General features: G+C 59.0%; 110 protein-coding genes and 1 tRNA gene (2 of these 111 only partly in view). 58 read left to right on the top strand and 53 right to left on the bottom strand.

Annotated features, from left to right (window positions below):
- The 4 genes in view from ACR0FB_RS03095 to ACR0FB_RS03080 are tightly spaced (each overlapping or abutting the next) and all read left to right on the top strand, a layout consistent with a single transcriptional unit that may run on beyond the window.
- On the top strand, positions 1–706 hold the 3' portion of the coding sequence (locus ACR0FB_RS03095) for a DUF2163 domain-containing protein (protein WP_480619662.1). The gene continues 182 nt to the left of window position 1, outside the view; 706 of the gene's 888 nt are visible here — the last part of the coding sequence; its start codon lies beyond the left edge, outside the window; the stop codon is at positions 704–706.
- A complete protein-coding gene (locus ACR0FB_RS03090) occupies positions 703–1,149 on the top strand; it encodes an NlpC/P60 family protein (RefSeq protein ID WP_171631691.1) in 447 nt (148 codons plus the stop codon). Before ACR0FB_RS03095 ends, ACR0FB_RS03090 begins: the two co-directional genes overlap by 4 nt.
- Complete coding sequence (locus tag ACR0FB_RS03085; protein ID WP_480619660.1) at positions 1,149–5,264, top strand: baseplate multidomain protein megatron; 4,116 nt, start codon at positions 1,149–1,151, stop codon at positions 5,262–5,264. Before ACR0FB_RS03090 ends, ACR0FB_RS03085 begins: the two co-directional genes overlap by 1 nt.
- Entirely contained in the window at positions 5,264–5,560 is a 297-nt protein-coding gene (locus tag ACR0FB_RS03080) for a DUF7742 family protein (protein WP_152458306.1), read from the top strand. Before ACR0FB_RS03085 ends, ACR0FB_RS03080 begins: the two co-directional genes overlap by 1 nt.
- Here ACR0FB_RS03080 and ACR0FB_RS03075 read toward each other — a convergent pair.
- The gene (locus tag ACR0FB_RS03075) at positions 5,541–5,879 is read right to left on the bottom strand and encodes a TraR/DksA family transcriptional regulator (protein WP_480619658.1); all 339 of its coding nucleotides are present in this window, start codon (positions 5,877–5,879) and stop codon (positions 5,541–5,543) included. The genes ACR0FB_RS03080 and ACR0FB_RS03075 overlap by 20 nt on opposite strands.
- Positions 5,880–5,962: 83 nt before the next feature.
- Between ACR0FB_RS03075 and cysE the strand changes: the two genes are divergently transcribed.
- Entirely contained in the window at positions 5,963–6,772 is an 810-nt protein-coding gene (gene cysE, locus ACR0FB_RS03070) for a serine O-acetyltransferase (protein WP_152458304.1), read from the top strand.
- A 4-nt stretch (positions 6,773–6,776) separates the two neighbouring features.
- On the opposite strand, the gene ACR0FB_RS03065 is transcribed toward cysE, so the two are convergent.
- The 7 genes from ACR0FB_RS03065 to ACR0FB_RS03035 all read right to left on the bottom strand — a co-directional run bounded on the left by ACR0FB_RS03065 (position 6,777) and on the right by ACR0FB_RS03035 (position 13,091).
- Positions 6,777–7,019, bottom strand: a complete 243-nt coding sequence (locus ACR0FB_RS03065) for a hypothetical protein (protein WP_171723067.1) — start codon at positions 7,017–7,019, stop codon at positions 6,777–6,779.
- Between the two features lie 154 nt (positions 7,020–7,173).
- Positions 7,174–8,481 (bottom strand): pyruvate dehydrogenase complex dihydrolipoamide acetyltransferase, encoded by a 1,308-nt coding sequence (locus tag ACR0FB_RS03060; protein ID WP_480619656.1) that lies wholly within the window; start codon positions 8,479–8,481, stop codon positions 7,174–7,176.
- Positions 8,482–8,495: 14 nt separating this feature from the next.
- Complete coding sequence (locus ACR0FB_RS03055; protein ID WP_171631707.1) at positions 8,496–9,869, bottom strand: pyruvate dehydrogenase complex E1 component subunit beta; 1,374 nt, start codon at positions 9,867–9,869, stop codon at positions 8,496–8,498.
- A gap of 15 nt (positions 9,870–9,884) precedes the next feature.
- Positions 9,885–10,874 carry a pyruvate dehydrogenase (acetyl-transferring) E1 component subunit alpha gene (gene pdhA / locus ACR0FB_RS03050; RefSeq protein WP_171115415.1) on the bottom strand — a complete coding sequence of 330 codons (990 nt, stop codon included), beginning with the start codon at positions 10,872–10,874 and terminating at the stop codon, positions 9,885–9,887.
- Between the two features lie 170 nt (positions 10,875–11,044).
- A complete protein-coding gene (locus ACR0FB_RS03045; RefSeq protein ID WP_171115419.1) occupies positions 11,045–11,344 on the bottom strand; it encodes an FtsB family cell division protein in 300 nt (99 codons plus the stop codon).
- Positions 11,345–11,484: 140 nt separating this feature from the next.
- On the bottom strand, positions 11,485–11,829 hold the full coding sequence (locus ACR0FB_RS03040; RefSeq protein WP_171723069.1) for a lysozyme inhibitor LprI family protein: 345 nt from the start codon (positions 11,827–11,829) through the stop codon (positions 11,485–11,487).
- A 71-nt stretch (positions 11,830–11,900) separates the two neighbouring features.
- A complete protein-coding gene (locus ACR0FB_RS03035) occupies positions 11,901–13,091 on the bottom strand; it encodes a phosphoglycerate kinase (RefSeq protein ID WP_480619654.1) in 1,191 nt (396 codons plus the stop codon).
- Positions 13,092–13,224: 133 nt separating this feature from the next.
- On the opposite strand from ACR0FB_RS03035, the gene ACR0FB_RS03030 reads away from it, so the two are divergent.
- Both ACR0FB_RS03030 and ACR0FB_RS03025 read left to right on the top strand, forming a co-directional pair.
- On the top strand, positions 13,225–13,731 hold the full coding sequence (locus ACR0FB_RS03030; protein ID WP_152458298.1) for a peptidylprolyl isomerase: 507 nt from the start codon (positions 13,225–13,227) through the stop codon (positions 13,729–13,731).
- Entirely contained in the window at positions 13,724–14,281 is a 558-nt protein-coding gene (locus ACR0FB_RS03025) for a peptidylprolyl isomerase (RefSeq protein WP_171723071.1), read from the top strand. Before ACR0FB_RS03030 ends, ACR0FB_RS03025 begins: the two co-directional genes overlap by 8 nt.
- Before the next feature lie 62 nt (positions 14,282–14,343).
- On the opposite strand, the gene aqpZ is transcribed toward ACR0FB_RS03025, so the two are convergent.
- From aqpZ to ACR0FB_RS02995, 6 genes are all read right to left on the bottom strand, one after another.
- Complete coding sequence (gene aqpZ, locus ACR0FB_RS03020) at positions 14,344–15,033, bottom strand: aquaporin Z (protein WP_171167669.1); 690 nt, start codon at positions 15,031–15,033, stop codon at positions 14,344–14,346.
- A gap of 112 nt (positions 15,034–15,145) precedes the next feature.
- A complete protein-coding gene (locus ACR0FB_RS03015) occupies positions 15,146–15,955 on the bottom strand; it encodes a M90 family metallopeptidase (protein ID WP_480619652.1) in 810 nt (269 codons plus the stop codon).
- A 121-nt stretch (positions 15,956–16,076) separates the two neighbouring features.
- The gene (locus tag ACR0FB_RS03010) at positions 16,077–16,577 is read right to left on the bottom strand and encodes a bactofilin family protein (protein ID WP_117868644.1); all 501 of its coding nucleotides are present in this window, start codon (positions 16,575–16,577) and stop codon (positions 16,077–16,079) included.
- Positions 16,567–17,898, bottom strand: a complete 1,332-nt coding sequence (locus ACR0FB_RS03005; RefSeq protein WP_480619650.1) for a DUF5930 domain-containing protein — start codon at positions 17,896–17,898, stop codon at positions 16,567–16,569. The genes ACR0FB_RS03010 and ACR0FB_RS03005 overlap by 11 nt, the downstream gene beginning before the upstream one ends.
- A gap of 174 nt (positions 17,899–18,072) precedes the next feature.
- Positions 18,073–18,915, bottom strand: a complete 843-nt coding sequence (locus tag ACR0FB_RS03000; RefSeq protein WP_480619648.1) for a ferritin-like domain-containing protein — start codon at positions 18,913–18,915, stop codon at positions 18,073–18,075.
- A gap of 60 nt (positions 18,916–18,975) precedes the next feature.
- Positions 18,976–19,437 carry a peroxiredoxin gene (locus ACR0FB_RS02995; RefSeq protein ID WP_171723075.1) on the bottom strand — a complete coding sequence of 154 codons (462 nt, stop codon included), beginning with the start codon at positions 19,435–19,437 and terminating at the stop codon, positions 18,976–18,978.
- Between the two features lie 80 nt (positions 19,438–19,517).
- On the opposite strand from ACR0FB_RS02995, the gene ACR0FB_RS02990 reads away from it, so the two are divergent.
- The 4 genes from ACR0FB_RS02990 to ACR0FB_RS02975 all read left to right on the top strand — a co-directional run bounded on the left by ACR0FB_RS02990 (position 19,518) and on the right by ACR0FB_RS02975 (position 26,049).
- Positions 19,518–22,892, top strand: a complete 3,375-nt coding sequence (locus tag ACR0FB_RS02990; protein WP_480619646.1) for a YhdP family protein — start codon at positions 19,518–19,520, stop codon at positions 22,890–22,892.
- Between the two features lie 42 nt (positions 22,893–22,934).
- A complete protein-coding gene (gene queA / locus ACR0FB_RS02985; RefSeq protein ID WP_480619644.1) occupies positions 22,935–23,981 on the top strand; it encodes a tRNA preQ1(34) S-adenosylmethionine ribosyltransferase-isomerase QueA in 1,047 nt (348 codons plus the stop codon).
- 111 nt (positions 23,982–24,092) lie between these two features.
- Positions 24,093–25,364, top strand: coding sequence for an MFS transporter (locus ACR0FB_RS02980; protein WP_171631739.1), 1,272 nt, complete (start codon positions 24,093–24,095; stop codon positions 25,362–25,364).
- Positions 25,365–25,473: 109 nt separating this feature from the next.
- Positions 25,474–26,049: a DUF924 family protein gene (locus ACR0FB_RS02975; RefSeq protein WP_171631742.1), complete on the top strand. Its 576-nt coding sequence runs from the start codon at positions 25,474–25,476 to the stop codon at positions 26,047–26,049.
- 46 nt (positions 26,050–26,095) lie between these two features.
- Here the strand turns inward: ACR0FB_RS02975 and ACR0FB_RS02970 are convergent, their stop codons facing one another.
- Complete coding sequence (locus ACR0FB_RS02970) at positions 26,096–26,530, bottom strand: hypothetical protein (RefSeq protein WP_480619643.1); 435 nt, start codon at positions 26,528–26,530, stop codon at positions 26,096–26,098.
- A 213-nt stretch (positions 26,531–26,743) separates the two neighbouring features.
- On the opposite strand from ACR0FB_RS02970, the gene lpdA reads away from it, so the two are divergent.
- Entirely contained in the window at positions 26,744–28,138 is a 1,395-nt protein-coding gene (gene lpdA / locus ACR0FB_RS02965) for a dihydrolipoyl dehydrogenase (protein ID WP_171631749.1), read from the top strand.
- Between the two features lie 153 nt (positions 28,139–28,291).
- Here the strand turns inward: lpdA and ACR0FB_RS02960 are convergent, their stop codons facing one another.
- Complete coding sequence (locus ACR0FB_RS02960; protein WP_171723079.1) at positions 28,292–29,677, bottom strand: dipeptidase; 1,386 nt, start codon at positions 29,675–29,677, stop codon at positions 28,292–28,294.
- A gap of 325 nt (positions 29,678–30,002) precedes the next feature.
- Between ACR0FB_RS02960 and hemA the strand changes: the two genes are divergently transcribed.
- The 3 genes from hemA to ispG all read left to right on the top strand — a co-directional run bounded on the left by hemA (position 30,003) and on the right by ispG (position 33,754).
- Positions 30,003–31,226, top strand: a complete 1,224-nt coding sequence (hemA, locus tag ACR0FB_RS02955) for a 5-aminolevulinate synthase (RefSeq protein ID WP_480619641.1) — start codon at positions 30,003–30,005, stop codon at positions 31,224–31,226.
- Positions 31,227–31,355: 129 nt separating this feature from the next.
- A complete protein-coding gene (locus ACR0FB_RS02950) occupies positions 31,356–32,561 on the top strand; it encodes a helix-turn-helix domain-containing protein (protein WP_480490422.1) in 1,206 nt (401 codons plus the stop codon).
- A 71-nt stretch (positions 32,562–32,632) separates the two neighbouring features.
- Entirely contained in the window at positions 32,633–33,754 is a 1,122-nt protein-coding gene (gene ispG, locus ACR0FB_RS02945) for a flavodoxin-dependent (E)-4-hydroxy-3-methylbut-2-enyl-diphosphate synthase (protein WP_480619639.1), read from the top strand.
- An 18-nt stretch (positions 33,755–33,772) separates the two neighbouring features.
- Here the strand turns inward: ispG and ACR0FB_RS02940 are convergent, their stop codons facing one another.
- The 3 genes from ACR0FB_RS02940 to ACR0FB_RS02930 are packed head-to-tail and all read right to left on the bottom strand — an operon-like array spanning position 33,773 to position 37,005.
- Positions 33,773–34,843: an agmatine deiminase family protein gene (locus ACR0FB_RS02940; RefSeq protein WP_480619637.1), complete on the bottom strand. Its 1,071-nt coding sequence runs from the start codon at positions 34,841–34,843 to the stop codon at positions 33,773–33,775.
- Between the two features lie 24 nt (positions 34,844–34,867).
- Positions 34,868–35,626, bottom strand: a complete 759-nt coding sequence (locus tag ACR0FB_RS02935) for a DsbA family protein (RefSeq protein WP_480619635.1) — start codon at positions 35,624–35,626, stop codon at positions 34,868–34,870.
- On the bottom strand, positions 35,623–37,005 hold the full coding sequence (locus ACR0FB_RS02930; protein WP_480619633.1) for a M48 family metalloprotease: 1,383 nt from the start codon (positions 37,003–37,005) through the stop codon (positions 35,623–35,625). The genes ACR0FB_RS02935 and ACR0FB_RS02930 overlap by 4 nt, the downstream gene beginning before the upstream one ends.
- On the opposite strand from ACR0FB_RS02930, the gene ACR0FB_RS02925 reads away from it, so the two are divergent.
- From ACR0FB_RS02925 to ACR0FB_RS02915, 3 genes are all read left to right on the top strand, one after another.
- A complete protein-coding gene (locus ACR0FB_RS02925; RefSeq protein ID WP_224852903.1) occupies positions 37,004–38,167 on the top strand; it encodes a pyridoxal phosphate-dependent aminotransferase in 1,164 nt (387 codons plus the stop codon). The two genes, ACR0FB_RS02930 and ACR0FB_RS02925, sit on opposite strands and share 2 nt — an antisense overlap.
- Before the next feature lie 66 nt (positions 38,168–38,233).
- Complete coding sequence (locus tag ACR0FB_RS02920) at positions 38,234–39,454, top strand: N-acetylmuramoyl-L-alanine amidase (protein WP_480619631.1); 1,221 nt, start codon at positions 38,234–38,236, stop codon at positions 39,452–39,454.
- Positions 39,455–39,548: 94 nt separating this feature from the next.
- Positions 39,549–42,038 (top strand): penicillin-binding protein 1A, encoded by a 2,490-nt coding sequence (locus ACR0FB_RS02915; RefSeq protein ID WP_171631779.1) that lies wholly within the window; start codon positions 39,549–39,551, stop codon positions 42,036–42,038.
- On the opposite strand, the gene ACR0FB_RS02910 is transcribed toward ACR0FB_RS02915, so the two are convergent.
- Positions 42,032–42,478, bottom strand: coding sequence for an aminoglycoside phosphotransferase family protein (locus tag ACR0FB_RS02910; RefSeq protein ID WP_480619629.1), 447 nt, complete (start codon positions 42,476–42,478; stop codon positions 42,032–42,034). The two genes, ACR0FB_RS02915 and ACR0FB_RS02910, sit on opposite strands and share 7 nt — an antisense overlap.
- A 45-nt stretch (positions 42,479–42,523) precedes the next feature.
- On the opposite strand from ACR0FB_RS02910, the gene prfB reads away from it, so the two are divergent.
- From prfB to ACR0FB_RS02890, 4 genes are all read left to right on the top strand, one after another.
- A complete protein-coding gene (gene prfB / locus ACR0FB_RS02905; RefSeq protein ID WP_171631785.1) occupies positions 42,524–43,651 on the top strand; it encodes a peptide chain release factor 2 in 1,128 nt (375 codons plus the stop codon).
- Position 43,652: 1 nt separating this feature from the next.
- Complete coding sequence (locus ACR0FB_RS02900; RefSeq protein WP_480619627.1) at positions 43,653–44,357, top strand: M50 family metallopeptidase; 705 nt, start codon at positions 43,653–43,655, stop codon at positions 44,355–44,357.
- A 103-nt stretch (positions 44,358–44,460) separates the two neighbouring features.
- Positions 44,461–45,861: an amidase gene (locus tag ACR0FB_RS02895; RefSeq protein WP_480620006.1), complete on the top strand. Its 1,401-nt coding sequence runs from the start codon at positions 44,461–44,463 to the stop codon at positions 45,859–45,861.
- A 26-nt stretch (positions 45,862–45,887) separates the two neighbouring features.
- Positions 45,888–46,673: a DUF2189 domain-containing protein gene (locus tag ACR0FB_RS02890; RefSeq protein WP_171723087.1), complete on the top strand. Its 786-nt coding sequence runs from the start codon at positions 45,888–45,890 to the stop codon at positions 46,671–46,673.
- Positions 46,674–46,682: 9 nt separating this feature from the next.
- Here the strand turns inward: ACR0FB_RS02890 and ACR0FB_RS02885 are convergent, their stop codons facing one another.
- The 3 genes from ACR0FB_RS02885 to ACR0FB_RS02875 form a co-directional block, all read right to left on the bottom strand.
- Positions 46,683–47,402, bottom strand: a complete 720-nt coding sequence (locus tag ACR0FB_RS02885) for a helix-turn-helix domain-containing protein (RefSeq protein ID WP_171631791.1) — start codon at positions 47,400–47,402, stop codon at positions 46,683–46,685.
- Between the two features lie 314 nt (positions 47,403–47,716).
- Positions 47,717–48,277, bottom strand: coding sequence for an acetolactate synthase small subunit (ilvN, locus tag ACR0FB_RS02880; protein ID WP_171631799.1), 561 nt, complete (start codon positions 48,275–48,277; stop codon positions 47,717–47,719).
- 69 nt (positions 48,278–48,346) lie between these two features.
- Entirely contained in the window at positions 48,347–50,098 is a 1,752-nt protein-coding gene (locus ACR0FB_RS02875; RefSeq protein ID WP_480619625.1) for an acetolactate synthase 3 large subunit, read from the bottom strand.
- A gap of 422 nt (positions 50,099–50,520) precedes the next feature.
- Here ACR0FB_RS02875 and ACR0FB_RS02870 point away from each other — a divergent pair, with 422 nt between their 5' ends.
- Both ACR0FB_RS02870 and ACR0FB_RS02865 read left to right on the top strand, forming a co-directional pair.
- Positions 50,521–51,366, top strand: a complete 846-nt coding sequence (locus ACR0FB_RS02870; RefSeq protein WP_480619623.1) for a HalD/BesD family halogenase — start codon at positions 50,521–50,523, stop codon at positions 51,364–51,366.
- A gap of 47 nt (positions 51,367–51,413) precedes the next feature.
- On the top strand, positions 51,414–51,785 hold the full coding sequence (locus tag ACR0FB_RS02865; protein WP_480490411.1) for a bleomycin resistance protein: 372 nt from the start codon (positions 51,414–51,416) through the stop codon (positions 51,783–51,785).
- Between the two features lie 95 nt (positions 51,786–51,880).
- Here the strand turns inward: ACR0FB_RS02865 and ACR0FB_RS02860 are convergent, their stop codons facing one another.
- The gene (locus ACR0FB_RS02860) at positions 51,881–52,528 is read right to left on the bottom strand and encodes a response regulator transcription factor (protein WP_171631808.1); all 648 of its coding nucleotides are present in this window, start codon (positions 52,526–52,528) and stop codon (positions 51,881–51,883) included.
- Positions 52,525–53,958 carry a cache domain-containing protein gene (locus ACR0FB_RS02855; protein WP_152458267.1) on the bottom strand — a complete coding sequence of 478 codons (1,434 nt, stop codon included), beginning with the start codon at positions 53,956–53,958 and terminating at the stop codon, positions 52,525–52,527. The genes ACR0FB_RS02860 and ACR0FB_RS02855 overlap by 4 nt, the downstream gene beginning before the upstream one ends.
- A 245-nt stretch (positions 53,959–54,203) precedes the next feature.
- On the opposite strand from ACR0FB_RS02855, the gene ACR0FB_RS02850 reads away from it, so the two are divergent.
- From ACR0FB_RS02850 to ACR0FB_RS02825, 6 genes are all read left to right on the top strand, one after another.
- Positions 54,204–55,286: a TRAP transporter substrate-binding protein gene (locus ACR0FB_RS02850; protein WP_117868673.1), complete on the top strand. Its 1,083-nt coding sequence runs from the start codon at positions 54,204–54,206 to the stop codon at positions 55,284–55,286.
- Positions 55,287–55,406: 120 nt separating this feature from the next.
- Entirely contained in the window at positions 55,407–56,333 is a 927-nt protein-coding gene (locus ACR0FB_RS02845; protein WP_152458266.1) for a TRAP transporter small permease subunit, read from the top strand.
- Between the two features lie 17 nt (positions 56,334–56,350).
- Entirely contained in the window at positions 56,351–58,705 is a 2,355-nt protein-coding gene (locus ACR0FB_RS02840) for a TRAP transporter large permease (protein WP_171723090.1), read from the top strand.
- 295 nt (positions 58,706–59,000) lie between these two features.
- Positions 59,001–60,641 carry a transposase gene (locus ACR0FB_RS02835; protein WP_480619621.1) on the top strand — a complete coding sequence of 547 codons (1,641 nt, stop codon included), beginning with the start codon at positions 59,001–59,003 and terminating at the stop codon, positions 60,639–60,641.
- Between the two features lie 347 nt (positions 60,642–60,988).
- Positions 60,989–62,170: an adenylate/guanylate cyclase domain-containing protein gene (locus ACR0FB_RS02830; RefSeq protein ID WP_480619619.1), complete on the top strand. Its 1,182-nt coding sequence runs from the start codon at positions 60,989–60,991 to the stop codon at positions 62,168–62,170.
- A 118-nt stretch (positions 62,171–62,288) separates the two neighbouring features.
- Positions 62,289–63,374: a hypothetical protein gene (locus ACR0FB_RS02825; protein WP_480619617.1), complete on the top strand. Its 1,086-nt coding sequence runs from the start codon at positions 62,289–62,291 to the stop codon at positions 63,372–63,374.
- A gap of 483 nt (positions 63,375–63,857) precedes the next feature.
- Here the strand turns inward: ACR0FB_RS02825 and ACR0FB_RS02820 are convergent, their stop codons facing one another.
- From ACR0FB_RS02820 to ACR0FB_RS02805, 4 genes are all read right to left on the bottom strand, one after another.
- On the bottom strand, positions 63,858–64,247 hold the full coding sequence (locus ACR0FB_RS02820) for a VOC family protein (RefSeq protein WP_171723091.1): 390 nt from the start codon (positions 64,245–64,247) through the stop codon (positions 63,858–63,860).
- A 7-nt stretch (positions 64,248–64,254) separates the two neighbouring features.
- Entirely contained in the window at positions 64,255–65,079 is an 825-nt protein-coding gene (locus ACR0FB_RS02815) for an arginyltransferase (protein ID WP_480490408.1), read from the bottom strand.
- Between the two features lie 75 nt (positions 65,080–65,154).
- Positions 65,155–65,586 carry an RDD family protein gene (locus ACR0FB_RS02810; protein ID WP_171723093.1) on the bottom strand — a complete coding sequence of 144 codons (432 nt, stop codon included), beginning with the start codon at positions 65,584–65,586 and terminating at the stop codon, positions 65,155–65,157.
- Between the two features lie 65 nt (positions 65,587–65,651).
- On the bottom strand, positions 65,652–66,074 hold the full coding sequence (locus ACR0FB_RS02805) for a DUF2852 domain-containing protein (protein WP_171631824.1): 423 nt from the start codon (positions 66,072–66,074) through the stop codon (positions 65,652–65,654).
- Positions 66,075–66,216: 142 nt separating this feature from the next.
- Between ACR0FB_RS02805 and ACR0FB_RS02800 the strand changes: the two genes are divergently transcribed.
- The 5 genes from ACR0FB_RS02800 to ACR0FB_RS02780 are packed head-to-tail and all read left to right on the top strand — an operon-like array spanning position 66,217 to position 71,487.
- On the top strand, positions 66,217–66,606 hold the full coding sequence (locus ACR0FB_RS02800; RefSeq protein WP_480619615.1) for a DUF4440 domain-containing protein: 390 nt from the start codon (positions 66,217–66,219) through the stop codon (positions 66,604–66,606).
- Positions 66,607–66,655: 49 nt separating this feature from the next.
- Positions 66,656–69,451, top strand: a complete 2,796-nt coding sequence (locus tag ACR0FB_RS02795) for a [protein-PII] uridylyltransferase family protein (protein WP_480619613.1) — start codon at positions 66,656–66,658, stop codon at positions 69,449–69,451.
- Positions 69,435–69,707 (top strand): hypothetical protein, encoded by a 273-nt coding sequence (locus tag ACR0FB_RS02790; protein ID WP_171631831.1) that lies wholly within the window; start codon positions 69,435–69,437, stop codon positions 69,705–69,707. Before ACR0FB_RS02795 ends, ACR0FB_RS02790 begins: the two co-directional genes overlap by 17 nt.
- Positions 69,708–69,745: 38 nt before the next feature.
- On the top strand, positions 69,746–70,948 hold the full coding sequence (locus ACR0FB_RS02785; protein ID WP_480490404.1) for an RSP_2647 family RNA methyltransferase: 1,203 nt from the start codon (positions 69,746–69,748) through the stop codon (positions 70,946–70,948).
- Positions 70,945–71,487, top strand: coding sequence for an RSP_2648 family PIN domain-containing protein (locus ACR0FB_RS02780; RefSeq protein WP_171631838.1), 543 nt, complete (start codon positions 70,945–70,947; stop codon positions 71,485–71,487). The genes ACR0FB_RS02785 and ACR0FB_RS02780 overlap by 4 nt, the downstream gene beginning before the upstream one ends.
- Before the next feature lie 70 nt (positions 71,488–71,557).
- Here ACR0FB_RS02780 and ACR0FB_RS02775 read toward each other — a convergent pair whose 3' ends face one another.
- Positions 71,558–72,244, bottom strand: a complete 687-nt coding sequence (locus ACR0FB_RS02775; RefSeq protein WP_152458255.1) for a M48 family metallopeptidase — start codon at positions 72,242–72,244, stop codon at positions 71,558–71,560.
- 217 nt (positions 72,245–72,461) lie between these two features.
- Here ACR0FB_RS02775 and ACR0FB_RS02770 point away from each other — a divergent pair, with 217 nt between their 5' ends.
- Positions 72,462–73,946, top strand: a complete 1,485-nt coding sequence (locus tag ACR0FB_RS02770; protein WP_480619611.1) for an inorganic phosphate transporter — start codon at positions 72,462–72,464, stop codon at positions 73,944–73,946.
- 15 nt (positions 73,947–73,961) lie between these two features.
- Here the strand turns inward: ACR0FB_RS02770 and ACR0FB_RS02765 are convergent, their stop codons facing one another.
- From ACR0FB_RS02765 to ACR0FB_RS02745, 5 genes are all read right to left on the bottom strand, one after another.
- On the bottom strand, positions 73,962–75,146 hold the full coding sequence (locus tag ACR0FB_RS02765) for a vWA domain-containing protein (protein ID WP_171631843.1): 1,185 nt from the start codon (positions 75,144–75,146) through the stop codon (positions 73,962–73,964).
- Positions 75,147–75,150: 4 nt separating this feature from the next.
- Positions 75,151–75,348, bottom strand: a complete 198-nt coding sequence (locus ACR0FB_RS02760) for a hypothetical protein (RefSeq protein WP_171630689.1) — start codon at positions 75,346–75,348, stop codon at positions 75,151–75,153.
- Positions 75,329–76,696 (bottom strand): DUF2927 domain-containing protein, encoded by a 1,368-nt coding sequence (locus ACR0FB_RS02755; protein ID WP_480619609.1) that lies wholly within the window; start codon positions 76,694–76,696, stop codon positions 75,329–75,331. Before ACR0FB_RS02755 ends, ACR0FB_RS02760 begins: the two co-directional genes overlap by 20 nt.
- Positions 76,693–77,151 (bottom strand): GNAT family N-acetyltransferase, encoded by a 459-nt coding sequence (locus ACR0FB_RS02750; RefSeq protein WP_171631848.1) that lies wholly within the window; start codon positions 77,149–77,151, stop codon positions 76,693–76,695. The genes ACR0FB_RS02755 and ACR0FB_RS02750 overlap by 4 nt, the downstream gene beginning before the upstream one ends.
- A 101-nt stretch (positions 77,152–77,252) precedes the next feature.
- Positions 77,253–78,098, bottom strand: coding sequence for an AAA family ATPase (locus tag ACR0FB_RS02745; RefSeq protein WP_480619607.1), 846 nt, complete (start codon positions 78,096–78,098; stop codon positions 77,253–77,255).
- A 382-nt stretch (positions 78,099–78,480) separates the two neighbouring features.
- Between ACR0FB_RS02745 and dksA the strand changes: the two genes are divergently transcribed.
- Complete coding sequence (dksA, locus tag ACR0FB_RS02740; protein ID WP_171167736.1) at positions 78,481–78,903, top strand: RNA polymerase-binding protein DksA; 423 nt, start codon at positions 78,481–78,483, stop codon at positions 78,901–78,903.
- 72 nt (positions 78,904–78,975) lie between these two features.
- Positions 78,976–80,121: an FAD-dependent monooxygenase gene (locus tag ACR0FB_RS02735; protein WP_480619605.1), complete on the top strand. Its 1,146-nt coding sequence runs from the start codon at positions 78,976–78,978 to the stop codon at positions 80,119–80,121.
- A gap of 4 nt (positions 80,122–80,125) precedes the next feature.
- On the opposite strand, the gene xth is transcribed toward ACR0FB_RS02735, so the two are convergent.
- Together xth and ACR0FB_RS02725 are read right to left on the bottom strand one after the other, a co-directional pair.
- The gene (xth, locus tag ACR0FB_RS02730) at positions 80,126–80,905 is read right to left on the bottom strand and encodes an exodeoxyribonuclease III (RefSeq protein WP_171631859.1); all 780 of its coding nucleotides are present in this window, start codon (positions 80,903–80,905) and stop codon (positions 80,126–80,128) included.
- A 278-nt stretch (positions 80,906–81,183) separates the two neighbouring features.
- A complete protein-coding gene (locus ACR0FB_RS02725) occupies positions 81,184–81,507 on the bottom strand; it encodes a HesB/IscA family protein (protein WP_152458245.1) in 324 nt (107 codons plus the stop codon).
- Positions 81,508–81,583: 76 nt separating this feature from the next.
- Here ACR0FB_RS02725 and ACR0FB_RS02720 point away from each other — a divergent pair, with 76 nt between their 5' ends.
- Complete coding sequence (locus tag ACR0FB_RS02720; protein WP_171631863.1) at positions 81,584–82,723, top strand: deoxyguanosinetriphosphate triphosphohydrolase; 1,140 nt, start codon at positions 81,584–81,586, stop codon at positions 82,721–82,723.
- Here the strand turns inward: ACR0FB_RS02720 and ACR0FB_RS02715 are convergent, their stop codons facing one another.
- A complete protein-coding gene (locus ACR0FB_RS02715) occupies positions 82,724–83,275 on the bottom strand; it encodes a putative pterin-binding protein (protein ID WP_480619603.1) in 552 nt (183 codons plus the stop codon). It abuts the gene before it with no gap.
- A 133-nt stretch (positions 83,276–83,408) separates the two neighbouring features.
- Here ACR0FB_RS02715 and argS point away from each other — a divergent pair, with 133 nt between their 5' ends.
- The 6 genes from argS (at position 83,409) to ACR0FB_RS02685 (ending at position 89,019) form a co-directional block, all read left to right on the top strand.
- Positions 83,409–85,154 carry an arginine--tRNA ligase gene (gene argS / locus ACR0FB_RS02710; RefSeq protein WP_480619601.1) on the top strand — a complete coding sequence of 582 codons (1,746 nt, stop codon included), beginning with the start codon at positions 83,409–83,411 and terminating at the stop codon, positions 85,152–85,154.
- 88 nt (positions 85,155–85,242) lie between these two features.
- Positions 85,243–86,307 (top strand): SPOR domain-containing protein, encoded by a 1,065-nt coding sequence (locus ACR0FB_RS02705; RefSeq protein WP_210092471.1) that lies wholly within the window; start codon positions 85,243–85,245, stop codon positions 86,305–86,307.
- Positions 86,304–87,311, top strand: a complete 1,008-nt coding sequence (gene nagZ / locus ACR0FB_RS02700; RefSeq protein WP_480619599.1) for a beta-N-acetylhexosaminidase — start codon at positions 86,304–86,306, stop codon at positions 87,309–87,311. Before ACR0FB_RS02705 ends, nagZ begins: the two co-directional genes overlap by 4 nt.
- Positions 87,301–88,095 (top strand): segregation and condensation protein A, encoded by a 795-nt coding sequence (locus ACR0FB_RS02695; protein WP_171204907.1) that lies wholly within the window; start codon positions 87,301–87,303, stop codon positions 88,093–88,095. Before nagZ ends, ACR0FB_RS02695 begins: the two co-directional genes overlap by 11 nt.
- Positions 88,088–88,738 carry an SMC-Scp complex subunit ScpB gene (gene scpB, locus ACR0FB_RS02690; RefSeq protein ID WP_171631878.1) on the top strand — a complete coding sequence of 217 codons (651 nt, stop codon included), beginning with the start codon at positions 88,088–88,090 and terminating at the stop codon, positions 88,736–88,738. The genes ACR0FB_RS02695 and scpB overlap by 8 nt, the downstream gene beginning before the upstream one ends.
- Positions 88,739–88,803: 65 nt before the next feature.
- Positions 88,804–89,019, top strand: a complete 216-nt coding sequence (locus ACR0FB_RS02685) for a hypothetical protein (RefSeq protein WP_171723108.1) — start codon at positions 88,804–88,806, stop codon at positions 89,017–89,019.
- Positions 89,020–89,022: 3 nt separating this feature from the next.
- Here the strand turns inward: ACR0FB_RS02685 and ACR0FB_RS02680 are convergent, their stop codons facing one another.
- From ACR0FB_RS02680 to ACR0FB_RS02645, 8 genes are all read right to left on the bottom strand, one after another.
- Complete coding sequence (locus ACR0FB_RS02680) at positions 89,023–90,102, bottom strand: 2'-deoxycytidine 5'-triphosphate deaminase (protein WP_171723109.1); 1,080 nt, start codon at positions 90,100–90,102, stop codon at positions 89,023–89,025.
- Between the two features lie 61 nt (positions 90,103–90,163).
- Positions 90,164–90,240, bottom strand: a tRNA-Pro gene (locus ACR0FB_RS02675).
- 61 nt (positions 90,241–90,301) lie between these two features.
- Positions 90,302–90,907, bottom strand: a complete 606-nt coding sequence (locus ACR0FB_RS02670) for a MerR family transcriptional regulator (protein WP_480619597.1) — start codon at positions 90,905–90,907, stop codon at positions 90,302–90,304.
- 18 nt (positions 90,908–90,925) lie between these two features.
- A complete protein-coding gene (gene ihfA / locus ACR0FB_RS02665) occupies positions 90,926–91,228 on the bottom strand; it encodes an integration host factor subunit alpha (protein ID WP_152458234.1) in 303 nt (100 codons plus the stop codon).
- A 96-nt stretch (positions 91,229–91,324) separates the two neighbouring features.
- A complete protein-coding gene (locus ACR0FB_RS02660; protein ID WP_171723111.1) occupies positions 91,325–92,296 on the bottom strand; it encodes a beta-ketoacyl-ACP synthase III in 972 nt (323 codons plus the stop codon).
- A gap of 21 nt (positions 92,297–92,317) precedes the next feature.
- Positions 92,318–93,406: a phosphate acyltransferase PlsX gene (gene plsX, locus ACR0FB_RS02655; RefSeq protein ID WP_171631892.1), complete on the bottom strand. Its 1,089-nt coding sequence runs from the start codon at positions 93,404–93,406 to the stop codon at positions 92,318–92,320.
- Positions 93,407–93,430: 24 nt separating this feature from the next.
- Positions 93,431–93,637, bottom strand: a complete 207-nt coding sequence (gene rpmF, locus ACR0FB_RS02650; protein WP_008756996.1) for a 50S ribosomal protein L32 — start codon at positions 93,635–93,637, stop codon at positions 93,431–93,433.
- A gap of 205 nt (positions 93,638–93,842) precedes the next feature.
- Positions 93,843–94,379 (bottom strand): YceD family protein, encoded by a 537-nt coding sequence (locus ACR0FB_RS02645; protein WP_210092469.1) that lies wholly within the window; start codon positions 94,377–94,379, stop codon positions 93,843–93,845.
- Between the two features lie 85 nt (positions 94,380–94,464).
- Between ACR0FB_RS02645 and ACR0FB_RS02640 the strand changes: the two genes are divergently transcribed.
- The 3 genes from ACR0FB_RS02640 (at position 94,465) to ACR0FB_RS02630 (ending at position 97,655) form a co-directional block, all read left to right on the top strand.
- Positions 94,465–94,938: an outer membrane protein assembly factor BamE gene (locus tag ACR0FB_RS02640; protein WP_171631898.1), complete on the top strand. Its 474-nt coding sequence runs from the start codon at positions 94,465–94,467 to the stop codon at positions 94,936–94,938.
- 84 nt (positions 94,939–95,022) lie between these two features.
- Complete coding sequence (locus ACR0FB_RS02635) at positions 95,023–95,778, top strand: GNAT family N-acetyltransferase (RefSeq protein WP_480619595.1); 756 nt, start codon at positions 95,023–95,025, stop codon at positions 95,776–95,778.
- A 68-nt stretch (positions 95,779–95,846) separates the two neighbouring features.
- On the top strand, positions 95,847–97,655 hold the full coding sequence (locus ACR0FB_RS02630) for an ABC-F family ATP-binding cassette domain-containing protein (RefSeq protein ID WP_480619593.1): 1,809 nt from the start codon (positions 95,847–95,849) through the stop codon (positions 97,653–97,655).
- A gap of 121 nt (positions 97,656–97,776) precedes the next feature.
- Here the strand turns inward: ACR0FB_RS02630 and ACR0FB_RS02625 are convergent, their stop codons facing one another.
- From ACR0FB_RS02625 to ACR0FB_RS02615, 3 genes are all read right to left on the bottom strand, one after another.
- The gene (locus ACR0FB_RS02625; protein WP_480619591.1) at positions 97,777–97,980 is read right to left on the bottom strand and encodes a hypothetical protein; all 204 of its coding nucleotides are present in this window, start codon (positions 97,978–97,980) and stop codon (positions 97,777–97,779) included.
- Between the two features lie 110 nt (positions 97,981–98,090).
- A complete protein-coding gene (locus ACR0FB_RS02620) occupies positions 98,091–98,645 on the bottom strand; it encodes a sugar O-acetyltransferase (RefSeq protein ID WP_480619589.1) in 555 nt (184 codons plus the stop codon).
- A 10-nt stretch (positions 98,646–98,655) separates the two neighbouring features.
- The gene (locus ACR0FB_RS02615) at positions 98,656–99,411 is read right to left on the bottom strand and encodes a 3-hydroxyacyl-CoA dehydrogenase (protein ID WP_480619587.1); all 756 of its coding nucleotides are present in this window, start codon (positions 99,409–99,411) and stop codon (positions 98,656–98,658) included.
- Between the two features lie 222 nt (positions 99,412–99,633).
- Here ACR0FB_RS02615 and ACR0FB_RS02610 point away from each other — a divergent pair, with 222 nt between their 5' ends.
- Positions 99,634–100,425 (top strand): hypothetical protein, encoded by a 792-nt coding sequence (locus ACR0FB_RS02610; RefSeq protein WP_480619585.1) that lies wholly within the window; start codon positions 99,634–99,636, stop codon positions 100,423–100,425.
- A gap of 75 nt (positions 100,426–100,500) precedes the next feature.
- Here the strand turns inward: ACR0FB_RS02610 and tyrS are convergent, their stop codons facing one another.
- The gene (tyrS, locus tag ACR0FB_RS02605) at positions 100,501–101,790 is read right to left on the bottom strand and encodes a tyrosine--tRNA ligase (protein WP_480619583.1); all 1,290 of its coding nucleotides are present in this window, start codon (positions 101,788–101,790) and stop codon (positions 100,501–100,503) included.
- 230 nt (positions 101,791–102,020) lie between these two features.
- Between tyrS and ACR0FB_RS02600 the strand changes: the two genes are divergently transcribed.
- The 3 genes from ACR0FB_RS02600 to ACR0FB_RS02590 all read left to right on the top strand — a co-directional run bounded on the left by ACR0FB_RS02600 (position 102,021) and on the right by ACR0FB_RS02590 (position 104,010).
- Positions 102,021–103,169 carry an anhydro-N-acetylmuramic acid kinase gene (locus ACR0FB_RS02600; protein WP_209832863.1) on the top strand — a complete coding sequence of 383 codons (1,149 nt, stop codon included), beginning with the start codon at positions 102,021–102,023 and terminating at the stop codon, positions 103,167–103,169.
- A gap of 78 nt (positions 103,170–103,247) precedes the next feature.
- Positions 103,248–103,538: a hypothetical protein gene (locus ACR0FB_RS02595; RefSeq protein ID WP_171631916.1), complete on the top strand. Its 291-nt coding sequence runs from the start codon at positions 103,248–103,250 to the stop codon at positions 103,536–103,538.
- A gap of 10 nt (positions 103,539–103,548) precedes the next feature.
- Positions 103,549–104,010 carry a hypothetical protein gene (locus ACR0FB_RS02590; protein WP_171723120.1) on the top strand — a complete coding sequence of 154 codons (462 nt, stop codon included), beginning with the start codon at positions 103,549–103,551 and terminating at the stop codon, positions 104,008–104,010.
- A 17-nt stretch (positions 104,011–104,027) separates the two neighbouring features.
- On the opposite strand, the gene ACR0FB_RS02585 is transcribed toward ACR0FB_RS02590, so the two are convergent.
- Entirely contained in the window at positions 104,028–104,795 is a 768-nt protein-coding gene (locus ACR0FB_RS02585) for an extensin-like domain-containing protein (RefSeq protein WP_480620004.1), read from the bottom strand.
- Positions 104,796–104,817: 22 nt separating this feature from the next.
- On the bottom strand, positions 104,818–105,237 hold the full coding sequence (locus tag ACR0FB_RS02580; protein WP_171723122.1) for a cupin domain-containing protein: 420 nt from the start codon (positions 105,235–105,237) through the stop codon (positions 104,818–104,820).
- Positions 105,238–105,322: 85 nt separating this feature from the next.
- Here ACR0FB_RS02580 and ACR0FB_RS02575 point away from each other — a divergent pair, with 85 nt between their 5' ends.
- Positions 105,323–106,741, top strand: a complete 1,419-nt coding sequence (locus ACR0FB_RS02575) for a protein adenylyltransferase SelO (protein ID WP_210092801.1) — start codon at positions 105,323–105,325, stop codon at positions 106,739–106,741.
- A gap of 14 nt (positions 106,742–106,755) precedes the next feature.
- On the opposite strand, the gene ACR0FB_RS02570 is transcribed toward ACR0FB_RS02575, so the two are convergent.
- Complete coding sequence (locus tag ACR0FB_RS02570; protein ID WP_480619580.1) at positions 106,756–107,715, bottom strand: DMT family transporter; 960 nt, start codon at positions 107,713–107,715, stop codon at positions 106,756–106,758.
- Between the two features lie 165 nt (positions 107,716–107,880).
- Here ACR0FB_RS02570 and ACR0FB_RS02565 point away from each other — a divergent pair, with 165 nt between their 5' ends.
- From ACR0FB_RS02565 to ACR0FB_RS02545, 5 genes are all read left to right on the top strand, one after another.
- Positions 107,881–108,603 carry an endonuclease/exonuclease/phosphatase family protein gene (locus ACR0FB_RS02565; protein WP_152458217.1) on the top strand — a complete coding sequence of 241 codons (723 nt, stop codon included), beginning with the start codon at positions 107,881–107,883 and terminating at the stop codon, positions 108,601–108,603.
- A 65-nt stretch (positions 108,604–108,668) separates the two neighbouring features.
- The gene (locus ACR0FB_RS02560) at positions 108,669–109,082 is read left to right on the top strand and encodes a Fur family transcriptional regulator (protein ID WP_171631929.1); all 414 of its coding nucleotides are present in this window, start codon (positions 108,669–108,671) and stop codon (positions 109,080–109,082) included.
- A 133-nt stretch (positions 109,083–109,215) separates the two neighbouring features.
- The gene (locus tag ACR0FB_RS02555) at positions 109,216–110,094 is read left to right on the top strand and encodes a DMT family transporter (protein ID WP_171723124.1); all 879 of its coding nucleotides are present in this window, start codon (positions 109,216–109,218) and stop codon (positions 110,092–110,094) included.
- Positions 110,095–110,230: 136 nt separating this feature from the next.
- A complete protein-coding gene (gene eno, locus ACR0FB_RS02550; RefSeq protein WP_171723125.1) occupies positions 110,231–111,508 on the top strand; it encodes a phosphopyruvate hydratase in 1,278 nt (425 codons plus the stop codon).
- 48 nt (positions 111,509–111,556) lie between these two features.
- Positions 111,557–111,698 carry the beginning of a GNAT family N-acetyltransferase gene (locus tag ACR0FB_RS02545; RefSeq protein ID WP_171631937.1) on the top strand. Its footprint extends 398 nt past the window's final position, so 142 of the gene's 540 nt are visible here — the first part of the coding sequence; its start codon is at positions 111,557–111,559; the stop codon falls past the right edge of the window.

Genomic DNA, 111,698 nt, shown 5'->3' with positions numbered 1-111,698 from the left:
GCAGGCCACGGGCCTGTCCATCGACAACACAGAAGCGATGGGCGCACTGTCTGACGCGGCCATTCGCGACGAGGATATCGAAGCGGGGCGTTTTGACGGGGCCGAAGTGCGCGCCTGGCTGGTCAACTGGGCAGATCTGGATCAGCGCATCCTTCAGTTCCGTGGTTCAATCGGTGAGTTGCGCCGCTCTGGCGGCGCGTTCCATGCGGAATTGCGCGGCCTGACCGACTTGCTGAACCGCCCTTTGGGGCGTGTTTACCAAAAGCCGTGCACGGCTGTGTTGGGGGATCGGGCCTGCCGGTTCAACACCGACACGCCGGGGTATTGGTTCAACGGTGTGATCTCGGGTTTCGATGGCGGCACCCTTTTGCATGTTGCAGGAGGTCAGACCATTGAAGAAGGCTGGTTCGAACGGGGGCGCGTGGACGTTTTGTCCGGTTCTGCCAAGGGGTTGTGGTCTTCGATCAAGAACGACAGGCAGACGGCAACCGGGCGGGAAATCACGCTTTGGTCCGGTTTCGGGGCCAGCCTGGCGATCGGCGACAGCGTGAAACTGCGGGCAGGATGCGACAAGCGCATGGAAACCTGCCAGTTCAAGTTCAACAACTTTCTAAATTTTCAAGGGTTTCCAGATCTTCCAGGCGAAGACTGGGTCATGGCTGTTCCCAAGAAAAGCAAAACCAATAGCGGAGGCAGCTTACGGTGACGATACGTAGAGAGGTTATTGTGACAGAGGCGCGCAATTGGCTTGGAACGCCTTATGTGCATCAGGCCTCGGTCAAAGGTGCCGGTGCGGATTGTCTGGGCCTGTTGCGCGGCGTTTGGCGCGCCGTGATCGGGCGGGAACCTGAATCTGTTCCGGCCTACAGCATGGACTGGTCCGAACCGCAGGGCGAGGAACGGATGTGGGTGGCTGCCAGGCGGCATCTGGTCGAAAAACCAATAGGCAAGATGGCATCGGGGGATGTTCTGCTGTTTCGGATGCGCGACGCAAGCGTCGCCAAGCATCTGGGCATCGTCAGTACTACGCACCCCGAACCCCGCTTTATTCACGCGTATTCCGGCCACGGCGTGGTGGAAAACGCACTGAGCAGGCCTTGGTGCCGCCGTATCGTTTCCTGTTTCGAATTCCCGATGGAGATGCATTGATGGCCACTATTCTTCTTTCTGCAGCCGGGGCCGCGCTGGGCGGTTCGATCGGGGGCACGGTTGCGGGCCTTTCAACCGCAATTATCGGTCGGGCTGTTGGTGCGACGGTCGGGCGGATCCTTGATCAGAAGTTCTTTAACCAGTCCGTTATGGGCAGTGGCAGTGAAGTCGTCGAAACCGGTCGCATGGATCGGTTTCGGTTGACGGAAACCGGCGAAGGTGCGCCGGTGACCACCGTGTTTGGCCGTATGCGTGTGGGCGGTCAGGTCATTTGGGCTTCGGATTTTCTGGAGACCCAGACAACGACCACAGAGGGTGGCGGCGGCGGGGGCAAGGGGAAACCCAAGACCCCTGAGGTGACTACCGTCACGTACAGTTACTCGATTTCGCTGGCGATTGCGGTTGGCGCCGGTGAGATCGCCGATGTCGCGCGCATTTGGGCGGATGGAGAAGAACAAGATCGATCCGGCTTCAATATGCGGGTTTACCATGGCACGTGGGACCAGTTGCCGGACCCGCTGATCGAGGCGATTGAAGGCGCCGGAACGGTTCCGGCTTATCGCGGAACCGCCTATGTCGTGATCGAGGACTTCCCGCTCGGCGCTTTTGGCAATCGGGTGCCGCAGTTTTCATTTGAAGTTGTGCGCCCCACGCAGCGGGACATGCCCGATCACGACAGTGCATTGCCTCAGATCGTGCGCGGGGTTGCCATGATACCGGGGACCGGGGAATACGCTCTGGCCAGCTCTCAGGTGAATTATTCACAATCTGGCAAGAGCTGGCCTGCCAACGCACATTCCGCGTCCGGCACCTCGGATCTTGTCTCCTCGACCCGAGCGCTGGAAAGCGAGTTGCCCAATTGTGATGCCGCATCTTTGGTGGTGTCGTGGTTCGGCGATGACCTGAGATGCGGACACTGCAAGATCCGGCCAAAGATCGAACAGCGTGAGATCGACAGCAGCGACATGCCCTGGATCGTATCCGATCAGGCCCGAAGCGACGCCGGGCTTGTGGTGCGACAAAACGGCCGCCCGGTCTATGGGGGGACACCGGCCGATGTGGCCGTGGTCGAGGCGATCCGCCATCTGAACCAATCCGGCAAGCGGGTAATGTTTTACCCCTTTATCCTGATGGAGCAATTGACGGGGAACGGGCTGCCTGATCCCTGGTCGGATGCGTCAAGTCAGCCTCACCTGCCATGGCGTGGGCGGATCACCTTGGATGTGGCGCCGGGGCGTCCCGGTTCCGCGGACCAGACGGCATCGGCCGATGCACAGGTCGCCGCGTTCTTCGGAACAGCACGTGCGCAGGATTTTGCGATCAACCAGGATACGAACGGATCGGGCGGCACCGACGATGGCTCGGGTGGTCTGGTCAGGCCCAGACCGGGTGGTCGGCCTGACGACAGAGGGGATACCGGTTTAACTTGGGTCTCCGGGGGCGGTACCTTTGGCGGGCTGCTGGGGGACAGCGGCGTCACGGCCAAAGAAATCATCCAATATTCCGGCCCTCAGGAATGGAGCCTGCGGCGTTTCATTCTGCACTATGCCATGCTGTGCAAGGCTGCCGGCGGCGTTTCGTCATTCTGCATCTCGTCGGAGATGCGTGGCCTGACCCAGATCAGGGGGGCTTCGGGCTTTCCGGCCGTTGCGCAGCTTCGCGCCTTGGCGACCGAGGTGCGTCAGATTCTGGGGCCGGACACAAAAATCGGCTATGCAGCGGATTGGAGCGAGTATTTCGGATACCAGCCAAAAGGCACCAGCGACAGGTATTTTCACCTCGACCCTCTTTGGGCGGACGACAACATCGATTTCATCGGCATCGACAACTACATGCCGTTGTCCGATTGGCGTGACGGTGAACACCATCTGGACGCCGAGGCCGGCGCGCCTTCGATTTACGACCTGGGGTACCTTCGCAGCAATATCGAAGGCGGTGAAGGGTATGACTGGTACTACGCCTCTCCGGAAGAGGCGGAAGCGCAGATCAGGACTCCGATCGAAGATCAGGGGCATGACGAGCCGTGGATCTGGAGATACAAGGACCTGCGCAACTGGTGGTCGAATCCGCATCACGAACGGATCGGAGGTGTGCGTCAATCCAATCCGACCGATTGGGTGCCCGCATCGAAACCGATCTGGTTCACCGAGTTGGGGTGTGCGGCAATCGACAAGGGCACGAACCAGCCGAACAAATTCCTGGACCCGAAGTCATCGGAATCGCTGTTGCCCGCGTATTCAAACGGGCTGCGCGACGACTTCATTCAGGTTCAGTATCTGACGGCGATGCTTGGCTATTGGAGCGATCCGAAGGTCAATCCGATCTCGGACATCTACGGCGCGCCGATGCTGGACATGGCAAACGTGTATGTCTGGGCATGGGATACCCGTCCGTTTCCGACCTTTCCGAACCTGAAAAGCCAGTGGGACGATGGCGAGAACTATCCCAGAGGGCACTGGCTGAACGGTCGGTCCGGGTCTCGTACGTTGGCCTCCGTGGTGACCGAAATCTGCCACGGTGCAGGTGTCACGGATATAGACGTCTCTGGTCTGTACGGTGTGGTTCGCGGGTATGTCATCGAAGACGTGACGAACGCCCGTTCCGCCTTGCAGCCGCTGATGCTGCGCTATGGGTTTGATGCGATCGAAAGGGATGGAGTGTTGAAGTTCCAGATGCGCGACGGGTACGGCGCAGTTGCCTTGAACCCCGACCATCTGGCGATCAGCAGCGATCTTGAGGGCACGGTCGAACACCGGCGCGAGGCCGAGGCCGAAATGACCGGGCGCGTTCGTCTGCGCTTTGTTCAGTCGGACGCGGATCATGACGTCGTCGCGGAGGAGGCGGTTTTGCCCGATGATCGCACCCATTCCGTATCGGTGAATGAGATGCCTCTGTCCATGACCCGCACCGAAGGGCGGCAAACGGCCGAACGCTGGTTGAGCGAAGCCAGAGTTTCCCGCGATACGGTTCGGTTTGCGCTTCCGCCGTCTCAAATGCACCTGGGGGCAGGGGATCTGGTTCGTTTGACAGACGCTGAAACCGGGCCGGTGTACCGGATCGACCGGTTGGAATCCGCCGACCTGCAACTGGTTGAAGCGGTCCGGATCGAACAGGGCGTGTACAAGGCGTCCGAATTGAATGATGACCCGGCAACGGTCAAACCATATGCGGCGCCGGTCCCCGTGCTGCCGGTTTTTCTGGATCTGCCCTTGATCACGGGCGCCGAGGCCCCTCATGCGCCCTATCTGGCCGTTACCGGGGATCCATGGCCCGGGGCGGCAACGGTCTATTCCTCGTCCAGTGACTATGGCTATCGCCTGAGCGATGTCATTGCCCAGCGGGCAGTGGTCGGCGTGACCGAAACACCGCTGAGGCGCGCCAGTGTCGGTGTCTGGGATGAGGGCCCTGCCTTGAAGGTCAAACTGCTTACGGGTCAGTTGGAATCCCGTCCGCGCAGCTCGGTGATGAATGGCGTCAATCTGGCTGCAATCGGTGACGGAACACCCGGTAACTGGGAGGTTTTTCAGTTCGCTGACGCGGCGCTCGAGGCCCCGGATGTATACGCGTTGTCCGGGCGGCTCAGGGGTCAACTGGGAACAGACGCTTTGATGCCTGATGTCTGGCCGGATGGATCAGTATTCGTGCTGCTGAATGACAGGGTGCAACAGATCAGCCTGCTGCGAAACGAAAGGCGTCTTGCCAAACATTATCGCATTGGGCCTGCGACCCGCGGCTATGATGATCCGTCCTATCAACACCTGATTGCCTCGTTTGCAGGCAACGGATTGCGCCCCTATGCGCCTGTGCACATGCGGGTTCGGTCTGGTACCGCCGGGGATGAGCTTACGTGGATCCGACGTGCCCGAACGGATGCGGATGACTGGTCGGGGCTGGAGATTCCCTTGGGCGAAGAAAGCGAATCCTACCTGGTCCGTGTCATTGCGAGTGGAACCGTTCTGCGCGAAGAACTGACATCCGAACCAAGGTGGACCTATTCGACGGCCATGAAAGCGGCGGATGGTCTGTCCGGGGGCTATGAGGTCGAAGTGGCCCAGGTATCTGCTGTATTCGGACCGGGTGCCTGGTCGCGTCTTGCGGTTGGGCACGCTGCCTAATGCGGCCGGTTCTGCATGGGGATGTCAGTGCTGCGGCGCGCGCCTTGCTGGCCGTGCCGCAGCCGGACAGGGGGGCTTTGTGTGTGCGGATGATCCACGAGGCGGAATTGGCCGACAGGCATTTGGAGCGCACGGGCAAGCTCCACCCGGTTTACGGCAATGGTTCTCTCATGGCCGTTGCACGAAACAGGGCCCTGGCCGATGAACCCGGGTTTGACGATCTGCAATATTGCCAGTGTTTTGAGATGGTTCTGCACCAGCTTGCCAGATTTCAGGCTAGCCGGACGCGCAGCTGACGCATTTGCTGGCGGCCAGATCCAGATTCAGACGCCCATCCGGAATGCGCTCGCCGCAGTCTTCGCAATATCCGAACTCGCCGTCGTCAAGCCGGTCCAACGCTGCCAGAAGCCGGCGTGTTTTCACATCGCGATTGGCCTGCTGTGCCTTGGCCATGGCCTGATTTTGCAGCGCATCCATGCGGCTCAGCCGTCCAACGGCCTGTTGATCCAGTTCGACAACGGCCTGAGCCTGCTGCCCCGACGCTGACATCTGCTGCAATTCCACCAATCGCACGCGAATTCGTGTTTCGAAATGGGTGCGCTCTGACTCATTCATTTTCGTTACATGACCGATCATGGGTTTGCGTTTGGTCTTTTTGCCACTAAATGGCATTCTAGGCGCAGCAAAGGATCAAAGCCATGTTCGAAAAGCGCAGCCATGTGACACCGGTTGATCCGGTCTGGACCCGTATCACATCCGAAGCCCATGCGGCCGTCGAGAAAGAGCCCCTCATGGGGGGGCTTGTGCACGCCTGTATCCTGCATCACCGCAGCCTTGAACGCGCGCTTTCATATCGGGTGGCGGCCAAGCTGTGTTCGAACGAAATGTCGATGATGGTTCTGCGTGAAATCGTGGATGAGGCATATGCCGACGATCCGGGTTTGCTCGAAGCTGCTCGGGCGGACCTTATGGCCGTTTACGAACGTGACCCGGCCTGCCATCGGCTGTTGCAGCCGATCCTGTATTTCAAAGGGTATCAGGCCATGCAGGCATATCGCGTGGCCCATTGGTTGTGGCGCAAGGGGCGCTATGATCTGGCCTATTTCTTCCAGATGCGTTCGTCCGAGATTTTCGGGATCGACATTCACCCGGCAGCCAAAATCGGAAAGGGCATCATGATCGACCATGCCCATTCCATCGTGATTGGCGAGACGGCAGTGGTGGGCGACAACGTATCGATGCTGCACTCGGTGACACTGGGCGGAACGGGCAAGGAAGAAGAAGACCGTCATCCAAAAATCGGAGACGGTGTTCTGATCGGGGCCGGGGCCAAGGTGCTGGGCAACATCACCATTGGGCATTGCAGCCGCATCGCTGCCGGTTCGGTGGTGTTGCAAGAGGTGCCGCCCTGCAAGACCGTCGCCGGTATCCCCGCCAAGATCGTGGGGGAAGCCGGGTGCGACCAGCCTTCGATCTCGATGGATCATATGCTGGGCAAGGATCAGTAGCAGCTCAGCGAGAGCGGTTGGCGCGTTTGTCCAACCGCTTGCGCCGCCGTTCTTCCCGTTTTTGTTTGCGAAGCTCTTGCCGTGTGTCCTGTGCGGCTTTCTGCCGGGCAATCGCGGCCGGATCGTTTGGCTTGAACTTTGAATGCTCACCCGGATAGCCGTTGGGCTTTGCCAAGGCAAAGTCAGGTGACATGGCTGCCGGAAACGCCGAAACAGTCAGGCTGAGAATGAGATTTTTTGAGAGCATCGCGCACCTGCCTTCCGTCTGCTTCCAATGGAAGGAAGTGGGGCGTCTTGATGCATCGGGCAATCGATGCCCCGATCACGCAAGTTCAACTCAGTGAAAACACTTGAGGCTGCCCGCGCTCCGGCTGTCCGGGGCACGGGCATTATTCGGGTCGTCAAGCCAGCATGACCATCGGGTTTTCCAGGTTGTCGACAATAGCCTTGAGCAGTTCTGCCCCCAGCGCGCCGTCGATGACGCGGTGATCGACGGACATGGTAACGGACATTACGGTCGCCACCGTCAGTTCTCCATCATCCCCGACAACGGGCTTTTTCACGCCGGTACCCACCGCCAGAATGCCGGCATGAGGCGGGTTCACGATGGCGTCGAAATTGTCGACGCCGAACATGCCGAGGTTCGAGATGGCGAACGTGCCACCCTGATACTCGTGCGGTGCCAGCTTGCGCTCGCGGGCACGGGCGGCGAGATCCTTCATCTCGGTCGAAAGCGCCGACAGAGATTTCATGTCGGCGTCCTGAAGAACCGGGGTGAACAACCCGCCCTCGATCGCGACCGCTACGGCCACGTCCGACGGCTTGAGTTGCAACACGCGGTCGCCCGCCCAGACGGCGTTGCAGGCTGGAACCTGCTGAAGCGCGTTGGCGACGGCCTTGATGATGAAGTCGTTGACGCTCAGCTTCACGCCACGGCCTTCCAACTGCTTGTTCAACTGGCTACGGAACTTCAGCAGCGCATCCAGCTTGATGTCGCGGCGCAGGTAGAAATGCGGGATGGTCTGTTTGGCCTCGCCTAGGCGTGCGGCAATGGTTTTGCGCATACCGTCGAGCTTGATTTCCTCGTACGGGCGGCCTTCGTACATCCGCGCGACCATATCCGCCGATGGACCAGACGGAGCTGCAGGGGCAGCTGCGGGCGCGGCGGCGGGAGCTGTGGCAGGAGCCGCTGCCGGAGCGGTGGCAGTTGCGCCCTCGACATCGACCTTGACGATGCGACCGTGCGGGCCGGAACCGGCAATCTGCGTCAGGTCGAGACCTTTTTGTGCAGCAATCCGGCGAGCCAGAGGCGAGGCAAAAATCCGACCACCATCCGCCTTGGCCGGAGCGGCCGGGGCAGGGGCGGGCGCCTCGGGTGCCGCTGGCGCGGCAGCCTCGTTGCCCGCGGCGGCTGGTGCCGCCTCCGGGGCTTTGGCCGGGGTCGCGGCGATGTCATCCGCGCTTTCGCCATCTTCCAGCAAAATCGCGATAGCGGTGTTGACCTTGACCCCTTCGGTGCCTTCGGGGATCAGAATCTTGCCGATGGTGCCTTCGTCAACGGCCTCGAACTCCATCGTGGCCTTGTCGGTTTCGATCTCGGCCAGCAGATCACCGGAGGAGACGGTATCGCCTTCCTTAACCAGCCATTTTGCAAGCGTACCTTCCTCCATCGTCGGGGACAGGGCGGGCATCAGAATTTCTGTAGGCATCTGTCTGTCGCTCCTTACCGGTAGGTCACTTGTTTGACGGCGGCGATCACCTCATCGGTGGTGATCAGGGCCAGCTTTTCGAGATTGGCGGCATAGGGCATCGGCACGTCCTTGCCAGTGCAATTGATGACCGGCGCGTCAAGGTAATCAAACGCCTCCTGCATCACGACCGAGCTGATGTAGCTGCCCACCGAACCTTGCGGCCAGCCTTCTTCCACAGTCACCAGACGGTTGGTCTTCATCACCGAGTTTATGATCGCACCGGTATCCATCGGACGGATGGTGCGCAGATCGATGACCTCGGCGCTGATGCCGTCTTCGGCCAGCTTGTCTGCGGCTTCCAGTGCGTATTGCATGCCGATGCCGAAGCTGACGATGGTCACGTCCGAGCCTTCGCGCCAGATGCGCGCCTTGCCCAGCGGCACGGTCAGGTCATCGACCTGCGGCATGTCGAAAGTGCGACCATAGAGGATTTCGTTTTCCAGGAAGATCACCGGGTTGGGGTCGCGGATGGCCGATTTCAGCAGACCTTTGGCGTCGGCTGCCGAATAGGGCATGACGACCTTCAGGCCGGGGATCTGCATGTACCAGGCGGCATAGTCCTGGCTGTGCTGGGCAGCCACGCGCGCGGCGGCGCCGTTGGGGCCGCGGAACACGATCGGACAACCCATCTGACCGCCGGACATGTACAGCGTCTTGGCGGCCGAGTTGATGATCTGGTCGATCGCCTGCATCGCGAAGTTGAACGTCATGAACTCGACGATCGGCTTCAGACCGCCAAAGGCCGAACCCACGGCGATGCCGGCAAAGCCGTGCTCGGTGATCGGTGTGTCGATCACGCGCTTGGGGCCGAATTCGTCCAGCAGACCCTGGGAAATCTTGTATGCGCCCTGATATTCCGCGACTTCCTCGCCCATCAGATAGACGTCTTCGTCGTTGCGCATTTCTTCGGCCATCGCGTCACGCAGAGCTTCGCGAACGGTTTCGGATTTCATCTCGGCATCTGCCGGCCAGTCGGGCGACAGGTCGACCACCGGCGCAGCGGGGGCCGCAGCGGCAGGAGCGGGGGCCTCGACCGCTGCCGGGGCGGCTTCGGTCACCGCTGCGGCTGCCGGTGCAGCCGCGGTCACGGCCGAGGCGTCTTCGCCTTCCTCGACCAGAACCGCAATCGGGGTGTTCACTTTGACCCCTTCACTGCCTTCGGCGATCAGGATCTTGCCGACGATGCCCTCGTCGACAGCTTCAAATTCCATTGTCGCCTTGTCGGTCTCGATTTCGGCCAGGATGTCACCGCTGGATACGGTGTCGCCTTCCTTGACCAGCCATTTGGCCAGCGTGCCCTCTTCCATCGTGGGCGAAAGGGCGGGCATGAGAATTTCGGTTGCCATGTCTTATTCGTCCTCTCAGGCGTAAATGTCGGTCCAGAGCTCTTCAACGGCGGGCTCGGGGCTTTCTTTCGAGAATTCGGCGGCTTGGTTCACGATCTCTTTGATTTCCTTATCGATCGCCTTCAGGTCATCCTCGGTCGCGTGTTTGCCGGTCAGCAGCAGCTCGCGCACATGTTCGATCGGGTCGCTTTGTTCGCGGACTTTCTGAACCTCTTCGCGGGTGCGGTACTTGGCCGGGTCGGACATCGAGTGGCCGCGATATCGGTAGGTCTTTACCTCAAGAATGTATGGGCCCTTGCCGGCGCGGCAGTGGGCAACGGCCTTTTCACCAGCGGCTTTGACGGCCAGCACATCCATTCCGTTGACGATCTCGCCGGGGATGCCGAAGGCTTCGCCGCGTACATAAATATCGGGTGACGAGGTCGAACGCGCCTGCGCTGTGCCCATGGCGTATTGGTTGTTCTCGATCACGAAAACCACGGGAAGATCCCACAGAGCGGCCATGTTGAACGTCTCATAGACCTGGCCTTGGTTTGCGGCACCATCGCCGAAATAGGTAAAGGTCACGCCGCCATTTTCCTTGTACTTGTCGGCAAAGGCCAGACCTGCACCCAAAGGCACCTGCGCGCCGACGATGCCATGGCCCCCATAGAAATGCTTTTCTTTCGAGAACATGTGCATCGAACCGCCCTTGCCCTTGGACAGGCCGCCTTCGCGCCCGGTCAGTTCGGCCATCACGCCGCCCGGGTCCATGCCACAGGCCAGCATATGGCCGTGGTCACGATACGAGGTGATCCGCTTGTCGCCGTCCTGTGCTGCCGCTTCGAGCCCGACAACAACCGCCTCTTGACCGATGTACAGGTGGCAGAACCCGCCGATCAGACCCATGCCATAAAGCTGACCCGCCTTTTCTTCGAATCGACGGATCAGAAGCATCTCGCGGTAGTATGTCTTGAGTTCTTCCGCAGAAACATTTGGTTTCTTTGTGGTTTTTCGCGCAGCCATAGTGGCGATCTCCCCCTTTCGGCAAGATAGTTTAGCGTTAAACTATCTCATAAAGCATTTGGGGCTTTCTGGCGAGGGGAAATGTGACGCAGCGTCCGAACGGGCGCGGCGCAGCCGACGGGCAAAGCGGTGTGACCATGGTCCGACAGTATCCGGCAGCCCAAACAGGATCAGCGGATCACGATTTCATCCGCTCGGATCATACCAAGAACCGAACGCGCTTGCTGATCGAGCAGGTCAAGATCCAGATAGGTGTCGGACAGGCGCCGGGTCAGGTTTTCCAATTCGGCGATTTGGGCATTCAGCTTTTCCAGGTCCTGTGACAGGGCGTCCCGTTCCGCAGCAATTTCGACCCGCCGAAACAGGCCATAGTCACCTTGTACGGCGGCAAAGGTGAAATACACACCAAGCATGAAAGCCACCGAGAAAAAGATGATTGAGCCCAAACCGGGCCGATGGGAACGGGACACTCTGTTTACCGCCGTATGAAAACTAGCCTCAAAAACGTGCCCTTTGCGAGCATCTGAACACACTATGTCACAGGTGATTCGGGTTGTGAATCCCCTGTTTCGATTTTTTCATCAGTAATTTAAGCGCGTCCTGATCCTCGTCAGCGCCAGGATTCCAGCGCCTGATTTCGCGCGACGGTCTGTTCTTTCATGCAGGTCCAGTAGAACATCGGCGCAGCGCTGCCGCCGCCTGACAATTCCTTGTCGCAGGTTGCGTCTCGGACCTTCAGCCAGACGCGTTGTTCGGCCAGAAGAGCATCGCCGTTGCCGCGCGCATCGGCTGCGGGTTTGATCTGTGCCCACAGCCGGTTGAGTTCGCGATCTGCGGCCTCCCATTGTTCCTTGGCGCAGAAATTGGCGTCAAGCTGGGTTTGGCCGCCGCAACTGGATTGAGCGGCGGCAGAGCAGGGCAGCATCATTAGGACAAGAAAATAAATTGGCTTCACGGTAATATCCCCCGTTCAAAAGGGGATAATACCATGGACCATGTCAGGCGATCAAAGGCGGCAAGCAGTGCTTACTGATCCAGCGCTGCGACACCGGGCAGCGTTTTGCCTTCCATCCATTCCAGAAACGCGCCACCCGCGGTTGAGATATAGGTGAAGTCCTTGGCGGCACCCGAGGCGTTCAGGGCAGCAACCGTGTCTCCACCTCCGGCGACCGAGATCAGCTGGCCCGAACGGCTGAGCGCGGCCGCCTTCAAGGCGGCGGCATTGGTGGCGGCGTCGAACGGTTCCAGTTCGAATGCGCCCAGCGGTCCGTTCCAGATCAGGGTTTTGCTTTTTTCGAATATCTCGATGATCGCGGCCACGCTTTCGGGGCCAGCGTCCAGGATCATGCCATCCTCGGGGCATTGATCCGCGGGCAAAACCTGATGAGGGGCATCGGCTTCAAACTTTTTGGCAACCACGACGTCACGTGGCAGAGCGATCTGGCAGCCGGTGCTTTCGGCCTTGGCCAGAATTTCGGCAGCGGTGTCTTTCATCGCAGTTTCGGCCAGCGATTTTCCGACACTGACACCTTGCGCGACGAGGAACGTATTGGCCATGCCGCCACCGATCACCAGATAATCGACCTTGTCGATCAGATTACCCAGCAGTTCCAGCTTGGTCGAGACCTTGGCCCCGCCCACAACCGCTGTTACCGGGCGTTTGGGCGCGCCCAACGCGCTTTCCAGTGCCTGCAACTCGGCCTGCATCAAACGGCCCGCACAGGCAGGCAACAGGCGCGCGATGGCCTCGGTCGAGCTGTGGGCCCGATGCGCCGCTGAAAACGCGTCGTTGCAGTACACGTCACCCAGCCTGGCCATACCTGCGGCCAGATCGGCATCGTTCTTGGTTTCCTCCGCGTGAAAACGCGTGTTCTCGAGCAACAGCACCTGGCCGGGCTGCAAGGCACCGGCGGCCAGTTCCGCCTCGGCCCCGACGCAATCGGCAGCAAACTGCACCTTTGCGCCAAAAGCGCTTTCCAATGTCGGGACCAGTTGTTTCAGCGACAGGCTTTCACGCCGTTCGCCACCGGGACGGCCAAAATGAGCCAGAAGGATCGGTTTTCCACCAGCGGCCAGAATATCGCGCACCGAGGGGACGATCCTTTGAATGCGGGTGGCGTCGGTCACAACACCGTCAACCACGGGCACGTTGATATCCACACGCACCAGCACGCGTTTGCCGTTCAGGTCCATATCGTCCAGTGTTTTCCAGCCCATTGTGCGATCCTTGTCATTGGCAAATGATTTAGGCGGTTCTTTTCCTGCAATTTGCCCTCAGGTCAATGCGTCACTTGGCATTCGTACGCGTGCGTCATAGGTATTTGCGCAAGATAAACGACAGGAGGGCCTCATGGCCGAGATCAAGGATCCCGAAAACACGATCATCATCGAGCTGAAAGACGGCAATGTCGTCATCGAGCTGCTGCCGGATGTGGCGCCTTTGCACAGCGCGCGGATGAAAGAACTGGCCCGCAGCGGAGAATACGACAACGTGGCCTTTCACCGAGTGATCGACGGCTTCATGGCCCAAACCGGTGACGTGCAGCACGGCGACATGGAAGATGGGTTCAACCTGCGTATGGCGGGGACCGGCGGTTCGTCGCTGCCGAACGTGCCGGCAGAGTTTTCCAAGCTGCCCCATGATCGCGGTACGCTGGGCGCGGCCCGGTCGCAGAACCCGGATTCGGCCAACTCTCAGTTCTTCATCAACTTCAAGGACAACCACTTCCTGAACGGTCAGTACACCGTTTATGGCCGCGTCATCGAAGGCATGGAGCATGTGGACGCAATCGTACGTGGTGAGCCGCCTGCGAACCCCGACCGCATGATCAGCGTCAAGGTGGCCGCAGATGTATAAGCTTGCCGCCGCCTTTGCCCTGCTGGCAAGCCCGGCGCTGGCCAGCGGTTTGCAGATCGAGGTCGAAGGGGAAGGGGCCAATGGCACGATCTCCATCGATCTGTTCGAAGATGTCGCGCCGAAGCACGTGGAACAGATCACGGCATTGGCTGCGGACGGCACGTACGATGGTGTGGTGTTCCACCGCGTGATCGAAGGTTTCATGGCCCAGACCGGCGATGTTCAATACGGCAATTCCACCGCGAACGGCTTTGACATGCGGTATGCCGGGCGTGGCGGGTCAGACCGCCCGGATCTGCCGGCTGAGTTTTCTGATCTGACCTTTGATCGTGGCGTGGTCGGCATGGCCCGATCGCAGAACCCGGATTCGGCCAATTCGCAGTTCTTTATCATGTTCGAACCCGGCCCGTTTCTGGATGGCCAATACACCGTGGTCGGTCAGGTGACCGATGGTATGGACGTTGTGGATGCGATCAAACGGGGGCATTCCCAGACCGGAGCGGTTACGGGACAGCCCGACATGATGAAAAAAGTCACCGTCACCGAATGAACCGAAACAGCCCGGCGTTCCAAAAAGCGCCGGGCTGTTTCTTACGGTCGATTGAACGAAACTCAATCGTCTTGTGACATCGCTTTCCAGATGACCGCACCGATTGCGCCGCCGATCAGCGGGGCCACCCAGAACAGCCACAGCTGTGACAGGGCAGGGCCGTCGGCAAACAGGGCGACGCCTGTGGACCGGGCCGGGTTGACCGAAGTGTTGGTGACCGGAATTGACACCAGGTGGATCAGGGTCAAGGCCAGACCAATTGCGATGGGGGCGAAACCGGCCGGCGCCTTGTCCGAGGTTGCACCCAGGATGATCAGGATGAAGAAAGCGGTCATCACGATCTCGATCACCAGAGCGGACATCAGAGAGTATCCGCCGGGTGAGGCCTCACCATATCCGTTGGACGCAAATCCCCCGACGCCGGCGAAGTCGGGCGCACCGCTGACGATCAGATACAGAACCACTGCGGCGGCTATGGCGCCGATGACCTGAGCGATCCAGTAGGGCAGCAGATCCTTTGCCGGAAACCGCCCGCCGATCATCAGACCAAGGCTGACCGCCGGATTGAAGTGCCCGCCCGAGATATGGCCAACCGTGTAAGCCATTGTCAGAACCGTCAGGCCGAAGGCGAAGGAAACGCCAAGCCACCCAATGCCGACATCTGCAACGCCCGCTGCCAATACGGCACTGCCGCAACCTCCGAGAACCAGCCAGAAGGTGCCGAAGAACTCGGCCAGTAGTTTTGATGACATGAAATTTCCTCCACAATGCAATGAGCTTAAGTGTAATTCATAAATTAACTTTTGTTAAATTGAGCCGAACGGGGAATTTTCCCGGCACCCGCGCACCAGGGGTCGCAAAGCCTTAGTGCCATTGAGAAGGATCCAAGTGAAACAGCTTGGACAGTTGCTTGTAAACCTCCGGGTCCGACCTGCGCAGGGCCTTTGGCCGCTCAAAGAACACTTCAACCGAAACGGCGAAAAACTCCTCGTGCCCTTCCGCGCCATAAGGGTCGATTACGGTTGGCTGCCCGGATTCAACGGCGCGTACATGCGCGTCATAGGCTGTCAGGAATGCGGATTCCCATTCTGAAAAGCTTTGGTCGTCGCTAAGTACGGGCACTCCGTTGGCCGACCCTGTCAGATCGTCGATCTGGTGTGCAAATTCGTGAAACACAACATTTTGGCCGTCATGATCGTTCATGGCTCCGCGCTGGCTATGCGCCCAGGACAGGATCACCGGGCCGCGGTTCCAGCTTTCCCCTGTGCGCACGATTTCCTTCTCGGTGACGACATAGCCGCTGTGCCGGCTCTGTCTGGATTTGAATGCGCTGGGATAGATCAGGATAGTGGTCAGATTGTCATACCAGAGATCGGTATTCACAACCAGCAGACAGGCTTGCGCGGCGATGGACAGTTGCATGTCTTCGGAAACGTCCAGGCCGTCACACCCAATGAATTCAACCTGATCAAGGAACAGGTTGATCTTGCCCTCCAGCTTTGCGCGCAGGCCTTGCGGCAGTTTCCGCAAGATCGGGACCTGAGCGTCGACAAGCTGCCGTTGCTTGTCAGTCAACGGCGCGGCCAACAGGGCGTGGCGCGCCTGTCGTTTGGACCAGAAGTAAAAGGCCAGACCTGTGGCGACCACCGCAACAAGTGTCAGAAAAATCAACATGGCCCGACCCTAACGTGATCCCGGCGGGATCAAAACAGGTTTCCCGGATACAGGCTGCGGTGCAAAAAAGAAACGCCTCGGGTCTCCCCGCGGCGTTTCCGATCTGACCTGATGGGTCGAATTACTGCTTGACGTCTGCTGCCGGGTTCGATCCGGCTTTGGCGCTGCGGCCCGGATTCAGCGGATCGTCCTGCCGCTGTACGGATCCTTCGAAATGCGCTCCGCTTTCGATGGCGATGGTCTTGTGGATGATGTCGCCTTCGACACGTGCGGTCGATGTCAGACGCACCTTGAGACCACGTACGCGACCCACGATACGTCCGTTGATCACGACGTCATCTGCGGTGACTTCACCTTTGATCGTTGCCGACTCACCAATGGTCAGAAGGTGAGCGCGGATGTCGCCTTCGACTGTGCCTTCCACCTGTATGTCACCAGAGGTTTTGATATTGCCAGTGATGTGCAGATCCGAAGACAAAACCGACGCAGGCGGTTTGGGCTTGGGTGCAGTGGCAGGTTTCGACTCGGTCGGTGCAGGGGCCGCTGGGGTCGCCGGAGCGGCTGGTTTGGCCGCCTCGGGTGCCTTGGATGCGGGCTCGTTGATTTTGCTTTTAGAAAACATTTCTCGCAGCCTTGATGTAAGTCATTGGGTTTACGGGTTTTCCGTTCACGCGCACCTCATAGTGCAGATGCGTGCCGGTCGACCGTCCGGTGCTACCCATATCAGCAATATGATCCCCGCGCGAGACCCTTTGACCAACCTTCACGTTGATCTTGGTGTTATGAGCGTAAAGTGTCTCAATTCCGAATGGGTGCTTGATTTTCACAAGCCGTCCGAAACCGGATTGCCAGCCTGCGTGGGTAACGACGCCGTCTGCGGTCGCAAAGATATCCGTGCCTTGCGGCCCGGCAAAATCGACCCCGTTATGCATCCGGCGACCACCGGTTTTGGGGTCGCGCCGGCTGCCATAGCCGCTGGTAAAACGCACGGCCGAATGTACGGGATTGGCAAAGGGGGCCTTTTCCGCAGCAAGTCGGTAAAGGTTCAGCTGATCCATCTGTTTCAGCAATGTATTCGCGCGGGCTTCCTCGGCGGACACCTCGTCCACCTCACCGCGCGTGCTAAGGGATAAAGGGGTCAGCGGACCGCCCATACCGCTATATCCGCGCCGGACCTCTTCGATGATGCGGTCTGTTGGCATTCCCGCCTGACGGAACATCTTGTCCAGCGGCTCGACCGAGATCACCATGGCCTCTTCCAGCTGTCGGAAAATCTCGTCGCTGCGTTCCTGCATAAGGCGGATTTCCAGCTCAAGATCATCGCGCTGGTCCAGTGCCTCTCGGGCGTCGGCGGCGATCTGATCGCGTTCCTCGGCCGTGCGCGCCAGAGCATCCGTCATGAAGGCCATCTGTACCGGCGCGCTGGAGGCCGTTACGTACATGTCAGCCTTGCTGTTTTCCTGCTTCAGCGCCGCCAGTTCCTTCCGCGCAACTTCGCGCTGTTTCATGGTGGTGCGCAGCGTGGTCTGAATGACTTCGATCCCCGTCTCAAGTTCGCGACGGCGGTTTTCCGAAGCCAGCAGTTCGGACTGCATGGCGGATATCTGTTCCAGCGCGGCATTGAAACGATCCTGAGCGGCGAGCGCTTCCTGCGCACGGGCGTCGCGTTCTGCGGACAGGATATTCAATCGTTCTTGATAGGTTGCCTGGTCGCGTTTCGCCTGTTCCCGGAAGTTGCCCGAACCAATGCTGTCCATCAGCAGAATGGCAGTTGCTACCGCGGTCCATCCGACCATGACGGCAACACCGGCCACCGCGACCACCTGCGTTTCCGAGCTGAGACGGATAAAACGTGTATCTTTGTCAGACTTCAGAAAAACCCGGCGTTCCGGAAAGTACCGTTCAAATGCGGAGTGTATTTTTATTGCCAGACGTGTTCGCACGCGTCCTACCTCTCATCCCCAAGATCGGGACCGGTTGTGGGTGCCGGCCGCTCCTTGGGCCGACTGCATAAAGGGCAGGCAGCGTTCGGGCAAGTTTGTTGATCAGTCCGGCGCCAACTGCGTAGAAATCCCCCCAAAGATCGGCGGGAAATTGCCGAAAACAATCTTGAGGCGTCAGTTTGGGATTCCGCCGGGCGTGGGCAGGTCTTCGGTCAGCGGCCAGTAGAAATCGGGCGGCAACCCGGCCTCGGCCCGTTTTTCCTCGTTGAAGGGTGGTTTGAGGACGCCGTGGAAATACCGGCGTACCAATGCGTGAAACACATCCTTGGGGTCCGTGTTTTCACGGCCGCACAGGAAGTGAAACCACTTGGACCCATAAGCGACATGGCCGACTTCTTCGGCATAGATCACCTCAAGCGCCGCGATGGCCTGTTCAGACTTGGCCTTGCGAAAAATCTCGATCATGCCGGGGGTCACATCCAGACCACGCGCTTCGAGCACCATCGGCACGACCGCAAGCCGTCCCATCAGGTCGTCTACGGTGTCCTCGGCCGCGCGCCACATGCCCGCATGGGCGGGCAAGGCGCCATAGTGGCTGCCCATCTGTTCCAGGCAATCGCAGACCATCTCGAAATGGCGCGATTCCTCTTCGGCGCATTTTACCCAATCGTCATAAAACCCGATCGGCATCGGCACATGGCCAAAGCGGGCAATGATATCCCAATGCAGATCGACGGCGTTCAGTTCGATATGCGCCACTGCGTGCAAAAGGGCGATGCGGCCCGCCTCGGTGCCCGGTTTGCGCTTTGGCACCTCGCGCGGAGACAGGAGTTCGGGCCGTTCCGGGCGCGCGGGTCGCAATGGGGGCGATGCCGTACCGATCTCGATCGGGGGGGCGTCGCCCTTGCGCGAGGCAAACCACGCTGCGGCGTGCTGTTTGGACAGGGCGGTCTTTTCCCGACCTTCCGCCGTTGCAAGCACTTCGGTCGCCATCTGAGTCAGCGATTTGGACACCATTATTCTCCGCCTGGTTGGTCCTGTGGCTCTTAAACCGGATGGCGACCGTGGTCGAGGACGTTACAGCGCGCGCACGGCTTCCAGCACCTCGTCCACGTGGCCGGGAACTTTGACCTTGCGCCAAACGCGGGCAATTTTGCCTTCGGGGTCGATGACAAAAGTCGAACGCTCGATCCCCATCGATTTGCGCCCGTACATGTTTTTTTCGACCCACACGCCGTAGTCTTCACAGACGGTCGAGCTCTCATCCGACAACAGCGGTGTGGTCAGCCCATGCTTGGCGACGAATTTGTCATGTTTGGCGACGCTGTCGCGCGAGATGCCGAAAACTTGTGCGCCCGCATCGGCAAAGGCCTGAAGTTGTTCCGAGAAACCGATGGATTCCTTGGTGCAGCCCGGCGTATCATCGCGGGGGTAGAAAAACAGAACCACGGTGCTACCGCGCAACGCCGAAAGCGTCACCTCGCCGCCGCCGTCGCGCGGCAAAGTGAAGTCAGGGGCGATGTCTGAAACGTCGGGCATTGGAAACTCCGCTAAAGGTTTTTAAAGGCTGCCTGATATCATAGGGCAACGCGTGCGGGTTGGAAGGCGTGGATAGCAATTTGAAGCAGCACGAAGACGGTGACGGAGCACGGCCCGTTAAGCCCGCGCGCCGTCGGTCTCGCCGTCGGGCCGCTGGCCTGTGGGCCATGCGCGGCACTTTCGTGCTGGTGTTGCTGGCGCTGTTCACCGGTTTCATGGTTGTCGGGCAAAGAATGCACGCACCCGTCTGGCTGCGGGACAGGGTCGAGGCGCGGCTTGAACAGGCATTGGGCGGGCTGCAAATCCGGTTTGGCGACGTGAGTTTCATCATTCACGAGGGATGGCGACCCCGTCTGCGTCTGACCGATGTGGCCATCAGCGACGCTGAGGGTCGGCAAATTGCGCAGGTGTCCGACATGCGCGCCAGTCTGGCGATGCGCCCCTTGTTGCGGGGGCACGTTCGTCCCAAAAGGATAATTCTAAGGGGTGCGCAGGTCGCCGTGACCCGAGACAAGGACGGGGCGCTGAGCCTTACGGTCGGGTCCGGCAGCGCACCGGTGCAGGAGGCCCCGAACCTGGCACAGCTTATCGAGGCTTCGGATCAGGTCTTCCTGTCTCCGGCCCTGTCGGCGCTGACCTCGGTCGAGCTTGATGCGATCACACTGGATTATCGAGATCTTCGGCAGGAGCGGTCCTGGATTCTGGACGGTGGGCATATTCAAGCCAACCGAGCCGGCAACGAAGTGCGCTTGGCAACCGGGTTTTCGGTTCTGGCGGGGCGTGACTATGTCAGTGCCATCGAGGCCAATTATACAAGCGTTCTGGGCACACCTGCCGCACATTTCGGAATCTCAGTCACCGATCTTCCGGCCGAGGACATCGCGGGCCAAACGCCCGCACTTGCCTGGTTGCAGGTTCTGCGGGCCCCGATCTCGGGTGCCTTGCGCGGTGGTGTCGATGAAAACGGCGCGATAGGAACCTTGTACGCCACGCTGAATCTGGGGGCGGGGGCGGTGCAGCCAAACCCGGAAACACGCCCGGTTCCTTTCGAAGCAGCGCGCACCTATTTCACCTATGATCCCGAAGGCCAGATCCTGAACTTCAACGAAGTTTCGGTGGTCTCGGCCTGGGGTGAAGTACAGGCTGACGGAAAGGCGTTTCTGGAAGGTGTGGAAGATGGCGTGCTGGACAGCCTGTCTGCACAGTTGCGGCTGTCCGGTATCAACGTAAACCCGGCAAACCTGTTCCCGCAGCCTATTCAGCTTTCGCGGGCCAGCCTGGATTTCAAGATGGCCCTCAATCCGTTCCAGCTGAATCTGGGTCAGATGACCATAGAAGATCCGGGTCACACGGTGCGTGCCTTTGGTGTCCTGACCGGGCGGCCGGATGGCTGGGCCGTCAAGCTGGATGCACATTTGGATCAGATGACCTCAGACAAGGTGCTCAGTTACTGGCCCGAACGTCTGGCCCCGAAACCGCGAGAGTGGGTGACCGAAAACCTGTACGAAGGGGTTCTGTCGGATATGGATTTTGCCCTGCGCCTGCTGCCCGGATCCAAACCCGATCTCTATCTGGATTTCGGGTTTGAAAAGGCGAAGGTCCGATTTGTCAAAACCCTGCCGCCGATCGAAAACGCTCAGGGTCAGGCCAGCTTGCTCAATCAACGCTTTACCGTCACTGCGCAGCAGGGCGTTGTGATTGCGGATGACGGCGGTGCTGTTGATGCGTCGGGGACGTCCTTCATCATACCCGATACGGATATCAAGAAATCCGCGCCGGCGATCGCGCGCATTCAGGCCAAAGGCAGCGTGACGGCCGCGTTGTCTTTGTTGGACCGGCCTCCGCTGGAATTGCTCAGCAAGGCGGGGTTACCCGTTGATGTGGCAAAAGGAACGGTGTCGCTTGCGGGAACCCTTTCCCTGCCCTTGAAAAAGGGTCTCAAGTTTGACGAGACCGAGTTCCATTTCGACGGAAGGTTGGCCAACCTGTTCAGTGACCGCTTGGTGCCCGGATTTGACATCAGTGCTGATCTTCTGGCCCTTTCTGGTGATCAGTCCGGCGTTCAGATTCAGGGGCAGGGGCAGTTCGGGGACGTACCGCTGACGGCGCTCTGGCGGCAGCCGATAGACGGCAAGTCTGAACAGCGAAGCACCCTGACCGGTCAGATCGAGCTGTCGCCGCGATTGATGGATGAGATCGGCGCCGGTCTGCCTCCGGGGATGCTGACCGGCAAAGGGATTGCAGATATCACGTTGGGGCTCGGCGCCGGGGTTGCCCCGAAATTGTCCGTCACGTCCGATTTGCAGGGTGTCGCGCTAGCCATACCCGAACTTGGTTGGAGAAAGGGGGCCAATTCGACCGGCTCTCTGACGGCCGAAGCGACTTTGGGGTCGCAGTTGAAGGTGGATAGCCTGCGCATAAATGCAGCGGGTTTGCGTACAACAGCCTCCATCACGTTTCGTGAAAACGGCGAATATGACCGGGTTCGCTTCACCTCTTTTGACCTGGGCGATTGGCTGGCGGTCCCGGCAGAGCTGATCGGGCGCGGAAACGCCATGCCGGATATCCGTGTGCTTGGCGGCGTCCTTGATATGGGCCGCGCGAATTTCGGCGAAAGCGGCGGATCGGGCGGCGGGGGCGGTGCCGGGCCGAAACTGGACGTGACGCTGGATCGCCTTCAGGTTACGGAAACCGTCGCGCTGACCGGGTTCCAGGGTGCCTTTCAGACGACCGGCGGAATACAAGGGAACTTCACCGCGCAGGTCAATGGTGGCGCGCCGGTCAGGGGGCAGGTCAGCCCCAGAGGGAGCCGAAGTGCCGTTGACCTGACGTCGCAAGATGCGGGGTCCGTGCTGCGATCCGCCGGAGTACTGACACAGGCGCGGGGCGGAGAAATGACCCTCAAGCTCGAACCTGTGGCCGCAGCCGGCAGCTATGACGTGATACTGAGAATCACCAACACACGGATCACCGACGCCCCGGCCATGGCGGCCTTGCTGAATGCCATCAGTCTTGTGGGCTTGTTGGATGAAATGGCGGGGCAGGGTATCTTTTTTGCAGCAATCGATAGCCGGATGCGTGTCACCCCCACAGACATCAAAGTGCTCAGCGGCAGTGCCGTCGGCCCGTCGATGGGCCTGTCTTTTGATGGCACCATCGACACGGTGAACGGATTGCTGAACTTGCGCGGTGCGATCTCGCCCATATACCTGCTCAACGCAGTTGGCAGCGTGTTTACGCGCAAGGGTGAAGGCGTTTTTGGCTTCAACTACACTCTGACCGGCCCGCTTGCCTCGCCCAAAGTGTCGGTAAATCCGTTGTCCGGTCTCGCACCTCTGTTCCTGCGCGACCTGATGCGCGCCCCGGCCCCCAAAGTTCAGGATGGTCCGAACGCAGTGCCGCAGAAGCCGGATGAACCCAAACGCACATTCGGCTCATCCCCAAGTGACCGCTGACAGGATATGGCCGAATCTGATGCAGAGTTGTAAGGCGCGGGCATGAAACTCAGCGATTTTGATTTCCATCTGCCCGAAGACCTGATCGCCACGCGGCCGGCCAGCCCGCGTTCCTCTGCACGTCTGCTTGTGGCGCAGGGGGATGCAATCACGGACAACCATGTTTTCGACCTGCCCGATTTCCTGCGGCCCGGCGACCGGCTGGTGTTGAATGACACACGGGTTATTCCGGCGCGACTGAACGGCCGGCGTCACCGAGACAGCGCGCAGGGGCCGGTTTCCGCAGGGATCGAGGCCACTTTGCTGGATCCACAGGCCGATGGCACGTGGTCTGCGTTGATCAAGCCGCTCAAGAAGGTGAATCTTGGGGAAGAGATTGTCTTCTCGGACGATCTCAGCGCCACGCTGGACAGGGTTGCGGATGGCCAGGCGCATCTGCGCTTCAATCTCAGCGGCGAGGATTTCGACGCGGCGCTGGATCAGGCCGGAGCAATGCCTTTGCCGCCCTACATCGCAGCCAAACGTCCGGCTGATGAACGGGACAAGACGGACTATCAGACCATCTGGGCAAATCATTCAGGCGCCGTGGCCGCCCCGACCGCATCGTTGCATTTCGATGAGGCGCTGATGCGGGCGCTGGCAAAACGGGGGGTAAGCTTCACGCATGTGACGCTTCATGTGGGGGCAGGGACTTTTCTTCCGGTCAAGGTTGAGGATGTCACAACACACAAGATGCATGCTGAATGGGGGCAGGTAAGCCCCGGCGCCGCCGCCGAGATACAGGCAACCAAGGTCGCCGGCGGGCGGGTGATCCCGGTAGGGACAACGGCTTTGCGCCTGATCGAAAGTGCGGCAAGGTCAGGAAAGATTGAACCCTGGGAAGGCGAAACGGATATCTTCATCTATCCCGGTTTTGAATTCCATGTCACTGACGCATTGATGACCAATTTTCATCTGCCGAAATCCACGTTGCTCATGCTGGTTTCGGCACTGATGGGACAGGATCGGATGCGCGATGTCTACGCGCATGCCATCGCCCGGAAATACCGGTTCTTTTCCTATGGCGACGCGTCGCTTTTGTTCCCTTGAGAGGCGCGGAAACAGTATCACGGATCGGGAATGTCGTAGACAAGCGCGACGCAGGCGGTCTTTGATCGCAGAACGACATTAAAAACAGGTTGGCATTAGTCGGAGGCCCCAATGATTCAGGTCCTTTCCAGCGCATGGGCGCTGCTGCTCGGCATGGGGTTGCTGATGGTCGGAAACGGCCTTCAGGGCACGATTCTGGGTGTGCGGGGTGAGATCGAAGGCTTTTCGACCTTCGAGATGTCTTTTGTCATGTCGGCTTATTTCCTGGGCTTTCTGGGCGGCTCACGCCTTGCGCCCGAGATGATCCGGCGTGTTGGCCACGTGCGGGTCTTTGCGGCCCTTGCGTCGTTCATTTCAGCCGTGATGATTATGTATCCCATGCTGACAAACCCGATCGCATGGATTCTGGGCCGGGTGGTGATCGGGTTCTGTTTTTCGGGCGTCTATGTCACCGCCGAAAGCTGGCTCAACAATGCGGCCAGCAACGAAAATCGCGGGCAGGCGCTGTCGCTCTATATGATCGTCCAGATGACGGGGATCATCAGTGCGCAGGCGCTTGTTCTTGTTGGTGACCCGGCCGGTTACGAGACCTTTGTGATCGCCTCGATCCTGGTTTCAGTGTCCTTCGCACCGATTTTGCTGTCAATCTCGCCCACACCGGCCTTTGATACCACCAAACCGATGACCCTGAAGAAACTACTGGAAACCTCGCCTCTGGGCTGCGTGGGCATGTTTCTTCTGGGGGGCGTGTTTTCGGCGCAGTTCGGCATGGCGGCGGTGTATGGCGCCCGGGCAGGGTTGTCGCTAGTTGAAATTTCGACCTTCGTTGCAGCATTTTATGTTGGTGCGGTGGTCTTGCAATACCCTTTGGGCTGGTTTTCTGATCGTATGGATCGCCGCTTTCTGATCTTGCTTGTGGCGCTCGCCGGTGCCGGTGGCGCAACGATCGCTATGATGATGGGCGGATCGTTTCCAATTCTGCTTGCTTCGGCTTTCCTGATCGGCGGTATGTCCAACCCGCTTTACTCCTTGCTGATTGCGCATGCGAATGACTTTCTGGATCACGAGGATATGGCGGCCGCATCCGGTGGGCTGGTATTCATCAACGGTCTGGGCGCGATTGCCGGGCCGGTGATCACCGGATGGCTGATGGGGGATGCCGTATTCGGGCCACCGGGCTTTTTTCTCTTTATTGCGGCACTGTTACTCGCAATGGCACTTTACGCCCTGTATCGGACGACGCAGCGGGCATCGATACCCGTGGACGAAACCGGCACAATGTCGACGCTGTATCCAACAGCTTCGCCAGTTGCGTTTGAAGTGGCACAGGAAGTCGCCATCGAAGCCGCCGAGGCCGAACAGGCTGAGCAGGAAGATGCCTAGGACACAGGATTATGTCGCAAGTGTTGCAATATGTTACTGTAACAGTTCTGCAAAACGGCCTTAAATGACGTTACGTCCAGACTACGGGCACAAGACGGAGTTTAAGGCAATGGTAACGCCTGAAGAAGTATTGAGTTTTTGGTTAGATGAGGTGGGTCCAAAGGGCTGGTACAGTGAGGATGAAGCGCTGGATTCAGAAATCCGCGCACGTTTTCAATCAACGTGGGAGGCTGCGGCCGAGGGCAAGTTTTCGCTCTGGCTGACCTATCCCAGCGGGTCACTGGCTTACATAATTTTGACGGACCAATTTCCACGCAACATGTTCCGCGGGCAAGCGCGTGCTTTCGCGACGGACCGAGCGGCCCTGGCGGCTGCCAAATGCGCGGTGGACAGAGGTTGGGACAAGAAGATCGATGAACCGGCCCGGCAGTTCTTTTACCTGCCGATGATGCATTCGGAAAATCTGTGTGATCAGGAACGCTGCGTGCGTCTGATCTGTCAGAACCTAAGCGGCGATACAAGCAATCTGCTGCACGCCCGTGCGCATCGTGAAGTGATCCGCAAGTTCGGTCGTTTCCCTTACCGGAACAAAGCACTGTCGCGCAGCTCAACCCCCCATGAAGTGGCTTACGTCGACATGGGCGGCTATGGCAGCACCGTACGACAACTGCAAGCGATGGCCTGAGATCGCAGATACATGTTGTGCGCCTCGGTTGTTCGCGCGGGGCGCTTCAGGATCCCGGCTCACATCCTTTGAACGCCAGGACGCGTTCGGATGCGATGTCTGCTCCGGTCTGTATGGCTTGGGCGATCAGAACCTCTGGTGTCTCTGCAAGTTCTGTGAATCGCTCCTGCGCAGATTGCAGCTTTTGTTGAACCGCGTTCAGGCGGCGCAATGTTGCCTGGATATTTTGAGCGGTTTGACTGTCCGTAACCTGGTTTTCCCTCATCAGCGTCGCCAAATCGTCACGCAACGCGGAAAGTTCGCCTCGAATGCCCTTCGCCTCATCCCGAAAAGGGGCAAGAACCTGTACGGCCGCTGAGAATTCTGCCGAGACGCTTTCGACTTTCGATGCCAGCTTCCAGCCTAAAAACAAGCAAAGCGCCACAAGTATCAAAGTTGCGTTAAGCAGAGCAAGCGCCAAATCTTTCAGTGTTTTGGCCATGGTAAACCCCTTGAATTCAATGTCTTCACGAATGTCCGAGCGGCGTCGGCAGTTCCGTTCTAGCCATAGCGCGGGCCGGGGTATAGGCTGAAATCCGCACATTCAGGCATGGTTTACCTTGCGTCTCATTTGTCGCGGGAAGGCGTGTTGATGCGTTTCTGGAAATAGTTTAATGGTAAACTAAATTTTCACCACCTGCGCCGAGAGGAACACATGGCTGCACAATCCTATGATCTGATCGTAATCGGAGCTGGCCCCGGTGGCTATGTCGCCGCCATCCGTGCGGCCCAGCTTGGTCTGAAAACCGTCGTGGTCGAGCGCGAGCACCTTGGTGGCATCTGCCTGAACTGGGGGTGCATTCCCACCAAGGCATTGCTGCGGTCCTCCGAAGTGTTCCATCTGATGGAACGCGCCAAGGATTTCGGATTGAAGGCCGACAAGATCGGTTACGATCTGGACGCGGTCGTCAAGAGGTCCCGTGGTGTTGCCGGGCAGCTTTCGGGCGGCATCGGCCATCTGCTGAAAAAGAACAAAGTCGCCGTGGTGATGGGTGAGGCAACAATCCCCGCAAAAGGCAAAGTCAGCGTCAAGACCGACAAGGGCACCGAAGAACTGACGGCCAAGAACATCATTCTTGCAACCGGCGCACGGGCCCGCGAACTGCCCGGTCTCGAGGCTGACGGCGATCTGGTCTGGACGTACAAGCACGCGCTGCAACCGCCCCGGATGCCAAAGAAACTGCTGGTCATCGGCTCGGGCGCGATCGGCATCGAATTTGCGAGTTTCTACAACACGCTGGGGGCCGACACGACGGTGGTCGAGGTGATGGACCGCGTGTTGCCCGTGGAGGATGCGGAAATCAGTGCCTTGGCCAAGAAAGCCTTCATCAAGCAAGGCATGACCATCATGGAAAAAGCCATGGTCAAGCAGTTGGATCGCGGCAAGGGCAAGGTCACCGCTCATATCGAGGTCAAGGGCAAGGTTGAAAAGCACGAGTTCGACACCGTTATCTCGGCTGTCGGGATTGTTGGGAATGTCGAAAACCTCGGGCTCGAGGCACTGGGCGTCAAGATCGACCGCACGCATGTGGTGACGGATGAATATTGCCGCACCGGCGTCGATGGCCTTTATGCGATCGGTGACATCGCGGGCGCGCCCTGGCTTGCACATAAAGCCAGCCACGAAGGTGTCATGGTTGCCGATCTGATCGCGGGCCAGCATGCGCATCCGGTCAAGCCCGAAAGCATCGCCGGATGTACCTATTGTCAGCCGCAGGTGGCCTCGGTGGGATATACCGAAGCCAAGGCCAAAGAGCTGGGTTACGACGTCAAAGTCGGTCGCTTCCCCTTCATCGGCAACGGTAAGGCCATTGCTCTGGGCGAACCGGAAGGTCTGATCAAAACCGTGTTCGACGCCAAGACAGGCGAATTGCTGGGGGCCCATATGATTGGCGCGGAAGTCACGGAACTGATTCAGGGCTATGTGGTTGGGCGGCAGCTGGAGACCACCGAAGAAGACCTGATGAACACGGTCTTCCCGCACCCGACTCTGTCAGAAATGATGCATGAAAGCGTGTTGGATGCGTATGGTCGCGTGATCCATATGTAACGTCATACGCGTGTTGCGGTCGGGCAGGGGGCTCTGCCCCCGCCTTGCTGCGCGCGGCTCCCCCGGGATATTTTGGGCCAGATGAACAAGGGATCCTTTATTCATCTGGCGGCAAATATCCCGGAGCGCGAGGCAGAGCCTCGCTGAAATCCGTTACTGGTTCAAAGCATCCAGAATACGGGCCCAAGAACGGATACCCTTGTGGAAGCTTTTGACGTCGTATTTCTCATTCGGCGAATGGATGGCGTCATCCTCGTTGGCATAGCCGACCAGCATCGAATCCAGCCCCAGAACGGTATTGAAATACCCGACGACGGGGATCGAGCCGCCCATGCCGGTAAACACCGCTTCGCGGTCCCACTCGTCCGACAGTGCTTTGCGCGCGGCTTCGAATTCCGGGCGATCGATATTCATGACCGAAGCGGGCGAACCTTCCAGATCGTTGTCCCAGACAACTTTTGCATCCGGGGACAGGCGATCCTCGACATGTTTGCGGATATTGCTGCGCAGCGCGTCGGGGTCCATGTCGCCGACCAGTCGGCACGTGATTTTACAATGCGCTTCCGAAGGGATAACGGTTTTCGAGCCTGCGCCATTGTATCCGCCCCACAGCCCGTTCACCTCAAGTGTCGGGCGCGCCCATTGTTGTTCGAGCGTCGAATAGGCTTTTTCGCCGTGCGGCTGGGTATAGCCGACAGAATTCAGATAATCCGCTTCGTCGAAGCCGCAATTCTGCCACTGGCGCAGCTGGTCCTGGGGCACTTCATGAACGCCTTCATAGAAACCATCGACCGCGACACGTCCGGTTTCGTCATCATAGAATGAGGCAACGATTTTCGACAGCTCGCGCAGCGGGTTCAGCCCCGGGCCACCGTAATGGCCGGAGTGCAGATCGATGCGGGGCCCGATGATGGTGAACTCGTCCTTCAGCATGCCGCGCAGCTGCGCGGCAATCGACGGAACACCTCGCGATACCATGGATGTATCGCAAACCAGCGCCAGATCCGCTTTGAGTTCGGCCGCGTTTTCTTCGAGGAAGGGGACCAGAGAGGGTGAGCCGGATTCCTCTTCGCCTTCAAAGAAGAAGGTGATGCGGCAGGGCAGGGATCCGTGCACCGCTTTCCAGGCGCGGCAGGCTTCGACGAATGTCATCAACTGACCTTTGTCGTCCGATGCGCCGCGCCCGCGGATAACGGGGCCGTGCTCGGTATCTTCGATGGCGGGGTCGAACGGGTCGCGCGTCCAAAGGTTCAACGGATCGACAGGTTGCACATCATAATGGCCATAAAACAGGATATGGGGTGCATCCGAGTCCTCGCCCACATGGCCTACGACCATCGGGTGCCCCGGAGTTTCCCGTTTTTCTGCTGCAATTCCGATACTGTTGAGGTCGGCAACCAGCCAGTCGGCTGCACGGCTGACGTCGGCCTTGTACGCGGGATCGGTTGAGATCGAAGGGATGCGCAGCAGCTCCATCAGGCGGTCGATCGAGGTTTGCAGATCTTCGTCAATCCGGTTCAGCACGGTGTCTAGCGACATGGGGATCTCCTGCTTGTCAGTGTTCGGGCGAACCCTAGCAGCGTTGACAGCGCCGTCCAGAGCGGTTGATCTGAATTGTTCATGCAATCACGAGCCCGCGAATGACGTTGCGCGGGCTGCGTCGTTTCCACGCGTCCGATAGCCGGAACTCTACTTGCCGTGAGCATTGCAAACTTATATTTGATGCAAATCAAAGTTGGGTTCACCTGTTCGGCTGTAACCAGCTGAATAAAGTAACACAAAGCTGCTGATACAGGTTAAGCTGTGGGATGTGGCAGACTAATTGCCCAAGGGAAACCGGAAACGGGCATTCAAGGAGGGTCCGTTGGACTATAGTGCTCAGCTCGATTCAGCGATTGCCAGGCTGCATGACGAAGGACGTTACCGGACCTTTATCGATATCGAACGTCGCAACGGTCATTTTCCGCACGCGGTGCGCACGCGCCCGGACGGCTCGCAGCAGAACATCACCGTATGGTGCGGCAATGACTATCTGGGCATGGGCCAGCACCCTGTTGTTCTGAACGCAATGCACGAGGCGGTCGAAGCCGCAGGTGCCGGGTCGGGCGGTACGCGCAACATCTCGGGGACAACGGTCTATCACAAACGGCTCGAGGCCGAGCTGGCAGATCTGCATGGCAAGGAAGCCGCGCTTTTGTTCACCAGCGCGTATATCGCCAACGACGCCACGCTCAGCACGCTGCCCAAGCTGTTTCCGGGGCTGATCATCTATTCTGACGCGCTGAACCATGCTTCGATGATAGAAGGGGTGCGCCGAAACGGCGGGGCCAAGCGCATCTTCCGTCATAACGACGTGGCGCATCTGCGCGAATTGCTTGAGGCGGACGATCCCGCCGCACCCAAGCTGATCGCCTTTGAATCTGTCTATTCGATGGACGGTGATTTTGGTCCGATCGAAGAAATCTGCGATCTGGCAGATGAATTCGGCGCGCTGACCTATATCGACGAAGTGCACGCGGTGGGCATGTATGGCCCGCGCGGTGGCGGCGTGACCGAGCGTGACCGGCTGGCACATCGGATCGACATCATTAATGGCACTCTGGCCAAGGCCTATGGCGTCATGGGGGGCTATATCGCCGCCAGCGCAAAGATGTGCGATGCCGTGCGGTCTTATGCGCCGGGCTTTATCTTTACGACATCGTTGCCGCCGGCAGTTGCCGCAGGAGCTGCTGCATCCGTTGCGCACCTGAAAACCGCGTCTGAGCTGCGCGAGCAGCACCAGACTCAGGCGAAGATCCTCAAGCTGCGGCTGAAGGGAATGGGCCTTCCGCTGATCGACCACGGCAGCCATATCGTGCCTGTGATCGTCGGCAATCCGGTGCACACCAAGAAGCTCAGCGATATGCTGCTGGACGATTATGGCATTTACGTGCAACCGATCAATTTCCCGACCGTCCCGCGCGGAACCGAGCGTCTGCGTTTTACCCCGTCTCCGGTGCATGGACCCGACGAAATGAACCGTCTGGTGCAGGCGATGGACGAACTTTGGTCACATTGTGCGCTAAATCGCGCCGAACTTGCCGGATAACCTAACGCCAAAGTGTGCAACGAGTTTGCCGCGTGTTAAGCTTACGCTAACAAAACGAGTAGACGAATCATTCTGGGGATGATTCGCCACTTACGCGAAATACGCGACAGGCAGAATGGGGCAGCAGGGATGATTGGGCGCAGATCTCAGCGCGAATCCGAAGAGGACGTAGATGTCAGACCAAAGGGGTTTGACGACTACGAAGTTCGCCTAGGCGACAAGATGCGCGGTGAACGCGCAACGATGGGCAAATCTCTTCTGGATGTTCAGCGCGAGCTGCGGATCAAAGCCAACTATATCGCTGCAATTGAGAACGCTGACCCTGATGCGTTTGATACACCCGGCTTTATCGCCGGGTATGTGCGTTCCTATGCGCGCTATCTGGGTATGAACCCTGATGAGACCTTCGCGTCTTTCTGCAAGGAAAGCGGATTTGAGGTTGCGCATGGCATGTCCGCAGAGGCCTCGGTGGTGCGGAAACCTTCGGGGGCTCTGCCTGCGCGCGGCCCGATGGGGCGGGATCCGTTCATTTCGCCCAATACGCCCTATATTCCGGGCAAGGAGTCTCTGGTCAGCCAGATTGAACCTCGCGCAATCGGTTCGTCGCTGGTTTTGCTCGCGGTGATCGGTGGCATTGGCTATGGCGGTTGGGCTGTTTTGAACAAGATTCAGCAAGTTCAGGTCAGCCCGGTTGAACAGGCACCGGTGGTTCTGTCTGATCTGGATCCGCTGGATGCGGTGCGCAGAAAATTGTCAGATGATGTTACGGAAGTGGCAAGCGCCGAAGCATTGGACCGTCTCTATCGTCCGCAGGCACTGGATGTTCCGGTGCTGGTTGCGCGGGATGCTCCGATCTCAACGCTTGATCCGCGCGAGGTTGGAACCTTCCGCCCGCCCGAATTGCCGAAGTTCGAAGTGGCTGAACTGCACACGGTCGAAAAACCGGCCTTGCCGCAAGTGGTCGAACAGATCGATACCACGCTAAAGATCGTGGCGGTTGATCCGGCATGGATGCGCGTGACGGCTGCGGATGGCAGCGTCATTTTCGAAGGTACACTGGGAACCGTCGAGCAGGGCAGTGTATTCGAAGTGCCCCTGACGGAAGAACCGCCGACATTGCGTGCGGGCGCGTCGGGATCGGTATATTTCGCGATGAACGGTGAACATTACGGCCCGGCGGGTGCTCCGGGCACGGTCGCCAAGGGTGTTGTTCTGTCGAAAGACGCCGTGTCCGAGGCCTATGCCGTCGCCGATCTGGAGGCGGAACAGAACAGTGCGCTCAAGCAACTGGTGGCGGAACTGCAAACCGAGGCGACAGAAACGCCCGCCGAGTGATCTAGCCATTGCGATAACCCTGTTGCCGAACTATCTACAGTCGCAACTCAGGCAGACGCGGATCCGTCCTTATGTCCCTCAATCACGTGCGCCCATGGCGCGACATCTATCGTCGTAAATCCCGTCAAATCATGGTCGGCAACGTCCCCGTCGGTGGCGATGCACCCATTGCCGTTCAAACCATGACCAACACGCTGACCACCGATGTGGCGGCGACCGTGGCGCAGGTACAGGCGGCGGCTGAGGCTGGCGCTGACATCGTTCGCGTTTCGGTTCCTGATGAGGCGTCGTCCAAGGCATTGAAAGAGATCGTGCGCGAAAGCCCGGTGCCCATCGTTGCGGATATTCATTTCCACTATCGGCGCGGGATCGAGGCCGCCGAAGCAGGCGCTGCCTGTCTGCGCATCAATCCCGGCAATATCGGAGACGAAACCCGTGTAAAAGAAGTCATCCAGGCGGCGCGCGACCACAACTGCTCGATCCGCATCGGCGTGAACGCGGGCAGCCTGGAAAAGCACCTGCTTGAGAAATATGGCGAGCCGTGCCCCGAAGCGATGGTCGAAAGCGGGCTGGAACATATCCGCATCCTACAGGACAATGATTTTCACGAGTTCAAGATCAGCGTAAAGGCCAGCGACGTGTTCCTGTCGGCCGCGGCCTATCAGGGCATTGCCGAGGCGACGGATGCCCCCATCCATCTGGGCATTACCGAGGCCGGAGGGCTGGTCAGCGGCACGATCAAATCGGCCATCGGGCTAGGCAACCTGCTGTGGATGGGGATTGGCGACACGATCCGCGTCAGCCTGTCTGCTGACCCGGTGGAGGAGGTCAAGGTCGGGTTTGAAATCCTCAAATCCCTTGGCCTGCGTCATCGGGGTGTCAATATCATCTCGTGCCCATCCTGCGCGCGACAGGGTTTTGATGTCATCAAAACCGTCGAGGCGCTGGAACATCGCCTTGAACACATCAAGACGCCGATGTCCCTGTCGATCATCGGCTGCGTGGTCAACGGCCCGGGCGAAGCGCTGATGACCGATGTTGGTTTCACCGGCGGCGGTGCAGGGTTCGGCATGGTCTATCTGGCCGGCAAAGCCAGCCACAAAATGTCGAACGACCAGATGATCGATCACATCGTGGAAGAGGTCGAGAAAAAGGCGGCTGAACTGGATGCGGCGGCTGAAGCGGCTGAATAGCCTGTTTCTTCACGACATTTAAAAACCGGGCATCTGTTGTGTAGCGCAATGGATGCCGCCACCCAGCTCTCCCAGCACATCCACGTCAAGCGTCACGACTTCACGCCCGGGGTGGTGTTTTGCAAGCGTTTCCGACGCGATCCTGTCTGTTTCCGAGTCTCCGAACCGGGCCGCAATCACACCGCCATTGCAGACGTAGTAATTGGCATAAGAGGCCACGAAATCCAGGTTTTCGACCCGGCGGAAATGCGGCTCGGGTATCACGTCCATGTCGATGCCCGCGGCAATGAGACGATCATGGGTGTCCAGCGCGGCCATGTTGAAAGGGTCATATTTGTCCGGTTCATCCGGCAGGTTGATGATGCCGCGACCGGGGCCGGTAAAGCGGGCCAAACTGTCAATGTGATAGTCGGTGATATCTTCGCCCCAGACACCTTCGGACCAGATCATGCGATTGGCCCCATAGGCCGCCAACAACCGGGCTTCGATCTCGTCCCGGGTGAGGCCGGGATTGCGGTTGTCATTCACCCACGAGCTTTCATGCGCCATTAGCGTCCCATGCCCATCCTGCTCGACGCCACCGGCTTCGCCGATCAGCCCGGTCGGCAACAGGGCCAGACCCAGCCTTTCGGCCACTCTGCCGGCAATTTTCGCATCATGTGCGTGAACCTGTTTTCCTCCCCACCCATTGAACTGGATCTGCTGGACCGCAAGCGCGCCACGGTCGTTGATCGCAAAGACCGGGCCTGCGTCCCGGCACCACAGATCTTCGGTCGGGACATCCCAGATCTCAACCGCCGCAGAAAGCCGTTTGCTGATATCTGCGTGATGTTCCGATCCGGCGAGCATTGTGACGAGTTCAAAAGCAGAGATCGTGTTTGCGATTTCCGCAATGGTCCCCTGTACCATTTCCAGAAAAACGGGATCGCGATAGACGGTTCGGCTGACCGGCCATTGCATGAAAGTGCAATGATGCCGGGCGTCTTCGGCCGGCACGCGGAAGCCGGTCGCGGGCTGCGCAATAGACTGGCCAGAGAAACCCGTCATACCCAACGCTCCTCCGGCCACCAGAAATTCCCGCCGCTTCATGGCACGTTGCCGACAGATCCGGCCTTAGCCGCGTTCGGCACGTATACCGTTAACGATCTGCTGCATCTGATCGGCTGGCAAATAGCCACGCAGCATCTCTGTGCCCAACACAAACGAAGGTGTGCCCGAGATCCGCATCCGCTGGGCCAGAGCACGGGTGCGCGCAATCTCATCAGTGACGCGATCGCTGTCCATCGCCGCGATGATCTCGTCGCTGTTCAGCCCCAAACCGTCCGAGATGCGGCGTAGGGCAACTTCGCTTGGCTCGCCGGTGAATTCCAGCAGGGCATCATGGACCTGCTTATATGCGTCGTCGCCCGCCACGTGTTTGGTGGCCACGGCAAAACGTGAGGACAGCACAGACGCATCACCCAGGATGGGGAATTCCTTGATCACAAGGCGGATGTTGCCGTCTTCTGCCAGCAGGCTGGTAACTTCGGGAACGGCACGGCGGCAATAGCCACACCGGTAGTCCATGAACTCGACCAGCGTGATGTCGCCATCCGGGTTGCCGCCAACCCAGCTGTACCCGTCATCAAACAGTTCATCCGCATTGGCGGCGACCAGTTCTTTGTCCGCCGCGGCTTCGGCGACGGCATTGCGCTCTTCCAGAATGTTGATGGCTTCGATGATCACTTCGGGGTTTTCCAGCAGGTATTCGCGCACCTGGGCACCAAATTCCGCCTTCTCGGCATCGTTCATCGCGTTCAAGTCCAGCGCCTGCGCCGAGGTCGCCGCCAAGGAAAGCCCCAGAAGGGCGGGTGCAGCATGTCTGAGGATCATTTCCGTTTCCTTTTGTCTTTGTCGAGTCGTTCCGATGCAATCAACACGTCTTGTGCCCTTTGCCAACCCGGTGAGCCTTCGGGCAGACGTGCCACGGCGCGTTTTGCGTGAATTCCGGCATCTTTCAACCGCCCTTGCAGCGCATAACGCTCTGCCGTCACGGTCGACGCCATACCATCATTGCCGACCTGAGCATAGGCAACACCCAGATCCTGCAACAGCCTGGCGTTCCGGTAGTCCCGGGCGCGGGCTTTTTCCAGCACGCTCAGGGCCTGTTTGGTTTGGCCCTGCGCCAGCAACGCCCGCCCGTAGCCAGCCAGGATCAGCGCATCGTTCGGAGCCATTTCAACAGCGTTCCCATACGCTTCAACAGCCGCGCCTATTTGCCTGTTTTCCAGCAGAATTTGCCCTTTCAGGTCATAATAGTAGGGGTCGTTCGGGCGCAGAGTCAGGGCCATGTCGATGGCACGGCGCGCGCGATCCAAATCACGGTTCTGATGATAAGCCGAAGCCTCGCGCATCAGGCGGATGTCCTGGGCGGTTTCTTCTTTTGCGCGCCGTAATGTCCAGCTGGGTGAGCGTAAAAAGGCCGACAATTTGCCTTTGACGCGGGCGAACCAGTAATCGGCATTGGCATTCGGAACGGCCTTGTCGCCGAACTCATCCAAAAACGCTTCGGCGGCGCGCAACCGTTCACGACTGGTGGGATGCGACCGCATGTACGGGTCCTGATTGGCGACGCTCAGCAACTCCTGACCCGCGAATTTCCTGTGCAGATCAACCATGCCGCTGGGGGAAATCTGAGCCCATCGCAGATAGCTTGCAGCGCTTCGGTCGGCCGAGGCCTCTTCGGCGCGGGTATGGCCCAGAAAGCTGCGGATTGCGGCGCCTTGGGTGCCAGCGGCGATGCCAATGGCGGCTTCACCCCCTCCGGCCGCAGCCGCAAGCAGGGCCAAAGCGGTACCAAGGCCCGCATTGCGCCGCGCCGCCTTCAGGTTTTCTGCGCGGCGGGCCAGATGGCCGTTCGCAATATGCGCGGCCTCATGCGCGATCACCGCTTGCAGCATTTCGGGGCTTTCGACCGTAAGGATCAACCCGTAATTCAAATAGATGGCGTTGTAGTCGATGACGAATGCATTGAACGTGTTGTCATTGACCACAAGGATTTGAACCCGATTGGTGTTCAGGCCGGCGGCGCGCAGAACCGGAAAGGCCAGCTCGCGCAGGCCACGCTCGATATCGGGGTCGCGGATCAGGCTTTGCCCATGGGATTGCGTTGCAACCGCCAGCCAGACACCAACCGACAGGACCAGAGCCGGGATTGACGTCAGCAGAGATACGCGTTCAAAAGCCATGGCTGCAACATGGGAGATGGGCATGAGAAACTCAACCCGGTCCGGGGTCGATCCCTTCATCGTGATGGACGTGATGGAAGCCGCGCGCCGTGCGGAAGAAGCGGGCCGCCATGTGATTCACATGGAGGTTGGCCAGCCCGGAACCGGCGCCCCCAAGGGCGCGACCGAGGCGCTGGCGAAGGCGATGGATCAAAGCCCGTTGGGCTATACGGTGTCTCTGGGCTTGCCTGCGCTGCGAAAGCGTGTCGCGCAGCTTTATGGTGAGTGGTACGATGTGGACCTGAACCCGGGGCGCGTGGTCATCACGCCCGGATCGTCCGGCGGGTTTCTGCTGGCTTTCACGGCATTGTTCGACAGCGGGGATCGCGTCGGAATCGGTGCGCCGGGGTATCCGTCTTATCGCCAGATTCTCAGGGCACTTGGATTGGTGCCGGTCGATCTGCCGACCGCGCCTGAAAACCGTCTGCAACCCGTGGCAGCGGATATTCAGGGAATGGGCCTGAAGGGGCTGATGGTGGCGTCTCCGGCGAATCCTACCGGCACGATGCTGGATCACGCCGCCATGGGGTCGCTGATCGAAGCCGCACACGGGCAGGGGGCATCCTTCATCAGCGACGAAATCTATCATGGTCTGGAATACGAGGCCAAGGCCGTAACCGCACTGGAACTGACGGATGAGTGCTATGTGATCAACTCGTTTTCCAAGTATTTCTCGATGACCGGTTGGCGCGTGGGCTGGATGGTCGTGCCCGAGGATCAGGTGCGCGTTGTCGAGCGGATAGCCCAGAACATGTTCATTTGCGCGCCGCACGCCAGTCAGGTTGCCGCACTGGCCGCGATGGATTGCGAGGACGAGCTGCAAGCCAATCTGGACGTGTACCGCCGAAACCGCGCCCTGATGCTGGACGGGCTGCCCAAGGCGGGCTTTACGAAAATCGCGCCTCCGGACGGGGCTTTCTATGTCTATGCCGACGTGTCTGACCTGACCGATGACAGCCGCGCATTTGCGGCCGAGATTCTGGACAAGGCCGGTGTCGCGGTCACGCCGGGTCTGGATTTCGATCCGCAACGCGGCCATACGACGTTGCGTTTTTCCTATGCGCGTTCGACGGCCGACATTCAGGACGGGCTGGAACGGTTGCGCTTGTTCATGACCCAGCGGAAGGTGATCGGGGAACCTGCCTGAGCCGTTCACAAATCAGCCCTTGTGGTATAGGCTGCCCGGCAAACGATCTCGGGAAAACTTGAGGCCATGAGCAGGATCTTCATTTGCATCGCCCTGATCTGGGCGTTGTGCGGCAGTGCCGTCGCGCAGGATTTCAGCGCGCTGGCACGCGTTCAGCCCGACCAGAGCCGCATCACGGATGTGGGGCGAACCGGCGTTCGCGTGGATATCGGCCTGAGCCAGGGGGTGCCGTACCGGATCTTCACCTTGCAGGATCCGTACCGGATGGTTCTGGACTTCAACGAAGTGGACTGGACCGGGCTGAACCGAACGGATTTCCTGCAATCCGAACGCGTCAGCGGCGTGCAATTCGGGGCCTATGTTCCGGGTTGGTCGCGGTTGGTGTTGGAACTGGGCGCTCCGATGGCCGTAGACACTGCCGAGTTGACGGTTGCCGAGGATTCGGGGGCGGCTCTGCTGTCTCTGAACCTCAAGGGCACGGATTTTGATACGTTCAACGCAACCGCAGGTGCGCCGCGCAACCCGGGATGGGACTTGCCGGAGCCGGCTGATGTGCCGCAGGCATCGGCGCGCTCGGCAGACAGGCCGTTGCGCGTAATGCTCGATCCGGGGCATGGCGGGATCGATCCGGGTGCCGAAATCGATGGCGTTGATGAAAAAAACCTGATGCTGGCCTTTGCCCGCGAACTGCGCGAAGTTCTCTTGCGATCAGAAGGTTATGAGGTGGTCCTGACCCGCGTTGACGACCAGTTCGTCTCGTTGGAGCGCCGGATTGCCCTGGCGCATCGGGCTGGCGCGGATCTGTTCATTTCGTTGCATGCGGATTCCCTGTCGGAAGGTCAGGCCCACGGGGCTGCCGTCTATACCTTGTCTGCCGATGCTTCGGATGTGGCCAGTTCAAAACTGGCCGAGCGGCATGATCGGGGGGATTTGATCTCGGGTATCGATCTGAATGGTGCCGATGATCAGGTGGCCGATGTTCTACTTGATCTGGCGCGCCAGGAAACGATGCCGCGGACCAGGTCACTGGCCAGCGCGATTGCCAACGGGATGGCCCAGCAAGGCGGGCCGATGAACCGCAAACCGCTGCGGACCGCTTCGTTCTCGGTTCTCAAGGCGGCGGATATTCCGTCTGTTTTGGTCGAACTTGGATTTCTGTCCAGCCCCAGAGATCGGGAAAACCTAAGGGATTCGAAGTGGCGGGCGAAAATGGCCTTGGGGATCTTTCAGGGGATCGAAGACTGGCGTCAGCAGGATGTGATCCGCAAATCCCTGATTGGCCAGTGACCTTGCGACGCAAAACGGCTAGAATACGCTTGGTGTTTTGACCCTTGGGCGGTGCAACACTATATAGGCACCACCGCGAGAAAAAGGCAGTAACGTGATCCGGTTCATTCTTTCGTTTTTCGGGGCGATCTTCAGTATCGTTACCTTGGGTATTTTCATGGTCGCACTGGTGATCGGTGCGGTGTTCTGGATGTATGGCCGGGACCTGCCCAGCCACGAATCCCTGGCCCAGTACAAGCCCCCGACGATCAGCCGGATCTATTCGGGCGAAGGCCAGTTGATCGACGAATTCGCGCAGGAACGCCGCCTGTTCACGCCGTCCTCGGAAATTCCCGATCTGGTGAAGCAGGCGTTTATTTCGGCGGAAGACAAGAATTTCTATACCCATCAGGGGTACGACCCACGCGGCATTGTCGCGGCAGGTGTCGAAGCGGTGCGCACCAAAGGCGGGACCGTGCGGGGTGCATCGACCATTACGCAGCAGGTAATGAAGAACTTCCTGTTGTCGGGCGACCGCCGGGCAGAACGCAAGATCAAGGAAATCATCCTCGCCACCCGGCTCGAGGATACCCTGGACAAGGAGCAGATCCTTGAACTGTACCTGAACGAGATCTTTCTGGGTCAGAACTCGTACGGTGTGACGGCCGCCGCACAGACCTATTTCAATAAGACCTTGCAGGAACTTGCCCCGCACGAGGCCGCGATGCTGGCCGCGATGCCCAAGGCGCCGTCGGATTACCACCCGGTCCGGGAAAAGGAACGCCTGCTGGCCCGCCGAAACTATGTGCTGCGCGAGATGTACCAGAACGGTTACATCGATCAGGCGACCTATGAGTCCGAGGTCGAGATGCCGCTGCGCTCGGTTCAGAACGGCGATTTCGAAAGCTTCCGCACCGCATTGCCGCCGCGAGACTACTTCACCGATGAAATCCGACGTCAACTGAGCGAGGACTTTGGTGAAGGTGAGTTCTTTACCGGCGGCTTCACGGTTCGTGCGTCGGTGGACGAGGAAATGCAGGTCGAGGCCGCAAAGGCCCTGCGCACGGCGTTGCAAAAATATGACCGGTCGCGCGGGAAATGGCGTGGCACAGGCGAAGTGATCCCGGAAGAAAAACTGGCGGATGAGGCGCAGTGGCGACAGGCGCTGTCGCTTCTGGAAATTCCGCGTGATGTGGTGCTGCCGACCCGCTGGTATCCCGCCGTGGTTCTGAATGTCTCGGATCAGCAACTTACCGTCGGGATCGAAGACGGCCCTGCGAATGGCACCATTCCGCGGTCCGATATCAAGTGGATGCAGGGTGATTTTGCGGCGAACTTCAAACGCGGTGATGTGATCCTTGTTGTCGAGGGCGAAGAGGGGCAGTGGTCTGCCCGTCAGGTGCCCGAAGTTCAGGGCGCCTTTGTGGCGATGGATGTGAACTCGGGCCGCGTTCTGGCGATGCAAGGCGGGTTTTCTTATCAGGACACCGTTTTCAACCGCGCCACGCAGGCACAGCGCCAGCCAGGATCCAGCTTCAAACCCTTTGTCTATGCCGCTGCGCTGGACAGCGGATACAGCCCCGCAACTATCGTTGTGGACGCACCGATCGAGGTGAACACGCCACAGGGCTTGTGGCGGCCCAAGAACTCGTCGAACAAGTTCTACGGGCCGACGCCTTTGCGCACCGGGATCGAGCAGTCGCGGAACCTGATGACCATCCGTCTGGCGCAGGAAGTTACAATGCCCGTCGTTGCCGGCTATGCGGAGCGGTTCGGTGTCTATGACCGGATGGGCGCGTTTTTGGCCAACTCGCTGGGGGCCGAGGAAACCACGCTCTACAAGATGGTCGCGGCATATGCGATGTTCGCCAACGGCGGCCAGCGTGTGGAGCCGACTCTGGTCGACCGCATTCAGGACCGGTTCGGCAAGACCATCTATCGCCACGATGACCGTCAGTGTCTGGACTGTAACTCGACCTGGCTGGAACCGGATGAATCACCGACCCTTGTCACAGACCGCGCGCAGGTCATGGATGCGATCACCGCCTATCAGCTGACATCGATGATGAAGGGTGTGGTCGACCGCGGGACGGCATCCAGAGTTGTGAATCTGCCCGTGCCAACAGCAGGCAAGACCGGAACCACCAACGAATCCAAGGATGCGTGGTTCATCGGCTTTACGTCGAACATCGTGGCGGGTTGCTACATCGGCTATGATCGACCGCGCCCGATGGGGCGGGGGGCTTATGGTGGTACCTTGTGTGGCCCGGTGTTCCAGAGCTTCATGGAAAAAGCCGTCGAAAAGTATGGCGGCGGGCCATTCAAGGTTCCAGAAGGTGGTCACTTTATCAAAATCGACCGTTTCAGCGGCGCCCGCCTGCCGGATGACGCCACCGGTGACTATGTCGTGGCCGAATTCTTCCGCGACGGTGTCGATGGGTTCATCGACCGTGTTTACGATGGTGGTTTTGCGATTGGTTCCGACTTGCCCTTGTTCGAGGAAGCGCAGCGCGCAGGTGTGCAGGTTCAAACCTCCACCGGTCAAACCATCACGGTCGGCCCAAAGGCTACGCAAGGCGATCTGAGTACCGGCGGTCTTTACTGATCGGTCGCGTCCAGAAAAAGGCGCAAAAGGTCGGCTTCCGGGTCGTTTTCGATGGCACCGCCGGATCGCCAGCAGATGGACAAGGCGCATTTGGCGGCTGCCCATTGGGCCAGCCGTTTCTCTGAAACCTTCATGGCTTCGGAATAGAGCGACAGGCAGGTTTCGATCTGCCGGGGATTGCGCACCAAATCGGTCATGCCTTTTGGGTGCCGCAGTGCATTTGCCAGCTCAAAGGCCGGATCACCTGCATATCCTTTGGCATCGAAAACCCGCGGGCCATTGTGGGTCAGAACAATGTTGTCCGGGTGAAGATCCCCGTGCAAGGGCACCGGAGTGGGCTGTCTCGGCAACCAGTTCCGGCTGATGCAATTCCCATCGGTCCGGAAACTCTTTGAATGTGCCTTGCATTCACGCCCAGCCCGTCTTGTGGTGTCTCGCACCTCTTGCTATCACGCAGGCCTGATTGAGCAAGTTGGGACAAGACCATGCGCGCCGAAACCCAGAACACTGTGGCGGAAATCGAAAAGTCGCTGGAGCTGCTGGCGCAGCGCATGGACTATGAGACCGCGCCGCATCGCCTTGAGGAATTCAATGCGCGTGTCGAAGATCCCAACCTGTGGGACAATCCCGAAAAGGCACAGAAACTGATGCGCGAACGGCAGATGCTAGTCGACGCGATCGAAACCTACGAGTCCATCAAAACCGATCTCAGCGACAATATCGAACTGATTGAGCTGGGCGAGATGGAGGAAGACCAAGAAGTCGTTCAGGATGCCGAAGCCGCGATCAAGACGCTAAAAACCAAGGCCGCGAAGAAAGAGCTTGAGGCGTTGCTGGACGGTGAGGCCGACAGCAACGACACTTTCCTCGAAATCAATTCGGGCGCGGGCGGAACCGAAAGCTGTGACTGGGCGTCGATGTTGGCGCGGATGTATGTGCGCTGGGCCGAAAAAAAAGGCTATACGGTCGAGCTTCAGTCCGAAACCCCGGGCGAAGAGGCAGGGATCAAATCCGCTGCGTACAAGATTTCGGGGCACAACGCTTATGGCTGGCTGAAATCCGAAAGCGGCGTGCACCGGCTGGTGCGGATTTCGCCTTTTGACTCGGCGGCCAAGCGGCACACCTCGTTCTGTTCGGTCTGGGTCTATCCCGTGGTCGACGACAATATCGAGATCGAGGTGAACCCCGCCGATATCCGCATCGACACCTACCGGTCATCGGGTGCAGGTGGTCAGCACGTGAACACCACGGACTCGGCTGTTCGGATCACGCACATCCCGACCGGGATTGTTGTAACCAGCTCGGAAAAGTCGCAGCACCAGAACCGCGATATTGCCATGAAAGCCCTGAAATCGCGCCTGTACCAGCAGGAACTGGACCGCCGGAACGCCGACATCAACGCGGCACATGAGGCCAAGGGTGATGCGGGCTGGGGCAACCAGATCCGGTCATATGTTTTGCAGCCCTACCAGATGGTCAAAGACCTGCGGACAAATTACGAGACCTCGGATACCAAGGGTGTTCTGGACGGCGATCTGGACGGCTTCATGGCGGCCACTCTGGCCCTGAACGTGGCGGGCAAGAGCCGCTCCGAGGCCCAGGGCGACAGCTGAGGTGAAGCGTAACAGCCCTTTCCTGAACGTTCTGAAAGGGCATTGGCAGCTTATCCTCATCACGGCCCTGGTGTTTCTGCTTTGGAATACACCGGTTGCGGTTCCACTGAAGATACTGGTCGTCTTTCTGCATGAGTTGTCTCATGCGGTGACGATCCTGATGACGGGCGGCTCGGTCGAGAGCTTTTCGATCTCACCACAACAGGGCGGCGTTGTCGTCGGCCGGGGCGGCAATCGCGTTCTCAGCCTGTCTGCCGGGTATCTTGGTTCCCTCGCGCTGGGCATGGCCCTTTTGATCCTTGCCTTGCGAACACGGGCCGACCGCGCCGTTCTGGCGGGTTTTGGCGGCGTCATGTGTCTGGTGGCGGTGCTGTATATCCGCGACCCGTTCGCCCTTGTTTTCAGCATCGGAACCGGGGCTGCGATGATTGCTGCGGCGTGGTATCTGCGCCCGGATGTAAGCGATCTGGTGCTGCGCGTGATCGGATTGACCAGCATGATCTATGTCCCTTTCGACATCTTCGATGACACGATCCGACGGTCCGGCGCGCGGTCGGATGCATTCATGCTGGCCGAGGAATTCGGTGGCTCTGCCATGTTGTGGGGCGGGATCTGGCTGGTGCTCAGCTGCATCGTGATCGTTCTTTGCCTGCGCTACTGGCTTGGGGCTGACAGCAACCTGCATTTTCGCAGATCAGCGCGCTGACATTACCGTCTGGGACGACGCTGAAAAGATACATTTAAACAGTGGGTTTAAATGATCTGAACTGCCCGCTAGGCTGCCGGAAACGACAATGGATTGGCGCGTCATGGACCTGACCCGGATATCGGCTACAGACCTTTTGAAACAGTTGGCCAACCGGCAGGTTTCAGCCTCGGACGTGATGCAGGCCACGCTGGATCGCATCGCCAAGGTCAATGGTGATGTGAATGCCATCGTCGCATTAAGGGATTCAGATGGTTTGATGGCCGAGGCGAAGGCCTGTGACGACGGCCCGATCACCGGCCCGCTGCACGGTCTTCCAATCGCAGTCAAGGATCTTGTGAACGTGGCGGGTGTCGTCTCGTCGCAAGGATCACCTGTTTTTCAAGACCATGTGCCAGCCAGCGACGATCTGATCGCCGCGCGGATGCGGCAAGCCGGTGCCATCCTGATCGGAAAGACCAATACGCCGGAATTTGGGCTGGGATCGCACACGTTCAATCCGGTCTATGGGGCAACGTGCAACCCTTATGATGCCAATCGTACCTGCGGTGGCTCATCCGGCGGGGCGGCGGTTGCCTTGGCGACGGGCATGGTTGCTTTGGCCGATGGCTCGGACATGATGGGCAGCTTGCGCAACCCTGCTGCCTGGAACAACGTTTATGGCTTTCGGCCAAGCTGGGGCAGGGTGCCTTCCGATCCCGTGGGGGACAGCTTTTTGCACCAGTTGTCGACACTGGGCCCCATGGCGCGCTGCCCCGAAGATCTGGGTGTTCTGCTTGATGTCATCTCGGGTCCGGACCCGCGCTTGCCGCTGGCCGTTGAAAGTGCGCCGGTGTCGCCAGTGACCGCCGCAGAGCTGCAAGGGCTGCGGATCGGGTGGCTTGGCGACTGGGGCGGCGCTTTTCCGACCGATCCCGGTATTCTTGACATCTGCAAAGACGCGATGGGCGTGTTCGAAACGCGTGGCGCGCGGGTTGAGGACATCGCCCCGCCTTTCGATGCCGAAAAACTCTGGACCAGCTGGATCACCTTGCGGTCGTTCAGCGTGGCCGCCGGGCTGGAACCCTTGGCATCGCAAAAGGAAGACTTGAAAGACACGGCACAATGGGAACTGGATCGGGGTCTGGCACTGAGTGCAATGGAGGTGCACCACGCCAGTGTCATCCGCTCGGAATGGTTCCGCTGCGCGGCGATGCTGTTCGAACAGTATGACGCGTTGGTTCTGCCGTCTGCTCAGGTCTGGCCGTTCTCGGTTGATCTGCCTTACCCGACAGAGATCGCGGGCCGGGCCATGGATACCTATCACCGATGGATGCATGTCACGATACCGGTCAGCCTGATCGGCCTGCCATGCCTTGCTGCGCCCGCGGGGTTTGGCACGCAGGGGCTGCCGATGGGGTTTCAATTGTTCGGGCCCAAAGGATCGGACCGGAAACTGTTGTCAGTCGGAGCGGCTTACCACGCCGAAACCAATTGGCCAAACAAGAGGCCGGCGATGCCATAACGCCGGTCAGGGAGGAGGAAGACAACATGGAAAAACCCTTTGGTGTTCCGGATATGCGACCGGTCGATACCGCCATGCTGCGTACTGCATTGCAGCGCGCCTGGGCCGACTTTCGCCGCGCACCGCTGTTCGGCCTGATTTTTGCGGGGTTTTACGTACTGTCCGGGTGGGCGATGGCGTGGGTGACAATTCAAACCGGAACAACCTTCTGGCTGGTGCTGGCGGCCATCGGGTTTCCGCTGATCGGTCCGTTCGCCGCTGTTGGTCTGTACGAGGTATCGCACAGGCTGGAACAAGGAGAGCCGCTCGATTTTGGCGCGATCTTCGGGGTCGTGATGCAGCAAAGCCGCAGACAATTGCCCTCGATCTGCGCGATCATAGTTGTCGTGTTTCTTTTCTGGTTTTTTCTGGGGCACATGATCTTTGCCCTGTTCATGGGGTTGGCGACGATGACCAACGTGTCGACCTCGCTTGAGGTGTTTCTGACATTGAATGGCCTGACAATGCTGGCCGTCGGCACGGCCGTCGGGGCGGTTTTTGCAACCGTTCTGTACATGATCACCGTTCTGTCGATCCCTCTGCTGCTGGACCGCGAGCTGGATTTTGTAACGGCCATGATCACCAGCTTTACCTACGTGTCAGAGAACTTTCCGGTGATGCTGGCCTGGGGTGCCTTCATCGCGGTGCTGACATTTCTGGCGATGGTGCCCTGGTTTCTGGGGTTGCTGGTGGTTCTGCCGTTGCTGGGACATGCCAGTTGGCATCTTTACCGGCAGATCACGCAGAACGATGAAGAGGAAACACCAACCTGAGACGGAAGGTTACAGGTTCTGAGCCACGTTGTTCGTCGACAAGCGCGCAGCAGCAAAAATGGCCGTCGAGTCGTGCCCAAGGTATTTCAGCACAACGGGTTCGGGCGTTGTCGCATTTGTCGGGCTGATGACCGACCCACGCCAATGAACTGCCGTTCCCGTAGGGTCCGGAGAGATCAGATAGACCCGGCTGTTCTGACCTTCCCGCTGGGAGGTCAGCATATAGACAGTGTCACCGCTTGAGGCTGCTATCCCCTGTATTTCCCGCGCTTTCGGTGTTGCCTCGGGCATTGCCGCGCGCGACACGTAGCCACGGATCAACGTACATTGGGCCAAGGGTCGGGCGTGCAGCAGGGTCATCCGGTGTTCAGCCGAAAGGCTTTCGATTACCGCGTAGAACCCGGGTGAAAACGGGGATTTCTCGATCGCATCCGCACCAGAACCCAAAAACTCTGTCAGGGCCGGAGTTGCGGGGTGTTCTTCGATCTTTTCGATCTCGTCCAGCGGTTTCAGAAGAATGCGGGCATCCACATCGAAGAACCGGCATATACGGTCCAGCACATCCGGTCTGGGAACGCTTTCACCGGAAAGATATCTGTTGAACTGGGTACGGTTTACGCCAAGTTGGCGGCACAGCGCCGAGACCGAGCGATATCGCTTTGCCAATTGCCGAAGGTTCGCACCAAACATTGCGCGAATCTCGGCTGGACTACGAATATCGTCAGTCATGGGTGTCCACGTCTTGCTAAGTTTCCGGAAGAAACCGACAACGCACCGACGCCGAAGCTCGGTGCATATTCAAAAATCGTACAGAATGACCCCAAGCAACGTATCCCCACGTCGCGTTGCGGCGACAAGGCTAACGTTCTCATGTGTAAAGGCAATAGGCTTTATCGGAAAATGCCTGATCTTTTTCCGGAAAAGCCGACCCTATGGCAATTTTAGCGCATTCAGATCGCCAGAGTTGAATTGCAAATCGCCGGCCACCTTAAAAAGTGTTCCCGCCTTGGCTGCAAGACAAGTGCCAAGGCGGGACAGGTCGGTCAATCGCCGCGCAGCAGGGCCGCCACGCCGGTACGCGCGATTTCCATCAGGCCCAGCGGGCGCATCAGGTCAGCAAAAGCGTCGATCTTGTCGGGCGCACCGGTGATTTCGAAGATGAAAGAGTTCAGGGTGCTGTCAACCACATTGGCGCGGAAGATATCGGCCAGACGCAGGGCTTCGACCCGCTTGTCGCCTTCGCCGACGACTTTGATAATGGCCAGTTCGCGTTCAACCGAAGGACCTTCGACCGTCAGGTCATGCACGTCATGGACAGTCACGATCCGGCCCAGCTGCGCCTTGATCTGTTCGATCACCTGCGGTGTGCCTGTGGTGACAATGGTGATGCGGCTCAGGTGTCCTGTGTGATCTACCTCGGCTACGGTAAGGCTTTCGATGTTATAGCCGCGCCCCGAGAACAGTCCGATCACACGGGCCAGGACACCGGGCTCGTTCTCGACCAGCACGGCAATGGTATGGCGTTCCTGCACGTCCGAGAAGGTAGGTCGTAGGTTGTAGGCCGAATGGCGGGTAGCGCCTTTTTTGATATGTAGGGCAGACATTTATGTCCCTTTCATCATCCTTGACAGGTTGAGCGCAGCGCGGCGCTCAACCAAATCCGTCGAATTTTGTTAAACCAGAACCGAGCCTTTGCTGTCGATCACGCCCTGCGTTTCCGCCTCGCCCAACAGCATCTCGTTATGGGCTTTGCCCGACGGGATCATGGGGAAGCAGTTTTCGTGCTTTTCCACCAGACAGTCAAAGATCACCGGACCGTCATAGTTGATCATTTCCATGATCGCGTCGTCCAGATCGGCGGGGTCGGAACACAGGATACCTTTGGCGCCGAACGCCTCGGCGAGTTTCACGAAATCGGGCAGGGCTTCGGACCAGCTGTGCGAATACCGCTCGCCATGCAGCAGTTCCTGCCACTGGCGGACCATGCCAAGGCGTTCGTTGTTCAGGATGAACTGCTTGACCGGCAGGCGGTACTGAGCGGCGGTGCCCATTTCCTGCATGTTCATCAGCCATGATGCTTCACCGGCGACGTTGATCACCAGCGCGTCCGGATGTGCCATCTGCACACCGATGGAGGCGGGGAAGCCATAGCCCATCGTGCCCAACCCGCCCGATGTCATCCAGCGGTTGGGGTCTTCGAACCCAAGGTATTGCGCCGCCCACATCTGATGCTGACCCACCTCGGTGGTGATGTAGCGATCATGCTTTTTTGTCAGTTCTTCAAGCCGTTGCAGAGCGTATTGCGGTTTGATCGACTTTTCGCTGTTGGTGAAGGCCAGGCAGTTGATCTTGCGCCATTCGGCGATCTGCGCCTGCCATTTCTTGACGGCTGCCGCATCCGTCTTGCGCCCGCGTGACTTCCACACCTTCAGAATGTCTTCCAGTACATGCGCCACGTCGCCGACAATCGGGATGTCAACGCGGATGACCTTGTTGATCGAAGACGGATCAATGTCGATATGGGCTTTCTTCGACTTTGGAGAGAACGCGTCGATGCGCCCCGTGATCCGGTCGTCGAACCGTGCACCGATGTTGATCATCAGGTCACAGCCATGCATCGCAAGGTTCGCCTCGTAAAGGCCGTGCATCCCCAGCATACCCAACCAGTTTTCGCCCGATGCCGGATAGGCACCCAGACCCATCAGGGTAGATGTGATCGGGAAGCCGGTGGAATCCACCAATTCGCGCAGCAACTGGCTGGCTGCGGGGCCAGAGTTGATGACGCCACCACCCGTATAGAAAACCGGCTTCTTGGCTTTTTCAATGGCTGCAACAAGCTCGTTGATTTCCTCCAAATCGCCTTTCAGCACAGGCTGGTAGTGCGAGGTCGAAGGTTTCGGACTGTTGTATTCACCCGTGGCAAACTGAACATCCTTGGGAATGTCGATCAGTACCGGTCCGGGACGGCCCGACTTGGCCACATGGAAAGCCTCGTGCAACGTTTCGGCCAGCGAATTCGTGTCCTTTACCAGCCAGTTATGTTTGGTGCAGGGGCGGGTGATACCAACGGTGTCGGCCTCTTGAAAGGCATCCGATCCGATCATGAAGGTCGGGACTTGCCCGGTCAGAACAACGATGGGGATCGAATCCAGCAACGCATCGGTCAGACCGGTGACTGCATTGGTGGCACCGGGGCCGGACGTGACAAGCGCAACGCCCGGTTTTCCCGTCGATCGGGCATAACCTTCGGCCGCGTGGATCGCGCCCTGTTCGTGACGCACCAGAATGTGGCGAATGTCGTTTTGCAGAAAGATCTCATCATAGATCGGTAGCACGGCGCCACCGGGGTATCCGAATACCGTGTCCACGCCCTGATCCTTGAGGGCCTGAACCACCATCTTTGCGCCGGTCATCTCACGTGTCATCTGCTTTGCTCCGTTCGCGACATGTGTCTTGCGTTCGACAAAAAAAAGCCCCCGATTTTTCGGAGGCGCATGGGTTCGATTATGGTTTACCGTTACCGGCCCATGCGCGTGGTTCCTACGATTACGACTAGCGTTCTCATCGCCAGAGGCTCCTTTTTGCTTGGGGGCGACATTATGGTCGGGGGGAAGGGGCGTCAACAGACAATTGCACCAATTTTCTATCTCAGCGGCGGTATTTTGCGACATTTTATTGCGCAGATTGCCGCATGTCGGGAATTTCCGGGAATTCGACGTGAAAATTGGCCGTTTTGTGTGCGGATAAGGCGGTCTGAAAGCGTCAGGCCGATGTCCGAAACGGGCATGATAATTGCTTTTTTCTGCGCCACGCTGAACGTGCAGGGGGCAAAACCCGGAGGCTTGAAATGTTGCAGGACCTGGTTGATCTTGGCCGCTATCCAATCGATCGTCCGGATTCACGGGCTTATGATCAGCTGATCGAGGATTTGAGACGCGAGTTGGAACAGGATGGATGTGCTGTTCTGCCGGGTTTCGTACACGAGGCAGGGGTCAAACTTCTGGTGCAAGAAGCCGAGGGGGTGGCGCCCAAGGCGCACCGGTCCTTCAACAAAACCAACGCCTATTTCACGAAGGACGACCCAAGGCTTGGCATCGCCCATCCGATCCGCCGGTTCTATGATCGTTCGAACGCCTTTGTTCCGGCCGACAATCTTTCGAAATCCGGCCCGCTGCGGCGCATTTACGAGTTCGACGGCTTTCTTCCCTTTGTCCGCGATGCCCTGAATGAACCCGAAGACCGCTTTTTTCGCTACGATGACCCATTGGCGGACGTGATCATCAATGTCGTGGAAGAAGGGCAGGGCTTTCCCTGGCATTTCGACACCAACAACTACACCGTGACGCTGGCCATCCAGAACGGAGAGACGGGCGGCGCGTTCGAGTACGCGCCCAATCTGCGGACGGCGGAAAATGAGAACTTTGATCTGGTAGCCTCGGTTCTCGATGGGAACATGGGGCGGGTTCGCCGGCTGGAACTGCAGCCGGGGGATTTGCAGATCTTCAAGGGCCGGTATTCACTGCACCGGGTTGCTCCGGTCAGCGGCATGTGCCGTCGTTATGTCGGCATCTTTTCCTTTGTCGAGGCTGAAGGCATGTGTGGCGGTGTGGAACGGACGCAGCAATTGTATGGCCGCGTTTTGCCGCATCACTACAAGCGCGCGGGGCTGCGAAAGGATCAATTGCTGGATTGAGTGGTCAACCTCGGTACAATGCATCTGTTTCCTGTCCGGAGAGTCAGATGCCCAGGATTTTGCAGCTTACACCATTTGTGTTGTGCTCGTCCCTGAAGGACCAGATCGACTTCTATTGTGATCGCCTTGGGTTCACCTGTGGGTTCACGCAAGACAATTATGCCTTTTTGAAACGTGGTCCTGTTGCGATCCGCCTTTTGGAGTGCCCGCCGCGGGATGACGGCAAGCCATTGGGTGATGAACACTCCTTCTATATCGATGTTGAAGATATTGATGGGCTTTATGACAGCCTGCGTGACCGATTGGCCGATCTGCCCGAAGGCCGTGTCAGGCCGCCGTTCAATCAGCCCTATAATCAGCGTGAATTCCACGTTCTGGACGAAGACGGAACACTGGTTTTTTTTGGAGAAGGTCTTTGACCCGGCGGGTACCGCTCCCGCCCATCGTCAACACGCCTGCGGCGTGTATCCTCTGGTTGGGCCGGGCAACGCTGCGCGCTGCGGGCGCGTGCAGATCAGAATCCGACGCCGGTCCCTTGCAGTACGCCATGTTCCAAAGCGTAGCGTGTCAGCCCGGCGGTTGAGGATATGCCGAGTTTGCGCTTTATATTCTTTCGGTGCGTTTCGACCGTCCGCACGGAAATATCCAGCGTTTGCGCAACTTCCTTGTTGGACTTGCCCTGCGCCAGTTCAAGCAGAATGGTCTGTTCACGTCCGGTCAGCGCTTCGCGCACGTTGTCGCCCTTGGGCTTAAGCGATCCGCTGGCGCCGGTGCACAGATACCGTTCACCCCGCATCACCGCATCAATGGCCTGCTTGATCTCTTCAGTGGGAACGTCCTTGAGCACGTAACCCTTGGCACCGTGGCTGAGCGCGGTCGAGATATATTCCGGGCTGTCATGCATCGACAGGATCAGGATGCGCGTTTCCGGCAATCGTTCCAGGATGATTTCCGTGGCGCTGAGACCGCCGAGGCCGGGCATGTTCAGATCCATCAGGATCACATCCGGGGCAAGATCAACAGCCTGATCCACTGCCGCCTGTCCGCTGCCAAGCGTACCGACAACTTGGATCTCATCATAGCTTTCGAGGATGGACTGGATGCCCTCGGCCACCATTGGATGGTCGTCGACGATAAGAACTCGGATGCTTTCGGCGCTCATGTGCCGGCCTTTCGGTTCGGAGTTGCGTCTTCCTGCGGCGGCAGAAGGTGGCTCAGCGGCAGACTGACTTCGATGACAGTGCCGCCACGCGGTCCGCGTGATGACAGAATGCGCAGGGACCCGTCAAGCTGTTCGATGCGTTCTTGCATGTTGCGCAACCCGATCCCGGTGCTGGGGGTGCTGGGATCGGTCCGCATGCCCCGGCCATTGTCCGTGATCCGCATGGTTGCACCTTTCTTGTGCCCGCGCAGGTCTATCGTAACATGCGTGGCTCCAGAGTGGCGCTCGATATTGGTCAGCGCCTCTTGCGCGATGCGATACAGGGCAATCTTGCTGTCCTGATCCAGCCGGTTGCGGAACACCACGGTCGAGAATTCCGTCTCGATCCCGGTGCGGTCCCGGAAATCGTCGGTCAGAGCTTTCAGCGCTGGCCCAAGACCCAGATCATCCAACACGCCGGGGCGCAGGTCGCGACTGATGCGGCGGACCTCGGTGATGGCGGTGCCAAGATGGTCAATCCCTTTGTCCAGCGGATCGCGTGCGCCCGCGTCATCGCCGCGGGACAGGCGGCGCCGCGCGTTGTCCAGCGCATAGCGTACACCGACCAGTATCTGGCTGATGCCGTCATGCAGTTCGCGGGCAACGCGGCCACGTTCCTCTTCCTGGGCATCGAAGACGCGCTGGGTCAGTTCCTTCAGCTTGGCGTCTGCAAGTCTGCGCTCGCGGATGTTCAGCAACATGCCGGATGCAAAGACGATGAGCACCGCCGCCACAACGATCGCGCCGATATACATGAAGGTGCGCTGAACGCGGGCCTCGACCTCGGCCCTGGCGTTGGCGACCGTTGCAACGATGTCGTCGATGAAGACCCCGGTTCCCACGACCCAGCGCCAGTCCTGAAGCCCGACGACATAGGCGATCATCTGTGCTTCCTCTCCGGTAGAGGGCTTTTGCCACATGAAGCTGTGCCAACCAGCCCCCTGGCGGGCGAGGCGGATAAACTCGTCAACGATCGGAGTGCCGTCGCTGTCCGTCAACCCTTCCCAGTTTCGGTTGATGAACTGCGTCTGGCGGGGGCTGACCAGGTTGTTGCCGTCATAATCGTAGACAAAGAAGAACCCATCCTGGCCATAGATCATTGCCGACAGGATTTGGGACACGAGGTTTTTCGCGACCTCGTCATCAGGCTCGGCCCGGCCGTAGATATAGGCGAACCCGTTGCGCGCCTGTGTCACGTAGTTGCGCAACTCTTCCTTCTTGGCTTCGACCAGGCTGCGTTCCAGCGCTTCGATCTCACGCTCGGCGGTCGCGCGGGCCTCGTATGCCACAAGCACGGCAATTGCCGCCACGGCCACGACCAGCGGGATTGCCGCAACCAGTGACAATTTCTGCGCATAGGTCAGCGAGACCAGATGTCGGAGTCTTTGCATGGACGAATCGATACGCAAGCGGCGGCGAAAATGCAAAAAGATTGGACTTTGTTCGGGGAATACAGAGATTATCGTCGGGGAAGACGTGATTTGCGGTCTGATTTCTTGCCGGAAATCGCAAAGAATCCGATTCTCTACGCAGTAGTAGGTATTCCCTTTCAGTTCGGTCACATTAGGCTGACGCGCACTGAATGCGACAGGTCCGGTTCTGCCGGACCGTGACTATGAAGGGGAGGAACACTCATATGGATCGTCGTTCATTTCTGAAAAAATCCGCGCTGGGCGGTTCGGCTGCTGCTGCAACTGCTCTGGCAGCACCGGCTTATGCGCAGGGACAGCGTACTCTGACCATGGTGACCTCGTGGGGTCGTGGTCTGGCGGGCGTGTTTGACAGCGCGCAGCGTTGTGCCGACAGCATCAACGCCATGTCGGATGGCAGCCTGAATGTTGAAATCAAGGCAGCGGGCGAGCTGGTTGGCGCCTTCGAAGTATTTGACGCGGTGTCGTCGGGTCAGGCCGACATGTACCATGCCGCTGACTATTACTTTGTGGGTCAGCACCCGGGTTATGCGTTCTTCACGGCCGTTCCTTTCGGCATGACGGCGCAGGAACTGGTGAACTGGTACTATCATGACGGCGGTATGGAGCTGCATGACGAGCTGGGCGAAATCTTTGGCCTGAAGTCCTTCCTGGCCGGCAACACCGGTGCGCAGGCGGGTGGCTGGTACTCGAAAGAGATCAACAGCCCCGAAGACTTCAACGGTCTGAAGTTCCGTATGCCGGGTCTGGGCGGCAAGGCACTGGGTAAACTGGGCGCATCGGTCCAGAACATTCCGGGGTCGGAAGTGTATCAGGCGCTGTCGTCCGGCGCCATCGACGGTACCGAGTGGATCGGTCCATGGGCCGACGAAAAGGCCGGCTTCCAGGAAATCACCAAGACCTACTACACTGCGGGCTTCCACGAGCCGGGCGCAGGTCTGTCGCTGGCAACCAACCGCGACGTGTTCAATGAACTGACCCCGGCACAGCAGAAGATCATCGAGATCGCTGCCGCCGAAGCGCACCAGTGGAACCTGGCACAGTTCCTGGCCAACAACGGCGCAGCGCTGCAGCGTCTGCAGGCGGGTGGCGTCAAGGTCCTGGAATTCCCGGACAGTGTCTGGGACGCGTTTGGTCAGGCCAGCCAGGAAGTTCTGGACGAGAACATGGGCGATGAGCTGTTCAAGAAGATCCACGACAGCGCGATGACGTCGATGGCAGCATCGTCTGCTTGGAACAACCTGTCATCGGGTGTTTACACCGCTCAGCGCGACCGTGTTCGCGGCTAAGCCATTCTGATCCAAGAAAAACCGGTTCCCCCGCGGCGCGGGGGAGCCTTTCCCGTTGCGCTAAGGGGTTTGGGCAAGCAACAATAATCCCATGCACAACTGAGACGACCTGGGGACAACATGCAGGACGAAAACGGTATCTCGTTCTTCGGCGCCCTGTGGAATGGACTGGTCTGGTTCATTCAGAACATTGCCGAAGCCTTCTATAATTTCGGATACGCCATCACGCATCCGCAACTCTGGCTGGACTGGTCCGACAAGGCGTCGATCATGCGCTTTGTCTATTACGGCGGTTCGGTCGAGTTCTTCTTTGTGGTGTTCACGTTCTTTCTGGTTCTGACGGCCATCGGGCTGTACTACCGGAACTTCATGTGGGCCATCGTGCGGGGCCTTGAGGGGTTCGCCAATACCACCGGGCGTTTCTTTGCCTGGGCGGGCCTTTTGATGGTGATCCAGCAGATCGTGATCGTTTTCATGCAGCGGGTATTTACCAGACCCGATATGTCCTTTGGTTTGGGTATCCCGTTCCAGATGGATATCAGTTGGTTCGCGGAAGAACTGAAGCTGTATAATGCGATGGTTGTCTGCCTGTGCTGTACCTACACATTCGTGCAGGGTGGGCATGTGCGCGTTGACCTCATTTATGCCGGCATCAGCCACCGTGCCAAACGGGTGGTTGATATGTGCGGTGCGGTTTTGTTCATGATGCCGATGGCGGTGCTGACCTGGATGTATGGCTGGTACTTCATGTGGCGGCACCTGATCGTGCCGAAACCGTCGGCCAGTGACACGCTGGACCGACTGGTGGCCAAGTCCCGTGCGCTGCGCTGGAACGTGGAAACCATTGGGTTCAGCCCCAACGGATTCAACGCCTACTTCCTGTTCAAGATCTTGCTGGTGGCCTTTGCGGCCATGGTGTTCCTGCACGCAATCGCATTCCTGTACCGGTCGTATCTGGAATACGTGGAAGGGCCGGAAAGCACCGGAAAATACCTCGACAAGGACAGCCTTGGTGAGGGTGAAGAAGCCTATGAAGGCGCACATTAGGGACGGAGACCCAGACTATGTTGTTCGGACTTGATGGCGTCGAGATAGGCCTCATTATCGTATTTTTCTGCCTCTTTGGGGGCATCCTTTCCGGCTTCCCGGTGGCCTTTGCCATCGGCGGCGCCGGGGTGATTTCCTTTGGGATCATCGCGGCACTGGACAGTGCCGGGCTGTTGATCCACCAGGCAATCGACACAGGCTCGCAAGCCTATCGGGATATTGTAAATTCCGGGGTAAAACCTGATGTCATATCGGTATTCCGATACCCGGATCTGCCAAGGATAGCCGAGCCGGTCTTTGTCTCTGGCTGGGAAACCGCGCTGGACCGCAACGTGTCGTTCATCGTCAATCGCATGAACGAGCGCGTACTGGCAGGGCAGTCCATTGAGACCCTGTTGGCCGTGCTGATGTTCGTTCTGATGGGGATCACGCTGGAACGCTCCAAGATCGCGAACGATCTGCTGACGACGATGGCGCGCGTCTTTGGACCGCTTCCGGGTGGTCTGGCCGTGTCCATCGTGGTTGTGGGGGCGTTCTTGGCGGCCTCTACCGGCATCGTCGGCGCGACCGTGGTGACCATGGGCCTGCTGGCCTTGCCGACCATGCTGCGGAACAACTACTCGCCCGAGCTCGCCACGGGTGTGATCGCGGCGTCGGGGACGCTGGGGCAGATCATTCCGCCGTCTATCGTGATCGTTCTGCTTGGCACATTGGCGGGTGATCTGTATTCCACGGCGCAAGAGACGCGGGCCGTTGAGGCGGGATGTACCGATGCGTTGACCTATCTGGGGGAACCCGCGGTTGTCTCGGTCGGAACCTTGTTCCAGGCGGCTCTTTTGCCGGGGATCCTTCTGGCTTTGCTTTATGCGTTGTATGCGTTTGGTTATGCATTGCTGAATCCCCATAAGGCACCTGCCGTGGCGCTGTCAGGCGGGTCGGGTGAGCCGATCACCCGGTCCGAAGGTCTGACTTGGCTGCTGGGGGCACCGGTTGCGCTGATTGTCGGCACCGTGTTGCTGGGCAATGTCGGCCTGATCGGCAGCCAGAACATTTCGGTCTCGGCTTTCTCGGACATCGGACAGGGCGCATCGTTGCGAACCAACGTGTCGGAAGAATGCAAGGTATCGATGATCGATCTTCATGGTCAGGCCGCCTGGGATCAGGCCGTCGCCGAGCAGGACGCCATTGACGCCGCTGGCGGTGCAGCTGAGTCTCAGCGCCTGACAGAAGAAGAACTGGCCGCCGCACAACAGGAAATGATTGCATCAGCCGCACCAATTGGAACGGGTGTCGCGATCACCGTCGTGCTGCTGGGCCTTACTCTGGTTCTGGGTCGTGGCATCGCCCCCTCGCGTACGCCTCAGCCGCTTATCGTTGGTGCGATTGGTCTGCTTCTTATGGTGTTGGTCGATATCTTGCTGATTTCGCCCACGACTTCTTCGGGGGCGACGTTCCTGTTGCTCGCGTTGCCATTTGCGCTGGCCATGTATGGTTGCAAGGAAGCCGCAGCGCGATGTGCGACCAATGACCTGATCCGCGTGGTCTTCCCGCCACTGGTTCTGATCATCGCTGTTCTGGGGTCGATCCTGGGGGGCGTGACCAACCCGACGCCGGCGGCGGCGCTGGGTGCGGGTGGCGCGATCATGCTGGCGGCCTATCGCAAGCTGCAGGATCAGGGGCGATCGGGCAAGGTGATCATCTGGTCGACCTTTGCCGTGATCATCGCCTTGCTGATGGGGGTGAACTTTGACCTGCGGGTCAATCAGGGCAATGTGACGTTGGAGACCTGGATCGCCTTCATCATCGCGTATGCGGCCTATCTGTACGCCTTGTTCGGGCTGCTGTTCGGGTGCTGGGTGCTGTACTCCAGCGGAGTTCTGACCCCGGTGGTGCGCGAGACGGCCAAGGTGACCTCGATGGTGTTTACCATCCTGATCGGATCCCAATTGCTGAACCTGGTGGTGATCTCGTTCGGAGGGGAGCACTATATCCAGCAATTCCTGAAGAGTTTTGACAACGAGTTCACGGTCTTCCTGATCGTGATGCTGGTTTTGTTCATACTGGGCTTCGTGCTGGATTTCCTCGAGATCATCTACATCGTGATCCCGATCGTTGGGCCGGTGATCTATGGCGGTTCGTTCGACCCGAAATGGGTGACGATCATGGTGGCGGTGAACCTGCAAACATCCTTCCTGACACCCCCGTTCGGGTTCGCGTTGTTCTACTTGCGAGGGGTTGCGCCGAAGGAAGTGACGACGGGCCATATCTATCGCGGGATCATTCCGTTTGTTCTGATCCAGGTGGTAGGGATCGCAATTCTGTGGTTCTTCCCGGCGATTGTCACGATCGTACCGGACCTGATCCCGAACTGATCCGGATCATCAAAATGCAAAAGGGGGCCCGAAGGCCAAGCCACTATAGGTAAATGTTGACGAGCTATCGACCAGCAGTTAGGCTGCTGGTCGTTTTCGTTTAGAAATAAGAGCTTGTGACGTGCCGGAACCCAATAAGGCTTCGCAAAAATCTGCGAACAAAATGAGAACTCGGCTTCCTCGCCTGCCTGGAGGTTTCTCAGTCAATTTTTGCCGCAATCCACTTTGTGACCTTTACGGCGTATTACCTGACCCACGAGATGGGCGCGGACGACCAGCTACTCCTGGTTCGAACATGGCACGGGGCAAGGTCTCCGGTTCTGGAGATGAGCGCACCTATGTTTGTCCAAGTTGCCGACGGTCTAGCATCCTCAAGTCCAACAAGGCTCTGGCGGAAGAATACGCAAGGCTCTCCCGCCTGAATAGAAGAACAAAACGTGAAAGTTGTCCGAGTGTTGCATGTATCAATCATGGAGCGACCGTTGGGCTCATGCCGAGCCGGTATCGAAAGTTCGGTAAGACGGCCAAAGGAGATCCAAGATATCAGTGCAAAGCGTGTAAGAAGACCTTTTCGATTGGTCGCTCAACGAGACGACAAAAGCGAAGCGACCTAAATGGTAAAGTCTTTAGATCGCTGGTTAATGGCGTGACGCTTTCAGCTATCTCACGATTACTCGATACATCACTTCCGGATGTCTATTCGAAGATCGACTTCATTCACGAGCAATGCCAAGCGTTTGCAGCAGATCGGGAGAAGCGACTGCCCGAAGTTTTTGAAGGTGACTGTCCTCACTTTGCCACGGACACACAAATCCTTCAGGTGAACTGGCCCGACAAAGGTATTCGTAAACTGGTAGAAGTGCGCCACATGTGTACCGTCCACAGCGACAGCAAGTATGTCATTGCGTCTACAACAGATGTTGATCCTGACGTTCACCCGCTTGCCGTCGAAAAGGCGATGGATATTATCGGAGACAAAGAAAAACCTCGTTCTATGCGGGAGAACGCTCGGATTTGGTTTGCCAGTGAATACATCGAGTACATTTGCAAACGACACGAGGCGACCAACCCAAAATCAAGTAGGTGGCACCGTAACAAAAAGCCAAGAGAACTTGACGACGATATCAGGCTCCTTGAGATGGCCGCTAGGGTTCGACAAGACGCGGCCGAGTTTGCGCATATCATGCTGCTCAAGAAGAAGATCGGTCGGAAGTATCGACTGCTGAACTTTTCAGTTGACCGCGATACCGGTGTCTCTTCAGCCTTTTTGGCTGTGTTCAAAAATGAAGTGCAGAAGAGAGTGGTGCGGATTGCAGACGTCACCATGGCAAAGAATGAAAGCCATCCGCGACGCCTGGGGTTTGTGGCTGATGGTAACAAGGAATTAGAGCGCGTGGAGTATTTGATGCGTCAGGCAGGGTACTTGCCTGGAGACGGTGATCAGGCTGTCTCCAGGCCACAGGACGGCGCCATGGAGTACCTTTTGGAAGCCTCCTTTGGCAATGTGGCACTCTCCGACATCAGGGCGCTCCTAATGGATCATACCGGTCAGTCTGAATCGGCCGGCATTCACTATCCGTTCCACTTCATCAACGAGCCGCATAAGCGGGTGATTTTCCGCACTGACCCGACACGATTAGACTTTGCCCAGATGGCCCAGTTCGCAGTTCGGGCGGGAACGCATCCGGTGGACATGTATCACGCTCGGGCACGAACTAAGGTCATGGGATTTGAGCGTGGCTTGGCAACCTCGGGCCGCAGAAGTCTGTGGTACTACAAGCAGTACTACAATCCGGTCATGGTTATGAAGCTGGTGGACATCTTGAGGTTTGCCCATAACTACACCGACCTCATGGTAAAAGAACACAAGAGCCCAGCTATGAAGCTCGGTATTGCAAAGGGCTTTGTGTATGATCGGGATCTCTTCAGTTTCTGAACTCGGCAACCCAAAAAACCGCCGTTCGTTTTTGCGTTACCCAAAGGCTGCTCTGCGCAACAAAGCTGACGTTCGCGGTATGGCTACCAAAGTCTGCTATTGTTCCGGACAATCAACAAACAATAACTTTGGATGGTGTTGTATTAGTCAAGAAATAGCATTCTCTGAGTTTTAGAGACGTTTTCCAGTAGGCTTGGCTACATTCTCTGACAAATGAAATCATTTCGCTTGAAAATAAGCTAAGCGGGCAGCGCCATCACCACTTGTTGATACAGCATCCAAAATCTGCCAGCATACTTTGAAATGTCCTACTTCGAACATCATGTAAGTATTTTTGCGAGTTTGATGTGTACAAAAACTCAAAGCGACTATTGACGATATTGGCGGCAGATGTTGCTGGGTTTACGAAGTTCGTTTCTGAGGATGAAGAGGCTACCCTATATCGTCTCGCAGAGCTTCGTTCGATTATGGATCCGATTATCAAGTCTTACGGAGGCAGGATCGCAAACACGGCAGGCGATAGCGTGCTGGCGTGTTTTGACAATCCCACCGGCGCGGTGGAAGCCGCTATTTCCATTCAAGAACAACACAATGCTAACAATGCTCAGCTTAGAACAAGTGACCGCATGAGGTACCGGATCGGTATCAATATTGGTGAGGTCGTTCAGCAACCCAATGGTGATTTGTTGGGTCACGGAGTGAATGTAGCATCAAGGCTTGAGATGATTTCGGAACCCGGTGGAATCTGTTTAGCCGAAAACGTTATTGAGCAAGTCAAAGGAAGCTTGGATTACCGCTTCACAAAAATCGGCGAGCATTTTGTCAAAAACCTTGATCAACCATTGAAGGTGTACAAAGTAGGTGAGGCCACCCTGCCAACCTACGAGAAAGCCGCGCGACGACTTCAGGCTTGGGTTCGTGGGCAGTACTTTTTGCCCCTCTTGTTCGCAGTTGTATTAATATCTATTGGCTTCTCAGCCTTTGTCCTTCTGTCAAACAAATCCGACGAAGCCAAAAGTTTTGACCCTGAATACCTCGAGGACTTTCTGACCTTAGATCCATCTCCCGAAGAATTGCTCGAAATTTTTGATTTAGTAACCGTCGGCGAATACAAGGATTCGACTTACTACGTAATTAGAACGTGGGGCGCAGAATTTGAGATTCTTGAAAAGGTTTCCGAAGCCTTGGGTGGACACCTCGTTACCATCACTGACCGAGAAGAAAACGACTTTGTGTATCAACTGACGCTGGAAGATGATGGGCACTGGGCGTTTGAGGGAAACCTCGCTCTGGGACCATTAATTGGCTTGGTGCAGGACCCCGAAGGCGCGGAGCCTGATGGTGGCTGGGGATGGGCAAATAATGAGCCGATGAATTTCTCCAATTGGAAGCGGGGTAGTCCCGACAACAGCAGCGGCAATCAGGATTTCGGAAATTTTCAAGGCCCTAATGTTCCCAAATCCAGCCCTCTTTGGAACGACACAACAATATGGAAGCGTTCGTTCATAGTTGAGGTTCCCAAACCCTAATTCCGAAATGTACCAGTTACAGTTTTGCGGAAGGTTCGTAATTCAAGAGTGGTGCTTGACTGATTCCCGAACACCTCACTAGCATCAGTGATAAGTATTCTAGTGGGATATTGGTGATATGCGGTCATTTTTCGTTTTAATTTTAATATGTTGTGTTGGGGTTTTAGGGGCAAAACCCGTGGCGGCCGATTTCGCAAACGCCCAAAAAAGACTGGAATTCTTCTCTGCGAATAGTTCCTACCGAAATGCCTGGTGCCCGGAACGTAAGCCTTCCAAATTCACAACCGCACCAATCACTCAACCCTTCAAAACAGCATCAGGCAAAGACCGACCTCCCGCTGTTTTCATGAATGAGCTCGGCGCAGCAAATTCCCATCTACTTCGTACCGGATCCAAGGCGGACGCCAGCCGGATCGCCGATCAACTTGCAGCCGCCGCTCAGGCCAGATCATTCGAAAAACAAGGTTTGTACGATGGCGTTAAGGTAGACGCAGCCTGGTGGCAAGCGAACATCCTACTCAACTTGTCGATGGTGCACAGTTCACTAAGCGCAATTCTGGGAAAAAATGACCCAAGAGTTGTCGCAATTGCGGAGTGGGGAGATCGGCTTGCAGCAAGGGCAGGCTCAGTAGGCGGTTTCGAGCAGATGTACGGCAAAGAAGGCCATGCCGCCCGTGCGGCTGGGCTTTTGGCATGGGGTGCAGAAACAGGTAATCGAAAAGCGTTCAAAAAAGGTGAAAGAGATCTAGCATATCTAGCGCGGCAAATGCGCCCGAATGCCCCTTTGGCCGGTACATTTGACCAAGCTCGCAACAAACGTCCGGCCAAGCGGCAACTACACTACACGTTTATCACATACGGGTACCTCGTGCTTGCGATGGATGCATCGCGGCGTGGCGGTGGAAAAGGCTTTCGACATAAGAGCCGTCAGACAGATATCCATGGAGCATTGGTATGGCTTGTTCAGTCATCAGCTGCGCCGAATAACCCAGTTGGCTTAAGCGGTCCCCAAGATACATTTTTCTGGACTACGCGAAGCGATAGGTACCACAACCTTGCTTGGGCGGAGGCCTATCTTCGCAACTATCCCAACACCCAAGCTGGATTGCTTTTGAAAAGAAAACTCAAAGGCCAACGTTCGCGCGGCGTGTTTGCCGGGTGGTATGGTGGCAACCTGACCTGTTCTCTTGGCCCGGGCAGTTAAGGCCGACCAAATATCGTGAGTGCCGTTTGTTTACGCTTGAAAACGGGAGCGACAAAGCGGGGAACTTGTCATCACGTGCCATGTTCATTAAATTCATGGTGAAGCGTAGTGTGCAAGAAACACCGCCACCAGTGAGCCTGTGGTGCCAACCTCTCGGACAACACGGTACAATGTTGATTGGTTTCTTAGTCGTGGCTGGAAACAAAGCCGACGTTCGTGCACCATGCAGTATCAGGCACTATGGGCTCGAAGCGGTCCTTCGCTGCACCAAAATCGAACGTCTGATAGTTGGCGCCAATTTTCGAACTTCTCAATCTGAGCACAAAGGGAAAGAGGCTGAACTCTCAGCCTCTTTCAACATTTACCTATAGGGCCTTGCCCGAAGGCCCCCTTTTTCTTGTTTGTTGCTGAGAAGGGGCCAGCCCCTTCTTGCCCTGCTGCCAATTCATCCCCGGGATATTTTCGGCCAGATGAAGAAGCGGATCAGGTGAATTGGATCAGATCCCAGCGGTTGTCATAAGGATCGCACCAGACGGCGACTGTGCCATAGGTTTCGACGCGGGGGGGTTCTTCGAAATGGACCCCATTGGCACGCATCTGTGTGTAGTCGCGTTGGAAATCATCGGTTTGAAGGAAAAAGCCCACACGGCCGCCGGTCTGGTTGCCGATGGCGGCGCGTTGTTCGGGCCCGTCGGCTTTGGCCAGAAGAAGGGCGCCGCCGTCTGAACCCGGCGGTGTGATCAGGACCCAGCGTTTTCCGCCTCCGAGATCGATGTCCTTCAAGAGCTGGAAGCCAAGTCTTTCCGTATAAAACGCAAGTGCGTCATCGTAATCCGGCACCACGAGGGTGACGGCGTGCAGCTTCTGTTTCATCGGATGGTCAGCCCTTGGTGGGGTGGCGGTCGGGAAGCTGGATATTGGCCACTTGCTCGGCAATCGGAGCGGTGGACAGGGGGTGCCGTGAGGAAGCGCAGAAGGTATCAGGATCTGTGATCTTTTGCCATTCGCCCTGAACATAGGCTTCAAGCCCGGAGAATTTTGCCTTGTAACCCATCTTGGGGCTGCCGGGGACCCAATAGCCCAGGTAGATATAGGGCAGGCCAGCTTCGCGCGCGATCTCGATGTGGTCCAGGATCATATAGGTGCCCAGAGAATTCTGAGGCTGGTTCGGATCGTAGAAAGAGTAGACCATGCTCAGCCCATCATCGAGCACGTCGGTCAGGCTGACAGCGATCAGGTCGCCGGTCTCAGGATCTGCATACTCCACCACTCGGCTTCGAATCGGGGTTTCTTCGATCATTGCCGCAAATTCGAACACATCCATGTCGGCCATGCCGCCATCGGCGTGCCGGGTGTCAAGATAGCGGCGGAACAGCTCATACTGCTCGTCCGTGGCCCAGGGCGATGTGGCGCGGCGTTGCAGATATCCATTGCGTTTCACAGCGCGTTTCTGGCTTTTTGTCCGGCGGAAAGCCGAGACGTCGATCCGGGCGGACAGGCAGGCTGCGCAATCTGTGCAGGAAGGGCGGTAGAGCACATTCTGCGACCGGCGAAACCCCTGCTGCGACAGGGAATTGTTCAACTGTTCCGCACCTTCGCCCTGAAGCGCGGTGAACAGCTTACGCTCCATCCTGCCATCGAGATAGGGGCAGGGTTGCGGGGCCGTGACATAGAATTGTGGCGCAATTGGCAGCGTGTGTCGCATGAAGTTCCCAGATAGCCTCGGGAGGGATGATAGCAACCGTTCCCGAGGCCGCCAAGTGTTTCGCGCAACCGCGTGTCAGGCCCGTCGATTGATCATGACCGTGCCCAGAAAACTGTCGGTCAGACCCTGGCCGCGGGCGCTGGTCATCATCATGATCACCGAGATGATCTGGATCACCGCAAACGCCATGCTGACGAAATAGCCGGCAGTGTGGGCGATGGCCTTGCCCATATCCATTCGTTCTCCGAATGCGTCGCGCAATTCGATTCCCATGAACCGCATGCCCAGTGTGGCCGAGCCGTTGGTGATGGTTACTACGCGATAGACAAAGCTGATCACGGCATAGATCACTGCCAGAAAAAACAGACCGAGGCCTGCGCTCAACAGGATCGCCACCGTGCAGAGCAGCGAGATGAAGGCGATATCAAACAACCAAGCGACAAAGCGTTTGCTTGTCACCGAGCGGTAGAAATCAGGTTGGGTATCCGGGTCAGGCAGGTGGTTCATTCGTCAGGTCCGAAAAAATGGGTCAGGGTACCCTGTCCCGGATTGCCGGGACAGGGCAAGGTCAATCAGGCCGGCTTGGCATTTTCGTCGTCTTCATGGTTCTCGCGGGCGCGTTCATCCATGAACTCGTCGAATTCGGCCTTGTCCTTGGCATCGCGCAGGCGGCGCAGGAACGCCTCGAAATCCTGCTGTTCGCGTTCAAGGCGGGCCAGTGTATCTGCCTTGTAGGCGTCAAATGCGCTGTTGCCTGATGGTTTCATCGCGCTCATGTGGCTGTGCCAGGATTTGCGGCGGCTGCAGGATTTGCTGAACATGCGTTTGCTCCAGATCATGTAAGCCAGAAGGGCCAAGCCAACCGGCCAGAAGAAGATGAAACCAAGGACCATGGCGGCAATCCAGGCCCCTTTGCCTTTGTCATCCAGCCAGGCCTCGATTCGATAAAGCCATCCCGGATTCGCGGGGACGGCGGGGTCGGACAATGCGGTCATTTGAGCTCTCCAGGGTTGATGTAAACTCTTTTCACATTGATTAGATGGGGTCGTGGGCGGGGGTTGCAAGGGGGTAATGTAAAAAAGATTTACATTCAGCAATTCGGTTGACGGTGAGCGCCATCAGCCGCAGGTTGCGGAAATGGATTTGACAGAACACAAAACGGCACCTGCGCTGGATGAAATTCTGAATTTGGAAAAGCAGGTCTGGATGGCGCTGGTCGAGGGCAACGCAAGCGCGGACCGGGCGTTGCTGAGCGCGGATTTTCTTGGGGTCTATCCGACGGGATTTGCCAATCGTGACGATCATGTCGGTCAATTTGCAGACGCACCGACGATGGCCGAGTTCGAACTGAGCGGCGAAAGACTGCGTGTTCTGACACCGGATATCGTCTTGCTGTCCTACAAGGCCGATTACCTTCGCTCGGGTGCGACAACGCGCGAGGCGATGCTGATTTCGTCGTTGTGGGAACGCAGAGACGACGTTTGGGTCAACAGTTTCAGTCAGGACACGCCGGTTCAGAACACCTGATCAGAATGCCCCATTGACGATCACGCGCCGCAATGCGCAGTTTGCGCCCATGACAGACGTTTTAGCCATTTCACGACTTCCGCGCGCTTTCGATCCATCCCTGGGGGCCGAAGCGCGGGCCCTGATGCCTGATTTGCCGGCCGAGATGGCGGAATTGGTGGCGGGCACCGCCGGTTCAAGCCCCTATCTGAAAAGTCTGATCGAACAAGAGAAGGGCTGGCTGCCCGAGGCCCTGATGCACCCGGATCAGGCATTTGCTGACGTCATGGCTGCTGCGCGTGATCTGCCGCCGGATCAGTTGAAACCCGGATTGCGGCAGGCCAAGTGGCGAATGGCTCTGCTTACGGCGTTGGCCGATATTGCAGGTGCGTGGCCGTTGGAGAAGGTCACGGCGGCCCTGACCGATTTCGGTGCGCTGGCCGCAGATGTTGCCGCCAAGGCCGAGATCGCAACATTGATCCGGCGTAAGAAGCTGCCGGGCATGACCGAGGATGATGTCGAAACCGCAGCCGGCCTGGTCATACTGGCGATGGGAAAGATGGGCGCGCATGAGCTGAACTACAGCTCGGATATCGATCTGATCGTCCTGTTTGATGAAACGCGCTTTGACCCCGATGACTTTTACGAGGCCCGGCAGGGCATGGTTCGGGCCACGCGCAACTTCTGTGCGACGTTGAGCGAGAAGACGGCGGATGGCTATGTGTTCCGAACGGATCTGAGGCTGCGCCCCGATCCGGCCGTGACACCGGTTTGCATGGCGATGGAGGCCGCCGAGCGGTATTACGAAAGCCTCGGTCGTACGTGGGAGCGCGCGGCTTACATCAAGGCGCGCCCCTGCGCCGGGGATCTGGATGCGGGGCAGCGTTTCCTTGACGGCTTGCGCCCCTTTGTCTGGCGCCGCCATCTGGACTTTGCCGCCATTCAGGACGCCCATGACATGCGCCTGCGCATCCGGGAAAACAAAGGGACGGGCGGGTCTTTGTCGATCCCCGGTCACGACATGAAACTGGGGCAGGGCGGTATCCGCGAGATCGAGTTTTTCACGCAAACCCGCCAGTTGATCGCGGGTGGGCGGGACGCTGACCTGCGGGTGCGAGGCACGGTTCCCGGGTTGGCGGCGCTGGCGGCAAAAGGCTGGGTGCCACAGGATGTGGCGGACAAGCTGACAGATCATTACCGCGCGCACCGCGAAGTCGAACATCGCATCCAGATGATTCATGATGCGCAGACTCACAAGGTGCCGAACTCACCCGACGGGATCGAACGCGTCGCCTGCCTGATGGGGATCAGCAGCGCCGAGTTGACGCAGGACCTGAAAAACCGCCTGACCGAAGTGCATGAGCTGACCGAAGGGTTCTTTGCCCCCGGACCTGGTGCGGCGCCCGCCCATGTACAGGATGTGGAGTTCGACAAGAACGTTCTGGCCCGATGGACGACATATCCGGCCCTCAGGTCCCAGCGCGGCGCGCGGATTTTCGAACGTCTGCGCCCCGAATTGCTGTCACGTCTGGCCAAAACCGCCAAGCCCGACGAAGCATTGATGGCTTTGGACGGGTTCCTGGCGGGCCTGCCCGCCGGGGTGCAGCTGTTTTCGCTGTTCGAGGCGAATCCGCAACTGATCGACTTGTTGATCGATATCGTCGGAACCTCGCATGCTCTGGCATCGCACCTGTCCCGCAACGCGTCGGTGTTCGATGCGGTGATCGGGGGCAGTTTCTTTGCGGATTGGCCCGGGCAAGAGGCGTTGCAAGCGGAATTGACGCAGGCTTTGTCGGAAGAAACAGATTATGAAACCCAGCTTGATCTTGCCCGACGCTGGTGCAAGGAATGGCATTTCCGGGTCGGCGTGCATCACCTGCGCGGCCTGATCGACGGAAAAAAGGCAGGTCGGCAATATGCCGATCTTGCGCAGTCGGTCATCGCGGCCATCCTGCCGCATGTCACCGAGAATTTCGCCCGCAAACACGGCGCTGCACCGGGGCGTGGCGCTGCCGTGCTTGGGATGGGGTCGCTGGGGGCAGGCCGGATCAACTCGCAATCCGATCTGGACATGATCGTCATCTACGATCCTTTGGATCAGGATATGTCTGACGGTCCGCGCCCTTTGGCCACGCGCACGTATTATGCGCGGTTCACGCAGGCCCTGATCACGGCATTGTCCGCTCCGATGTCGCAGGGACGCTTGTATGAGGTCGATATGCGATTGCGTCCCTCGGGCAATCAGGGGCCGGTCGCAACCAGTTGGGCCAGCTTTGTCAATTACCAGCGGAACGAAGCCTGGGTGTGGGAGCATCTGGCCTTGACACGCGCGCATGTTGTTGCCGGGGATGCCGGACTGGCCGAGGAAATCGAAGCCTTCCGCACCGAGTTTCTGTCGCACCCGCGAGAGCAGGGGAAGGTTCTGCGCGAAGTGGCCGAGATGCGGTCGCGCCTGGCGGCGGCCAAGGCGCCCGCCGGCATCTGGGACGCCAAGAACGGCCCCGGCCGGCTGATGGATATCGAATTGATGGCGGAAACCGGTGCTTTGCTGGCGGGGTCCGCGCAGCGCGATGTCGCGTCGGGTCTGGATGGCGCCGTCGCAGCCGGGTTGCTGGATGTCGCGCAGGCGCAATCTCTGAAAGACTGCTATGACCTATTTTGGTCGGTGCAATGCGCCGCGCGGTTGCTGTCGGGCAAGACAATCGAAGCCGACAAGATCGGCGAAGGCGGTACGGCATTTTTGTGCCGCGCCACCGGGTTCGAACAGGTCGAGGCTTTGCAGGCGGCATTGCAGGAATGTTACACGACCGCGGCCGATCTGATCGGCGGCGTGATCAAGGGGGAAGAAGATGGCGCGCAGCAGTGATCCCAACGACCACAAAGGTCTGATCCGGGAAGCCTATCGAATCGACGGCATCACCCTGCCAGAGTGTCGCAGCATTTTTTTGGACTGGGCGCTGAGCCTTCCCGCAGATCGCGACCAGAACACGGCGCTGGCCGAGCTGCACGCGGGCTATGCCGAGCAGAACCCCGATCATCCGATGACACAGGTTCTGACCGAAGGCCTTCAGACGGCAAAGGCCCCAGAACGCCGCGGCGGTTGGCGATCCCGTAACCGCTAGGGCTTTCCCACCGGCGCGTTCAGGACTATGAGGGCGCCATGACCCAATCTGCCGACCGTCCCCGTATCCGCCTGAAACCCAAAGCCAATGCGCGCGGCCTGCGCCATGGTTTCCCCTGGGTCTACGCCAATGACATCGTCACCGACCGCCGTACCCGAAAAATTCCGGCGGGCGCTCTGGCCGTGCTCGAAGATGACAAACGGGCGCCCGTCGCGCTGGTCGCGGTCAACCCCGCGTCCAAGATCATGTGCCGGGTGCTGGACCATGACATCGACGCGCAGCTTGACGCGACGTGGTTCGAGAGCCGTTTGCAGCGCGCCCTCGATCTGCGAGAAAGCCTGTTTGACGCCCCGTATTATCGCCTGATCCATGCCGAAGCGGACGGCTTCCCCGGCGTCATCATCGACCGCTTTGGCGAGGCCTGCGTCATTCAGCCGAACGCGGCCTGGGCCGAGGCGCACCTGGATGTGCTGACCCAAGCTCTGGTCAAAGTCACTGGCGTGACCACGGTGCTGAAGAACGCCTCGGGCCGTACACGCGGGCTGGAGGGGTTGGACGACGTCAACCAGGTATTGCGCGGAACCGCGCCCGATGCGCCCCTGCCGGTACCGATGAATGGCGCCACCTACATGGCGGATCTGACAGGCGGTCAGAAGACCGGGCTGTTTTACGACCAGCGCCCCAACCACGCCTTTGCCGCGCGCCTGGTTCATCCCGATGCGCAGGTGCTGGACGTGTTCAGCCATGTGGGCGGCTTCGGTCTGGCGATGCTTGCAGGCGGTGCGGGGCAGGCATTGTCCGTCGATGGCTCAGCCGCCGCGCTCGACCTGGCGAAAAAAGGGGCCGAGGCGTCGGGCCTTGCTGAAAAGTTCCAGACCCGACAGGGCGACGCGTTCGAGGTTCTGACTCAACTGGGTGAAGAAGGCGCGCGATTTGACGTGGTGATCTGCGATCCGCCCGCGTTTGCGCCGTCCAGGCAAGCGCTGGATGCGGGGCTGCGCGCCTATGAACGTATCGCACGACTGGCGGCGCCTCTGGTCAAACCCGGTGGTTATATAGGGCTGTGTTCGTGTTCGCACGCGGCTGACCTGAGCCGGTTCCGCGATGCGTCCTCCCGTGGGATCGGGCGCGCCGGGCGTCAGGCGCAATTGATCCACACCGGGTTTGCGGGTCCCGATCACCCGCAACTGCCGCAACTGGCGGAAAGCGGCTACCTCAAAGCAGTGTTCTACCGCCTGTGAAGGCCGTTCTCGACACCTGCGTCATCTATCCCACGGTGATGCGCGAGATGCTGCTGGGCGCGGCCCGCCTTGGCCATTTCACTCCGATCTGGTCTGCCCGCATCCTCGAAGAATGGGCCCGCGCCGCGCGCAAGCTGGGCCCGACGGGCGAGGCGCAAGCCCGCGCCGAAATTGCCTTGGCGCAAGCGCAGTGGCCAAGGGCCGAACGCGCGCCGGTCCCGGGGCTGGAGCAGCGCCTCTGGCTGCCCGACGCAGCCGATATCCACGTTCTGGCGACGGCCATCACCGCCTCGGCCGACGTCATCGTGACCGTCAACGCCAAGGATTTCCCCAGAAATATTCTGGCAGAGGAGGGGCTCGACCGCCGAGATCCCGACGGCTTGCTGCATGGTCTCTGGTTATCTGACCCTGACGGCCTGGCGACCATCGCCGATCGCGTTCTGAGTGAAGCCATCCGCCTTTCCGGCCACCAATGGACCCTGCGGGCGCTGATGAAAAAGGCCCGCCTTCCACGCCTTGGCAAGGCGCTCACCCAATAAACTGGATCCCACTTCATCTGGCTAAAAATATCCCGGAGAGCGCGAGAGGCTGGCCTCTCGCTGCGCACCCTCAGCCACGCGCCCAACGCTGCTCAAGGGCCTCCAGTGCCGCAATGCGCTCACCCGTTTTCGGGTGGCTCATCAACCATGCCGGGGCAACGCCCGCCCGTTGTTGCGTCAGGTCTTCCAGCTTGTGAAACAAGGATTTCTGCGGCCCGATCCCGATTCCGGCCTTGGTCAGCAAGGCGGCGGCATATTCGTCCGCCTCATACTCATCCTGTCGTGACAGGCGCGAGGCCAGTAATGATGTCAAGGCATTCGCAATCATCGCTCCGATAAACGGAATAAACCGGTTCAGCACCATGATCAGCGCCGTCCGCATCGCGTTTTGGCCTGAAAAATCAATCATCCGTCGCTTTGCGTGACCCAAGGCTACATGTCCCAGCTCATGTGCGATCACGCTGGCCATTTCCTCGGCCGACACCTCTCCGTTGCGGAATTTTCGGTAAAACCCGCGCGTGATGAAAATCCGACCATCCGGAGCAGCCAGCCCGTTCACCGGGTCAATCTCGTAGATATAGACAGGGACCCGATCGATTTCCAAAGCTGCGGCAAGCCGGTCCGTCATACGTTTCAGCACCGGGTCGGCCAGTTCGGTCGATTTTGCGTCCAACTCACGATGGGTGCGCCAGACCGAAATGCGGTACATCACGATGGCGTAGCCAATTGCCAGCAGGATCGGGGTTAATCGAAGCATGTCAAAGATATGGTCCGAACATGGGCTTTGCGCAAGTCACACCTGCGGGATGTTCGTCGGGACCCGCATAATCTTTTTTCGTGCGCCGAATTCGGCATAACCTTTTTTCGTGCGCCGAAATCGGCACAACCTTCGATAAGTTGTGATCTTGCGATATGAGCTGTTGATTATTTCAACGATCCCACTTAACCGACAGGGCGCTATCGATGGGGGACCCATGACCGACAAGAACTATGAAGCGCGTCACCTGGAAACACTCGACCGGGATTTGCGGCGCTTTTCACGCCTCGAAATGGCGACCGCACAGGCTGGACGACCCTTTGTGGGCTCAGGGATCGCCCTGGCATTCATTGTCGTCGCAGGCCTTGTGGCCGCTTTCCTGTTCGGGCAGGGCAACAATTCACTTGTCGTCGTGATCGCGGCGATGTTCGGGGCCTATATGGCGCTGAATATCGGGGCCAATGACGTCGCCAACAACATGGGTCCCGCAGTGGGGGCGAATGCGCTGACGATGGGCGGTGCCATTGCGATTGCCGTTGTTTTTGAAAGTGCCGGGGCGCTCATTGCCGGGGGCGATGTCGTGTCGACCATCGCCAAGGGAATTATCGCGCCGGAAAGCATGGGAACGGCCGACGTCTTCATATGGGCGATGATGGCGGCGCTGCTGTCCTCGGCGCTTTGGGTCAATCTGGCGACTTGGATCGGCGCGCCGGTTTCTACCACGCATTCGGTCGTGGGCGGTGTAATGGGGGCAGGGATCGCTGCGGCTGGGTTCGGCGCCGTAAGCTGGGGCACCATGAGCAAGATCGCTGCCAGCTGGGTGATCTCGCCACTTCTGGGGGGCTTGGTCGCAGCCGGTTTCCTGTGGTTCATCAAGGCCAGGATCATCTATCAGGAAGACAAGATCGCCGCGGCCCGCAAATGGGTGCCGATGCTGGTCGGGATCATGGCGGGCGCCTTTGCATCTTATCTGGCGCTCAAGGGTCTCAAGAAAATCATCAAAATTGATCTCGGGACAGCGTTGCTGATCGGTGCGGCGTGTGGCGGGCTGATCTGGGCAGTGATGATCCCGGTGATCCGCCGCCAGTCCGAGGGGCTTGAGAACCGCAACAAGTCGCTGAAAATTCTGTTTGGAATTCCGCTGATCGTGTCTGCGGCACTGCTGAGTTTTGCGCATGGTGCAAATGACGTTGCCAACGCGGTGGGACCGTTGGCCGCGATTGTGCAGGCTTCTGCCTCGGGCGACTTCACTCATGCCGTCAGCATTCCCTATTGGGTCATGGTCATCGGTGCGTTCGGGATATCGTTCGGCCTGTTCCTGTTTGGTCCGAAACTGATCCGTATGGTCGGCAGCCAGATCACCAAGCTCAACCCGATGCGGGCCTATTGCGTTGCCCTGTCGGCCGCAATCACGGTGATCGTTGCAAGCTGGCTGGGCCTGCCTGTCAGTTCCACCCACATCGCGGTTGGCGCTGTCTTCGGTGTCGGGTTCTTTCGGGAATGGGATGCCGAGCGACGGCTGAGACGCGCCAGCCGGGCTTTCCCTGAACGCCCCCGCGTCGCGCCGGAAGAACGCCGCCGCCGCAAGCTGGTTCGTCGGTCGCATTTCCTGACCATCGTTGCTGCGTGGGTTATCACGGTTCCCGCCGCTGCAATGCTGGCAGCGATCCTGTTTCTTGGGATTCAGGCAATTGCCGGGTAAACTCTGGCGCTGACCTCAACGGGTCAGCGCTTTCATGCCCTGTTCCAGCCCGGCCAGGGTCATCGGCACCATGTGGCCTTCGAAGATCTCCTGAATCATGCTGATGGAGTGGGTGTATTCCCAATACTTCTCGGGCACGGGATTGATCCACAGGTTCGACGCCCATTGATCCCGCGCGCGTTGTAGCCAGACCTGCCCGGCCTCTGCGTTCCAATGCTCGTTGGCGCCGCCGGGATAGGCGATTTCATACGGGCTCATCGAGGCGTCGCCGACGAAGATGCATTTGTAGTCGGGCCCATAGGTGCGAAACACTTCATGCGTGGGCGTCTGCTGGTCCCAGCGGCGGCGATTGTCACGCCAGACGCCCTCGTAAAGGCAATTGTGGAAATAAAAATATTCCAGATGCTTGAACTCGGACCGTGCGGCTGAAAACAGCTCTTCCACCACTTTGATATGCGGGTCCATTGATCCGCCAACGTCCAGAAACAGCAGAACCTTGACCGCGTTGTGACGTTCGGGTCGGGTTTTGACGTCCAAATAGCCGTGCTCGGCCGTAGCGCGAATGGTGCCGTCCAGATCCAGTTCTTCCGCAGCACCTTCGCGCGCCCAGCGGCGCAGGCGTTTCAGGGCAACCTTGATGTTGCGGGTGCCCAGTTCAACCGTGTCGTCCAGGTTTCTGAATTCGCGCTTGTCCCAAACCTTGACCGCGCGCTGGTGGCGGCTTTCCTTTTGGCCGATGCGCACGCCTTCGGGATTGTAGCCATAGGCCCCGAAAGGAGAGGTCCCGGCCGTGCCGATCCACTTGTTTCCGCCCTGATGGCGGCCTTGTTGTTCCTTGAGACGCTCGCGCAGCGTTTCCATCAGCTTGTCGAAACCGCCAAGCGCCTCGATCTCGGCTTTTTCTTCATCAGACAGGTGCTTTTCGGCCATTTTGGCCAGCCAGTCGCCGGGGATGTCAACGGCTTCCAGAACCTGATCGAAGCTGATCTCGTTCAGTCCTTCGAAACTGGCGGCAAAGGCGCGGTCGAACTTGTCGATGTTGCGTTCGTCCTTCACCATCGACACGCGCGCGAGATAGTAGAACGCCTCGATATCATAGGTGGCCAGACCCTTTTTCATGCCTTCCAGAAAAGTCAGATACTCCCGCAGCGATACCGGGATGCCAGCTTTGCGAAGGTTTTCGAAAAAGGGCAGGAACATCGTGTCAGGCCACCAAACGCACCAGAATCAACGAGATCACCAGACCCACCAGCGCAAAGGCAATGCCGTATCCGGCGGCATATTGCGCCATGTCGGCCCGATTACCGCTGCGCTTTTTCGCGGTCAGGGCGCCCAAGGTTGCACCCAGTGCCGCCATTCCCAGAACTACCAACATATGTGCGTCATCCGTCTTTCGTGCCATCCGTGTTTCTTCGGCCATTGCCCCGCGACAATGACTGGGCCACCAGATCCGAGCCAAACCCGTACCGCGCCCATCCCAGGCTGTCCAGCCTGACGGCACGTGCCTGCTGTATCTGCCCCGCCTGTTTCAGCGCTTCTGATTTCAGCAACAGCAACGTGGCCAGCAAAGACGCATTTTCTGCCCGTGTCATGACATCGATGGCCCTGTTCAGTTCGGGCAGAACACTGGGTCCCTTTTCCTGTGCCAGCGCGAATGCCGCGGTTTGCGTGGTGACATAGGCCTGATGCACCTCTGTGCCGGGCGTGGCCTTCAGAAATTGCTGCGCAATCTGAAACTGGCGTTGGGCTTCGATGGGGTCCCGGAATTGTTCCATCCGGCCCATCAGGTAATGAGGATAGGCGCGGCGGTGATCCGTCCATCCCTGCTGCTGACCGATCCGTGCCGCCTTTCGGGCAGCGCGCAGCTGTCTGGGCGACCCCGCGCCCGGTCCCAGTGATTTCTGGATCGCGTCAATCCATTCGCGCGGTGTATCCGTAAAGGGTTGAACGGGCACCCTGTCCCCGCGCGGGTTCATCCGGCTCAGAACCCCCGGGATGACCGCGGCAACCTGATCGCGGGTCATGCCGGTGCGCAGTTCCGGCGCATAGGCAGCCCGCAGGATCAACATGTCGAACCCGGTCAGAACCGTATGGATATTGTCGTCGTTGAACACCGAATCCGGCAGGTGATACAGATCGTTCAGCGGACCAAGCGCTTGCGCCAGTTCTTCATGCAGGCAATCACGTATTTCCTGCGGACTGACGTCGTATGGGATGAAAATCCCAAGCCGTTCGCGTTTGTGCAGTTCTGTCCAGCTGCTTTTGATCTTTCGGCGGTCACGGCGATATTCTTCAAGGCTGGAGGAGTTGGGGACGACGAAACAGGCCGCGTTGGGCAGAATGCGCAGAATGTTTTTCTGGCTGACGGCTTCGATGGTGATATTCGCCTGGCCTTCGTCGATCTGTCGGATGTTGATTCCGGCTTCACGCCTCAGGCGGTTGAGCAACCGGGTCAGATCTTGCTGCATGCTTGCGGTCGGCGATCCGGCCAGGCGGACTGTGACCGGGGTCTCAAATCGCGTGAAAACGGGCAGGGCGGCGCCGCTTTCCAGTTCAAAATGCAGGGACAAGAAATCCGAGGCGATGTTCTTGTTCGATCGAGCAGGCGGCGAAGGACGTGCCGTTGAAAAAGACTTGGCAGGCGGCAGGCTTGCTTCGATGGGCGCGACCTGATCGGGCAGCTCGATCGTTTCAACCGTCGCGCAGCCGGCAACAACCAGTGCCAGAAAAAGGGCACTCAATCGCTTCATGAGCGGGCGTACTTGATGAACGGTGTCAGTGTGCCGATGCGATCATACAGTTTCCGCGCAGTGTGGTTAAAATCCTGGGTCAGCCAATAGACCGACGGCGCGCCCTGACGATCGGCCTCGTCATAGACCGCTTGGATCAAGGCCCGGCCAACGCCTGCCCCTCGTGCCTCGGGTCGCGCGAACAGGTCTTGCAGGTAGCAGACCTTTTCCACCTTCCAGGCGTGGCGATGAAACAGATAATGTGTTAACCCGACCAAGGCGCCATTCTGCTCGGCAACGAAACAGGAAAAATCCTGCGGGTCGTCGCCCAGCAGTCTGGAAAAGGTTGTTTCGTATACATCATCGGGCAGGGCGGTTTCATAAAATGCCAGATAGTCCCGCCACATGTCGGCCCATTGGCTTTTGTCCTCGGCACGCAGGGTGCGGATTGTCAGTGCGTTCGCCACGCGAGTCATCCAATTCTGTGGGCGGCGAAGCTCTGTTTCGCCAGATGGGCCGATGCTGGCATCCGGGCCGCCGCAAGGCAAGCCATGATCACCGTCTGGTCACCGTCCGGCTATCGTTTGCCGCGTGCCATAAAGGCCAGACGTTCGAACAGATGCACGTCCTGTTCATTCTTCAGCAACGCGCCATGCAGTTTCGGAAGCGCATCTGTGCCGCCGCGTTTGAGGTCTTCGTCGCTCAGGTCCTCGGCCAGCAGCAGCTTCAGCCAATCCAGCACTTCCGATGTTGACGGCTTTTTCTTGAGCCCCTGCGTCTCGCGGATTTCATAGAACTGGGTCAGGGCGGTGGTCAGCAGCGCATCCTTGATGCCGGGGTGATGAACCTCGACGATGCGGCGCATCGTGGCCTCGTCCGGGAAGCGGATGTAGTGGAAGAAGCAGCGGCGCAGAAACGCGTCCGGCAATTCCTTTTCATTGTTCGAGGTGATGATGACGATCGGGCGGTTTTTGGCCCGGATGGTTTCCCCTGTCTCGTAGACATGGAACTCCATCTTGTCGAGTTCCTGCAAAAGGTCGTTTGGAAACTCGATATCCGCCTTGTCGATCTCATCGATCAGCAGAACGACCTTTTCGTCGGCCTCGAAGGCCTGCCACAGCTTGCCCTTGCGGATATAGTTCGTCACGTCATGCACGCGTTCCTCACCCAACTGGCTGTCCCGCAGGCGGCTGACCGCGTCATATTCATACAGGCCCTGCTGCGCGCGGGTGGTGGATTTCACGTTCCATTCAATCATCCTCAGCCCCAGCGCGCCGGCCACCTGTTTGGCAAGTTCTGTCTTGCCGGTGCCGGGTTCGCCCTTGACCAGCAATGGGCGTTCAAGTGTGACGGCGGCGTTCACGGCAATCGTCAGATCGTCAGTGGCGACATATTCGGCTGTACCTTGAAAGCGTGCGGTCATGGGCTTCTCGTGTGGTTTTTCGTGATCCGTGGGCAGGTTGTGTTGTCCGGGTTACAGACGGTCAATGATTTTGACAACCCGCGTCCCTGCGTCGGTTGAGGCGATTTTTGCAGGAACTCCAAGCCCTTTTGGTTGATTCGTGCGCGCGAATGCGCCATGCAAATTGACACCTGCCTCAAAAAGGCCTGCTAAATTTCATAGAAAAACAGGGTTTTGTTGTTGTTTGTCTCATATTTAGACAAAACGGCACGAGGGCGTGCTGAAGCAACGTTTGTGTAGTGACAATCCCACGCCCGTCGGCTAAACGCTGCGCAGAAGGGGGTGCCAAATGTCAGGTGAAACATCCGCGACCGACGTTTCTGGCCATACCGAGGGAGCAAATATGAAACAGGAAGTTTTTCTGCCGGAGGATTACCGCCCGGCCGAAGATGAACCTTTCATGAATGAACGTCAGCTTGAATATTTCCGCCGCAAGCTGTTGGATTGGAAGAATGAGCTTTTGGCGGGCAGCCGCGATACGATCGAAGGGCTGCAGGACAACACCCGAAACATCCCGGATGTCGCAGACCGCGCGAGCGAGGAGACCGATCGCGCTCTGGAGCTGCGGACACGCGACCGCCAGCGCAAGCTGGTTGCCAAGATCGACGCAGCCCTGCGCCGGATCGAAGAGGGTGAATACGGCTACTGCGAAAAGACCGGCGATCCGATTTCGCTGAAACGCCTGGATGCACGTCCGATTGCGACCATGACGCTGGAGGCGCAAGAGCGCCACGAGCGCCGCGAAAAGGTCCATCGCGACGATTGATCGCCGGGTGAAACTGGAAAATTTCGAACGCCGGGGCCTGTGGCTCTGGCGTTTTTGCGTTATGCGGGGGGCATGAAGATCAATCGGTTGAATTTCTGTGTAATTGGTGGCGGCATCGGCGGTCTGGCGGCTGCGTTGGCGCTGCGGCAACACGGGGCGCAGATCACCCTGCTAGAGCAAGCCCCGGCATTAACCGAGGTTGGCGCCGGTCTGCAGATCAGTGAAAACGGGTTGTGCGTGTTGCGCGCGCTTGGGGTGGCGGATCTGTCTGCGGGCCAGAAGTCGCACGGTACGATCTTGCGCGATTACCGCAAAGGCCGCGTTGTCAGCCGGCTGCCCGGTCCTTCGGCTGGCCCGACCTATTATTTTCACCGCGCCGATCTGTTGAATCTGCTGCATTTTGCGGCCCGCAAGGCCGGCGTGGATGTCCGTCTGGGGGCCAAGGTTTCCAACGTGCACAAACACCCCAACGAAGCCGAAATTCTGTTGGCGAGCGGCGAACGGCTGCGCGCCGAATGCGTCATCGCCGCCGACGGTGGCCGAAGCGCGATTCGCCCGGCTCTGAACGGGCCCGAGACACCAGAGTTCACGCACCAGGTCGCCTGGCGCGCCACCATTCCCTGGCGACCGGATTCAGGCGTGGTGACGGCATCCCTGACCATGGGGCCGGGTCGGCATGTCGTAACCTATCCTTTGCGCGATCAAAGCATGATGAACATCGTTGCGGTCGAGGAACGCTCGGACTGGAGGGAAGAGGGATGGAAGCTGAACGGCGATCCGGATGAATTGCGTGCACGTTTTTCAGGGTTCGGCGGTCCGGTAGGTGAGATTCTGTCAAAGGTCTCGGATGTGAATCTGTGGGCCCTGTTCCTGCGCCCGGTCGCAGAAAAATGGCAGAACGGTCGTTTGGCATTGCTGGGGGACGCGGCGCATCCGACCTTGCCGTTCATGGCACAAGGCGCCTGCCTGGCGTTGGAAGATGCCTGGGTGCTCGCACGATCTTTCGACGAACATTCGGGTGTCGCCAGTGCGCTTGCCGCCTACGAAAAAACGCGCCGACCAAGGGCAGAAAGCGTGGTTGCCGCTGCCGGGTCGAACGCACGCAATTTCCACCTGTCAGGCCCCGCCCGTTTGGCGGCCCAATGTGCGCTTATGGCCATCGGACGGAAATTGTCACGCCGCTACGAATGGATATACACCTACGACGTCACGGCCTGAACCGCTAAATATCCAGATCGACCCAGACAGGCACGTGATCCGAGGGTTTTTCATGCCCGCGCACGGCGGCATCAATCTGGCAATCCCGCATTAGATCTGCCGCTTGCGGGGTCAGCAGAAAGTGATCGATCCGAATTCCGTCGTTCCGGTTCCAGGCCCCGGCCTGGTAGTCCCAGAATGAATAGTGCCCCGCGCTTTGGGTGGTGGCCCGGAACGCTTCGGTGAAGCCCAGATTCAGGATCTTGCGAAACGCGGTGCGGCTTTCGGGGCGGAACAATGCGTCTTCGCGCCATGCTTCGGGGCGTTTGGCGTCCTCCACCTGCGGGATGATGTTGTAATCCCCCGCCATCAACGCAGGTTCTTCGGTTGCCAGCAAATCACGGGCACGGTGATACAGCCGCTCCATCCATGCCAGTTTGTAATCGTATTTCGGGCCGGGCGCCGGATTGCCATTGGGCAGGTACAATCCACAGATCCGAAGAGCCTTTTTACCAACGACGGTGGCTTCTATCCAACGGGCCTGCTCATCCGCGTCATCGCCGGGAAGGCCGCGGGATACATCCTCGAGGGGAAGCTTCGACAAGATTGCAACGCCGTTGAAGCTTTTTTGTCCATGGGTTTCCACGTTGAAGCCACGCTCTTCGAATATCTCGCGCGGGAAGTTTTCATCGACCGACTTGATCTCTTGCAACAGCACAACGTCCGGCTGCGCTTCGTCCAGCCAACGGGGCAGGGCTTCGACCCGCGCTTTGATGCCGTTGATGTTGAACGTGGCGATTTTCATGCGCGATCCTCCGAAGACTTGGTGCATCCTATCGCGCAGAACGGGCCCAACGGCAAGGCGGAGATCGTATTTGCGAGGCTCTGCCTCGCGCTCCGGGATATTTTTGGCCAGATGAAGAAACGGATTATTAACCGAATTTCTTCAAGCTGAAGTGGCGGTACAGGCGGGGACGCCGATGACCGCGCCAGGTGAAGCCCTCTGGTCTTTCGGTCAGAGGGCGGACCTCTGCTTCATCTGGCCGAAAATATCCTGGGGGTGTGGGGGCAAAGCCCCCACGGTTACATCGAAAAAGATGTGCCACAACCACAGGAAGAGGTGGCGTTGGGGTTGTCGATTACAAATCGCGCACCGATCAGTTCCTGGGTGAAGTCGATAACCGCGTTTTCCAGGAAGGGCAGCGAAATGGCGTCGACAATGACTTTTTGCCCTTTGCCTTCAAGGACCAAATCATCTTCTTTTGGCGTATCCAAAGCGATTTCGTATTGAAACCCCGAGCAACCGCCGCCTTCCACTGCGACGCGCAGTGCCTGACCCTGATCCGCCGCGCCGATTTCTGCGAGGCGTTCAAAGGCGCGATCCGTGACTGTTGGGGGCAGATTCATGCCGGTCTCCAAAGGTTTCCTTCCGTTACGCCATACAATATAGAAAGTGCAAGGACAGGCGACAAGGACGGGCCATTTGGACAGAGCTAGTTTTGCCTCGGATCCGGACCGCACCAGGGGACGGCTCGTAGCCGAGGAGGAAAGCAGTTTCCGATCATGCTTTCAGCGCGACCGGGACAGGATCATTCACGCCAGTGCCTTTCGGCGCCTCAAACACAAGACGCAAGTTTTCGTTGAGCATGAGGGCGATAGCTACCGCACCCGCCTGACCCATTCCATCGAGGTGGCGCAGGTGGCCCGGACCATTGCCGGTGCTCTGGGCCTGAACCCAGAGCTGACCGAAGCCGTGGCCCTGGCGCATGATCTGGGGCACACGCCCTTTGGACATACCGGCGAAGACGCGTTGCACGCGTTGATGAAACCCTTTGGTGGTTTTGATCACAACGCGCAGGCCATTCGGATCGTCACAAAGCTGGAGCGCCACTATGCAGAATTCGATGGGTGCAACCTGACCTGGGAATGTCTGGAAGGAATAGCCAAGCACAATGGCCCGGTTGAGGGCGATCTGCCCTGGGCATTGGCCGAGTGCAATCAGGAATTCGATCTTGAACTGCACACCCATGCCAGCGCGGAAGCGCAAGTTGCGGCCCTTTCTGATGACATAGCGTACAACAATCACGATCTTCTGGACGGATTGCGCGCAGGCTTGTTCACGGATGACGATTTGCAGGACCTGCCGATTGTCGGGGTGTGTTACGCCGAGGTGGATGCCAGATACCCAGGGCTGGATTCCTATCGCCGGCGTCACGAAGCGCTAAGGCGGGTTTTCGGGGTCATGGTGGGGGATGTCATCAACACTTCGAACGATCTCATTGCCGTTTCTGGCGCGCAGTCCGTCGAAGAAATCCGACATCTTGGGTATCCTGTCATCCAGTTCTCGGATGAGGTTTGGGCGCAACTGCGTGAAATCCGGGCGTTTCTGTTCACACGTATGTATCGCGCACCCAGGGTGATGTCAGTGCGGGCAGAGGTGGCAAAGATCGTGGAAGATCTGTTTCCGATCTACATGAACGATCCCAGGCAAATGCCTGTGCGCTGGCACGATGACATTGAAGCTGCCAGGGACGACACAGCCTTGGCCCGCATCGTTTCCGATTACATTGCGGGCATGACCGACCGATTTGCCTTGCAGGACCATGCGCGGCTGACGGGCTGATCACTCCACGGCTATGTAAGCGATGGCCCAGACTTGCTGAGCCGCTTGTTTCGCAGACTGATCGGCGTTCTTTGTCGGTGGGAACACGATCATTGTCGGGCCATAGCCTCCGATCCCCATCGGTGCGCCATCAGCATGCGTTGCAACGATCGGTTTGTGCGTTGCGATACTGTCCCAATCGATTTCAGCCTGATACCCATCCAGCGCCATGGGAAAAGCGGTTTTCCCCTCGGCCCCCGCCAGTGTCATGACGTCTGCCAAAAGCGGGCCCGAAAACCTGTAATCCCGCTCATTGCCCGGAGGACCATAGGGGATTGTGATCTCGAACTGCTCCAGCCCGTCCAGCATGGCTGCGTCAAACCCTGCCGCGCCGTCATGCGTGACCTCCAGATAGCCCAGCAGACCGCCGTCATTCTCACCTCGCGCAGGCAGGTTTGTTTCACTGACCGTGCCGCCCAGCGTCAGCAGCACATGGCCTTTGGGCTGTGGCAGGTCGGCCAGCGCAGGCAAGGCGGTGGACAAAAGCAAGGCAAAGGACAAGGCGCGGTGCATCAACGGTCTTCGGTAGCGGCGTACAGGCCCAAGATTAGCGAGATGTTTCGCCAAACCAAGCTTAAACATTAGGCGTCCATTGACCTTGCCGGTTTGCGTGGTAAACCCCGCGACAAGCAAAAGGACATCCGAAATGAACCTGTTTTCCGAGATCCGCGGCCTTGTACTGGACGCGCTGGCGCAGATGCAGTCCGAAGGCGCATTGCCCGAGGGGCTGAGCTTTGACAACGTGGCGGTCGAGCCGCCGCGCGATGCGGCCCATGGGGACATGGCAACCAACGCCGCGATGGTGCTGGCGAAACCAGCCAGGATGAAGCCGCGCGACATTGCGGATGTTCTGGCCGGGAAACTGGCGGCGGATGACCGGATCACAAGCGCAGAAGTGGCAGGGCCCGGTTTCCTGAACCTGCGTCTTGCGCCGTCCGTTTGGCAAGGTGTGTTGGCGGCGGTTCTGGAAAAAGGCACCGATTTCGGGCGCTCGGCCATGGGGCAGGGTCAGAAGGTCAATGTCGAATATGTCTCGGCCAACCCGACCGGTCCGCTGCATGTCGGGCACACACGCGGCGCGGTGTTCGGGGATGCGTTGGCAAGCCTGCTGGCCTATTCGGGCCATGACGTGACCCGTGAATACTATATCAACGACGGCGGCGCGCAGGTGGATGTGCTGGCGCGGTCGGCCTACGAACGTTATCGCGAGGCCAATGGCCTCAGCCCCGAGATTGCCGAAGGGCTGTATCCCGGCGACTATCTGATCCCGATCGGCGAGGCGCTGAAAGAGAAATATGGCGACAGCCTGATCGACAAGCCGGAAAGCGAATGGCTGGAAGAGCTGCGCGAGTTTTCGACCGACGCGATGATGGACCTGATCCGCGCCGACCTGAAGGCGCTGGGCGTCGAGATGGATGTGTTCTTCTCGGAGAAATCGCTCTATGGCACGGGCCGGATCGAGGCCGCGCTGCAATCGCTGACCGAAAAGGGCCTGATCTATGAAGGCGTGCTGGAGCCGCCCAAGGGCAAAAAGCCCGAAGATTGGGAGCCGCGCGAACAGACCTTGTTCAAATCCACCGAACATGGTGATGACGTCGACCGCCCGGTCAAGAAGTCGGATGGCAGCTGGACCTATTTCGCCCCCGATATCGCCTATCACTATGACAAGGTGAGCCGTGGCTTTGACGCGTTGATCGACGTGTTCGGGGCGGATCATGGCGGCTATGTCAAGCGGATGAAGGCGGCCGTGTCGGCCTTGTCCGATGGCAATGTGCCGCTGGATATCAAGCTGACGCAGTTGGTGAAACTGTGGAAAAATGGCGAACCGTTCAAGATGTCGAAACGGGCCGGGAACTTTGTCACCCTGCGGGATGTGGTCGATCAGGTTGGTCCCGACGTGACCCGTTTCGTGATGCTGACCCGCAAGAACGACGCGCCGCTGGATTTCGATTTCGACAAGGTATTGGAACAGAGCCGCGAGAACCCCGTGTTCTACGTTCAATACGCCCATGCCCGGGTGATGAGCGTGCTGCGCCGTGCCGCCGAGGCGGGGATCGACGCCACCGACGACACCTTGCGAGGGGCCGATCTGGCGTCGCTGGACCACCCCGCCGAACTGACGGTTGCCAAGAAGCTGGCGGAATGGCCACGCCTGGTCGAGATCGCTGCGCGGACCAACGAACCGCACCGCGTCGCCTTCTATCTGTATGAACTTGCAGGGGATTTTCACGCTCTGTGGAACAAGGGCAATGATGAAACCCAGTTGCGTTTCATTCAGGATGGCGATGTTGCCACAAGCCAGTCGAAAATTGCGATGGCCCGGGCCGTTTCTGTTGTGATTTCAGCGGGCTTGGGTATTCTTGGCGTCACCCCGGCGCAGGAGATGCGGTAACAAATATCGCCCGAACCGCCGGTACGAGGTAGGCAAGAAATGACCCGCGCGCCTTATTTTCGGGCGCGAAGCGGGCAGTGAGGCGGACATGGCGAGTTACGATTTCTCGGGGCACCAAAGCCCCGGGCAGAATGATTACCCGAATCAAGCGCATTTCGAGGATGCGTATGACTATCCCGACGAGATGCAGGATTACGACGCGCCGCGCGGCGCGTTCGGACTGGGGCGGGCGGTCAATTTCCTGGGGGCTGTCGCATCGTTGGCACTGGTCGCCGGCGTCGGTATCTGGGGATACAAGCTTGTCATGCGGGATGTCAGCGGCGTGCCGGTCGTGCGTGCGGCCGAAGGGCCGATGCGGGTGCAGCCCGAAAACCCGGGCGGAACACCGGCCGATCATCAGGGCTTGGCCGTCAATGCCGTGGCCGCCAAGGGCAGTGCTGCCGCCCCGGCGGATCGTCTGATCCTTGCGCCGCGGCCGGTCTCGTTGACGGATGAAGACGTACCTGCCGCTGATCTGAAGCCGACACCGGCGCTGCATGTCGTGGAAAAGCCGATTTCAACCCAGGAAGCCGCCCGATTGCGCCAGAACGCAGTGGATGCGCTGGTTGCGGAATTGGCTGGTGAAGCAGCCAAAACGCAGCAAAACGCTGAGGATGGCGTGCAGGTGGCATCGCTGACCACCCCCGAGGAAGAACCCGCAATTGACCCGGCCGATTTCGCAGCCGCCTTGCCGGACCCGGCCATTGCCGCGCTGCCGGGCGTGCGCCGGTCCTTGCGCCCCTTGACCCGCCCGGCACGCGCCTCACGCAGCCGGGTGTCGCCAAGTGAGAATTCCGAAGACGCTATCAATGCTGCGGTGAAGGCTGCGGTTGGGTTGGATGTTGATCCTGATACGCTGGCGAAAGGCACGCGTCTGGCGCAGCTTGGGGCCTATGACAGCGTTCAGGTTGCCCAAACGGAATGGGATCGCCTGAACGGGAAGTTCAGCGAATATATGGCCGGAAAACAGCGCGTTATTCAGAAGACCTCAAGCGGTGGGCGCACCTTTTACCGCCTGCGCGTGCTGGGCTTTGAAGACCTGAGCGACTCGCGCCAGTTTTGTGCCGCGCTTGTTGCGCAAGGGGCTGATTGTATCCCGGTGGCAGTCAGGTGAAGTACGGTGCCGCGATCACCGATGCAGAGGGCCTGAGCCTGACGCAAGAGGAAAAAGACTTGTTTCGGCAGATGAACCCGTTCGGGTTCATTCTGTTCGCCCGTAACATCGACCACGCGGATCAGGTGCGCGCCTTGTGTGATGATTTCCGCGAGGCTGTCGGGCGCAATTGCCCGATCACCATCGATCAGGAAGGTGGCCGCGTGCAGCGCCTGCGGGCGCCGCTGGCCCGCGAATGGCTGCCTCCGTTGGATCACGTGGCCAATGCCGCCGAGCAGGCCGAGCGCGCCATGTATCTGAGGTACCGCCTGATTGCCGATGAATTGTTTGGTCTGGGCATCGACAGCAACTGTGCGCCCATGGTGGATGTCGCGCGTCCCGAGACGCACAAGTTTCTGAAGAACCGCTGTTATGACGCTGATCCTGAACGCGTTTCCAGAATTGGCAAAGCCGTGGCGCAGGGTCATCTGGATGGCGGTGTGTTGCCGGTGCTCAAACACATTCCGGGCCATGGACGCGCCACGTTGGACAGCCACCATGACTTGCCGCATGTGGATCTGCCCCTGGATGAGCTTGAGCGCAGCGATTTCGTGCCGTTCCGGGCCTTGAACGACCTGCCGATGGGGATGACTGCGCATTTGGTCTATGACCGGATTGACCCGCAACCTGCCACAATCTCGGCAACCATGATGGATGTGATCCGCGACAGGATTGGCTTCGGCGGGCTGATCATGACCGATGACATCGGGATGAAGGCGCTCAGCGGAACGCCCGCTGAGGTGTCGCGGCAAGCCATAAGCGCGGGCTGTGACGTCGTTCTACACTGCAACGGAAGCTTTGCCGAGCGCGCCGAGGTGCTGGAAGCTGCCGGGGAAATGTCCGATGTGGCACAGGCCCGCGCAGAACGGGCGCTGGCGATGCGCAAAGCTCCGCAGGAACTTGACATCCCTGCCGTCGAGGCGGAACTATCTGCCCTAATGGGCGGGCAGGTATATGAACGATAATCTTTTCAGCGAAGACCCTGTCTCGGTCGCAGATCGTCTTGCGGCCGAAGCGCTGATTGTTGATGTCGATGGGTTCGAAGGCCCGCTGGACGTTCTTCTGACCCTGTCGCGCACGCAGAAGGTCGACCTTCGGAAAATCTCGGTTCTGGCGCTGGCGCAGCAATACCTTGCCTTTGTCGAAAAGGCGCGGGCGCTGCGGATCGAACTGGCCGCCGACTATCTGGTGATGGCGGCCTGGCTGGCCTTTTTGAAATCCCGCCTGCTGTTGCCGCCAGATCCGGATGACGAAGGACCATCGGGTGAGGAACTGGCCGCACATCTGGCGTTTCAGTTGGAACGTTTGCAGGCGATGCGCGATGCGGCTGCGCGGTTGATGGCGCGCGATCAGCTGGGACGGGATTTCTTCAAACGCGGGCAGGGCGAAGATATCACCCGGATCCGCACCGTCACCTATTCCGCCACGCTGCTGGATCTGATGCAGGGCTATGCCCGCATCCGCACCCGTGATGAATTCCGCCCGTTTGTGATGGACCGCGATTCGGTATTCACCATGGAACAGGCACTGGAACGGATGCGCCCGCTGATCGGGTTTGCCGGGACATGGACCGACATGGAAACTTACCTGCCCGACGGCTGGGATTCCGACCCGGTACGGCGCAGGTCGGCAACGGCGGCGACCTTTGCGGCCTCGTTGGAACTGGTGAAAGAAGGACATATGGAAATCAAGCAGAGCGAGACATTCGCTCCGATCCAATTGCGCAAGAGGACCGAAACACGTGACTGATGCCCCTGAAGAGACCGGTACGCTGTTCGAGGCGCCTCCGCTGGCAGAGCAGGAGCGTATGGTCGAAGCCGTTCTGTTCGCCAGCGCCGAGCCGGTGACGATTGCGGATCTTGAGGCGCGGATGCCCCATGGCAGCGACGCGGCGCAAGCGGTTGAATTGCTTCAGAAACGGTATGAGGGGCGTGGCGTGCGCGTTGTGCGTGTAGGGGACGCCTGGGCCATCCGCACGGCCCCTGATCTGGGCTTTCTGATGCAGAAGGAAACGGTCGAGACGCGCAAACTCAGCCGCGCTGCGATCGAAACTCTGGCCATCGTGGCCTATCACCAACCCTGCACACGGGCCGAGATCGAGGAAATCCGGGGCGTGTCGGTCTCGCGCGGGACCATCGATCAGTTGCTTGAGATGGAGTGGATCAAGCTGGGCCGCCGCCGCATGACGCCGGGCCGTCCGGTGACGTTTGTGGTGACGCCTGAGTTTCTGGATCATTTTGGCCTGGAGAACGCGCGCGACCTGCCAGGCCTGAAAGAACTGCGCGCCGCGGGATTGTTGGAGAATCGGCCCCCTCCGGGTGCGATCCCTTTGGGCGAAGGGCGCGAGGACGAAGTTGATGAAGACCAGAGCGAGTTGTTCGAAGAAGATTGATCGAACAGCCCTTTTGTTGCCGCATAAAGCGTCTATCTTTGAGCGTGCGGACGCGGAGTTGAGCGATGAATGCAAACCGGATCATCGACATGATTGTGCGCCAGGTCATGCGCCGTCTGGTCAACAAAGGTGTGAACAAGGGTATCGATCTGGCCAGCCGAAAGGGCGGCGGATCCGGCACATCGAATGGGCCCGGAAAAACCAGTGCACCGCGACATGCGCAGAACCTCAGGCACGCACAGCGCGTGACCCGTCAAATGCGCCGGTTCATGAAGTTCTAGGGGTCAGCTTGCGGCTTTGAAGTGCTTTGACAGTTTCAGGCCCTGACCCTGATAGTTCGAGGCAATGCCCGCACCATAAAGCTGCGTCGGCATTTCAGCCATTTTCTCATAGACCAGACGCCCGACGACCTGTCCGTGTTCCAGCACGAATGGCGCTTCGTGGCAGCGCACCTCAAGCACGCCACGGGAACCGGCCCCCCCGGCAGCGGCATGGCCAAAACCGGGATCGAAGAACCCTGCATAGTGCACTCTGAACTCACCAACCATCGCCAGATAGGGCGCCATTTCAGCCGCGAACATCGGTGGTATGTGCACCGCCTCGCGGCTGACAAGGATATAGAACGCGCCGGGGTCCAGGATGATGCAACCATCTTTGGTGCGCACCTCTTCCCAATAGTCTTGCGGATCGTATTCACCGATTCGATCCAGATCGATCACCCCGGTATGAGGTTTGGCGCGATAGCCCACCAGATCGGTCTCGGGCAGTTGCAGGTCGACCGAAAAGCCCAGACCGTCCTGAATGACGGCAGGTCCGTCCACAAGCGGAGATTCGGCATGCAAGGACCTCAGTTCCGCGTCGGACAATACGGCCTGACCCTGGCGGAAACGAATCTGATTCAGACGCATCCCGGGACGAACCAGAACCGAGAACGAGCGCGGGCAGATTTCGGCATAAAGTGGGCCTGTGTAACCTGCGGGCACGCGGTCGAACTCGGTGCCGCCATCAGTGATCGTCCGCGTCAGAAGGTCCAGCCGCCCGGTCGAGCTTTTGGCGTTGGCCACGGCGCTCATGCTGTCGGGCAGGGCAAGCGATTCCATCAGGGGCACCAGATAGACGCAGCCCTTTTCCAGAACCGCGCCATCCGAGATATCGATGCGGTGCATCTCAAACTCGGTCAAGCGATCCGTGACAGTCCGGCCTTCGCCCGCAAGAAACGAGGCGCGTACACGGTAAGCCACTGTTCCCAGTCGTAAATCAAGGCTGGCAGGTTGAATCTGGGCAGGCAGAACCTCTGGGTCGGCGGTGATCTCACCGCGCGCGATCATCGCCTCTAGCTGTTGGTTTGGGCAAACACCTGTCATCTCGATCCCCCCTGGTGCCAGAGCGGGATCTGGCCTGTATGCCATAAACGTCGGTGTAATTTGGTCGGGCTAGCAGGACTCGAACCTGCGACCTTCCGTCCCCCAGACGGACGCGCTACCAGGCTGCGCCATAGCCCGACGTTGGGGTGTTCATAAAGATTTTCCCGGCAGGGGCAAGAGGAAATCAATGCCTTTTGTCCTAACCCGTCGCCTGTGTTTCAACCCGGTCCAGCCAGCGGCGCAGATCTTTTGCAATCGGTGCGATGCGCCGCAGCAGGTCGTCATCAAAATCTGTCTGTTTCCACGCAAGCGACGCGATTCCACCCATCAAGGGCGCGGCATCCAGTTCGGGCTCTGGCTCCGGCTGTGACGCGTCAGAGGCGCGTGCGTTTGTCTGCGCATCGTCCTTACCGGTTGGCTGGATCGGGTCGCGCAGATCCATGCGAATCTGTTCCGTGGCGGCGGCGGGCTTTGGTTCGAACGGCACCACGGTGTCCTGGGCAGGCGCAATCGGGGCTGGGCCGGGATCGTCCAGGGAAGGGGACAGCGCCGCGACATGTGCGACGCCTTGTTCGCGCAGGATACGCTGGACACCTTTGATCGTGATTCCGTCTTCGTGGAGCAGTTTTTTGATCCCGCCCAAAAGACGCATATCATTTGGGCGATAATATCTGCGCCCACCTGCGCGTTTGACGGGCTTTACCTGCGTGAACCGGCTTTCCCAGAAACGCAGAACATGAGCCTGAACACCGAGCCAGTCCGCAACTTCGCTTATGGTGCGAAAGGCATCGGGGGACTTACTCATAACCTGGACGTCCTGAACTTACTTGCGGTTCCCGGCTGCGACGCGATCTTTCATCAGATGCGACGGGCGGAAAGTCAGCACACGGCGCGGCTGAATCGGGACTTCTTCGCCGGTTTTGGGGTTGCGACCGACACGGGCGGTCTTGTCGCGAACACTGAATGTGCCGAAAGACGAGATCTTCACCTGTTCACCACGCACCAAGGCGTCGGACATGTGGTTCAGAACGCTTTCAACCAGCTGCGCACTTTCGTTCCGTGACAGACCTACCTCACGAAAGACGGCTTCGCTCAGGTCCATTCGAGTCAGTGTTTTGTCGCCCATGCTAATTCCCCTGTTGCTATTGAAGCATATGGGTATGGCAAATTCGCTGTCAATATCAATGAATTGCGGGCGGCTGTGTAAGCCGGTTTGCGCCGGTTACCAGCGCAGAACCACTGCGCCCCAGGCCAGACCGCCGCCAATGGCTTCGGTCACGATCAGATCACCCGGCTTGATCTGTCCGCGCTGCTTGCCCACGGACAGGGCCAATGGGATGGATGCGGCCGAGGTGTTTCCGTGATCCTGAACGGTCACAACCACGTTTTCCATCGGCAGGTTCATTTTTTTGGCGGTGCCCTGAATGATGCGGATATTGGCCTGATGCGGCACGATCCAATCCACGTCGGAATTGCCCAGCCCCGCTCGTTCCAACGCTGTTTCCGCTGTTTTTGTAAGCTTTTCAACGGCATGGCGGAAAACCTGATTGCCCTGCATACGCAGATGTCCGGTGGATTGTGTCGAAACGCCGCCATCGACATAGAGAAGATCCTTGTAGCGCCCGTCCGAATTCAGGTCGGTTGCCAGAATACCGCGGTCCTCGGCGGTGCCTTTGCCCTCTTGGGCCTCCAGCACCACTGCACCGGCGCCATCGCCGAAAAGAACACAGGTGGACCGATCGGTCCAATCCATGATCCGTGAGAAAGTCTCGGCCCCGATCACCAGCACGCGTTTGGCCTGACCTGAAACAATCAACGCATTTGCGTTGGACAGTGCAAAAACGAATCCGGCGCAAACAGCCTGCACGTCAAAGGCAAAACCCTTGGTCATGCCCAGCCGTGCCTGAACCATGGTGGCGGCCGAAGGAAAGGTCAGATCCGCCGTTGACGTCGCCAGTACGATTGCGTCAATATCATCCGCCGTCAGGCCTGCGTCGGCCAGCGCAGCTTGGGCGGCATTGGTGGCCAGATCGGATGTCGTCTCGTCCTCGGCTGCAAAATGGCGGCGTTCGATCCCCGAGCGGGTCTTTATCCATTCGTCGGTTGTGTCCAGGGTTTTTTCAAACTCGGAATTGGGGACAACGCGCTCAGGCAAATAATGCCCGACACCTACTACAACTGAACGGCCTGCCATTTTCCGGTACTGCCTTTTTTGTTATTTATCTGTTTGCGGCGCTGATTGCGCGGCATCTTGTGCAAGCTGGGCAGTGGATGCAACCCGCGCAGCCAATTTTTCGGAAAAGCCGGACTGCGCCAAAGTGAAGGCCAGTTTGATTGCAGCTGACACGCCTGTCGCGTCAGCGCCGCCGTGGGATTTCACCACGGTGCCGTTCAGCCCCAGAAACACACCACCATTCACGCGTCGCGGGTCGATCCGTTTCTTCAAACGGTTCAGCGACGTGATAGCCAGAATCGAGGCCAATCGGGATAGCGGGGAGTATTTGAACGCTTGCCGCAGCAGGTCGCCGATCAGGCTTGCCGTACCTTCGCCGGTCTTGATCGCGACGTTGCCGGTAAAGCCATCGGTTACAATGACATCCGCCTTGTCACCGGGGATGTCGCTGCCTTCGACGAAACCCACGAAATCGAAATTCGCCTGTTCCGCGAAGCCCGCGATCATCGAGTGCGCCTCTTTCAGTTCGGCGCGTCCCTTGTGTTCTTCAGTGCCGACATTCAGCAGCCCGATCCGAGGGCGGTTCAGGGCCAAACCGTTGCGCGCGTAAGAGGCGCCCATCAGGGCGTATTGCAGCAAGTCCTTGGCGTCGGCGCGCACATCTGCGCCGACATCCAGCATCACGTTGAACCCCTGAGGGTTGCGCGAGGGCCACAGTATCGCGATGGCCGGTCGGTTCACGCCCGGTAGTTTGCGCAGGCGCATCATCGACAGGGCCATCAGCGCACCGGTATTGCCGCAGGACACCGCGCCATGTGCTTCGCCCTGGCGTACCGCTTCCAGCGTGGACCACATCGAGGTCTCTTTGCCGTTGCGCACGACCTGACTGGGTTTGTCCTCCATCGTGACCACGCCCGAGCAATCACGAAAAACGACGCGCCCCTCAAGGACACGCCGTTTGGCGACAAGCTTGCGCAATACCTGTTCGGGCCCGTGCAGCAAGAACCTGATGTTCGGGTTCTTGTCGGCCGATTTCGCAAGACCGGCAACAACGACAGAGGGACCTGCGTCCCCACCCATAGCGTCGACCGAGATGGTTATCCGTCCGGCGTGCGTGGGCTGTTCAGTCATGCCTTGGTCTGCGCTCGATCAGGCTTAGGCTGCGTCTTCGTCCAGATCGATTTCATCGGCCTGAGCGACGACTTCGCGATCATCATAGTGGCCGCAGGATGCACAAACGTGGTGTGGGCGCTTCAGCTCGCCGCAGTTCGGGCATTCGTTCGGGTTTGCAGCAACCAGAGCGTCGTGTGCGCGGCGGTTGTTGCGACGCGACTTGGAAACTTTGTTCTGTTGGACGGCCATGGTCTCAACCTTTGTCTGACTGGGGGTCGCAGATTCGCTGCCGACCCGGGTTTCGTAGTTCGTTTATCGTGGTTTGACGCGCGTTTAGGCGACGGGCCCCGCAATGTCCAACCCTAAATCCGATGAGCGCGCGAAAATACTGCGATTCTCGGTATGTTCAAGCGATTTTTCTGACCGCCTGCTATGACAGGAAATCTGCGTTCTGTCACTCGTCTTTTTTGAGCGTATCGCGCAATCCTGCCAATCCGGCGAAAGGTTTGGCGTCTTCGTCGGTCATCGCCGGTTTTCCGGGTTCGGTATAGTCTGCCTGACCCAGTTCCGCACCCTCCTTGCGCGGGTATTGTGGCAGGGCCAGCGACAGCGCCTCGACCATCACTAATGCGGGGTCGATTTCCGGGCCCAAGGGCTCGGATTCGTCATCCTGCGGAATTTCGAACTCGGGTTCATCGGGGTCGGTCCAATCGGCCAGAAAGGTGCGATGCACGGAAATGTCGATCCGGGTCGTGACCGGCTCGAGCGTCACGACACAGGGTTGGATCACGGTTGCACCGAGTTTGCCGTTGAGAACCCAGTCGCGCTTGCCCTGTGCGCGAAGCTCGCCGGAAAAGCTGAGTTTGCGCAGCCCTAGCAGCCCCAGATCCTGCCTGATCTCATCCAATTCGGCGCTTGCGGGGCGCAGTTCAAAGGGTGTCGGGGCGTTCTGGGGCAGGTCAGCCACCCGAAATGATGTAACGTTGCCCATTCGTGAGCCTTTCTATGTGTTGAACCGTGGCAGCGGTTTCTGTAATCGGATAGAAGCCGCAAGAGGCCAAGGCAAGAGGGTGTGCATGTTGAAGGTAGTGAACCGGTTGAAACCAGCGACGAAATCGCTTGTGTTTGTTGCCTGTCTGGCTGCGGCCGGGGCCTGTACGCCGATCTACAAGAATCACGGCTATGTGCCTCCGGCCGAGGAACTGGCCGAAATCAAAGTGGGCGTCGATACGCGTGACAGCGTGGAAGAAGCCATCGGCGCACCGGGTGCGTCCGGGGTCGTGCGGGATACGGGCTATTACTATGTCCGCTCGCGGGTCCGCCATTACGGCCCGAAACGGCCCGAAGTGGTGGCGCGCGAACTGGTCGCCATCAGCTTTGATCAGCGTGGAGTGGTCAGAAACATCGAGCGTTTTGGCTTGGAAGACGGCATCGTGATTCCGCTGGAACGCCGTGTGACCGATTCCAACGTTCAGGACAAAGGCTTCCTGCGTCAGCTGTTGGGCAATATCGGCAACTTCAACCCGGCCAATATTCCTGGCGCCAACTGATCGCGGCGGAACCTTGCGTTGGTCACAAGGCGGTCACATGTCTTGTGTTAACGGTGTCGTGCCGACACTCGTGGGTCGGCACCCATGGAGGACGCGACCGTGGCGGCGGCAGTTATGTTAAGCAAGGGGCGCTATCGCGCCCGTATGGCGGAATCGGCCGAGGATATCAGGGCCGCACAAAGCCTGCGGACATTGGCATTCGGCACCCGGCAACCGGACATTGACGCTTTTGACGCGCAATGCAGCCATGTCCTGGTTGAAAATATGCGATCCGCCGGGCAGTTGGTCTGCTGCTTTCGGATGCTGACAATGGAACATGGCGGTGAAATCGGACGCAGCTATTCAGCACAGTTCTACGACCTGAGCTCGTTGGCAGGGTTCAGTGGCCGCATGGTCGAGATGGGCAGGTTTTGCGTTCATCCGGGCCTGAACGATCCTGACATTCTGCGTGTCGCCTGGGGTGCAATGACGTCCTATGTCGATCAACACAATGTTCAGATGCTGTTTGGATGTTCGTCCTTTGCCGGGACCGAAACCGGGCGATACCTTGATGCCTTTGCGATGCTCAAACATCGCCACCTGGCCCCGAAACGGTGGTTGCCGCGGGTCAAGGCTCCGGACGTGTTCCGCTTTGCCGCACGTCTGCGGCGCCGGCCGGATGCGAAAAAGGCCATGTCGCGCATGCCGCCCCTGTTGCGAACCTATCTGATGATGGGGGGGTGGGTGAGTGATCACGCGGTTGTGGATCGTCACATGAACACGTTGCATGTGTTTACCGGGCTTGAAATCGGGGCGATCCCGCCGGCCCGAAGACGCCTGTTTCGGGCATTGGCCGTTTAAGGTGAGTATTTCCGAAAAGGTGAAAACAGGGCGTTGACGCAGTGTGGCCGCCGGTTTAGCTGGCGGGCATGGCGAGAATTCCTTTGTTGCAGATGTCCGGCATATCCCTGACTTTCGGGGGCGAACCGGTGTTTTCCGAACTGGATCTGGTGGTACAGCCCGGAGACCGCGTGGCGCTGGTTGGGCGCAACGGATCGGGCAAATCCACGCTGATGAAAGTGATGGCCGGCCTGGTCGAGGCTGACCGCGGTGAAATTGTCGTGCCGCCCGGAAAATCCGTGGGCTATATGGAGCAGGACCCGACGATGGAGGGCTTTGCCACCCTGGGCGACTATGCGTCGAGCGGGTTGGAGCCGGGGGAGCTCTACAAGGTTGAACGGGCGGGTGCGGGGCTGAAATTCGATCCTGCGCGCGCCGTTGAGACTGCTTCGGGTGGTGAGCGGCGGCGGGCGGCATTGGCCAAGCTGATGGCCGAGGCACCGGACCTGATGCTGCTGGACGAACCGACCAATCATCTGGATATCGAAGCCATCGCGTGGCTGGAGCGCGAGCTTGGGTCGACACGAGCGGCGTTTGTGCTGATCTCGCACGACCGGGCCTTTTTACGGGCACTGACGCGGGCGACACTTTGGATTGATCGGGGTGCTGTCCGACGGCAGGAGCAAGGTTTTGACGCGTTCGAAGCTTGGCGGGACAAGATCTGGGAAGAAGAAGACCAGCAGCGTCACAAGCTGAACCGTCTGATCAAGTCCGAGGCCAAATGGGCGGTTGAGGGCATTAGCGCCCGACGCAAACGCAATCAGGGCCGGGTGCGGGCCCTACAGGCGCTGCGGGCCGAAAAGGCGGCACAGATCAAGCGTCAGGGTTCCGCTGCGATGACGCTGGAGGCCGGGCCAAAATCGGGCCGCAAGGTGATCGAGGCCAAAGGGCTGGCCAAAGGGTTCGGCGACAAGCAGATCGTTCGGAATTTTGATCTTCTGGTGCAGCGCGGTGATCGTGTGGCCTTTGTCGGGCCGAACGGGGTCGGCAAGACGACCTTGCTGAAGATGCTTCTGGGGCAGGTGGAGCCGGACGAAGGTTCGGTGTCGCTGGGCACCAATCTTGAGGTCGCGGTGTTCGATCAGACCCGCGCGCAACTGGACCCCGAGATGAGCTTGTGGGACAGCCTGACCGGCGACCCGGATATGCGGGTTTCCGGCAAGGCCGATCAGGTGATGGTTGGCGGGCAGCCCAAACATGTCGTGGGCTATCTCAAGGAATTCCTGTTTGACGAGCGGCAGGCAAGGGCGGCTGTCAAATCCTTGTCGGGTGGGGAAAAGGCTCGGTTGCTGCTGGCCAAGTTGATGGCGAAATCTTCCAATCTTCTGGTGCTGGACGAACCGACCAACGATCTGGATGTCGAAACGCTGGATCTATTGCAGGAACTGCTGGACGACTACGATGGAACGGTTCTGCTGGTCAGCCACGACCGGGATTTTCTGGACCGCGTTGCAACGACGACCATCGCGATGGAAGGCAACGGGCGGGCGACCGTCTATGCCGGCGGCTGGTCCGACTATATTGCGCAGCGGGGCGAAGTTTCCGAGAAAAAAGACATCAAGACAAAGCTTTCCAAGCCGAAGGTGAAGCAGGAAGCAAAAGCCAGATCGGGATTATCCTTTTCCCAGAAGCACCGTCTGGAAAAGCTGCCGGCCGAGATTGAACGGCTGGAGGCCGAGATTGCAAAGCTCGAAGAATTGATGTCCGACCCCGAGCTGTTTACCCGCGAGCCGGTCAAGTTCCAGAAAGCGTCCGAGGCGCTTGTCGAACGGCAAGACAAGTTGTCGGCGGCCGAAGAGGAATGGCTGACACTGGAAGAGAAGGCACAGGCTGAGTAGACGCCAACTGCGCGCGCCTTATCAGGCGGCGTTTAAAAGTTGCTGAAAGCCGAGTTTCGCCTGCTGCTTCGGTTTTGCCGGGGACCGGGCCAGCCGATCCGCGCCATTTCGTTCAGCTTGATTAGGCTGCGACCCCGTCGATCGTTTTCATGCAAGTGGCGAGATGAAGCGCGTTCAAATGCGTCTGCCACGGTTCGCGGCTGTTCCAAATTGCATGGAAGGCAACGACACCAGGATATGTCGCAACCATATGCGGGTCGTTTTGGGTGCATTCTTCTTCGGCGTAGGCGATGTCTCTTTCGAGTTCGGCGCAGTCGAAATCCACCTTGCCCGGGCGCCCCTCCTTGGGGACACGTTGACCCGGCGCGGCCTGATCAAAAAAACAGGCGCTACGCCCCGCGAACAAGACCCTGGTGGATTGGCGGAAGAGCAGGGTTATCGGCCGGCGCGTATCGGCCGGGCAGGGTTTCCAACCACGGTCTCGCCGGCGGGAACGTCTTTTGTCACCACGCTGCCCGCACCGATGATGGCATGGTTGCCGATCGTAACGCCCGGCATGATGATTGCGGCCCCGCCGATCCAGACGTTGTCGCCGACCCTGACAGGGTGGGCAACTTCGAGGCCCTGAGCGCGCAAGGCAGGATCTTTCGCGTGTTCGGCGCAATAGATCTGCACCGCAGGTCCAAGCATCGTGTCATTCCCAATCGTCACCGGCGCGGTGTCGAGCACGACACAGCCTGCGTTGAAAAACACGCGGTCTCCCAACGACAGGTTTATTCCGTAGGCACAGTGAAACGGAGCCTCGAGAAAGCTATCCTGACCAAAGCCCGCGAACAGGGCTGCCAGTTCCGGCGCGATGGCCCCACGGGCATCCGGCGGGCATGTGTTATGGGCATGAACGGCCCGGCGCGATTCGGCGCGGAGCGCATCCAGTTCCGGGTCAAGGCAGCAATACCATTCACCCGCTTCCATTTTCTGCCGCTCGGTCATGAGCCCCGGTTTAGCGCATACGCAGGGCACCGTCGATGCGGATGACCTCACCGTTCAGATAGCCCATCTCGACGATAAAGCCGGCCAGTCGTCCGTATTCATGCGGATCGCCAAGGCGGGCAGGGTTCGGGACGTCGGCGGCAAGCTGTTGTTGCACCTCTTCGGGCAGGCCCGCCAGCATCGGGGTCATGAAAACGCCCGGCGCAATGGTCATGACGCGAATGCCGGTCGAGGCCAGGTCGCGGGCCATCGGCAGCGTCATGCCCACGACGCCGCCCTTCGAGGCCGCATAGGCCGCCTGACCCTTTTGCCCGTCATACGCAGCGATCGAGGCGGTGTTGATGATCACCCCGCGTGCCCCGTCTGGTTCGGGTTCATTCTTTGCCATTTCGGCAGCGGCCAGCCGGGACACGTTGAAGGTGCCAACCAGATTGATGTCGATCGTACGCTGGAAAGCATCCAGAGGGTGAGGGCCATCCTTGCCGACGGTCTTGATACCATAGGCGATACCGGCGCAATTCACCGTGGCCGTGATCTTGCCCATCTTGTCCATGCCATGGCGCACGGCTGCGGCCACCGACTCTTCGTCGGTTACATCCGTTTGCGCGAAATGCCCGCCAATCTCGGCGGCGACCTGTGCGCCACGATCCGCATCACGATCCAGAATGGTGACCTGCGCGCCTTCCGAGGCGAAGTGGCGTGCCGTGGCTTCGCCAAGACCGGATGCGCCTCCGGTAATGAGGGCGGCAGTGGTGGACAGGTGCATGGTGAACTCCTCCCAAGGATATGAACACTTGTTCAATAACTGCATTTTGGGGCCAGAGTCCACATATTTGAGAAGGCAGGAACTTGGTTGGCGGGTAGGGTCCTTGGCCCCGATTTTTCGGCCGATCCTCAACAATACTTAATGCCGACTTCACGAAAACGCGCCTGTTCGTGAGCGAAGAACTCGGCGCCTTTGTGTGTTTTTCCGTCAGGAGGATCTGTTATGGTAATAAGTACGAAACACATACTGGGTGCAGTTGTCGCTGTGCCCGTTTTTGGAATGGTGATGGTTGGCGATGCCGCTGCCGCACCGGAAACCTGCAACTGGAAAACGGCTCGGACTCTTGCCAACGCGGGGGACTATGCCGGGTTGTGCGATTGTGTGCAGGTAACCCCGAGTTTTCTGGACAGGCTTCAAAAGCGTGCCGACTTTGAAACAACTTTGACTGTAACCGGAGCGCAATGCCCGGGGCTGGCCGCGTTGCTGACGGACTTGCCGACGGCAAACCTGTCTGGTTCGGCAGAAAACCGGGGTGAAAGCCGCGGATCTGAACCCGGTGGGTCTGGATTCGCCGATGCTGGTGGAGCTGTCGGAGGCGGTGAAAGTGGCCCCAGCGGCGCGTCTGAAGAAAGCGATAACAATGGAGGTGGCCAGTCCGGCGGTGGAGGAAGCGAATCCGGCGGTGGCGGTAGCGAAACCGGTGGCGGTAGTGAAACTGGCGGTGGAGGTGAAACCGGTGGCGGCGGTGAAACTGGCGGCGGTGAAACTGGCGGTGGTGGTGAGTCCGGCGGTGGTGAGTCCGGTGGCGGTGGTGAATCCGGCAGCGGAGGTGAATCCGGCGGCGGCGGTGAAGGCAAAGGCGAAGGTAAAGGCGGCAAGGGTAAAGGTGGTGGCAAGGGCAACAACGGCCATGGCAATGGCGGTGAAGGCAGCAGCCCGGGCCGCGGTCATAACGCCAATAATGACGAAAGTGGCGACCGGCCCGGTCGTGGCGGCGGAAAAGAACGCAGATAAGCACGGCTTACCGAATGAAAAGCGGCCACCCGTTTGGGTGGCCGTTTCGATTTCGTGTCTTTCAGCCTTGCCGGGTCAGCCCAGTTGAACCAGCGCGTGGCGCTTTTTGCCTGCGCTCAGCTTGATCGGCGAAGACAGGGCGTTTGCGTCGATCATCAGCCCGGCATCGGTCAGCGGCGCGTCGTCCAGCTTGGCACCGTTCTCGGCGATCAGACGCTTGGCCTCTTTGCCGGATTTGGCGAGGCCGGATTTGACGATGAGTTGAACAATAGAAATTCCGTCGCCAAGCTCATCTTTAGTGACCGTGAGGGTGGGTAGTGCGCTTACATTACCAGAAGCTGAGAATGAGTCTTGCCCGCCCTCCCGAATTGCCATCGAACCAAAAATGCCTTCCGCAGTAGCTCGGGCAGCTTTTGCTGCATCAACGCCGTGAAGAAGAGTGGTGACCTCATCAGCTAGAATTTTCTTAGCCTCGTTGATCTCTGAACCCTCAAGCGCTGCAAGACGGTCGCACTCTTCGACCGGCAGTTCCGTGAAGATTTTCAGGAACCGGCCAACATCTGCGTCTGTGGTGTTGCGCCAGAACTGCCAGAACTCGTAGGCGCTCAGCATGTCGCCGTTCAGCCAGACCGCGCCGCCTTGCGACTTGCCCATCTTGCGGCCATCGCTGGTGGTCAGCAGGGGGGTGGTCAGGCCATAGATCTCGTGATCCAGCACGCGGCGGGTCAGGTCGATCCCGTTGACGATATTGCCCCACTGGTCTGAACCACCCATCTGCAGAACGCAGCCATAGCGGCGGTTCAGCTCGAGGAAGTCATAGGCTTGCAGGATCATGTAGTTGAATTCGAGGAAGCTCAGCGATTGTTCCCGATCCAGCCGAGATTTCACGGATTCAAATGACAGCATCCGGTTGACCGAGAAATGCCGCCCGATATCGCGCAGGAAATCGAGGTAGTTCAGGCTGTCCAGCCATTCGGCATTGTTCAGCATCAGCGCGCCGGTTTCGCTGTCATCATAGGACAGGTACTTGGCGAAGACCTGCTTCATGCCCGCAATATTGGCGTCGATCTGTTCAGGGCCCAGCAGGGGGCGTTCATCCGATCGGAACGAAGGATCACCCACCTTGGTGGTACCACCGCCCATCAGCGTGATCGGTTTGTGGCCGGTCTTTTGCAGCCAGCGCAGTACCATGATGTTCATCAAATGACCCACATGCAGCGACTGCGCCGTGGCGTCATAGCCGATATACGCTGTTTGCACCCCACTGATCAGCGCGTCGTCAAGGCCCTGATAATCGGTGCAGTCGGCGAGAAAGCCGCGCTCGATCATCGTGGCGATGAAATCCGATTTGGGGTGGTAGGTCATATCGTGCCCTTTGGGTTAATGTTGCGGGGCACTGTATAGGCGGCAGCGCGTGGGAGGAAAAGCCACCTTTTCACCTCGGGCGCGGGGTGTGGTCGAGGGTGTCGATCCAGACACGCGCGCTGAGAAAAAAATTGCCGGGCCGGTCCGGAACGCTTGCCTTTGCGCCCCAACAGAAGGCACGTTGACCGGGCTGCAACCCAAAGGTGAAATCCCGGACCCGGAGGCGGCGAATGACACAGCCAATTCAGGAGGCAGGCTTGGGCCAGACCATCGCGAAACACGGAAAGCTCCGGGCTTTGGGCGCAATGTCCGGCACTTCGATGGACGGGGTTGATGCCGCGGTGGTGGAAACCGACGGGCATTTGATTTACGGGTTTGGGCAAAGCGGATACCGCGCGTATTCGGATGCGGAACGCGATGTGTTGCGCGCCGCGCTGGGCCAGTGGCATGGACCCCAGGTCGATGCGGCGGCAGAGATGGTGACAATCGCCCATGCCGAAGCACTGTCCGAGTTCGAGGATGTGGATCTGATCGGCTTTCACGGACAGACGCTGGCGCATGAGCCGCGCGGGCGCGGGACATTGCAGGTCGGTGATGGGCTGGGGCTGGCGCAGGCCCTCGGGCGCCCGGTGGTCTGGGATTTCCGCAGCGACGATGTGGCGATGGGGGGCGAGGGGGCTCCGCTTGCGCCATTCTTTCATTTCGCCTGTGCCAAATGGTTCGGCGCGGACCGGCCGCTGTGTTTCCTGAACCTGGGCGGGGTCGGCAACCTGACCTATGTGGACCCGGCGTTCGAGGGCCCCGAAGCGCCCGGTGCGTTGCTGGCCTTTGATACAGGCCCGGCCAATGCGCCGGTCGATGATCTGATGCAGGCCCGGCTGGGGCTTCCGATGGACCGCGACGGGGCGCTTGCGCGCGATGGAACGGTGGAAATGGGCGCGCTGGAGCTGTTTCTGGCCGAGCCGTATTTTTCTCGCATGCCGCCGAAATCTTTGGACCGGAACGATTTTTCGGAAATGATCGGTTTGGTCAAGGAACTGGATGACGCTGACGCGGTGGCGACCCTGACCGGTATGTGCGCCGCAGCTGTGGTGCAGGGGATGGAGCATTGTCCGAAACCTCCGTCTTGTGTGTTGGTCACCGGGGGCGGCAGACGCAACCCGGTGCTGATGGAGATGTTGCGCGTGTCGCTGGATTGCCCGGTCGAACCGGTTGAGGCGGTGGGGCTGGACGGCGACATGCTTGAGGCGCAGGCGTTTGCCTATCTGGCGGTGCGTGTCGCGCGGGGGCTGCCGACCTCTTGTCCCGGAACTACCGGCGTAAAGGCGCTTGTCGGTGGCGGGGTCGTCAGTACGGTGTCGATGGACCCGGTCGGATAACCCGATCCGGAAAACAGTTCAAAAAAACAACTCTTTGTGCGACGATTGCCCGGACCGATGGATCAGGGGCATGGCAGTATGGCGACCAAGGCAGAGCTTGAGGCCGAGTTGGAGAAGTTGCGGAAGCGGAATGCGACGTTGGAGGCGCAGGCCGAAAAGGAATCGGGTTCCGATGATCCGCCTGAGGGCGCCAAATCGTCGGATGAAATCCGGCAGCTGCTGGAAGACCACGGGATCGACCTGAGCCAGGTTCAGTCCTTGGGACATGACGTTGTCGAGGAGTTCGGTCGGCTTCAGAAAGACTATCCGATCACGGCGTTGCTGATTGCGTTTTCGCTGGGGTACGTCGTCGGGCGCGCGCAGGGCTAGGAGGCGGATTATGAGCAGACTGAGCAAGAACCTGGTTACGATCTATCGGACCGAACGTTTGATTGCACGCCGCCGTCTTGGGGTGGTTCAGCAACAGACCATACTGATGGGCATCGCGGGCATCGCGGCATTGTCGGCGGTGGTGCTTTTGAATGTCTCTTTTTTCTTGGCGCTTCAGAGCGCGATGTCACCAGCATCGGCGGCGGCGCTGTTGGCCTTTGGAAACATCGTTTTCGCCGGGCTTATTGTGCTGATTGCAAGACGCCGAAATATCGACGACGAAGTCGCACCGGCCGTCGAGGTGCGCGATATGGCCATAGCGGATATTGAAGACGAATTGGAGGAGATGACGGCAGAGGCCAAAGAGGTCGTGCAGGCGGTCAAGAGCATTGGATCGAACCCTTTAGGATCGGCAGCGACGCTGCTGGTACCGCTGATCAATTTGTTGATCAAAAGCCGAAGCGACAAATAGAGGCGCAACCCGAAGGTTCATCGACACACCGGAGCGCCCTTGCGGCGGGCCGTGTCAAAATGGAAATGCCCGACGTGATAGCGGTCGGCGTCCGGGCCAAGCACGGTTCCGAATATGCCGCAGGCGCCTTCGTGCAACTCTCTCAAAACAGCGCCTTGCGCGTTGTTCCATCCGTCCCGGACCGTGATCTGTGTTCCGTCCTGTAGAACGAAGGTCGATATGTCGATCGCCTTTCCGCGCGCGTGTTCCGAGATGCGTGAACGCGGCTGGTTGTTCTGGGTCTTGCAGGCATAGTGGCCAACGATCCGCATCCCCTTCAGCCCGCCGCCCATTTCGGCAAAGGCTGGCTTGGCCGTGTTTTCGATCCACGTTTTCAGCGTGACCGCTGTCTGGCAGTCCATCAATGAGAACTGGCTGAGAGCGATATCTGATATTTTGTAAACCCGAACCGGGTTCGTGATCCCGCATCCGCGGGCCTTTCCGGCGACGGGCTTGCGAGTTTCACCCAGAATGGTCCAGTCGCCGCACACGGCGCCCCGTTCCTGCATTCGTTCACGGCCCACTTCGAATTTCCGAAACTTGCAGGGTCGCAGGGCAGGACGCCTGGAAACCAGCACCGCAGGTTCGGCTGTCACGATCGGGTCAGCATCTTCAGCCGTTTCTTCCACGTTCAGTTCTGGCGCAGTCAGATCGGATGCAAGACGGGCCTCGGCGCAAGCGGGCTCTGCGCTGGCGAATGCTGCGCTTTGACACAAGAACAAGACAGTCAGCAGGACCTGCTTCATACTCACTCGTTACTCCGTCGCCTTACGCCTTTGGGATATCAAAGCCCGGGGCGGCCAATTCAAATCCTTCAAATTGGAAGCCGGGCGAGACTGTGCAACTGACCAGCGTGTAATCACCCGTGCTGCGGGCGGCTTGCCAATGGCCTTCCGGGACGATCAATTGTGGTGCGCCAGCGGAAAGGTCGTGTGTCAGCACATGTTCGGTGGCGGGGCCTTGGTCGGTTGCGCTGAGCGACAGGACAAGCGGCGCGCCGGCATGGTACAGCCAGATCTCGGTCGCATCGACACGGTGCCAATGGCTGCTTTCGCCTTTCTGCAACAGGAAGTAGATGCAGGTGCCGGTGGGGCGACCTTCGTTTTCGGCGCGCCATGTCTCGGCATACCAACCACCTTCGGGATGGCGTTGCAGGTTCAGGCGGTCGATAATCTCTTGTGCGGTCATGTGGTTCCTCGTGTTTGGGTGCGATTATGCACGGGCCGGCGTGATCCGCTATGGTATTCATGCGTCCGAGGGATATGTTTACGACATGACCCTGAAAATCCCCTTCGATAACTCCTATGCCCGTCTGCCGAATGCGTTCTTTGCACGGCAGTCACCGGTTCCCGTGCGCGCGCCAAGGATGATTGCGTTCAACGATGATCTGGCCAGGTTGCTGCGGATATCGCCCGGAGACGTCGAGGACATGGCCGAAGCCTTTGCGGGAAACAGTATTCCCGAAGGTGCCGAGCCCATCGCACAGCTTTATTCCGGGCATCAGTTCGGGCAATACAACCCGCAGCTGGGCGACGGGCGTGCGGTGCTGTTGGGCGAGACGGTTGGAACGGACGGGGTGCGCCGGGACATCCAGTTGAAAGGTTCGGGTCCTACGCCGTTTTCCCGCCGGGGCGATGGCCGGGCCTGGCTGGGGCCGGTGCTGCGGGAATATGTGGTGTCCGAGGCGATGCATGCCCTGGGCATTCCGACCACACGCGCCTTGGCAGCCGTGGAAACCGGCGAGACCGTCTTTCGTGAAGCTCCGATGCCCGGAGCTGTTCTGACCCGGGTTGCATCCAGTCATCTGCGGGTGGGGACCTTTCAGGTTTTTGCAGCGCGTGGGCAGATGGACAGCCTGAAGCGCCTGACGGACTATGCCATTGCGCGGCATTACCCAAAGGCAGATGGGCCGATGGGCCTGTTACGTTCGGTGCGCGATGCGCAGGCCGGTTTGATTGCACGATGGATGAGCGTGGGGTTCATCCATGGGGTGATGAATACCGATAACTGCTCGATCGCGGGTGAGACCATTGACTACGGCCCATGTGCGTTCATGGACACGTATCACCCCAACACCGTCTACAGCTCGATTGACCGGATGGGTCGTTATGCCTATTCGAACCAGCCTGATATCGCGGTGTGGAACCTCGCGCAGTTGGCAACGGCCTTGATCCAGCAGATGGACGACAAAGAGGCCGCCGTGGAAGAGGCGACCGAGATCGTCCACGCGATGCCGGACCTGCTGCAACAGAACTGGTTGTCCCGGTTCCGGGCAAAGATCGGACTGGCAACCGCGGACGAGGGCGATCAGGAACTGATCACCGACCTTCTGAAGCGCATGGCCGGGGGGCAGGCGGATTTCACCAATACCTTCCGGGCGCTGGGCGGTGGCACGGCGCGGGATCAGTTCCTTGACCCGGCAGCGTTTGACGCTTGGGAAAAAGACTGGCGTGCACGGTTGGCGCACGAAGCGGCGCCACTGGAGGTGATGACCGCCGCAAACCCCGCATTCATTCCGCGCAATCACCGGATCGAACAGATGATCCAGTCGGCGGTGCAGGGTGATTACGCGCCCTTCGACCGGCTGAACGCTGTGTTGGCGCGACCGTACGAGGATCAGGGGGATGCGGAAGACCTGAGGCGTCCTCCGGCCGAAAATGAGGTGGTCCATGCAACATTCTGCGGGACGTGACGCGAGGCCTGCATCTATTTCCGCAGGATTTCCATCACCGCGGCGCTGACGATCAGGATGGCGCCCAGAAACTCACGCAGGCCAAATGGTTCTCCTGACAGGGCGGCGGCTGAAGCGATGCCAACGACAACCTCGCTCATCAGCAGCAGGCCGACCTTTGCGGGGGACAGCTTGGTTGCTGGCCAGATGGTCATGTAGATCATGGGCAGGACATAAAAGGTGGACAGCATTGCATATCCCGCTATGCGGATCGACTCTTCGCCTGTGATGTTCGGCAGGGTTTGGCCCCCAAGCATCAGCAGGCTGACAAGCGACAGCAACAACGCGCCAATCACAAAGGCAAAGACCTGACCCGAGATGGTCATGCTGCCAGCCTTGTACAGGCCCAGTGTACCCAATGCCCAGCATATGCCCGATGCCAGTGCCAGCCAGTCACCCAAGTTCTGCGGCCATGGCACGAACCCGGCGCCTCCGAGCACGACAAACAGCCCGCCAAGCCCGCAGATCAGACCCGCAAGGCGCATCAGGCTCAGGCGTTCTTTCAGAAATACGACGCCCAGAATCGTGCCCCAGATCGGGGTGAGATAGAACAACAGGATCGAGCGGACGACGTCGGTGTAGACAAGGCTGATCGAATACAGGCCGAATGCAGCCCCTGTGAACATTCCGCTGAGCATCAAATCGCGCCATTGCCGGGCCAGCATGCGCCTGTCGGACCAGACGAAGGGGATCAACGCAATCAGGGCCGCGCAGTACATCGCGATCCCTGACCAAGGGCCGGTCAGGCCCTGATCAAAGAAAAACCGCACCGGAATCCAATAAAGGCCCCATAGCGCGCCGCCTGTCACCAAAACGATACTGGCCCGGGTGCTGTTGTCGGGTTGGGTCTGGCTCAGGCTCATGCGGGCCCCGCTTTGGCTGCGATGCGTTGTCGTCACCGCATCGGGATAGAGCGTTGCAGGGCCGGGGATCAAGCGGAACCTTCGCTTTGATATCAGCCAGGTTTCAATCGCCGAAATAGCAGGCAGATTGCTGGGGGCGGATGCCGTATCGGAATTGTCGCAGCAGGAAACCAAGCAGAGGGGTTGCGCCTCACGTCAGGCATGGCACTTTAGGGCAATTCATTTGGTCACGCCCTCATGCCAACTTCCTCCACGCTGCGTATCGCAAGCTACAACATTCAGAAATGCGTCGGGTTGGATTTCCGGCGCCAACCCCAACGTATTCTGCAAGTCATCGAAAACATGAAAGCGGATATCGTGGTGTTGCAGGAGGCCGACAAGCGCCTGCCCCCCCGTCCGGCCGCGCTGCCGCATTTTATGTTGGACGAGGCGGGATGGCAGATCGTAGATCTGGGCGGCGCGGGAAGTCTGGGCTGGCACGGCAACGCGGTGATCTGGCGCGGAGAGGGTATCTCGGTCCGCCGAAAAGGGCATCACGAGTTGCCGGGGCTGGAGCCGCGCGGTGCGGTGCGTGTCGAGTTCGACACCCATATCGGGCCATTGCGCGTGATGGGTATGCATCTTGGACTGTTGCCAGCGTCGCGGCGACAGCAGATTTTGCACATTCGGCGGAACGACTGGGACATGGACCAGATGCCGACTGTTTGGGCCGGTGACTTCAACGAGTGGTCACGTCAGCCAGTTCTGGATCACCTGGTCCCCGAAATGCGGTTTCTGCCTCCCAGACCAAGTTTTCCCGCCGCGCAGCCCCTGGGCGCGCTGGATCGGATCGCGCTGGGCAGCGGAATACAGGCCGTGGCGCACGGTGTTCACGACACACGTCCCGCGCATATCGCATCTGATCACCTGCCGGTCTGGGCCGATCTGACGCGCGCCAGATCAGAAGGTCGCAAAAGGTGAAATCCCTGTAGCGAAACCTGCGCAGACATATTAAGACAGACACCCGAGCAAGTCTGAGGGGCATCATGTCGGAAACGATTATTGGGCGTTGTGAAGCCAAAGGGCTGCGCATGACCGGTCAAAGAAGGGTCATCGCGCAGGTACTGGAACAGAGCGACGACCACCCGGATGTCGAGGAACTCTATGCGCGGGCGTCTGCTGCGGACAAAGGCATTTCCATTGCAACGGTCTATCGCACGGTCAAACTGTTCGAAGAGGCTGGTATTCTGGAACGTCTTGAGTTCGGCGACGGACGGGCCCGGTACGAGGACGCCGAGCGCGATCACCACGACCACCTGATCGACATGCAGTCAGGAGAGGTTATCGAATTCGTCGACCCCGAGATCGAAGCCCTACAGGAAAGAATCGCCGCCAAGCTTGGGTATAAGCTGAAAGGGCACCGGTTGGAGCTGTACGGCGTCCCGCTGGAAAAGGACTGACCCATCACGAAACGCGATTGATCGCCTCACGTTAATTCATCAGGCGTGACGGGAATTGTCTTGCCAGATGCCGTTGGTTGAGGTTGTTGTGCATCTACAGGCACCAGATGTGCCCTTTCCAACGGACGCGCAAATGAACAACGTAAACGGCATCCTGCTGCTTATCGGGTCGATGGCGGCCTTTGCACTTGAGGACATGTTCATCAAGCTCCTGTCCGGCTCTGTGCCGACAGGGCAGATCATGGTGTTTCTGGGCGTGTTTTGCGGGCTCGTGTTTGCCGCGATGTCAGTGGTCACCCGAAAGCGGATCTTTGACCCCGTGGCATGGAAAGCCCTGCCATTGATCCGCGCTGCGACCGAAGGCTTTGGCGCGGTGGCGTTCGTGACGGCGTTGTCGCTGATCGACCTGTCCACCGTTGCGGCCGTGTTTCAGGCCATGCCGCTGGTCGTCACCATGGGTGCGGCCCTGTTCCTTGGAGAGCAGGTCGGCTGGCGTCGCTGGAGCGCGATCGGTGTCGGCTTTGTCGGTGTTCTGATGATCATCCGTCCGGGGATGGAGGGCTTTCGGCCGGAATCCCTGTTTGTGGTGTTGTCCGTGGTCGCCATTGCGGCGCGCGATCTGATCACCCGCAAGCTGGACCCACGCGTGCCCTCATCCGTCGTTGCGATGCAGGCCTATATTGCGGTGGCTGTGGCCGGCCTGGTTCTGATGGTCATGTCCGGGGCATCCTTCGTGCCGGTTCAAGCCGGTCAAACGGGCCCTTATGCGGGGGCGATCGGATTTGGCGTGCTGGGCTATTACGGCATTGTCACTGCGATGAGGGTGGGCGAAGCCTCGGCCCTGATGCCGTTCCGGTACACGCGCCTTGTGTTCTCGATCCTTGCTGGAATGCTGATGTTCGGTGAACGCCCTGATGCGCTGACAATGGCGGGGGCGACCCTGATCATCGGCTCGGGTCTTTATACCTTTGTCCGCGAACGGCGTCTGGCGCGGGAATTGGCACCTGCCTGACCCTGTTGGCGCAAACAGCGAATTGTTAGCCCTAAATGTCCGGGAATATACGTGTTAGCGTTAACGGAACCGGTTTACTTTTGGCCGGTTGCTGCTATGACGCGTGCAACCGACCGCAGTCACAGGGACAGGCTTCATGAGCACCATCATCGACATCCACGCACGCGAAATTCTGGACAGCCGGGGCAATCCGACAGTCGAAGTTGACGTGATTCTGGAAGACGGCACCATGGGTCGCGCTGCCGTACCCTCGGGCGCGTCCACCGGTGCCTATGAGGCGGTTGAAAAACGCGATGGCGACAAGGCGCGCTATATGGGCAAAGGCGTTCTGGAAGCCGTCGCCGCCGTGAACGGCGAGATTGCCGAAGAACTGGTGGGCTTTGACGCGACCGAGCAGGTGGCCATTGACCAGGCCATGATCGAGCTGGACGGCACCGAGAACAAAGGCCGTCTGGGTGCGAACGCTATCCTGGGTGTCTCGCTGGCCACGGCGAAGGCGGCGGCGGATTTCACCACCCAGCCGCTCTATCGCTATGTGGGCGGCACCTCGGCGCGGGTTCTGCCGGTTCCGATGATGAACATTATCAATGGTGGCGAACATGCCGACAACCCGATCGACATTCAGGAATTCATGATCATGCCGACCGCCGCCGCGAACATTCGCGAAGCGGTGCGCATGGGGTCCGAGGTGTTCCATACACTGAAGAAAGAACTGTCTTCCGCGGGTCTGGCCACGGGCGTGGGCGACGAGGGCGGTTTTGCCCCCAACATTGCCAGCACACGTGAGGCGCTGGATTTCATCCTGAAATCCATCGAAAAGGCGGGCTACAAGCCGGGCGAAGAAATCCACCTGGCCTTGGATTGCGCGGCGACCGAGTATTTCAAAGACGGCAAATACGTTCTGGCGGGCGAGGGGATCACCCTGACATCCGAGGAAAACGCAGCCTATCTGGCTGCTCTGGTCAATGACTATCCGATCATCTCGATCGAAGATGGCATGTCTGAAGATGACTGGGATGGCTGGAAGGCCCTGACCGATGCCATCGGCGACAAGGTGCAACTGGTTGGTGATGACCTGTTCGTGACCAACCCGGAACGTCTGGCCGAAGGGATCGAACGTGGCTGCGCGAACTCAATGCTGGTCAAGGTGAACCAGATCGGTTCGCTGACCGAAACCCTGCGCGCCGTCGATATGGCGCACCGCGCGCGGTACACCAACGTGATGTCGCACCGTTCGGGCGAGACCGAGGACGCGACCATTGCCGATCTGGCCGTGGCGACGAATTGTGGTCAGATCAAAACCGGCTCATTGGCGCGATCGGACCGGTTGGCGAAATACAACCAGCTGATCCGCATCGAGGAGTCGCTGGGGGAAGTGGCCGAATACGCAGGCGCGTCGATCCTTCGCAAATAACGCACTTGGTGCTAGGCTGACCCCCGGGTTTAATCCGGGGGTCGCATTGTGCTGAACATCATCGAACCGGAAACGCCGGACCAGTTTGAAGCGGTTCGGCGTTTGTGTTGGGATTACAGGGATTTCCTGCTGGCACTGGATGAAAGAACCGCCCAGATTGTGCAGGCTTTCTACCCAAGCGAAAAATACG

It is taken from the genome of Ruegeria sp. P10, from assembly GCF_056534925.1.
This window is presented reverse-complemented; position numbering and strand designations above follow the sequence as displayed.

What these genes read in the sequence shown, in the direction of transcription:
- ACR0FB_RS03085 (WP_480619660.1), top strand. Translation starts at nt 1,149, where the DNA reads ATGGCCACTATTCTTCTTTCTGCAGCCGGGGCCGCGCTGGGCGGTTCG.
- ACR0FB_RS03080 (WP_152458306.1), top strand. Translation starts at nt 5,264, where the DNA reads ATGCGGCCGGTTCTGCATGGGGATGTCAGTGCTGCGGCGCGCGCCTTG.
- ACR0FB_RS03075 (WP_480619658.1), bottom strand. Translation starts at nt 5,879, where the DNA reads ATGAATGAGTCAGAGCGCACCCATTTCGAAACACGAATTCGCGTGCGA.
- cysE (WP_152458304.1), top strand. Translation starts at nt 5,963, where the DNA reads ATGTTCGAAAAGCGCAGCCATGTGACACCGGTTGATCCGGTCTGGACC.
- ACR0FB_RS03065 (WP_171723067.1), bottom strand. Translation starts at nt 7,019, where the DNA reads ATGCTCTCAAAAAATCTCATTCTCAGCCTGACTGTTTCGGCGTTTCCG.
- ACR0FB_RS03060 (WP_480619656.1), bottom strand. Translation starts at nt 8,481, where the DNA reads ATGCCTACAGAAATTCTGATGCCCGCCCTGTCCCCGACGATGGAGGAA.
- ACR0FB_RS03055 (WP_171631707.1), bottom strand. Translation starts at nt 9,869, where the DNA reads ATGGCAACCGAAATTCTCATGCCCGCCCTTTCGCCCACGATGGAAGAG.
- pdhA (WP_171115415.1), bottom strand. Translation starts at nt 10,874, where the DNA reads ATGGCTGCGCGAAAAACCACAAAGAAACCAAATGTTTCTGCGGAAGAA.
- ACR0FB_RS03035 (WP_480619654.1), bottom strand. Translation starts at nt 13,091, where the DNA reads ATGGGCTGGAAAACACTGGACGATATGGACCTGAACGGCAAACGCGTG.
- ACR0FB_RS03030 (WP_152458298.1), top strand. Translation starts at nt 13,225, where the DNA reads ATGGCCGAGATCAAGGATCCCGAAAACACGATCATCATCGAGCTGAAA.
- ACR0FB_RS03025 (WP_171723071.1), top strand. Translation starts at nt 13,724, where the DNA reads ATGTATAAGCTTGCCGCCGCCTTTGCCCTGCTGGCAAGCCCGGCGCTG.
- aqpZ (WP_171167669.1), bottom strand. Translation starts at nt 15,033, where the DNA reads ATGTCATCAAAACTACTGGCCGAGTTCTTCGGCACCTTCTGGCTGGTT.
- ACR0FB_RS03015 (WP_480619652.1), bottom strand. Translation starts at nt 15,955, where the DNA reads ATGTTGATTTTTCTGACACTTGTTGCGGTGGTCGCCACAGGTCTGGCC.
- ACR0FB_RS03010 (WP_117868644.1), bottom strand. Translation starts at nt 16,577, where the DNA reads ATGTTTTCTAAAAGCAAAATCAACGAGCCCGCATCCAAGGCACCCGAG.
- ACR0FB_RS03000 (WP_480619648.1), bottom strand. Translation starts at nt 18,915, where the DNA reads ATGGTGTCCAAATCGCTGACTCAGATGGCGACCGAAGTGCTTGCAACG.
- ACR0FB_RS02995 (WP_171723075.1), bottom strand. Translation starts at nt 19,437, where the DNA reads ATGCCCGACGTTTCAGACATCGCCCCTGACTTCACTTTGCCGCGCGAC.
- queA (WP_480619644.1), top strand. Translation starts at nt 22,935, where the DNA reads ATGAAACTCAGCGATTTTGATTTCCATCTGCCCGAAGACCTGATCGCC.
- ACR0FB_RS02980 (WP_171631739.1), top strand. Translation starts at nt 24,093, where the DNA reads ATGATTCAGGTCCTTTCCAGCGCATGGGCGCTGCTGCTCGGCATGGGG.
- ACR0FB_RS02975 (WP_171631742.1), top strand. Translation starts at nt 25,474, where the DNA reads ATGGTAACGCCTGAAGAAGTATTGAGTTTTTGGTTAGATGAGGTGGGT.
- ACR0FB_RS02970 (WP_480619643.1), bottom strand. Translation starts at nt 26,530, where the DNA reads ATGGCCAAAACACTGAAAGATTTGGCGCTTGCTCTGCTTAACGCAACT.
- lpdA (WP_171631749.1), top strand. Translation starts at nt 26,744, where the DNA reads ATGGCTGCACAATCCTATGATCTGATCGTAATCGGAGCTGGCCCCGGT.
- ACR0FB_RS02960 (WP_171723079.1), bottom strand. Translation starts at nt 29,677, where the DNA reads ATGTCGCTAGACACCGTGCTGAACCGGATTGACGAAGATCTGCAAACC.
- ACR0FB_RS02950 (WP_480490422.1), top strand. Translation starts at nt 31,356, where the DNA reads ATGATTGGGCGCAGATCTCAGCGCGAATCCGAAGAGGACGTAGATGTC.
- ispG (WP_480619639.1), top strand. Translation starts at nt 32,633, where the DNA reads ATGTCCCTCAATCACGTGCGCCCATGGCGCGACATCTATCGTCGTAAA.
- ACR0FB_RS02940 (WP_480619637.1), bottom strand. Translation starts at nt 34,843, where the DNA reads ATGAAGCGGCGGGAATTTCTGGTGGCCGGAGGAGCGTTGGGTATGACG.
- ACR0FB_RS02935 (WP_480619635.1), bottom strand. Translation starts at nt 35,626, where the DNA reads ATGATCCTCAGACATGCTGCACCCGCCCTTCTGGGGCTTTCCTTGGCG.
- ACR0FB_RS02925 (WP_224852903.1), top strand. Translation starts at nt 37,004, where the DNA reads ATGAGAAACTCAACCCGGTCCGGGGTCGATCCCTTCATCGTGATGGAC.
- ACR0FB_RS02930 (WP_480619633.1), bottom strand. Translation starts at nt 37,005, where the DNA reads ATGCCCATCTCCCATGTTGCAGCCATGGCTTTTGAACGCGTATCTCTG.
- ACR0FB_RS02920 (WP_480619631.1), top strand. Translation starts at nt 38,234, where the DNA reads ATGAGCAGGATCTTCATTTGCATCGCCCTGATCTGGGCGTTGTGCGGC.
- prfB (WP_171631785.1), top strand. Translation starts at nt 42,524, where the DNA reads ATGCGCGCCGAAACCCAGAACACTGTGGCGGAAATCGAAAAGTCGCTG.
- ACR0FB_RS02895 (WP_480620006.1), top strand. Translation starts at nt 44,461, where the DNA reads ATGGACCTGACCCGGATATCGGCTACAGACCTTTTGAAACAGTTGGCC.
- ACR0FB_RS02890 (WP_171723087.1), top strand. Translation starts at nt 45,888, where the DNA reads ATGGAAAAACCCTTTGGTGTTCCGGATATGCGACCGGTCGATACCGCC.
- ACR0FB_RS02885 (WP_171631791.1), bottom strand. Translation starts at nt 47,402, where the DNA reads ATGACTGACGATATTCGTAGTCCAGCCGAGATTCGCGCAATGTTTGGT.
- ilvN (WP_171631799.1), bottom strand. Translation starts at nt 48,277, where the DNA reads ATGTCTGCCCTACATATCAAAAAAGGCGCTACCCGCCATTCGGCCTAC.
- ACR0FB_RS02875 (WP_480619625.1), bottom strand. Translation starts at nt 50,098, where the DNA reads ATGACACGTGAGATGACCGGCGCAAAGATGGTGGTTCAGGCCCTCAAG.
- ACR0FB_RS02870 (WP_480619623.1), top strand. Translation starts at nt 50,521, where the DNA reads ATGTTGCAGGACCTGGTTGATCTTGGCCGCTATCCAATCGATCGTCCG.
- ACR0FB_RS02865 (WP_480490411.1), top strand. Translation starts at nt 51,414, where the DNA reads ATGCCCAGGATTTTGCAGCTTACACCATTTGTGTTGTGCTCGTCCCTG.
- ACR0FB_RS02860 (WP_171631808.1), bottom strand. Translation starts at nt 52,528, where the DNA reads ATGAGCGCCGAAAGCATCCGAGTTCTTATCGTCGACGACCATCCAATG.
- ACR0FB_RS02855 (WP_152458267.1), bottom strand. Translation starts at nt 53,958, where the DNA reads ATGCAAAGACTCCGACATCTGGTCTCGCTGACCTATGCGCAGAAATTG.
- ACR0FB_RS02850 (WP_117868673.1), top strand. Translation starts at nt 54,204, where the DNA reads ATGGATCGTCGTTCATTTCTGAAAAAATCCGCGCTGGGCGGTTCGGCT.
- ACR0FB_RS02845 (WP_152458266.1), top strand. Translation starts at nt 55,407, where the DNA reads ATGCAGGACGAAAACGGTATCTCGTTCTTCGGCGCCCTGTGGAATGGA.
- ACR0FB_RS02840 (WP_171723090.1), top strand. Translation starts at nt 56,351, where the DNA reads ATGTTGTTCGGACTTGATGGCGTCGAGATAGGCCTCATTATCGTATTT.
- ACR0FB_RS02835 (WP_480619621.1), top strand. Translation starts at nt 59,001, where the DNA reads ATGGCACGGGGCAAGGTCTCCGGTTCTGGAGATGAGCGCACCTATGTT.
- ACR0FB_RS02825 (WP_480619617.1), top strand. Translation starts at nt 62,289, where the DNA reads ATGCGGTCATTTTTCGTTTTAATTTTAATATGTTGTGTTGGGGTTTTA.
- ACR0FB_RS02820 (WP_171723091.1), bottom strand. Translation starts at nt 64,247, where the DNA reads ATGAAACAGAAGCTGCACGCCGTCACCCTCGTGGTGCCGGATTACGAT.
- ACR0FB_RS02815 (WP_480490408.1), bottom strand. Translation starts at nt 65,079, where the DNA reads ATGCGACACACGCTGCCAATTGCGCCACAATTCTATGTCACGGCCCCG.
- ACR0FB_RS02810 (WP_171723093.1), bottom strand. Translation starts at nt 65,586, where the DNA reads ATGAACCACCTGCCTGACCCGGATACCCAACCTGATTTCTACCGCTCG.
- ACR0FB_RS02805 (WP_171631824.1), bottom strand. Translation starts at nt 66,074, where the DNA reads ATGACCGCATTGTCCGACCCCGCCGTCCCCGCGAATCCGGGATGGCTT.
- ACR0FB_RS02800 (WP_480619615.1), top strand. Translation starts at nt 66,217, where the DNA reads ATGGATTTGACAGAACACAAAACGGCACCTGCGCTGGATGAAATTCTG.
- ACR0FB_RS02795 (WP_480619613.1), top strand. Translation starts at nt 66,656, where the DNA reads ATGACAGACGTTTTAGCCATTTCACGACTTCCGCGCGCTTTCGATCCA.
- ACR0FB_RS02790 (WP_171631831.1), top strand. Translation starts at nt 69,435, where the DNA reads ATGGCGCGCAGCAGTGATCCCAACGACCACAAAGGTCTGATCCGGGAA.
- ACR0FB_RS02785 (WP_480490404.1), top strand. Translation starts at nt 69,746, where the DNA reads ATGACCCAATCTGCCGACCGTCCCCGTATCCGCCTGAAACCCAAAGCC.
- ACR0FB_RS02775 (WP_152458255.1), bottom strand. Translation starts at nt 72,244, where the DNA reads ATGCTTCGATTAACCCCGATCCTGCTGGCAATTGGCTACGCCATCGTG.
- ACR0FB_RS02770 (WP_480619611.1), top strand. Translation starts at nt 72,462, where the DNA reads ATGACCGACAAGAACTATGAAGCGCGTCACCTGGAAACACTCGACCGG.
- ACR0FB_RS02765 (WP_171631843.1), bottom strand. Translation starts at nt 75,146, where the DNA reads ATGTTCCTGCCCTTTTTCGAAAACCTTCGCAAAGCTGGCATCCCGGTA.
- ACR0FB_RS02760 (WP_171630689.1), bottom strand. Translation starts at nt 75,348, where the DNA reads ATGGCACGAAAGACGGATGACGCACATATGTTGGTAGTTCTGGGAATG.
- ACR0FB_RS02755 (WP_480619609.1), bottom strand. Translation starts at nt 76,696, where the DNA reads ATGAAGCGATTGAGTGCCCTTTTTCTGGCACTGGTTGTTGCCGGCTGC.
- ACR0FB_RS02750 (WP_171631848.1), bottom strand. Translation starts at nt 77,151, where the DNA reads ATGACTCGCGTGGCGAACGCACTGACAATCCGCACCCTGCGTGCCGAG.
- ACR0FB_RS02745 (WP_480619607.1), bottom strand. Translation starts at nt 78,098, where the DNA reads ATGACCGCACGCTTTCAAGGTACAGCCGAATATGTCGCCACTGACGAT.
- dksA (WP_171167736.1), top strand. Translation starts at nt 78,481, where the DNA reads ATGAAACAGGAAGTTTTTCTGCCGGAGGATTACCGCCCGGCCGAAGAT.
- ACR0FB_RS02735 (WP_480619605.1), top strand. Translation starts at nt 78,976, where the DNA reads ATGAAGATCAATCGGTTGAATTTCTGTGTAATTGGTGGCGGCATCGGC.
- xth (WP_171631859.1), bottom strand. Translation starts at nt 80,905, where the DNA reads ATGAAAATCGCCACGTTCAACATCAACGGCATCAAAGCGCGGGTCGAA.
- ACR0FB_RS02725 (WP_152458245.1), bottom strand. Translation starts at nt 81,507, where the DNA reads ATGAATCTGCCCCCAACAGTCACGGATCGCGCCTTTGAACGCCTCGCA.
- ACR0FB_RS02715 (WP_480619603.1), bottom strand. Translation starts at nt 83,275, where the DNA reads ATGCACCGCGCCTTGTCCTTTGCCTTGCTTTTGTCCACCGCCTTGCCT.
- argS (WP_480619601.1), top strand. Translation starts at nt 83,409, where the DNA reads ATGAACCTGTTTTCCGAGATCCGCGGCCTTGTACTGGACGCGCTGGCG.
- ACR0FB_RS02705 (WP_210092471.1), top strand. Translation starts at nt 85,243, where the DNA reads ATGGCGAGTTACGATTTCTCGGGGCACCAAAGCCCCGGGCAGAATGAT.
- ACR0FB_RS02695 (WP_171204907.1), top strand. Translation starts at nt 87,301, where the DNA reads ATGAACGATAATCTTTTCAGCGAAGACCCTGTCTCGGTCGCAGATCGT.
- ACR0FB_RS02685 (WP_171723108.1), top strand. Translation starts at nt 88,804, where the DNA reads ATGAATGCAAACCGGATCATCGACATGATTGTGCGCCAGGTCATGCGC.
- ACR0FB_RS02680 (WP_171723109.1), bottom strand. Translation starts at nt 90,102, where the DNA reads ATGACAGGTGTTTGCCCAAACCAACAGCTAGAGGCGATGATCGCGCGC.
- ACR0FB_RS02670 (WP_480619597.1), bottom strand. Translation starts at nt 90,907, where the DNA reads ATGAGTAAGTCCCCCGATGCCTTTCGCACCATAAGCGAAGTTGCGGAC.
- ihfA (WP_152458234.1), bottom strand. Translation starts at nt 91,228, where the DNA reads ATGGGCGACAAAACACTGACTCGAATGGACCTGAGCGAAGCCGTCTTT.
- ACR0FB_RS02660 (WP_171723111.1), bottom strand. Translation starts at nt 92,296, where the DNA reads ATGGCAGGCCGTTCAGTTGTAGTAGGTGTCGGGCATTATTTGCCTGAG.
- plsX (WP_171631892.1), bottom strand. Translation starts at nt 93,406, where the DNA reads ATGACTGAACAGCCCACGCACGCCGGACGGATAACCATCTCGGTCGAC.
- rpmF (WP_008756996.1), bottom strand. Translation starts at nt 93,637, where the DNA reads ATGGCCGTCCAACAGAACAAAGTTTCCAAGTCGCGTCGCAACAACCGC.
- ACR0FB_RS02645 (WP_210092469.1), bottom strand. Translation starts at nt 94,379, where the DNA reads ATGGGCAACGTTACATCATTTCGGGTGGCTGACCTGCCCCAGAACGCC.
- ACR0FB_RS02640 (WP_171631898.1), top strand. Translation starts at nt 94,465, where the DNA reads ATGTTGAAGGTAGTGAACCGGTTGAAACCAGCGACGAAATCGCTTGTG.
- ACR0FB_RS02635 (WP_480619595.1), top strand. Translation starts at nt 95,023, where the DNA reads ATGGAGGACGCGACCGTGGCGGCGGCAGTTATGTTAAGCAAGGGGCGC.
- ACR0FB_RS02630 (WP_480619593.1), top strand. Translation starts at nt 95,847, where the DNA reads ATGGCGAGAATTCCTTTGTTGCAGATGTCCGGCATATCCCTGACTTTC.
- ACR0FB_RS02620 (WP_480619589.1), bottom strand. Translation starts at nt 98,645, where the DNA reads ATGACCGAGCGGCAGAAAATGGAAGCGGGTGAATGGTATTGCTGCCTT.
- ACR0FB_RS02615 (WP_480619587.1), bottom strand. Translation starts at nt 99,411, where the DNA reads ATGCACCTGTCCACCACTGCCGCCCTCATTACCGGAGGCGCATCCGGT.
- ACR0FB_RS02610 (WP_480619585.1), top strand. Translation starts at nt 99,634, where the DNA reads ATGGTAATAAGTACGAAACACATACTGGGTGCAGTTGTCGCTGTGCCC.
- tyrS (WP_480619583.1), bottom strand. Translation starts at nt 101,790, where the DNA reads ATGACCTACCACCCCAAATCGGATTTCATCGCCACGATGATCGAGCGC.
- ACR0FB_RS02600 (WP_209832863.1), top strand. Translation starts at nt 102,021, where the DNA reads ATGACACAGCCAATTCAGGAGGCAGGCTTGGGCCAGACCATCGCGAAA.
- ACR0FB_RS02595 (WP_171631916.1), top strand. Translation starts at nt 103,248, where the DNA reads ATGGCGACCAAGGCAGAGCTTGAGGCCGAGTTGGAGAAGTTGCGGAAG.
- ACR0FB_RS02590 (WP_171723120.1), top strand. Translation starts at nt 103,549, where the DNA reads ATGAGCAGACTGAGCAAGAACCTGGTTACGATCTATCGGACCGAACGT.
- ACR0FB_RS02585 (WP_480620004.1), bottom strand. Translation starts at nt 104,795, where the DNA reads ATGAAGCAGGTCCTGCTGACTGTCTTGTTCTTGTGTCAAAGCGCAGCA.
- ACR0FB_RS02580 (WP_171723122.1), bottom strand. Translation starts at nt 105,237, where the DNA reads ATGACCGCACAAGAGATTATCGACCGCCTGAACCTGCAACGCCATCCC.
- ACR0FB_RS02575 (WP_210092801.1), top strand. Translation starts at nt 105,323, where the DNA reads ATGACCCTGAAAATCCCCTTCGATAACTCCTATGCCCGTCTGCCGAAT.
- ACR0FB_RS02565 (WP_152458217.1), top strand. Translation starts at nt 107,881, where the DNA reads ATGCCAACTTCCTCCACGCTGCGTATCGCAAGCTACAACATTCAGAAA.
- ACR0FB_RS02560 (WP_171631929.1), top strand. Translation starts at nt 108,669, where the DNA reads ATGTCGGAAACGATTATTGGGCGTTGTGAAGCCAAAGGGCTGCGCATG.
- ACR0FB_RS02555 (WP_171723124.1), top strand. Translation starts at nt 109,216, where the DNA reads ATGAACAACGTAAACGGCATCCTGCTGCTTATCGGGTCGATGGCGGCC.
- eno (WP_171723125.1), top strand. Translation starts at nt 110,231, where the DNA reads ATGAGCACCATCATCGACATCCACGCACGCGAAATTCTGGACAGCCGG.